Here is an 85,672-nt window from a genome sequence, read left to right as displayed (position 1 = left end):
GGATAATCTTTTTCAGATTCAATCAATAATTGAACCGCTCTTTCTCTGATTTCAGGGGTATATTTTAATTTTGTCATCGGGATAGTCTCTCAGAATATTGACTCTCCGACAAACCCGGTACGGTTCACATTCACCTGAAAAAGAAAAAAGTGTAGCAATAATCAGATGAGGAAGGTAGCCAAGCATTCTTTAAATACGAGTCAAACTAAAGATTTATATCTTAAGAAATCCACCAAATCACTAATGGCAAAGTCACGGCGGCGCATAAAGTTTGAAAGCTAATCACCGCTGCCATAAGTTGACTATCGCCCCCCAAAACCTTAGTTAAAATGTAGGAAGCTGAAGCAGTCGGTAGCGCAAAGAAAATGACTAAAATTTGAGTTTGCAAGCTTGGTAAACCAAACCACGTACAGACCGCGTAAGCCAAAGCAGGTACTGCTAAAAGTCGTGCAAATGTGTCTGCCGCCAATACCACAATGTCTTTTTTAATTTGCATAAACTGTAAAGCTGCGCCAACACATAACAAACCTAACGGCAAACTCGACACTGAAAAAAGCTTAATAAACTGAGTAAAGCCTTCCCAAATAGGAATATGAAGCGCATTGACTGCGGCTCCGACCACACATGATGCAATCAACGGGTTTTTAATGAGTGCAATCAAAACAGGTTTAATTGCCATGTGTTCTTTAGAGGTTAGAGCAAGCACCGAAATAACATTCACAAGCGGAATGCAAAGCGCCAATAAAATTGCCAGAATTGCCATTCCTTCACTTTTAAAAAGCGAAGTGACTAAAGCCAAACCAATATAGGTATTAAAGCGAACCATACTTTGTACATGCACACCAAAACGTGCGGGTGGTATGTGCCAAAACATTCGGAGGATGTATAAAAAGGCGGTGACTGCCAAAACCACAATCAACATCACAATAATGGCTGCACTCAAGCTTTGTAAGTCAATTTTCGCAGTCGAGAGCGTACTGAAAAGCAAAGCAGGAAATAGAATATAGTAATTCAACTTCTCTGCCCCAGCCCAAAACTCATCGCTAAAAAAATGATATTTTTTAAATAAGTATCCCGATGCAATTAGTGCAACTAAAGGAAAAAGAGATAAAACAATGCTATTCATTTCTTTACTCGAGTGTTGTTGAGGCTTGCTAGTTTGGGAACTACCTTGGCTTACTCATATATTAAAGATAATGAAAACTCATGATAAAATGAGTTTTTACTCATAATAAGTACAACATGACATTTACCCAGCTTGAAATTTTTGCACTCATTGCTGAACTAAAAAGCTTCACTGCTACGGCAGAAAAGCTGGGAATTTCACAGTCAGCAGTTTCTCATGCGCTTAAATCATTAGAACAACAATGGGGTATTAACCTGATTTCAAGAACTCAAAGTGATATTGAACTCACCACGACAGGTCAACAGCTTCTTACTCATGTAAAAGAGCTATTGAGTATTTCCGATACCTTAGAAAAAGAAGTGGCTGCAATCCACGGTTTAAATGAGGGCACATTACGTATTGGATCTTTTGGGGCTTCATCCTCTATTTATCTATTGCCTGAAATTTTAGAAACCTTTCGGCAACGCTACCCAAAAATCGAAATTTATATCGATGAAGGTGAAGATAAAGAAGTTGCTCAGTGGTTATTAGAGCGACGCATCGAAGTTGGTTTTTTGATTATGCCAGATGAGCGTTTTGATACATTCCCCTTAATTGAAGATCGTTTTGTGGCCCTAATTCCGAGTTGTTACCCGCTCGCCCAACAACTCTATATTGATCCAGCACAGTTAGAAAATTGTCCTTTCATTATGACAATGGCGGGTAGTCGACATCAGGTCGAATTAATTTTAAAAAATTTTAATGTCAAACCAGATATCAAATTTTATGTTTCACAAATTCTAAGTATCGTGAGTATGGTTCACAACCAGTTGGGGGTGTCCATTGTGTCTGATATGGTCATTACTAAAGAGCTACTCTCACTTTATCCAAATGTAGTTAAACGACCATTTAAACCAAACCTTAAACGTTCTATTGGACTGGCAGTGAAAAATAAAAAACATATGAGTCCTGCTGTGAAAGCATTTATAGAAGTTGCTCAAGAGGTTTGGTCCGATCATTAATTGAATATAGATAATTTTTAAAAATTTAATAACGATCTCTTTCAGGTCGATTTATCAACATATTAGATGACTTTTAACATAAAAAGCGCCCTTATTGCCCTATCTTGAATAAAACAACGCACCATTTATCGCCAAAACCCTCCATTTCAATCCAAATTGGTGCGCTTATTGCATATTCACTTTTATGCAATTGAGTTTGTTTCGACAAACTTAGGTTTTTAGATTTCTTAAATCTATTTTGGTGCAATTTACAGACCCAGATTTGTTCCAAAATGGAATTTAGCACTTTTTTCGAGCATGCTATGCAAAATGTAGATCTGTTTTTCTTATTACTTGGTGCAGTTTTGGTTCTTGCCATGCACGCAGGTTTTGCATTCTTGGAACTTGGTACAGTTCGCCACAAAAATCAGGTGAACGCGCTTAGTAAAATTCTGACTGACTTTGCCCTCTCCGCAATCGCATATTTCTTTGTTGGTTACTACATCTCTTATGGTCAGCACTTCTTCCATGATGGTACGGTTTTATCCAATGATCATGGCTATAACCTTATGCGTTGCTTCTTTTTACTCACTTTTGCTGCGGCCATTCCTGCCATCATTTCTGGCGGTATTGCAGAACGCGCAAAAATGCGTTCACAAGCGATTGCCACACTCGCATTGGTTGCGCTGGTTTATCCGTTCTTCGAGGGAATGGTCTGGAATGGCAACTACGGTCTGCAAAAGTGGTTAGAAACAACTTTTGGCGCAGCTTTTCATGATTTTGCCGGTTCAGTCGTAGTACATGCTATGGGCGGTTGGATTGCACTTGCTGCCGTCATTTTGTTGGGCGCACGTTCTGGCCGTTATAAGAAAGATGGTCGTGTAAGTGCTCACCCACCTTCTTCTATTCCATTTTTGGCGCTTGGTTCATGGATTTTGATTGTAGGCTGGTTTGGCTTTAACGTGATGAGTGCTCAGCGTGTTGATGCAATCTCTGGTCTCGTTGCGATTAACTCACTTATGGCAATGGTTGGCGGTACAATTACAGCAAATGCGATTGGGAAAAATGACCCTGGTTTCTTACACAACGGTCCACTTGCGGGTTTAGTCGCTATTTGCGCAGGTTCTGACATTGTTCATCCAGTCAGTGCACTTGTGATTGGTGGTGCAGCGGGTGCCATGTTCGTGTATCTATTCACCTATACACAAAACAAACTCAAAGTTGATGACGTTCTTGGTGTCTGGCCGCTACATGGTGTATGCGGTGCATTTGGTGGTATTGCCGTAGGTATTTTTGGTCAAAAATGGCTAGGTGGTTTAGGCGGCGTATCATTCCTCTCTCAGCTCATCGGTACAGCACTCGCAATTGCCATTGCACTGGCTGGCGGTTTCATTGTTTATGGCATCCTTAAAGCGACCATTGGCATTCGCCTATCTCAAGAAGATGAATTCCGTGGTGCAGACTTATCTATTCATAAGATCTCAGCAAACTCTGAAGAAGGTATGTTTTAATACTTTCTAAAGTGCTTAAGGCGACGATACTACTCGTCGCTTTTTTATTTTTTATGGAAAATTGAACTTCTTTCACCAGTATAGTTTAAGAGCAATTTAAGGTTAATTTTATGTAATTAGTCACACCTATTGTCGATTGATATTGCATCAGAATGACTAATCAAAAACTTTTTTTTCAAATTAATATTCTCTTTCTTTTTTTCAGTTTTTTTATTCTTCTATTTGTATTTCCAGTCGGTGGGAAAATTGATATGTACCTCATCCAACCTTGGATTGATTCAACAGGCCATTTTTTCAATCGGGACAATTGGTATCTTGAAAGGCTTAATCATGAAATTGTAAAACAAATCATCACCGCCGTTTATGTTATCTTTTTTGGTTTATGGCTTGCGTCATTTAAATTAAAAAAATTAAAACCTTATCGCTGGCAATATGGCTATATGTTTTTTGTCAGTATGCTCGGTAGCAGTATAGTTGGCCTAATAAAGTCACAATCTGCTCACGCCTGCCCTTGGAATATGGTTCACCCTAATACTTTAGGAAGCTATATTTGGGACTTTAGCGCTAAACATGGCCATTGTTTTCCAGGCGGTCATGCAAGTGCAGGTTTTATTTTAATGACAGGTTATTTTGTTTATCGTCTTGAACAACCTAAACGTGCTTACTTTTATTTATTCTCCGGTATTTTATTAGGTTTCATGATGGGTTGGGCGCAAATGATGCGAGGAGCACATTTCCTAAGCCATAACTTATGGACAGGCTGGGTCGTTTGGGCAATAAATATTTTATTTTATGCGATTTGTATTCATCGTTTTGAGTTCGAAAAACAAGTGAAACAAGAGCTTACGTAATCACGCTCTTGTTTCATGTAAATGTAAGACTTTAGGTAATTTCACTAATACAGAAAGACCGCCAAGCTCTAAGCTCTTATCGAGAGTTAAAGTCCCACCAAGCCTTTGAGTTGCACGATCTACAATAGATAAACCTAGACCACTTCCCACCTCAAGATGGTGATGCACGCGATAAAAACGCTTAAGGACTTTATCGTAATTTTCAGGGTCTATTCCTGCACCGCTATCTTCAATTTGAATACATGCGTAGTGATCTGGATCGGTATAAACTGAAATATTAATAACACCCTGATGCGGGGTGTACTTAATTGCATTATCAATTAAATTAAAAATAATCGAATGTACAGTAGGTTCAATACTATGCATTTCGATGGGTTCATTTCTAACAAAACCTAAATCGATTTCTTTTTGCATAGCCAAGTTAACCAACTGCTCCACACAATTTAATGCCACATCATTGAGTTGAAAATATCCAGTAGGCTCGACCATACTTAAAGTTACATCTTGCTTTGCCAATGCTAAAAGCTGAGTCACCAAATGCTGAATACGTGCCAAACCTTTGCTTAAGTTTTGCAATGATTCATGCTCAGGGAACTGGCTTAGCAAAATCTTGGTTTGTAAGTTCAATGCAGTCACAGGTGTTCGTAATTCATGAGCAGCATCGGCAATAAATTGCTTCTGTTCATTTTGCGCTTTAGAAATGCGCTCAAAAAGACGGTTCATTTCGTCAATAGTAGGTAAAAGCTCTTGAGGATAATCATGTACTTCAATTGGGGTGAGTTCTTCGGAATCGCGTTCTTTTAACTCATTTTTAAAATCATCTATTGGTTTTAAACCACGACGAATAATGGCTGCTAAGGCAAATATTGCAAAAGGTAAAATAATTAAATACGGAATAAACATACTGCCCGCAAGCTCCCAAGCGAAAGCTTCACGAACCCTCTCTTGCTGACTGACCTGAATCTGGTAATCCTTCAAAGGTAAAACATAAGTTCTGACTATACCTTGAGCGGTTTTATGAGAATAAAATCCCGCTTGCTCAACAGGTGGAACCAGCAAATGTAAATGATGAGACAAATGGGCCTGATCCTTATAAGCCCAGATATCGATAAACAGATCTTCTTCGTGGTAAGTTTTATGAAAATCAAACTTACTGCTTACAGTTTTTAAAGGGTGCTCAGCTGTTCTTTCCGCTAAATACTTCATTTGAGTATCTAGAATTTCATCGACTTCTTGAAGTGCAACCTTATAAGCACTAAAAATTAAAATACAACCTAAGATGACACTGAAAATTGAGGTGCCCCAAATCAGTCGTTTTTTTAATGAATAATGCACTTTTATGAAGTCCCGAAATTTTAAATTATGATTGCCCCAAACGGTAGCCCAGTCCTCGGATGGTTCGAATAAAATCTTTACCCAGCTTCGCTCTTAAATGGTGAACATATACTTCAATAGTATTACTGGTCACATCACTATCAAAATCATATAACTTATCTTCTAAGTTGGCTTTAGAAAAGATTTTATTTGGGTGAGTCATAAGTGGAATTAAGATTGCCCATTCACGATTTGATAAATCAATGCGTTGGCCTTTAAACGTCGCAATATGCTGTTCAACATTTAAAACCAGATCACCACTTTCTAATAGTTGATCTTGACTCGCAAGTTGAGCTTCTACTCCACTACGGCGTAGTAAGGCATGAATACGGGCAAGCAACTCATCAAACTCATAAGGTTTAATTAAATAATCATCTGCACCCAAATTTAAACCATCGACACGGTTTTGTAATTGATCTCGAGCAGAAATAATTAATACTGGTGTTGCTGCTCTTTGACGGATCTGCTTCAAAACTTGCATACCATCCATCATAGGCAATCCTAAATCTAAAAGAATAAGATCAAATTTAGTCTTCGCCAATTGAGCCAAACCATCTAAACCGTTATTGACCCATTCCACCTCAAATTGATGATATTGCAACAACGTGATCGTTGATTCTGCAATCATAAAATCATCTTCAATCATCAAGATTTTTGTCATGTTCTAGGCTCGCTTTAGTTTACATGGGCACAAGAGTGCAACATGTCCAGTTGAGGGTTGATGACCTGAGTTTTTACATCCAGCAAACTTAACAAACTTGGGAATAAATTATCCTGACTTAACTTTTGTTTAGTTTGTTGGCTTAAACAATTCACTTGAGCAAGATTATGTTGTTTCCAACTTTCAGAGAACCACATAATCATTGGTACATGTGTTTGTTGGCTCGGTGCGATTGCATAAGGTGAACCATGTAAATATAAACCATGTTCTCCGGTTGATTCGCCATGATCAGATAAATACCATAAACCTGTCTGATATTTTGATATTTCTTTTAGAGTATTAATCATTTGGCTTAATACATGGTCTGTATATACGATTGTATTATCATAACTATTTAGCAATTCGGTTTGCGAACAGCCCTGTATCGCATTCGTATCACAAGTCGGTTTAAAGGGTTGATATGCCTCAGGTGCACGCTTGTAATATGCAGGCCCGTGACTACCCACCTGATGCAAAACAATCAAACGTGGGCGATCATCATCTTTGGCAATAGTAGCCAAATACTGCTTTAAGCTGTCAATGAGAATGTCATCATAACATTCGCCATCTTTACACCATTTTTTCTTTAAGTTTTCTGGAATCTGGTATTGTTCAACGCGATCACATGCACCTTTACAACCCGAGTTATTATCAATCCAAGTCACTTGGTAACCCGCACGTTTTGCAATATCTAGTAAACCTTCGCGATGACTAGCTAATTGCTCATCATAATCTACACGTGGCATACCCGAGAACATACATGGTACAGAAACCGCTGTTGCCGTACCGCATGAGCTCACTTGCGAAAAGTTGAAAATATCTTGTTTAGAAAGCTCCGGATTCGTATTTTTTGCATACCCATTTAGAGAGAAACTTTCGGCACGTGCCGTTTCACCTACAACAAGTATCATTAACTTAGGGAGGTTCTTTTGTACGCGCTGAACTTGATGAGCATCTTGTCCATATATCACAAGAGGCAGATTTTTCTTCGGAGCCTTCTTATGATAGTAAGACATAAGCGATGAAATACTATTTTGCGGTGAAATCATCCCTTTTAAATCACGATGCTCACGAAATATTGCAGCAAAATCGACATAGTAGGTAAAAAGTAAAACACCGACCACGGCCAATGAAGCTACCAGTGAAAATACCTTCTTCAATAACAACCGTGATACTTTTTCTTGTTTAAATTTAACTTGAGAAATTAAAAAAATGGGCAAAATAACAAAAAAAATTGTCCATAAAACAAAGCGTAAAGAGATTAGGTCGGTAACTTCTGACACATCGGTCTGCACCATATTTTGAATTTGGTCGGGTGAAATAATGACACCCAATGTGTTTACAAAATAAGAGCTAAAGCCACCAATAAATATCAATAAAATTGCAAAGATTTTAGCAGTCCATTTCCAATTTAAGATTTGTAAAACCGCATAATAGGTAGCAACAAGAATTATGAGAGTAGCAGCTAAAAACAAAATAGCCTTTACTCCAAAATATGGAGTTAAAGTATGAACTTGATGATAAAAACCAATATTTAAAATTGCACCTAGCCAAATGGCTATAATGAGATTAAACATAAACAGGGAAATCTGTTTATTTCTTAATGTTGAAAAAAAATTCAGCATCGTGAGTGACTACAATCTTTTTATGATGCTTTAATGTAGAAATTGAAACTTAAAAATGACTTAAATAAAAAATGATCTAATTCAGGGGCCTTATTTCATTATTATTTTTTAAATTTAACAAATAAAAAAAGACGAGGTTAAGTTTAACCTCGCCTTTTCTATTTTTAGCTAAAAATCGTTATTAGAAACTATATTTAGCCATTAAACCAACACGGTTATCTTTGTAAGACTTACCATCAAAGGTATCACGCTTACCGTTTACATACTCAACGCCTAAATCAATTGGTTTAACTGGCGTATAGATAAAGTTGATCCATGCTTGTTGAACTTTTTCATTTGCAGAGGCATTTAATCTCGCATAATCAGTGCCATCATCAGAGAACTGAGCACCATACGCTAAAGTAGAACGTAAGTTAGGTAAAATCTTATAAGTTCCACCCACTTGTACTGCTACAAATTCATTTTGCTCAATAGAATTCCCATCTACTGCGTATGGAGAGTTACTACCATACAAGTAACTATTATCACCCACAACATATGATGCGTCAGCAAAGAGTTTTAAAGGATCAGACACTTTAAAGTCAGTACCAACTGCAACGCCCCAACCAGTTTTATCATCATCAGCAAGTTGTGATTTATAATTTTCTACAAGAACACGAGCTGAAGCAGAACCTCTGCCTTCTGCATAGCCTTGAGTGATTTTAGCAGTTAATGCTGGTAGGCTATACTTAATACTATCACCTGTTACCGAAGTAGTACTATCACCTTTTTCAGCAGAAACAAATAATTGTGTAGTTGGGCCTAGTTTGTAGTTATAGCGTACTTGAGGTACACGTTTAGTACCACCACCAATGTTTGTCGAGAAGTCGATCATTTCTGGTGCATGGTTAGATAAGAAGTTTGAAGTCGTTTGACCAAACAACCAGTTGTTATAGGTTAAGTAAGCATGGCGAATACGCAATGAGCCATTTGAATCTGTGGTTGAACCAGCAAAATCGACTTCGATTTTACCACCAACTTTGTCGTCTCCAACAGGTGTATTAAAATCTAAACCGAGGCGTGTTGTTTTAGCAGTCGCGCGTAATTTATCATGTGTTTTCCCGTCTGACTTACTTACATCACCAAAGTCGTTATCTGCACCTTCAATAATATAGTTAGCATCGCCACGAACAAAACCATAAAGGTTCACATCAGCGCCAGCTTTAGACTTAAATCCTGCTAATGGAGAAGCAGGTGCTGCCACAGGTTGAGGTTGCGCTTTTACTTCAGCTAACTGTACTTGCTGTTGCTGCTGTACTTGTTGCTGTTGTTGCTGTACTTGACGTTGTTCTTGAACTAATGCTTTTAATGCTTCAACTTCTTGACGAAGCTTTCGAATTTCCTCTTTATCAGAAGTTGCCGCATTTGCCCCACTCATCATTAAAGCTGTTACTGTAATAGCTAAACTTTTAACAACAAACGATTTACGATTAAGGAATAGATCCATCAAAGACTCCTAAAAATATATTTTATGCTGCCTGTCCATGCCAAGTTGACTCGTGTGACCATTAAGCACTAAAGAATCAACCATCCTCCAAATTTGATTGCATTAATTTTATTACCGCAATCAAAACCAATTTTAACGCTGGGTAAGATTAAAAATTCCGGTCCAAAAGAATCAGCATTTACTTTTTGGTTTACAGAACCTTTACCTTAACTTCATGTTGTAACGAATCCTACACAACTCTCTTATCTTATAGAATGATTAAATCATTATTTCATTATTCTTTTTTAGACTTTAGGCTAATATCCAATCTAAATGAATATTTTTTTGCCAGTCTTATTTGATTCACATGATTTTTCTTGTTATTTGCATCCACTTCTCTCCTTGCAGCTTCCTTTTGCTTTCCAAACAAGATGGCACAATTAATAAGCCATTTAAATAGCCAAAAATATACATTTTTAAAAGATTGGCTAAAAATATAAGTATGATTTTTTAGTGCAGCTTAGTTATATTTAAATCTCTTTATTTCATCTACTTAAAGTTATTTTTTATACAGTTTTGGCAACTTTCCATAAGTAAATAGGAATTAAAAAGAGTACCGCAATACTGACAATAGCTATCAAATAATGGAAATAACCAAGCGCATCTGCAATGACTCCACTAAAGCTATAAAGACCACCACTGACTGTCGCCATGACTGAAACCTGAAAAGTAAAATCGGTACCCGCATAGTTTTTTCGACTGTAATGCATAACCAAAGTTAACATCACAACTAGTAGCATGGCAGCAAAGGCATCTTCCAAGGCATTTACAGCATAGATAAGCCATACATTTATCTTTACCTTTTGTTCATAAGCATAAGCTAAATACGCATAGCCCCCTAAACTCATAATTTTTAATATCGAAAAAGTCATTAATGCTGTGGACCTAGAAATATGTTTTAACATCCACCCAGCAATAAGTGCCCCCAATAAAGCAGCAACAGCCCCAAGCATGGTGATGTAAATACCAATCTGAGTAAAACTTAAGCCCATATCCACCATTAAAGGTTTAAGTAATGGCCCAGCTAAACCATCTGCAACCTTAAAAGTTATAAGGACGATTAACCAAGAACGAAGTTCCTTATTTTGAGAGAAGTACCCCAAGTAAGCTTTAATCTTTGTAACTAGACTTGGTTGGCTATATTGATGAGGTGAATGAGAAGTATGAGATGGCTCTTTAAATAGTAAAATAGGTAAGGTATTAATAAAGACTAAAGCGGCTAATAATAGAAAAGTCGGCTGCCATGATAACCAGTCTAGGCACCATAACACGGCTCCCCCGCCTACAATAAAACCAAGTCGTGAACCTACAACTTGAAAAGTATTTCCCCAATGTTGCTGATCGTGTTGCAATAAATTGACCGCTAAAGCATCGGTCGCGATATCTTGAGTTGCGCCTGTTAAGTTCATAAATAACAGCGTAATAAAAAAAATAAAGAGATAAAGAGGCTGATCTAAAACTTGTATAGGGAAAAAAGATAAAATACAAAGTACACCCACCGTCAAAAACTGAGCAGGTAAAATCCAGCTACGATAGTGACCTAAATGCGAGATGGCATGTCGATCTACCCACAGCGCCCAAAATATTTTGATTGACCAAGGCAACATGAGCAGCCCAAAACCACCAATATGGGCAAGAGACACACCTTGAGCTCTTAATATGACAGGTAATGCATGCGTCATAAAACCTACAGGTAAACCTTGTGCCCAATATAGGGAAAAGAGCAAAAGATAAAGATTTTGCGGTCGGAACATATATACCTACTTTTATTTATTTGTGCGGTAATAACATGAAATACCATGCGTGGTCTTACATTTTGCCAATGAAGCGCAGATTTCAAAAGATTAAGATAAAACAAAGGATGATTTAAAACTTAAAAATATGGAACAACATTTCCCTAATCTACCGTCTCAGGTTCCCCAACGTGGTAATGCTTTAAGTCGAGCATTATTTAAAAAACTCTTTTTGGCACAAGGCTGGACCATAGAAGGTGAAGTTCCCAACTTTCCTAAAGCTGTAGCCATTATTTCTCCACATACATCCAATATTGATGGTTGGTATGGTTTTCTTGCCATTTTTGGACTCGGTATCCAAATTACGGTGCTAGGTAAAGACAGTTTATTTAAGCCACCTTTTAAACGGATTTTAGATTGGGCGGGCGTTATTCCTGTAAAACGTGACTCGGCCAATGGTCTGACTGAACAAGTCGTTGCGACTATTCAACAGTATGACAAGATCTGGATTGGAATGGCGCCAGAAGGCACACGTAAGAAAGCAAAAAAAATGAAGAGTGGTTTTTACCATATTGCTGCAAAAGCCAATATTCCTATTGTGATATTTTCTTTTGATTATGACCGTAAGACTATTCACTGCTTAGGCTATTTAGCTCCAAGCGGAAATTATGATGAAGATCTCGCCAAGATTTTTGAACGTTATGAAGGAAAAATATCACCGAAAAATCGTAATTGGCTTGCAGAGCCTTTACAAAATCTTGTGAAAAAAACCTAGCAAAAATTGAACGAATCTGGTCTGATGGGCCATCTTAATTTATCTTGCCATAGATTGTTTTTCAAAGATGAAAATTGCTCAATTTGCCAGTATCGGATTTATCTCTTTAGCCCTATTCGGCTGTGATAAATTCAGCAAAACACCAACACCGACCACTTCAGTTAAAGCACGCGAACCAGTGATTGCACTTGCATTGGGTGGCGGTGGAGCAAAAGGATTTTCACATATTGGTGTTATCAAGGTTTTAGAATCACATGGTATTAAACCGAAAATTGTTACGGGTACAAGTGCCGGTAGCTTCGTAGGCAGTATCTATGCCAGTGGACAAACGCCTTATCAACTCCAAAATCTTGCGCTCAAATTGCAAGAGTCTGATATTCGCGATTTAACACTGAATCGCCAAGGTATTATTCTTGGGCAAAAGCTACAGGACTATGTTAACCGTAACGTAGGCAATAAACCGATTGAGAAATTCCCAATCCGTTTTGCAGCGGTAGCAACTCGTCTTGATAATGGCCAAAAAGCAGACTTTATTAAAGGTAATGCAGGACAAGCTGTTCGTGCATCATGCAGTATTCCAAATGTGTTTGTACCAGCAACCATTGGTAAGCAGAAATATGTAGATGGCGGACTGGTTAGCCCAATTCCGGTCAAAACAGCACGTGATATGGGTGCTGATATTGTGATTGCCGTTGATATTTCTGCACGTCCGGCAGGAAACCGACCTGCGAATATGTGGGGATTGCTTGATCAAACCATTAATATTATGGGTCAACAAAGTATTAATGAAGAGTTAAAGCAAGCTAACGTGGTGATTCAGCCTAAAGTTGGGCACTTAGGTACACTCGATTTAAAATCAAGTAATGAAGCTATTTTAGAAGGCGAAAAAGCTGCTCAAGGTCAAATTCGCCAAATTGAAACTGCAATTGCAAACTTCAAAAAATCTCCAGCTGCATTTAAGCCTGCGCCACGTCCTAAATTTTAATTGAGGTGGTTTTTTTCTATCCACACTCTCCATCATCTGCTACAGTGGTAAAAGTGATATGAAATCACTTTTACCCATCATAAAGACATATAAAAGAGCAGATCTATGGAGTTTGTTGTAGAACCTTGGCACTGGTTTGTATTGGGTATCTTACTTATTCTTTCTGAGCTGATTCTCCCTGCCTTTGCCGCTCTCTGGTTTGGTATTGCAGCCATAATGGTTTGCTTTCTCTATTGGTTATTTCCAGATATCAGCCTTACTACTCAAATAGTGCTGTGGATTGTGTTATCGGTGCTATGTACCCTTCTCTGGTTCAAATTTATTAAGCCCTTATCTATTGATAAAACTAAAGCAGGTTTACCGCGAGAAGCGACTATTGGGCAAATTGGTATGGTGATTCAGACCGAACTTGCTCATGACCAAATTATTGTTCGTTTCCCTATGCCTATTTTAGGGGCCGATGAATGGAACTGCCGAAGCACCACCCCTGTTAAGGTCGGTGATCGGGTTCGAGTCATTGATATTTCGGGTAATGACTTAATTGTTCAGCCCCACAGCACTTCATAAACATTAAAGATAAAGAGAGGTTATTTTCATGCCAGTTGGTACTATTATTGTTTTAGCCTTTTTGGCTTTTGTTGCTGTTACCATTTTTAAAGGGGTACGTATTGTTCCTCAAGGTTATAAATGGATTGTTCAACGTTTAGGAAAATATCATTCTACGCTTAATCCGGGGCTTAACTTCGTTATTCCTTATATTGATGACGTGGCCTATAAAGTCACCACTAAAGATATTGTGCTTGATATTCCATCACAAGAAGTCATTACCCGTGACAATGCTGTATTACTCATGAATGCCGTGGCGTATATCAATCTGACTACACCTGAAAAAGCGGTGTACGGTATTGAAAACTATACATGGGCCATTCAAAATCTTGTACAGACTTCACTACGTTCAATTGTTGGTGAAATGGATCTAGATGATGCCCTATCTTCACGAGATCACATTAAAGCTAAACTAAAAGCTGCGATTTCTGATGATATTTCAGATTGGGGTATCACTTTAAAAACAGTAGAAATTCAAGATATTCAGCCATCTTCAACCATGCAAGCTGCCATGGAAGCTCAAGCCGCTGCTGAACGTCAACGTCGTGCTACAGTTACCAAAGCTGATGGTGAGAAACAAGCTGCAATTTTAGAAGCTGATGGTCGTTTAGAAGCATCTCGCCGTGATGCCGAAGCGCAGGTTGTTTTAGCAGAAGCTTCTCAAAAAGCGATTGAAATGGTAACAAGTGCCGTAGGTGATAAAGAAATTCCTGTTGCTTACCTGTTAGGTGAACAGTACGTCAAAGCAATGCAAGAGATGGCGAAATCAAGCAATGCTAAAACTGTTGTGTTACCTGCAGATGTTTTAAATACAATTCGTGGCATTATGGGAAAGCATAATTAATTTAATTGCTTCAAATAAGCCATTGAAATCAAAACGGCGACAATCATGTCGCCGTTTTTATATTAAGTATTATTGGTTATTTAATCTTTGCTGATCTTTCAAAGGAAGCTTTTTTACGACCAAGTCATAAGAGTCGCGAATCAAATCCCGGAGAAAATCGCTTGTTAAATTTTTATGCGGTTTAATCGAAATCCAGTGTTTTTTATTCATGTGATAGCCGGGAATAATAAATGAATAAAGCTCCTGATATTCCTGACTTTTGTAAGGGTCACATTTGACATTAATCATTTTTACGCCAGACACTTCCACTGTCAGCATAAACATTTTTTCTAAAATTTTAAAAACTTCATACTCTGGACCAAATGGATGAGTTTGCTCACTAAAAGGGAGATTACGCGCCGCCTCTATTGCAAGTTGATGAAGCTGTTCACCATTCATTCTTTTCTCCTGTATTCATTAAGTCTGAATAGAAGTAGGAAGATTGATTTATGTTTTTATTAATTAGTACGAGCTAACAGGAATTGTGAAATCTCAACTAATTCTTTTGCGTTTTCACCGAAATGCGCTAAAGCTTCGAAAGCTTGATCATGCAATTCTTTGGCATATACTTGTGCTTGCTCTAGTCCCATTAGAGCAGGATAAGTCGATTTTTGTACTTGTTCATCTTTACCAGCGGTTTTGCCCAAAGTTTCAGTGCTCGACGTAATATCCAAAATATCATCTTGGACCTGAAAAGCCAGTCCAATTGCTTGACCATATTGACGTAGTTTTGGAATTGCCTGATCTGTACCCGAGAAAATTGTCACTGCCCCCATCATAATGGCAGCCTGAATAAGCGCACCCGTTTTATTACGGTGAATATTCTCTAGTTCGTCTTGAGAAATTTGCTTAGCTTCGGCTTGTAAGTCTAAAACCTGTCCACAAACCATTTTAGAACTAGCGGTAGCTAAAATTTGAATTTGCTTTAAGACAATTGCAGCATCCGTTCCCTGCCCTTGCTCATCAAACAAACGGCTCCCTAAAACTTCAAAAGCCATTGATTGTAAAATGTCACCCGCAAGTAACGCGGTATCTTCACCAAATGCAACATGACACGTTGGCTGACCACGGCGAAGCAAATCATTGTCCATACAAGGCAGGTCATCATGTGCTAAGGAATAACAATGGATGAGTTCAACAGCAACCGCAGCACGGCGAGCAGCCGCAAAATTTGGATTATCTTGTAAAGAAGCTGTAGCGTAACACAAAGCCGGACGCACACGTTTTCCACCGAGCATAACTGCATGGTGTACAGCGCTTTTTAAAGGTTCGGGAATTGAGAATGCAGCCAGTGTCGTCAATAAATCTTGTTGAATACGTTGTTGAGCTTGTTTTAAAACATCCGCATTAACTTGAGAGAGTGATGACACAGTCGCCTCGTAAAATCAGTAGAGAAATTTTATTGAATGTGATGAAACATTCATGTGCTACATCATACACGATTCACTGTAAAAAGTGCGTGATGAGTTATGGATGTCAGAAGTAAAAAAGCCTCTCTAGGGTAGAGAGGCTTTTCATTTAAATGACTTTTAGAAACTGTCACCCGGAACGCGTACCCAACCTTCCATTAACACACGCGCACTACGACTCATAATGGCTTTTTTCACCACCCATTGGCCATTTGTAAGTTCAGCTTGGGCACCAACACGTAATGTTCCAGATGGATGTCCAAAACGTACTGCTTCACGTTCTCCACCACCAGCCGCTAAATTTACTAAAGTGCCTGGAATCGCAGCCGCTGTACCAATTGCTACCGCTGCTGTTCCCATCATGGCATGGTGAAGTTTGCCCATCGACAAAGCTCGAACGAGTAAGTCGACATCGTTCTCTGAAACGTTTTTACCGCTTGAAGCTGTGTAATTTTTTGGTTTAGAGACAAAAGCAATTTTTGGTGTGTGCTGACGTGCGGCTGCTTCTGAAATATCTTTAATTAAGCCCATCTGAACTGCACCATAGGCACGAATTTTTTCAAAACGTGCTAATGCTGCTGCATCACCATTAATATGATCTTGTAATTCAGTACCTTCGTAGCCTAAATCTTCTGCATTTAAGAAAATGGTTGGAATACCAGCATTAATAAATGTGGCTTGAAAACTACCAATCTCTGGAACATCTAATTGGTCAACAACATTCCCTGTCGGGAACATATCACCGCCCTCTTCACCATCATCGGCAGGGTCTAAAAACTCAATTTGAACTTCAGCGGCAGGGAAAGTTACCCCATCTAGTTCAAAGTCTCCGGTTTCTTGAACTTGGCCATTGGTGATAGGTACATGCGCAATAATAGTTTTTTGAATATTTTTTTGCCAAATTCGAACAGTACAGAGGCCATTTTCAGGAATACGATCGGCATCAACCAAACCATTTGAAATCGCAAATGAACCAACCGCAGCTGTCAAATTACCGCAGTTACCACTCCAATCTACAAAAGGCTGATCTATTGAAACCTGCCCAAACAAATAGTCGACATCATGATCTGGCTGTGTACTTTTAGCGAGAATAACGGTTTTACTGGTACTCGAAGTCGCTCCACCCATTCCATCAATTTGTTTTCCATAAGGGTCTGGGCTACCAATGACACGTAGCAAGAGTTGATCTCTTGCTTGACCTGCAACTTGAGCTTTTTCCGGCAAATCATCAAGTTTAAAGAATACACCTTTACTGGTTCCACCACGCATGTAAGTTGCTGGAATTTTAATTTGCGGTACGAAGCTCATATCAACTGTTATCCTTACTATTGTGTTTTTATATCTCAAAACAAGCAGACTTGTTTAGTCATTCGCTTCATCTTAAATCGTTTTATGATCAAGAGATAGCACTGTACTTTTATACATCAATCGTATTGACGCAGGTTTATTTTGGAAATTTCAATTCATGCCTGCAATGACCGAATAAAGCAAAATCATAAGAAAAAAAGTCTATCAAAAAATATATTTTTGGAAGATTTTTCAACCAATTTAACACGATTAAAAGCAAGTTTATGATTTTAAATATTTTTTATAGTTACTTTACAGTCATCCCTTGTTCAATTGTAGTCTAGGCTAAAATAAATCCATCTATTAGAATAATTTACTTATTCATTGTGAGTGAAGACCTTTGACCAACGAATCTTCTACACTTCAACGAGGACTAAAAAATCGACATATCCAATTAATTGCTATGGGTGGAGCAATTGGTACCGGATTATTTTTAGGCTCGGCGCAAGTGATTCAATCTGCGGGACCATCCATTATTTTAGGATATGCCATTGGTGGCTTAATTGCTTTTTTAATTATGCGCCACCTGGGAGAAATGATTGTTGAAGAACCTGTTGCAGGATCCTTCAGCCATTTTGCGTATAAATACTGGGGGAAATTTCCCGGATTTTTAGCTGGATGGAATTATTGGATGCTCTATGTTCTGGTTGCGATGAGTGAACTCACCGCGGTAGCCAAATATATTAATTACTGGTGGCCTCATATTCCAGCATGGACTTCTGTCTTATTTTTCTTTGTCGTGATTACGGCAATTAACCTAACAAACGTCAAATTTTATGGTGAGTCCGAATTCTGGCTCGCTATTATTAAAGTTGCTGCGGTTATCTCTATGATTGTTTTTGGCCTTTATTTGCTATTTACAGCAGATGTAGGTTCAAGCATTTCGTTTAGTAACCTTTGGTCTCATGGTGGATTTTTTCCAAATGGCTTTAGTGGCCTCTTCTATATGTTGGCTTTCTTGATGTTCGCCTTTGGTGGTATTGAACTGATTGGTATGGCCGCGGCAGAAGCAAAAGATCCGAAAAAAACCATTCCAAAAGCAATTAACCAAGTTGTTTTCCGTATCTTGATTTTCTATATCGGTTCACTAGCGATCTTACTTTCATTAGTGCCGTGGAACCAATTAGATCTAGGCGGACTCGATAAAAGTCCATTTGTTATGATTTTTAGTCAAATGGGTATTGGTTGGGCTGCACACTTACTGAACTTTATTATTTTAACCGCTGCTCTCTCTGTTTATAACAGTGGGATGTTTGCAAATAGCCGTATGCTTTACGGTTTAGCTCAACAAGGCAATGCACCAAAAATTTTCAAGAAAGTAAATAAACAAGGTGTACCTGTACCAGCAGTTTTGCTATCGGCATTACTCATTTTTGGCTGTGTTCTTTTAAATTACTTTGTACCAGAAGATGCTTTAAGCCACTTAATGTATATTGTTGTTGGAGCACTGGTATTGAACTGGGCGATGATCAGTATGACTCACCTTAAGTTTAAATCAGCAATGAAAAAACTCGGTCAAAAAACTCACTTTCCTGCACTTTGGGCACCGTTTAGTAACTATTTGGTTTTAGGTTTTATTGCTGTAGTACTCTACATTATGTGGAGTCAGGGCTTTAAAGAATCAGTGATGATGATTCCTATTTGGATCGTTCTCATGTTTATTTTGTTTAAAGTACTCAATGCCAAAGAACAGTAATCTAACAGCTTGTACTTAAAACCATAAAAAGTCATTGCCTCGGCAATGGCTTTTTTGTTTATAATCAGAAAATTATGCGCCCTTAGCTTAACTGGATAGAGCAGTTGCCTCCTAAGCGACCGACGTGGGTTCGAGTCCCGCAGGGCGCACACTTTTAGTTAATTAATCCTTCACTTCAGCCAGCAATGTTTCAGCTGCAAGTTTGCCTAAATTATTAGAAGCAAGCGGACTATCGCCCGTTAACAATTTACGGTCTCGATGACATTGACCAGTAATGCCAGTATTCAAAATCTTCACGCCGAGCTTTTCAAGGTTTTCACCCACTAACCACGGTAAAGCTCCAGGCATGTAACCAATATCAATATTCGCTCCCTTATCTAACGAATCAGGGAATACACAAATTTGATAATCTTTAAAAATATAATTCTCAGGCTGTTCATCTACTGCGGCAGCCAGTAACGAAGCTGGACCATGACATAACGTAATAATAAATTTGTCTTGTTCAACTGCCCATTTAAGAACTTTCTTCACTTCAAGGCTATGCGGAATCTTAGCTAACACCCCATGCCCACCCGGAATAAATACAGCCGCATATGGAGAGTTTTCACCGACTACATTTTCTAAAATATCACCAAGTTTTAACGGATTTTTTAATTTATCTGCATATTTCTGGAAAGTATCTAATACCACTTGTTCTTGCTTTGGCATTGCCCACATTTCAAGTTTGGCTGGATTACCTGAAAGTGTCGCAACATCAATTTCAAATCCGGCATTATCTAAATGGAACATTGGCAAAAGCATTTCTACTGGATGGTTTCCGGTAGAAAAGAACTTACCGTTTTGCATCTGGATATAGCGTTCATCAGTTGCAATCATTAAAACCTTTTTATTGCCCGCATACGGCGTTGGATAGGTTGTGCCATCGTAATCTGTTTTAGGAGAAGTATACTGACTCAGTGAATATGGTGATGGGAAGAACGCATTATCTTCTGCCAAATCTGGAGTTGGATTTTTATCATTTGATGCTGGGGTATTCATGGTTACCATCCTTTAGAATTGAAGAGCGAAATAACAGCTTTAAGACAGTTATTATTTCTTAGTAAATGTATATTCAGATCAAGAAACAGGTGCAATCTGCCAATAGAATTTGGCAATTTTTATATAGAAATAGGCACAATTAATAATTATAAAATTTCAGTTTAGGCAAACATGTCATTCACCTAAACTGTCACAGATAAGATTAAGCATTCATCTCTAAAACGATCTTTCCAATATGGTCGCCCTGCTCCATACATGCATGAGCACTTTGTACATCTGAAAAAGCATAGGTTTTATAGATTTGTGGTAAACACTTGCCTTGCTCCAATAATGGCCATACATGTTCATGTAAAGATTGAGCAATCTGTGCTTTTTCTTGGCTATTACGCGCTCGCATCGTTGAGCCTGTAATCGTCGCGCGTTTTAAGATCAGTTTCTGCAAGTCAAATTCTTTTGCAATTCGACCTCCCATAAAGCCAATAATGACAAGTCGGCCATCACGTTTTAATAGATTTAAGTTTTTCTGAAAATAAGAGCCACCCACAATATCCAAAATAACATCAACACCTTGTTCTTGAGTATGGTTCAAAATTTCCTGCTCAAAATCTTGGGTTTTATAATTAATTGCTGTGGTTAAGTCAGAGAGTGCTTCAACTTTATCTTCACTACCAACAGTAGCAAAAGTTTTAATACCTAAAGCATGGCAAATCGCTAAAGCTGTGGTTCCGATCCCACTTGCACCGCCATGAATCAGTGCAGTTTCATCTTTCTTTAAACGGCCAATATCAAAAAGATTTGCCCAAACCGTAAAGAATGTTTCTGGAATCGCAGCAGCTTGAGTAAATGATAAATTCTCAGGTATTGGCAATACTTGAGTTGCAGTTACCGCACAGTATTCTGCATACCCGCCACCATTGGTTAAAGCACAAACCTTGTCCCCGACTTTAAACTGTTGCACTTGCTCACCCACAGCAACCACTACTCCAGCGACTTCAAGTCCAGGGATTTGAGTAACCCCTTTAGGCATTGGATATAACCCCATACGCTGTAAGACGTCAGGGCGGTTAATTCCAGCGGCTTTAACCTCAATTAAAACTTCATCAGCTTGAGGTACCGGAACATTTGAATCTTGAAGTTTTAAAACCTCAGGTCCGCCAGGAACCGTAATTTCAACAATTTTCATGGTTGTCGGAAGATTCATTGATATGCTCCATGTTTGGTTTATATTTAAGACGTGTTGATTTACTTTAGTTTGTTGATAATTTAGGTGGAACTCCAAACAGCCGCTTAAACTCTCGACTAAACTGTGAGGCACTCACATATCCTACTTCATAGGCAGCTTCTGCAACGCCCATTTGGTTATTTAGGATTAGATCACGGGCCTTATGTAACCGAGTAATTTTGATGTACTGTAATGGAGAATAGTTGGTAACTTTCTTAAAAGCTTGATGAAAAAGCGAAACGCTCATTCCTGCTTGTTTAGCCAACTCCTGAACCGTTAAGTTACGATAATAATCTCTTTGAATAATTTCACAAATCGTATAAATCACTCCACTTCGGCTCATAATAGCCGAAAGGTTCTGGATAAAATCACCACCGCCAGCTTGTAAAACCCGATAAATAAGTTCGCGTTTCACCTGCTCTCCTAAGATTGCAGTATCTTGCTTGGAACGAAGTAAGTTCAACAAGCGTAAAGCAACATCAGATATAACCGAGTTCATTTCAATAATATTTAAACCACAGCTCAGTTTTATCTCTTTGTTATCAAAATCTTCTATAAGTGGTCGCTGCTCTTTATCCATTTTAGTCGCCAGCTCAGCCATCATTTGAGGTTCAAATTTAATCGCAATTGCAAGCATTGGTTCACGCTCAACCAACGTATCGCAATCAAAAGGAATAGCAATTGAGATAAATAAACACTGGCCTTGTTGAAACTTAAAAATATCTTTTCCGATATAAGCTCGTTTTACACCCTGAATGACTAAAACAATGGAAGGCTCTTGCAATACAGCAACCGGCTGTGTGGAATGATCTACCCTCATCAGGGTGATATTTGAAATATGAGTGGGATATAACCCCTCTTGAGGAGCCAAATACAAAAAAGCCTCTACCAAACTTTTCGTCAAGTCATTCTGTTGCATTGCTTTATTTTTTACGGGCTATTTAAGATTTACTATATCAATCAAACTAAAAGGAAAAAGTATTTCTTGGTAGTACTTTGTATAAATAAGCAAGTTAAAGCTATTTTTAGGCATAAAAAAACCTAGATTTCTCTAGGTTTTTTTCCTTAATCTGACTATTAAGCAGATAAGTTAAAGAACATAGCAGCAATTAGGATAATTACACCTAATACAATTCGATACCACGCAAATACACGTAATGTATGACGCTCAACGAAGAGTACGAGTGCTTTTACAACCAATAAAGCAGCAATAAATGCCGCAACAAAACCCACTCCAATATTAACCATATTGTCTGAAGTCAACACATCAGCATTTTTAATTAGGTCAAATGTCGCTGCACCTAGCATGGTCGGCATTGCAAGGAAAAAAGAAAACTCTGTTGCAGCTTTACGAGACAAGCCTGCAAACATCCCGCCTACAATTGTCGCACCTGAACGAGAGGTTCCAGGAATCATCGCAACACATTGAGCCAGACCTACTAAAAGCGCCTGTTTAAACGTGATCTTGGTCGCATCATCTGTTTTATGTTCAAATTGTTTAGATTCAACCCAGAAAATAATAAGCGCGCCGACAATCAGAGCAATCGCAACTACAATTGGGCTAAATAAAACACTTTTAATAAAATCTACAGCTAAAACGCCAATAATCACTGCCGGGAAAAAAGCAATTAAGACACTAATGGCAAAATGGCGTGACTCGACATCACCACTAAAAAAACCTTTGATTAAGTTAATGATTTTCTGACGATATAACCAACACACTGCCAGAATAGCACCTAACTGGATCACTACTTCAAAGACACGACCACCATCTGAATGGAAATCGATAATATGACCAAATAAAATTAAATGACCAGTACTCGAAATAGGTAAAAATTCAGTTAAGCCTTCAACAAAGCCTAGAAACAGTGCTTTTATAACTTCAAAATTTTCCATAACTTGCTCAAAGAAAGTTAGTTAATCACTAGAACGACCTAAAATTTATTTTATTGCCACAGTTAGCCTTTTATTTAGCTCAACATGTGTTCAATATCAGATCATTTCTAGCATTTGTGGTTATTGCCTCTAGTGAAAGGCAGTTTATTTAAAGTGCGATAATGTATCACATCATAATGACAAACTTAGGTTAACTATCGTAAAAAGATAAAACTTGGTTAAAAATGGCCAAATTTTCTTTTGTTATAGATGAGTCTTTTACAATAGATGAGTTTAGAAAATCATCTTAAAAAGTCCTTAAAAAAACATGTTATTATTCCAATTAAATACAACTCATATCAAAAATTCAGACTGAATGAAAAATACCAAAATTAACGCACGTCATCTTATTATCGACCTCTTTCTTTCTTCCGCTTATCCTCAGCTCAGTATCAAACAAATTTTGGTTGCAGCTAAACTTTTTAACTTAAGTGAAAATGGTATTCGAGTTGCGACAACACGCTTGTTAAATGAAGGTATGATCCAGAGCGTAGAACGCGGAATCTATCAACTTTCTCCATCTGCAAAAGATTGGGCGAAAGTTATTCTCAATCGTAAAAATGGAATTAAACAAACTAAAGAATGGCAGCAGCATTATCTTGCCGTGTTTACAGGAACTTTAGGCCGCATAGATCGAACAGCACTAAAAAAACGGGAACGTGCACTTCGTCAATTTGGTTTTAAAGAGTTGGAAACTGGTATTTACATCCGCCCAGACAATTTAGCTTATAGCTTTGAAAAAACCTGTGATGAGCTTGTTTTAGCAGGGCTAGAGAAAGAAGCAAAAATTTGTATTATTCAGCATGTCGACTCAACAACACTTAAGCAAATTTTTTCTTTATGGGATACCAAACAACTCGAAAAAAATTATGAAATGTATAGCCGAGATATTACACACTGGCTTGAAAATTATGCTCATTCCCCTTTAAACGATGCAGCAGTCAAGGCACTTCTTTTAGGAAGGGAAACAATTGCCTTACTCATGAATGACCCATTATTACCCGCGCCATTTGTAAATGAATCTGCTCGTAATCAATTTGCTCAAGATGTACAGCAACTAGATGCAATTGGCCAAAAACTTTGGAAAAAAATATATGAACAGGAATTAAATTTATAGCCATCTGATTTATTTTTTTACAAACAAATATTTCACTTTTTAAATTTTTATGACTATATTTGTAATATAAAATATGGATACCAAACTCTAATTTGGGAGAATAAAAATGAATGCACAGGTGAGTGTTACCGATCTATTTAGCAGAGAAGAAATACAAGAGCTTACAGAACCTTCAGATGCATATGGCGCTTGGGCCGTTGTTAGCACATGGGCTGTTATTGGAGGAACATTTGCCAGCTTAATTATGATGTGGGATTACTTACCGAGTTGGGGGAAATTATTAGCATGTATGCTTGCTCTAGCTGTTTTAGCTGGCCGTCAGTTATGCCTCGCAATTTTAATGCACGATGCATCCCATAAAAGTTTATTCAAAAATAAGAAAATAAATGATTTCGTTGGAGAGTGGCTATGTGCCCGCCCAATCTGGAACGACCTACAAAAATATCGTGTACACCATGTTCGTCATCACGCAAAAACATCTACACCAGATGACCCAGATCTTTCTTTAGTTGCAGGCTTTCCTGTCAGTAAACAATCTCTTACTCGTAAATTCTTACGCGACTTAACTGGTATAACAGGATTAAAGTTTAGCTTAGGCCGTGTGTTGATGGACCTTGATGTCATGAAATGGACTGTAGCCAATGATCAAATCTGGTTAGACCGCAGTGATAAAAATTTCGTTGAATATGCAAAGAGTATTGCAAAAAACAGTACAGGCGCTATTGCAACCAACCTAGTACTTTATGGTGTTTTAAAAGCTTGTGGTCAACAACGTTTTTATTGGTTATGGCCTTTGGCTTATTTGACACCATTTCCATTATTTTTAAGAATTCGTTCAATGGCAGAACATGCAGGTATGCAAACCAGCAATACTGCTTTAACTAACACTCGTACCACACGTGCAGGTTGGATTGCGAGAAGCTTTGTGGCCCCTATTCATGTCAATTACCATATGGAACATCATTTAATGGCGTCTGTTCCATATTTTAAATTACCGCGTATGCACAAAATATTAAGAGAACGTGGGCATGTGCCCACTCCACCGAGCTATTTTGAAGTAATTCATACACTTTCATCAAAACAAGAGTTAACAAATTAAAATAGGGTTAGAAGACCACTTTCAAATTTGTGGTCTTCTTGATTATTCACTTATATCTAAATTTTTTAGTTTTAACTGAGTTTGATAATACTTCGGTGTTACACCCATCCAGCGCTTAAATGCACGAGTGAAATGGGGTGTATCGGCATAGCCTAAACTTAATGCCACAGCTTCAATTGACATTGAACTATTTTGCAAAAGATCTTGTGCATATTGCTTTCGAGTTAAATCAACTAATGCTGAGAAACTTGTATTCTCTATTGCCAAATACCGCTGTAGGCTACGTTCTGACATATTCATCATTTGGGCAACTTGCTTAACTTTTAATATTTCCCCCTGACTATTGATCAATAATTTTTTTATTACTTGGCTAATTTCTGCTTTCCATCCACTTCGTAACTTCAATTTATCAATATCTTTTTTACACTGTGCTTTCAGTAAAGGTGCCAGCATAGGATCAGCCGTGAGTACAGGCTGCATTAAATATTCTTTTGGAAAAATCCAAATATTATATTTTTGATCAAATAAACAACTTACGCCTAATTTATCTTTTATTTTTGAAAAACCTAGTGGTTCGGGCATATTCAATTGCACTGTACCTAAAGAAGATAACCCTGTTAGATGTTTTGCGATGTAAACAAAACCTAACAACAAAAAAATAGTCGCATCTGAACTTAATTGAAAACTTTTTAAAGGTTGATGAATAGACCAGTAAACATCGTCTTGCTCTTGCTTTAACTCAGGTTTAAAGGCATCACAACGCGAACCAATAAATTGTTCAAGTATTTTTAAAGCCTCTCCAAGATTTGCAGACACCATGGCCGCCATACCGACAGAACCATAACAAGAAGCTTTCATTTCCAATGCCAAATAACCTGCTAATGCTGGCTCATGAGTGAGTTGAATCGCATGCTCAAGTAAGTTATTTAAGATATTAAACTCAACATACCAATACGGTTTTTTTAATTGTTCCGGTGTTACTCCACTACCCTCTAAAAACTGCTCACAAGAGATACCTCTGCGCTTAACGATCTCAGCTAATAAATTAATATAAGTTCCGGGTAATTCTGGAGTCATGAGCGGCCCATTAGAAAGCGTAATTGTGGCGTTAAATGGTAAAAACTGTCAGTTCATGAACTATGCCATGCTTTTAAATTCAGGCATAGTCACTTAAGACAAACTGACTTAACTCTCCGACATTCCACTAAAAACTAATCTTATCTTTAAGAGTAAAGACACTATGAATATCCTGATTGTTCATGCTCATCCAGAACCTCTGTCTTTTACAACTTCCCTAAAAACGACAGCACAGCAAACCTTTAAAAAATTGGGCCATCAAGTAGAAATTTCCGATTTATATGCAATGCAGTTTAATCCTGTGGCCTCTAAGGAAGATTTTTTAGAACTCAATCAACCTGATTATTTTAACTATGCATTAGAACAGCGAAATGCCACAAAACAACAACTTTTGGCTACTGATATTCAAGCAGAAATTGACAAAGTAAAACGCGCAGATCTAATTATCTTGAACTTTCCACTTTATTGGACTTCTGTTCCAGCAATTTTAAAAGGCTGGATTGATCGTGTATTTGTCTCTGGACTTTTTTATGGGGGTAAGCGGTTTTACAACCATGGTGGCATGGCAGGTAAAAAAGCAATGCTCTGTTTAACACTCGGTGGTAGAACACATATGTTTGGGGAAAATTCTATTCACGGACCAATTGAACATTATCTATCACCGATTCAACGTGGTACTTTGGCTTATACTGGCTTTGAAGTTCTTCCTCCATTCATTGCCTACCATGTACCTTACATTAGCCAAGAAGCGCGTGAAACTATTCTTGAGGACTATGTCACGTATCTCACTCACCTTGACCAACTTGAACCTTTAAAATTTCCTAAACTTGAAGAATTTGATGAAAAGTTATATCCCCTCTAATGCTATGTTTTAAATCTAAAAGGCGCGATAACCGAATTCTTTTCTATTTCGGTTATCCCTTAAATAAAGCAAGCTTAAATCCAGCAATTAATTCCTCAAAAAATTTGACCAAATAGTAAAGAAAATACTCTCAATTTTTATTCAGCAAATAACAATATAAAACTGAATCAATAATATACATGTGTAGAGAAACTAGACTTATCCATTAAAAATGATGACCAATACTCATTTCATAATCAATCAATTCATATTTTTACAAAAAAATCTTTGACCATTTTTCTTGGATTTATGACAAAAATGTCATAAAAACAAGCAACTTTAATAATAGACAAAAAATATAAATATCAATTATTTAAATTAATTAAACAACAAAAATATTCCTTCATATTTCATTCATTATTGCCATTTTTTGTATAAAAAGTGAGTACTCTGCAGTTCATAGAACAGATTTACTCTTAGTGTAATTATGCTATTTTTGTTACATGGAGTTATCAATGCTTTGAAACTTGTAATTCAAAGCACTGAAGGCAACACAGTTTAAACGGTTTAACTCTGTTACTTTTAAAAAAATGTCTTGAAGTTCAAGGAAAGATTAAAAATGAAATTAAAACATCTGAGCACTGCAATGATTTTAGCAACGCTGCCTGCAACTGGGGTTTTTGCAGCAGCTTTAGATCGCTCTGGACAGTCAATGTCTGCGTTCTTCCAACCTGGTAATTACTTTGAAGCAGGTATTTCTGTTCTAGATCCTGATGTAGCTGGTAAAGAAGCTGGATCTAGTGCCACACGTCGTGATATTGGCGATATGGCGAATGACTACTACTTCCCAAGTGCTGCATTAAAATTACAAATTAATGACCAATTTTCTTTCGGTCTACTCTACGATCAACCATTTGGAGCAGATGCAGAATATTCAGGTAATAACGTATTCGTTTCGAATCCAGGCAGTGATACTATTTTAAGTCAAAAGGCATTAGGTGACTTAGCAACCAGTTCAATTCAGAAGTTAGTTCAAGCATCTGGATCAGCATTTACACCAGCTCTTATAGAGGTGACGAAGGTTACTGGCGGTGACCCTACAAAACCAACTCAAACAGAGATTTTAGGTGCATTACAACAAGTTGCTGCCGGAGGAAATACAACTGTAGGTGCAGGACTGACAGCACTACAAAAAACCCAAGCTGCTATTAACGCAGCAAATAATTATTTAGGTACTGGTGGAACTAAAGTTAAAGTTGATACACAAAACTTATCTTTTGTATTTGGTTATCAACCAACTAAAAACTTCAATTTCTACGCAGGTCCTGTATTACAAACAGTTAAAGGTAATGTAAGTTTACGAGGTCAAGCTTATAGTCTTTATAATGGTTATGATGCAAATATTAAAGAAACTACAGGTGCTGGTTGGTTAGCAGGTGCTGCTTATCAGATTCCTGAAATCGCACTTAGAGCCTCTGTAACTTATCGTTCTGAAATTGATCACAAAGTAAATATTGATGAAAATTTATCTATATTAAATTTCCCTGGTCTTACTTCAGTATTGGCTGGTTTAGACGTTCCAGCATCTAAACTTCAAGCAATTAATTCATCTGGTAAAACTACAATCACAACACCACAGTCTGTTAACCTTGATTTTCAGACAGGTATCATGGCGGATACAGTTGCGTTTGCCAATGTACGCTGGGTGAATTGGAAAGATTTCTCAATTCAACCATATAAATTTGGCAAAGTCTCAGAAGCTGTAGGTGGTCTTGTTGGGCGTCCAAATGGCTTCAACCTAGTTGAATATTCTGATGACCAATGGTCTGTGAACGCTGGTGTAGGCCGTAAACTTAATGATAAATGGGCTGGTAATGTTTCTGTAGGTTGGGACTCTGGTGCAGGTAATCCTGTAACAACATTAGGACCAACAGAAGGTTACTGGAACGTAGGTTTAGGTGTTCAATATAGCCCTACTCCACAAACTTTCATCGCTGGTGGCGTAAAATACTTCTGGTTGGGTGATGCCAAAGCTCAAACAGGCGCGCAAGCAGGTAGCGATGAATATGTTGCAGATTTCTCTGATAACAACGCTATCGCTTACGGTTTAAAACTTGGTTATAAATTCTAAGTTTCAAAAACTAATCTAAATAAAAAAGGCGCTTATAGCGCCTTTTTTATTGTGTATTTGTCCTTGCTTAAGCAGGAATATTGCGCTGTGAAACTGAACGGATTGCTTCTTTTAATGCATCATAACCATTGATTGCAGGAAACTGCGGAAACTCCGCAATAACATTTGCAGGCGCATCAAACAAGAAACCATGGTCGGCTTCACCAAGCATCGTTGTATCATTATATGAATCACCTGCTGCAATCACACGGAAATTCAAACCATGTAGTGCTTTAACCGACTCACGTTTTTGGTCAGGTTGGCGAAGTTTATAAGCGGTAATCATACCATTTTCATCTGTCTCTAATTTATGACAGAAAATTGTTGGCCAGCCTAATTGCTTCATTAAAGGATGAGCAAACTCATAGAAAGTATCCGACAAAATGACCAGTTGAAAATGATTGCTCACCCATTCAACAAACTCTTTTGCACCTGGTAGTGGCCCCATCTCGGCAATAACTTCTTGGATGTCTTTTAAGCCTAAACCGTGTTGTTTTAGAATATTCAGACGCTGAGTCATTAAAACATCATAATCCGGAATATCACGAGTTGTTGCTTCTAGTTCTTTAATCCCTGTTTTTTTTGCGAAATTGATCCAAATTTCAGGAACTAAAACTCCCTCAAGATCTAGGCATACGATTTCCATGAATGCTTCCAACGTTGGTTAAAAATTGCTGTATCATACCATTAAGATTTTCAGTTTTGCGTTGTTATTGATCAAATCAATTTTATTCATAAGGATCGAAATTAAAGTGCTAAGCAATTTATTCACTATCCTTTAGAATATTTTTCATAACTCAATGCGCCCAAGCCTTTTGCCAGGAACACCCATGACCGTTATTCCGACTATTGATATCGTTGATGCTCTCGCGGCTGAATATGCAGCTAAAAGTCCGCGCGAGATTCTAGAACTTGCATTAAGCCAACAAGGTGAGATCGCAATTTCGTTCTCTGGAGCAGAAGATGTAGTCTTAATTGATATGGCTTCACGTTTAGGTAAACCTTTCCGTGTTTTTAGTCTTGATACAGGCCGTCTACACCCTGAAACTTATCAATTTATTGAAACTGTTCGTAAGCACTACAATATTAATATCGAGATTTGTTTCCCTGATGCGGAAGCTGTGCAAAGCATGGTGAATGAAAAAGGCTTATTTAGTTTCTTTAAAGATGGACATCAAGAATGCTGTGGCATTCGAAAAGTTCAACCTTTACGTAAGAAACTAGCGACCTTAGATGGCTGGATTACAGGTCAGCGTAAAGATCAGAGCCCTGGTACACGTACTGAAATTCCAGTGGTACAAGCTGATGCAGGCTTCTCTGGTCCGGGTAAGCAACTTATTAAGTATAATCCGCTTGCGAACTGGTCTAGCGCCGATGTGTGGAGTTATATCCGCATGATGGAAATTCCATATAACCCTCTACACGAGCGTGGTTTTGTTTCGATTGGTTGTGAGCCATGTACACGTCCAGTACTTCCAAATCAACATGAACGTGAAGGCCGTTGGTGGTGGGAAGAAGCAACACAAAAAGAATGTGGCTTACATGCAGGTAACTTGAAAAAATAGTTCGGTATAAAAAAACCACTGATGAATCAGTGGTTTTTTTTACAGTTACATCTCGTACACAAAGTCATATTTAATCTGTAATAAACGCTATATACTAAATTTACGGTTCTATAATTCTAATAAGAGCTCAGTTAAGGGCTTCTTAGAAAAAAGCATGAGGCACAACGAGTTATGCGTCCATTACACCCTATTGATTTTATTTTTCTATCACTAGAAAAAAGACAACAACCGATGCATGTTGGCGGATTGTTTTTATTTGAAATACCTGAAAATGCCCCTGAAACTTTCGTTCATGATTTAGTAGAAGAAATTCGCCAATCTAAAAGTATTCCTGTTCCACCCTTCAATAACCGTTTAAATGGTCTATTTTGGGATGAAGATGAAGAGTTCGATATCGACCACCATTTTCGCCATATTGCCTTGCCTCATCCTGGCCGGATTCGTGAATTACTGGTTTATATTTCCCAGCAGCACAGCTCTTTAATTGATCGTGCAAAACCACTTTGGACGTGTGACATTATTGAAGGGATTGAAGGCAATCGTTTCGCGATGTACTTTAAGATTCATCATGCCATGGTTGATGGTGTTGCAGGCATGCGCTTAATTGAGAAGTCGCTGTCAAAAACACCACAAGAAAAACATGTGGTTCCACTTTGGTGTGTAGAAAGTAAAAGAACAAAACGCTTAAAAGTACCAAAACCAAGTACAAGTAAGATCAAAAGTATTTTAGGTGGTATCAAATCACAACTTGAGGTGACCCCTAAAGTCATGCAGGAATTATCGCAAACCATTTTTAAAGAAATGGGTAAAAATCCTGATTACGTCTCTACCTTTCAGGCTCCTGTTTCGATTTTAAATCAACGTGTAAGTGCTTCACGTCGCTTTGCAGCCCAATCTTTTGAATTAAGCCGTCTTAGAAAAATTTCTAAAGCGCTTGGTGTAACGATCAATGACGTCGTACTTGCTGTGTGTTCTGGGGCATTACGTGAATATCTGATTAGCCACAACAGCCTGCCTAAAAAGCCTCTTATTGCCATGGTTCCTGCTTCCCTACGCACAGATGACTCTGACGTGAGTAATCGTATTACCATGATTTTGGCAAATTTAGGAACCCATAAAGACCAGCCTCTAGAGCGGCTCGAGATCATTCGTCGTAGTATGCAAAATTCAAAGCAACGCTTTAGCCGCATGACCGCGAATGAGATTTTAAACTATAGCGCTGTTGTTTATGGTCCAGCTGGACTTAACATTATGTCTGGGATGCTTCCTAAGCGTCAGGCATTCAATTTAGTGATTTCCAATGTACCTGGCCCACGTGAACCACTTTATTGGAATGGTGCAAAATTAGATGCACTCTACCCTGCTTCTATTGTCATGGACGGGCAAGCGCTCAATATTACAATGACAAGCTATCTGGATAAGCTTGAAGTAGGTTTAACAGCATGTCGAAATGCTTTACCTAAAATGCAAAACCTTTTAACGCATCTTGAAGATGAGATTCAACGGTTCGAAGAAATTATTGAAGAGAAACAGCTGAAACATCATTCAGCGAGTTAGGAAAAATTAAGGGGCTTTAAAATGGCCCCTTATTTTTTAATTGCGCGGCACTGGTTAAGCAACTGATGACATACTGAACGAATCATTGCAGTTGTGATTGGTACTTCTTTACCTTGGTCATTCAACATATAGCAGCTATTGACTGGCGTGCTTTCTAAAACATGTTTAAGACCGTTGCTAATTAAGTTTTCACTTACATTCATGGGTTATACCTCTTATTGTTTGCTAAGACGTTTAATAGGGAGAACGTCTAGGGCTACTGTATGTAAGTAGTATTTAAAATTCATGAATGAAAGTAAAATTTCAGTTGTAACAAGGATTAAGCGATATCTTGTTACAACTTTAACTTAAAATGATATCGTATTGCTCTTGCGTATATAAATTTTCGACCTGAAATTTAATAACTCTGTTGATAAAATGCTCTAAATCCGCCACTGCAGGTGCTTCTGCTGTTAATAATCGGTCAATCACAGATGGATGAGCAACGACAGTAAAGCCACTCGTAGACTCAAATGCACGGGTGTAGCGTAATATCTCTCGAAATATTTCGTAACACACTGTCTCTGCAGTTTTGACAAAACCACGTCCCTGACACGTTGGACACGATTCACATAACAAGTGTTCTAATGATTCACGTGTACGTTTACGTGTCATTTCTACCAGACCAAGTTCAGAAACCTGTGTGATTTTGGTCTTGGCATGATCACGTTCAAGCATTTTTTCAAATTGACGCATCACTTCTTCACGATGAATCGCTTCTTGCATGTCAATAAAATCAATAATGATAATGCCGCCTAGATTTCGTAGTCTAAGCTGACGCGCAATCACCTGAGTCGCTTCCATGTTGGTCTTAAAGACAGTGTCTTCAAGGCTACGGCCACCGACATAAGAGCCTGTATTGACATCTATTGTGGTCATCGCCTCAGTCTGGTCAATCATTAAATAACCGCCAGACTTTAAAGCAACGCGTGTTTGCAGCGCTTTTTGGATATCTTCTTCAACGTTGTAAAGATCAAATAATGGACGCTCACCCGGGTAATGAATCAGGCGACTTTGCATATTCGGAACAAACTCATCTACAAACTCACGCAGTTTTCCATGAATCTCTCTCGAATCGACATAAATCTTTGCGGTTTCTTCACTTGCCAGATCACGGATAATTCGTTGCGGTAGCGGTAGTTCCTCAAAAATTAAGGAAGGTACTGCCACATCAACTTGCTTACGCTGAATATATTCCCATAACTTACTGAGGTAGCACATATCTTGTGCAATTTCGGCTTCATCTACCCCTTCAGCAGCAGTACGAACAATTACGCTACCGGGTAAATTATGCTCCGCCTGAATGCTCTCAATAATATTACGTAGCCGATCACGCTCTTCTTCAGACTCAATGCGCTGAGAAACACCAATATGGTTACCATATGGCATAAGAACTAAATAGCGAGAAGGAATTGAAAGATCTGTGCTCAGGCGAGCGCCTTTAGTACCGAGCATATCTTTCATCACCTGAACGGTAAGAATCTGCCCTGGATGAAGTAGTTCAAACACATTTGGAGTTGGCTGTGAACGTGGCCAAACCATATCATTAATATGCAAAAAGGCCGTTCTGGATAAACCGATATCAACAAAGGCTGCTTGCATACCCGGAAGCACACGTACAACTTTACCTTTGTAGATATTGCCGACAAGTCCACGTTTAACTGTACGTTCAACATACAGCTCATTAACAGTTCCATTTTCGATTAATGCCACCCGACACTCCATAGGTGTGACATTAATAAGTAGTTCTTCTGACATACATAAACTCAAAGCATTATAAAATTTTTATTAAAGAGTCAGAGGGACTGTTAATGCAGCTTTGTCCATTGTTCATCGACAATGCAATTCAATCAAGAATTATCAACAACCCCTTATGTCTTCACTCTTTTGAATAACTGTGAAAATTCGTACAAAGGAAGCCCTACCACATTACTATAACTTCCTTGAATTTTGGGAATATATTGTGAAGCAATTCCTTGAATTGCATATGCACCAGCCTTCCCTACAGGTTCTCCTGTGGCCCAGTAATATTCCATATCTTGCGTAGTTAGAGATGCAAACTCAACTTGGGTCTGCACCACCTGACTTAAGATTTGTTGCTGTGTTGCAATACAAATTCCGGAAAATACATCATGCCAACGACCAGATAATTGTTTCCAGATGTCAAAGGCATGCTGCTTTGAGTCAGGTTTACCAATAATCTGACCATCCAGCCCAAGGCTCGTATCTGCTGCAATAATCACTGAATCTGGAAAAATGTTTAATACAGCTTGGGCTTTTTCTCTCGCTAACCGCTCTACATATTGGTGAACCAGCTCACCTTCATGAACAGATTCATCAATATCAGGGCTATAGATTTCAAAATTTAAGCCCAGTTGTTGCAACAACTCTCTCCGACGCGGAGAACTAGAAGCTAAAACTAAATGCGCCATTTTGCTAAACAATAATAGACAACAGGCCAGGTTAAGATACTTGTCATTAATGGTTGCCAATGTCGAGCAATCGAAAAATGAATGCCCCCCATCGTTTGAGTCACCCACATAAACGCTAAGTGAGCAATAATCACCAATGTAGCAATTGTCCATAAATTACCAAAAGTCAAAATACGGCGTTCGCGTATTAAAAATCGGGTAATAAACGTGACAATAACAAAACTCAGTGCATTTAATCCTAAAGGTGCATCAAGCAATAGATCTGTAAAAATCCCCATACCAAATGCGAACCACACCCCACACCATGTTGGCTGGCAAACAACCCAAAACAACATGATCATAAGCATGAACAATGGTCGCCAGCCCGAGATGTCGTAAGATAGTGGATAGATCATGAGGACAGATCCCACGATTATAGAGAGAATAATTCCCCATAATGGATCTTTACGCTTCTCACGTTTCAACTTAGCGATCGGCATATGGTTGCTCCTTCGCTAATGAGTCAGAGAAAAGTACAACAACATGATGACCAGTTGCTAATTGTGCTGCTGGTGTAACATCAATTTCAGCAAACTCACCTGAATTATGGCGACGGATTTTAGCCACCGTACCCACGGCATAACCTGCTGGAAAATGCTCACCTAAGCCTGAACTTAATACTTTATCGCCGACCTGAATATTTGCACTCGTTGGCACATATTCCATTTTCAAACGACCTAAATCACCAGTACCCGAGACAATTGCACGCATACCTGTACGCTCTAAACGAACAGATAGAGAATGCTCTTTGTCAGAAAGCAGCATCACACGTGAACTATGAGGATATACATTGATAATTTGCCCCATAATCCCTTTATCATCCAGAACCGTTTGACCAACTTTAAGATGATCCATTGCACCACGGTTGATAATGATAATGTGACGAAGCGGATCGGCATCTGTCCCAATCACTTCCGCAATTTCCATACGACCATCAATAATTAATGGTGTATCGAGTAAACCACGTAAGCGGGTATTTTCAGCAGATAATTCAGACAGCTTCTGCAAGCGGACCTGAGCCTGTAATAGCTCAGCCTGCATTGCAGTGTTTTCACGGCGCAGTTGTGTTTCAGATTTAGTTTGTTGATTCAGCCATTCTCTCGACAGTACCGGATAACTCGCAAGTGCATAAATTGGATTATATGCAGCGTACAAGACATCCCTTGCTGGCTGAATTACATAAGGCATGCGCCAATCAAAGAACAGCACCACCAAGCATGTAATGACCGCAATAATGAACGAGCGGAAAGATGGCGGCTGTCTTGAAAAAATATTCGGTTGCACCGCCTAATCCTTAAACTTAACCGACGAAAAGCATGTCATGGTTCGGGTTGTCGAAGAATTCCAATACTTTACCACCACCACGGGTTACACAAGTAAGAGGGTCTTCAGCAACAACAACTGGTAAACCGGTTTCTTGAGCTAATAATTTATCAAGGTTACGAAGTAACGCTCCACCACCTGTCAACACAATACCGCGCTCAGCAATATCAGAAGAAAGTTCAGGAGGAGTTTGTTCAAGTGCAGATTTCACCGCGCTTACAATACTTTGTAACGGGTCAGAAATTGCTTGAGTAATTTCGTCAGAAGTTACGGTAATTGCACGAGGTACACCTTCTGCGAGGTTACGGCCACGTACTTCAATTTCTAATGTCGTACCATCAGAAACAGCCATACCAACTTCTTTTTTAATAATTTCAGCTGTGGTTTCACCAATTACGCAACCGTGAGCTTTACGAACATAATTGATAATTTGCTCATCAAATACATCGCCACCAATACGTAAAGAATCAGCATAGACACAACCTTGCAATGAAATAATTGCAATTTCAGTTGTACCACCACCAACATCCACAACCATAGAACCACATGCTTGCTCAACTGGCATGCCAGCACCAATTGCAGCAGCCATTGGCTCTTCAATTAAGCGTACATCACGAGCACCCGCATTAAATACGGCTTCGCGAATTGCACGGCGCTCGACCAAAGTTGATTTACATGGTACACATACAACTACACGAGGTGCAGGTGGGAACAAACGTTTTTCGTGAACTTTACCAATAAACTGATTCAACATGGTTTCAGTCACTTCAAAATCTGCAATTACACCGTCTTTCATTGGACGAATTGCAGAAATATTCGCAGGTGTACGGCCTAGCATTTGCTTAGCATCTAGACCTACAGCAGCAACAATTTTTTGTGAACCACTGTGACGAATTGCCACAACTGTTGGTTCATTTAATATAATGCCGCGGCCTGGTGCATAAATAAGTGTATTTGCTGTACCTAAATCAATGGCTAGATCCGGCGAAAACAAGCCAATTAGTCGTTTTAGAATCACGGTTCGTTCTCAGTTAAACTTTCATGTGGATGCAAGGTGGCAACTTTAAACTAAATGTGATGATTTGAACAAGTCAATCGCTTATTATAACGCACGATATTTTGAAAATTTTTAATACTGATTAGGTGATGTTATGTCTACATCGGATGCACAGCATTCAGCAGATTTAAATGCACAAACAGTTTCAGCAATCGCCAATCTTGCTCGATTGTCGCTCAATGATACGCAATCTGCTGAATATGCTCAAAGTCTAAATAAAATTTTAGGCATGATGGAAACCTTAAAAGGCATTGATACGGAAGGCGTAGAACCTTTAAAGAGTCCTTTTGACAATCCTCAACCTTTACGTGCTGATGTGGTAACTGAAAGCAATCATCGGGACGAATACCAAGCAGTTGCACCTGCAACTCAAGATGGTTTGTATCTTGTTCCTCGCGTGATTGAATAACTTTTAATCAATTAACCCATCTTCCCTATTTTGAATGTAAAGAAATTTTACTCATGACTGATTTACATCGCTTATCAATTCGCGAACTTGCTGAAGGCTTAAGCCAAGCGAAGTTTTCATCTCGCGAATTGACTGAACATTATTTAAAACGTATTGCTAAAATCGATCCGCAAGTTAAGAGCTATGTGACGGTTACTCCAGAACAGGCACTTCGCGAAGCCGATGCTGCCGATGCCGCATTAAAAGCTGGCAATGCAACTGCTTTAACGGGTATTCCTCTTGCCCACAAAGACATCTTTTGTACCAAAGGTATTAAAACCACTGCTGGTTCAAAAATGCTCGATAACTTCATTTCACCTTACGATGCAACCGTTGTTGAAAAAACTAAAGCAGCTGGTCTAGTTACTTTAGGTAAAGTGAACATGGATGAGTTTGCGATGGGCTCAACTTCTGAGAGTTCATATGTCGGTGCAACGAGCAACCCTTGGGCACTTGACCATGTTCCTGGCGGTTCATCTGGTGGTTCTGCTGCGGCTGTAGCGGCTGATTTAGCACCATTTGCTACAGGTACCGATACAGGTGGCTCAATTCGCCAACCTGCTTCTTTCTGTGGTTTAACAGGCTTAAAACCAACTTATGGTCGTGTATCTCGTTTCGGGATCATTGCTTATGCATCATCATTAGACCAAGCAGGCCCAATGGCACACTCTGCTGAAGACTGTGCTTACCTAATGAATGTAATTGCAGGTCACGATGCTAAAGACTCAACTTCGGTTAAAAAAGAAGTCGATGATTACGTTGCAAACCTGAATAACACATCTGTAAAAGGCTTACGCATTGGTATTCCTAAACAATACTTTAACGTTGCAGGTTTAGATGCTGACGTAAAAGCACGTGTTGAAGAGTCTTTGAAAAAGCTTGAAGAAATGGGCGCAGCGCTTGTTGAGATCGACCTCAACATGACTGAAGCGTATGTACCAACGTATTATCTCATCGCGCCAGCGGAAGCATCTTCTAACTTGTCACGTTATGACGGTGTTCGCTACGGTTACCGCTGTGAAAACCCAGCTGACTTGATGGATCTTTACAAACGTTCACGTTCAGAAGGTTTCGGTCCAGAAGTTCAACGCCGTATTTTAATTGGTACATACGCGCTTTCTGCGGGTTATTACGATGCTTACTATGTAAAAGCACAAAAAGTTCGTCGTTTAATTCAACAAGACTTCTTAAAAGCTTTTGAAAATGTAGATGTAATTGCAGCACCTGCTGCACCAACAACTGCCTACAAAATCGGTGCATCTTTAGACCCTGTTGAAATGTACTTAGGCGATATCTATACCATCGCAGTGAACTTAGCGGGCTTGCCAGCGATTAATGCTCCTGTTGGTTTTGATAAAGATAACTTACCAGTAGGTTTACAGTTAATCGGTAATTACTGGTCAGAATCACAATTGTTGTCGATTGTTCACCAATACCAACAAAACACTGACTGGCACACCAAACGTGCGGCAATTGCTGAGGAGAATGCATAATGGCTGAAGCTCAAAAGTTGAAATTGATTGACGGTTGGGAAGTCGTTATTGGTATTGAGATTCATACTCAGCTTGCAACCAATTCTAAAATTTTCTCAGGTTCATCAACTGAATTTGGTCAAGATCCAAATACACAAGCGAGCCTTGTAGACTTGGCGATGCCGGGTGTATTGCCGGTTTTAAATGAAAAAGTGGTTGAACTCGCAATTCGTTTTGGTTTAGGGATTGATGCTTACATCGACCAAGCTTCAGTATTTGCACGTAAAAACTACTTCTATCCTGACTCTCCAAAAGGCTACCAAATTAGCCAAATGGACAATCCGATTGTGGGCTTGGGCCATATCGACATTCAACTTGAAGATGGTACGACTAAACGCATTGGCGTAACTCGTGCTCACCTTGAAGAAGATGCGGGTAAGTCTGTACACGACCAATTTGAAGGTATGTCTGGTATTGACTTAAACCGTGCTGGTACACCTTTGCTTGAAATCGTTTCTGAACCAGATATGCGTTCGGTTGAAGAAGCAGTTGCCTACATCAAAGCAATTCATACACTAGTACGTTGGTTAGGTATTTCTGACGGTAACATGGCTGAAGGTTCATTCCGTGCGGACTGTAACGTATCTTTACGTCGTCCGGGACAGCCGTTTGGTACACGCTGTGAGCTCAAAAACCTCAACTCATTCCGTTTCATTGAGCAAGCGATCAATGTAGAAATTGAACGCCAAATGGAAATTTTGGAATGGGGCGGCGAAATTGATCAAGAAACTCGTTTGTTCGATCCAAATAAAATGGAAACGCGTTCTATGCGTTCTAAAGAAGAAGCGAATGACTACCGCTACTTCCCTGATCCAGACTTGTTACCAGTAATTATTCCAGATGAGCAAATTGAGGCCATCAAAGCAACTATGCCTGAGTTGCCAGCAGCACGCCGTGCACGCTTTATTGCAGTCTTTGGTGTAACTGAATACGACGCACACGTACTTACGCTCTCACGCGAAATGGCGGACTTCTATGAAGCTGTTGTCGCTGCGGCTGGTGGTGCGAAGCAAGGTAAAATTGCTGCAAACTGGGTAATGGGTGAATTCTCTGGTGCTTTAAACAAAGCGGGCCTAGAGTTAACAGATTCACCTGTTTCTGCTGAACAGCTTGGCGGCATGATTGCGCGTATTGTTGACAACACCATTAGCGGTAAAATTGCTAAACAAGTCTTTGGCTTTATGTGGGAATCGGAAGGTAAATCTGCCGATGACATTATTGCGGAAAAAGGCTTAAAGCAAGAAACTGACACGGGTGCAATTGAAGCAATCATTAAAGAAGTACTTGCAGCCAATGAAAAAATGGTTGAAGAATACAAATCTGGTAAAGAAAAAGCCTTTAACGGTCTTGTTGGTCAAGTCATGAAAGCCTCTAAGGGTAAAGCTAACCCTGCACAAGTAAATGAATTAATGAAAAAATTGATTGGTTAAGCCAATCTAGCCTTTAGAAAAACCCGCTTTAGAGCGGGTTTTTATCTATTTTAAAATGCAATGAATCCACAATAGTTTTAAGCTAAAAATATGTTGATAGGTTATCTATGACAAATAAACTAATCCTTATTAATTATTAATATTATTTCTAAGATTTCAAGAATTAAAAAATATAACTAGAAAAAACTTACAATATAACTAAAATAAAATATCATTATTTTAAAATTCCCATACTTAACCCAAGAGAATTAATTATGCAAAAAAAGACATACAAAAAAATAAAGGATATTCTTTTATCTATGCAGGCTACTATTAAAGATGAAACGCACAACACAAGCATATTTTTGGAAGAATTTTACTTTAAAACAAAAATATTTAATACTGACGATGTAATTTCTAGCATAAAAAAAATGGGGTTTCTAAGACCTTCAACTTATGATTATGAAACCAAAAATTTAAGAAAAATAATTAAAACCCTTTTAGATGATGAGAAATTTACAACACATAATTCATATCTTTCCAGTATGCTGCACTTATGTGAAATCTCAAAAGATATTAAATATATAAATAAATTAGTAAACCACTATATTTATTTACAACCTAGTTTAGTAAAAACACTAACTGCTTATGCAGACAATTTTTTCTATGAGTACAAATTTAATTCAGCATACGAGATAAAATTAGAAGCTTTCTCCCACCTCATTATTTTATGTAGAAATATAAAAAGTACTAGTGAAAAAGATATTATTAAAATACATGAATTACCACCAAATGAGTTAGAATCAATTATAGATTTAGCATCTAAAATAGTTTATTTTAAGAAAATGGAAATAAAAGTTGACTTTTTTCATTACAAAATCAATAAAGAAAATAAAAAAACCTACTCCATAGATAATATTGATTTTGAAAAATCTATAACATTTTCCTATCTAAAATATGATTTAAAAAGAACGACAGTATTTAATGATTTTTTAAATATCAAAAATAATCGTCCCACTTTAAATGAAGTTTTAGATCAAGTATGTGATACATTAATTAATCTAAAATCTTATGAAATCAGAAATGAACCTTTCATACGATTATGTCCCAAATTTTCGCTTAACCCTATTTTTTTAGATTTATTAAACACAGATTCAATTTTCCTAGAAGAAATCTCTCAACTTTATCTTATTTTTAATGAAAATTTCCTTAATCAAAATGACCTAGAACAAAAAATAGTAGATGATTTTACTGTTTTAGATTTCTTAAAGTTACAAAGATTCTTTTTGCTTCTAAGTAAGTTCTATAGAGAAATAATAAAAAATGAAAAAATAAAAAATAAAGATTTTATATTAAGATCTTCTTCAATTCCTCTATTTCATGAAAAAGACTTTGAAAGATTAATTAATCAAATTTTTTTAAAAAGTAATAAAAATTTCTATAATTTATTTATCAATCATATCAGCGAAGACTTTTATAAAATTAAAGATTTCTATGATCTACAATATTCACCAGCATTAAAGTTTGGAAAAAGTATTATTGTATCACCTACAATTTTAAGTAGATCAAATATTATTAGAAACGTATTATGGAGAAACAACATAAACTTATCAATACAAAATAAAAATGACAAAATGATTGAAACTATTGAAAACGAATTAAAATCCGTAGGTTTCACAGTATTTACTGAGGTAAAATTTGGAAAATATGATATTGATATTCTGGCAAAATTAGATAATGAAGTATTTATTTTTGAGTGTAAAAACTCGTACCACCCTGCAAATGAATATGAGTTAAGAAACTCATTTGAACATTTGGTTAAAGCAGAAAAACAGTTAGAAAATTTAGAAAAAATGCTTAAAGACCCTACGACAAGAAAAAATTTAGCTAAAAAATTACAAATCTCTCTTTACAAATGTAATTTTAATTTTTCAATAGTATCATCAAACAGACTATTTAATGGCCTGAAAGTAAAAAGCTACACTTGTTTAAACGCCCAAGAACTAATAAATTGCATTTCTGGCGGCTCTTTAAGGATAGATAAAAATGTATATAGGTTCTGGGAAACTGACAACTTCTCTGTTCAAGAATTAAAAAAGTATACTAGCGGAAAACTAATAATTGATTATTTTTCCCTTGCACATGAAGTAGTAATAAAAGTTGACTTAAAAAATCTTTTAATTTTAGAGAAATCTTTTGGATATTCTCTAGAAGAAATTAAATCTTTTATTGAAGATAGATATCCTCTAATTGAAGAGTCACTATCCTCTTAACATACCCAATTTATTCAAAACTTCTGGTATTAAAAACGTTGTCATCAATTTATTTAAGTGGATAGAGAGCGATGTACTTTGCAAATGTTATTTAAGTGCTAGCGCACTTTGACCTAACTATTAATTCGTACCTTGATCTATCTACTGAAATTCTCTTAAGTACCATAAATACTTCAGCCTAAATCACAATTAATTGATTAATTTCATCAGCTAACTCAACAAAAAGCCTCGATTTATCGGGGCTTTTTTATACCACTTATGAAATTTCTTCGACTAAAGAATGCGCTTTTTTCTGAAAAATGACATACCGACTATGCTAATTTAAATTAAGAATTTAGATAAATTACATTTTAAAAAGAGGGATAAATCATGTCTAAAAAGATTCTAATGTTGGTCGGTGACTATGCTGAAGACTATGAAACTATGGTTCCTTTCCAGTTCTTAACTGGTTTAGGTTATACCGTGCATGCTGTTTGCCCAAATAAAAAAAACGGCGACCATATTGCGACTGCTATTCATGATTTTGAAGGTGAGCAAACTTATAGCGAAAAACGTGGCCACAACTTCGCGATTAACTATGATTTTGATGCCGTTAATACCGAAGACTATGTAGGTCTAGTCATTCCGGGTGGTCGTGCACCAGAGTATTTACGCATGAATGAACGTGTTGTCGAAATTGTACGTGAGTTTGATAGAGTGAAAAAACCAATTGCAGCCGTATGCCACGGTGCTCAGTTACTCGCTGCAGCAGACATTTTAAAAGACCGCCTCTGCTCGGCTTATCCAGCATGTGCAGCCGAAGTAAAATTAGCAGGTGGGCAATATGCAGACATTGCTGTAACTGATGCCGTTACCGATGGACATTTGGTGACTGCTCCAGCTTGGCCTGCACATCCAGTTTGGTTAGCTCAATTTGTGAAAGTTTTAGGCGCTAAGATTAGTATCTAATAAGATTCTTCACCCCAAATACAATAAAGCCTGCATTTAGATAACAGGCTTTATTACTAAAATAGGAAACTAGATTTTTATCTTGTAATTCCTAATTTATTCCAAATTTCTGGTGTTAAAAACGTTGTCACCAATTTATTTAAATCGATATAGCGTAATGTGCCCTGCAACTGCTGTTTAACGGCTGGGTCCTTAACAATATCTTCACCCGCACTTTGGCCTAACTGCTGGAAAGCCTCCCCAACTGCCTTCACACCTTCAGCCTGAATTACAGCTTTGGTCTGAGCAGAACATTGCTCTACAATTATCCGCTGTAAAACCTGTGCCAGTTTTTGATCTAACTGATCCTTTTGCTCAGGCGTTACATTACTAAATGCTTTTAAATCAGGATGAGCTGCTAAAGCTGTAAATGTCCATTGGAGCACTGTGGTTTTATCCGAAGCTGTCGTTGCTTTAACTAAACAATCACTGAGCTGATCAACTGTTGGACCAGCCATCGCAATTTGTGTTGCACCCAGTACAGTCACAGCCACACATATTGAACGGCTCAGATGTGAAAACTTACGGCGAGCAATAGCATAAAGATGACGTGACATAGGTCTAGCTCCAATAAACAATCTGTTCTTTTTATCACAGAGTCACTAAAGTTACCTGTTATGACTCTGTAACCGCAAAATACTTACTTTACGACTGATTCAATGCGATCAAGCTCCCACACTCCACCTGCTGCCAAGCCTTTACACATACCCGTCCACATATCCTTAGTATGCACAAAACTCTTGCCGTCCCATACCCATTCTTCACTTGCCCAGCAATCTCCAATGCCTCGTCCCTTTTGAGCACTGCTAATAATACCGCTATCAAAATCTGAGGCGGACTCAGTCACAAACATTGCCTTACCGTTTAAAGACTCATCGAGTACCCATGCCCCATACCCTTCGTTATAAGCCCCTCTCCAGCACAATGTAGTCGCCAGAACTTTCTTATTGGTTAATTTATATAGCTCAATTTTCTGTGGTTCGGCTCCATCACTGTTACCACCATAAATACCTTCACAAAAGCCGTCTTCTTTCGGATTCGGTTTAGCAGCCATCAAACTACGGTGTATTGCTTGGTACTGTTTATTTTTAGGCTGTAAAGTTAAATAAGGTTTGGTTGAAGTCTTAATACGCTTCACAACTAGTTTTGGTTCAGGCATAAGCACTTGATTTTCATTGGCACTGCCCTTTTTAACCAAAGCACCAATAGTCCCTATACGCTTCTGAAAATCATCCATCTTTAATAATACGGCAGTCATCCCAGCATCGGAAACTTTCCATTTATGCTGCGCATTTTTAAATACAATTTCAGTCTTCTGTTTGGACTGCTGTAGTAGAGCATTGACTTGCGAGCTGTTTAGCTTACCCATAATTGGCAGCTCAGTACCATCTACACCCACCATACCTAAATCTTTGCCATTTATATAAAAATGGATATTTTTAAGCTGGTTTGCAGGTATGCTTTGTTCATAGTCGGACAAAGCAAACTCAATCTGCACAGGTTGTTTTGGGCCTGCTTTACGTGTTAATAAAATTGAAGCGGGATTATCACCATTTTCTTCGTTTTGATACCCTGCAGCTTTACAGGTACCCGTATTACTGCAAGAGATTTCCCACTCTTGGTGAGAAAATGAAATACCTTTTATATCTTGAGCAAAACTATAAGAACTTATTACTGCCAAACAACAAATTGAAAGTATATTTTTCATTTTTTCATGTCTCTACACGTCTGTTTTATTATGAAGTTAACAACAGTGTTAAATTTTGAGTTACCGCCTAGTTTAAAAGAATATGTTAGATTTATATAAAATTTAAATTGATTACTTTCTAAAAATGAAAAAACTAAATTTTTTATTATGGGCAACATTAGTCAGCCTAAATTCAACTGCTTATGCAGAAGTAAAAAGCTTTACTCCTCATTTCCCCAAATTTTATAGCTCTGCTGCAACCCGCAAAGCAGACAATCAATTCTATGCTCTTGGAGAGGCAAAATTTTTAAACGGCGTTACAGTTCCGTTTTATGGTATTACAGCACAAAACCCTATAGAAGATGGTTTGCTTAAAAGTTTTGAAAAATGCACGCCTAAAAGCTGTAGTTTTAATTTTAAACTTGATGCTCAACATGCCAAGCAATTAAAGCTTCTTGCATTACCTGAAGTAGGTTTAGTACTTGTTCCACGTAACTGGCAAGATGTTCAAGCAAATGCAGGCGCAAATGGAACTGGTTTTGCTCTAATCATGAGTCCAGATCAAAAGCAAGCAATTAAGCTTTATGACTCTTCATTTTGCGTTGGATGTGGATTACCCAATGCAACGCTTTACTTTCCCCAACTATTAAAAGAAAGTCTTGAAAATGAATATGGTGGTTTTAAAGACCCTAAAAACCTTATCAATGTTGTTCACCCCTCTAAAAAAGTTGCTTTTTTAGCTACCAAATTCCTCAAGTAAACAATAAAACCCATGGTATTGCCAAATATGATGATGAAGACACTTTTAACTATAAAGAGATTCAAGTCACCTTAGATCAGTCGCAGCAGTTTCTAGTTGGCCCTATCCTTAATTTTTATAACGCAACCCATTAAATCAATAACCATAAAAAACCCGCTTTCGCGGGCTCTTTTTACTTATGTAATATCGATTCGAAAGCTTTTAAACGCTTATAAATTGAAAGTAGTTCAATAATCGTCTTCCAAGAAGTAATTAAATATTGAAATGATTCACGTACGCGTCCAAATACATTCGCAATTTGTTGAATTAAACCTAATGTGAGTTTACCAGCAGCAATCGATGGGAAAAGAACAACCAAATTATAGAGAATATCAAGCTGACCATACCAAATCGCTGTCATATTAAAATAGGCATAGTGGAAGTAAAGTCTGAAATAGTTCTTACGTACATTACTAAATAACTCACGTAAAGTAGCAGGTTTTGCACGATCTGCATGATCCTCACCATAAACCAATTCTTTACGGTAAGCTGCTTCTACTTTTTGGTTATTAAATTGTAGACCGGGTAATTTAATACCAACCACCATGAGTAGGACAGTACCAAAAATTGACCATACAATTGCGGCCCATACCAAGGAGTGTTCTAGCTCGCCGACAATTGGTAAAACTGGAACATGTTTAGAAAGCTGAAATAAAATTGGTAAGAAAGCAATTAATGTAATAACTGCTTTGACCAGCTCAACCCCTAAGTCTTCCAAAATTGTTGCAAAGCGCATGGTATCTTCTTGTACACGCTGTGAAGCACCCTCAATATGGCGAAGCTTTTCCCAATGCTCCGTGTAATATTCATTCATTGCCGTACGCCAACGAAATACATAGTGACTTGTAAAAAAAGCATTAATCACAGCTAAAGTCACAGCAACCATTGCAATGTAAAGAAAGACTAGAGTTTCACTATAAAGTGCAGAGAGATCTCCCCCTCCACTTGAAAGCATTTGTTGGATTAAATCCCAAAATGGTACATACCATGCATTAATGGCAACACTGACCTGAACACTAAACCAGATATTAAATAAAATAAAAGCCGAGCCCCAGATAGACCAACGCTGCCATGGGTTATTCGATATAATTTTCCAAAAGCTAGCAAACAGTGCTGTGGAGACTAAAAACCAGAGGTAAAACCATAAAAAAGCAGGCGACCAGAAGCGACTTACCCCAATAGGCAACTCAGCATCTGCATACCCCTGAGGAAAGCCAAGATACTGTCCCCAGTGATCTCCCCCTGTATACCAGAGCACCATATTTAGCGCGAGCCAAATAACCGCAGATATAAAGAAATATCGTGGTGATGGAAAAAATGATTTGAACATTGAGTGTTGATATCCCTATATTTCTTCAAATTTACAATGAAAGGAATACTAAAACCTAAACCTTAAAATTGTGAAGGCTAAAGTTTAGAGAATTGTCAATTTTTCCCATTTCATTGAAGGATTTGATCGTTTTTTTGTAAATTCATCCCTTTATGCAATTTAATCCGTTTAAATTGCTTTGTATATGGCTCCCCTAAGAGCCATATACAGTTTTTATATCACAGCCATATGTACGTTTAAATCTCTTCTTTACGAACAATATAGCCTTCAAGTTGCATAGCCTGAATTAATGGTTCCAGATCTGGAGCGCTTTTTAGTTCAATATCGACACTCACCGCACTTTCTTTAGCACGGCTTGTTGCTGCAAAGCGTTCATGTCGAAGTTCGTAAATATTACCCCCCTGCTCCGCAATAATTGCTGTTAGACGCGCTAAGGCACCCGGATTATCTGGTAATTCAACGCGAATACGAACCATACGGCCAGTACGCGTTAAGTGACGCTGTAATACTGAAACCATTACGCGTGTATCAATATTGCCACCAGATAACACCACACCAACTTTATGACCTAAAAATAGATCGGGACGAGACATAATTGCAGCAATTCCAGTTGCGCCAGCCCCTTCACACACTGTTTTTTCAATGTTGAGTAATAGCGCAATCGCTTCCTCAATCATATCTTCAGTGACTACCACAATATCATCTACAAAATGCTTAGCAATTTGTGTGGTCAGCTCGCCCGGAGTTTTAACCGCAATACCTTCAGCCACCGTTGAACCCATTGAAACCGCGAGTTGATAGTTACAAAGCAGTTTCGCCATACTTGGATAAACAACCGACTGAACTCCGATAATCTTGATTTTAGGATTTATTGATTTTGCAGCAATCGCAATACCAGAAATGAGACCACCACCTCCAATAGGTACGACCAATATATCTAAATCAGGAACAGCTTCCAGCATTTCAAGCGCAATGGTTCCTTGACCCGCAATAATTTCAGCATCATCAAATGGATGAATCATGGTTAAAGATTCTTCTTGTGCCACACGGTGCATTTCAGCAGCAGCTTCCGAAAAGTCTTGTCCATGCAAAATAACACGCGCACCGTATTCACGTACTCGTTGCACCTTCACATTGGGCGTCGATTTTGGCATAACAATAGTTGCCGTGACTCCTGTGCGCTGTGCATGATAAGCGACCCCTTGCGCATGGTTACCAGCTGAAGCTGCAATTACACCATGTTGTTTTTCTTGTTCAGATAAGCTCAAAAGTTTATTTAGTGCGCCCCTTTCTTTAAACGAAGCCGTAAACTGTAGATTCTCAAATTTCAGCCACATTTCAGCCCCTAAGGTTTTAGAAATGGTTTCTGAAAAAACAAAAGGTGTTTTAACAACTAAACCATCTAAACGCTCTGCAGCGGCATGTATATCTTCTAATGTTGGAAACTCATTTTTTACCTGTTGCTGAATCATCTAAGTAGCTGGCCTCAATATGTTACAAATCAATTATTTTTTTGAAAAATAGCATGAATATCTCATATGTGTCATGAGTAGTTTTCAGCATAGCTCCACTATACAAAAATTTTTGTCAGCACATACAAATCTTTTATTTTTCAACAAAAAAGCCCTTAGCGGGCTTTTACTTAATTTTTCATATACTTGCTTTCAATTTATTGCGTTTGCGCACTTAAACCGTCAGTAGATAGATTCTGTTCAGCTATTTTTTCATCAATCGCAAACTGAATATCAGACAGTTTTGCATTTGCTGCATCTATGCCTGCCTTCATGGTTGCTTCACGGCCTTTTACATCAAAAATATGTGCTTTTTCTCTTAAATCCGGTTGAATTACTACATCTGCATATTGAAGTTCTTCGGCAGCCAAACGTCCTTGCATAATATTAATATTCTGGTTAAAAAGTCCCCATACATTTGAGGTTTCCGTATAAATGGGTTGAGCCAGAATATCGACAGCAATAATGACATCGGCTCCTAAATCACGGGCTACTTCAACAGGTACCGGACTGACTAAACCGCCATCTACATATTCAGATTTACCAATTTTAGTCGGTACAAACATGCTTGGTATTGAGGCTGATGCTCTCACGGCCTGTCCCGTATTGCCATAATTAAATACGGTTTTGGTGCCATGCTTTAGCTCTGTTGCCACTACATACATCGGAATTTTCATTTTTTCGAGCGGCAAGTTATTTACTTGCTGATTTACGTAGTCTTCAACTTTTTTGCCATCAAAAAAACCTTTTAAACCAATACTGATGTCACGAACATCTGCAGCTTTCATTTTCAATGCAGTATCGCGAAGTTCATCAGGCGTTTTTCCACTCGCATAAATTGCCCCAACAATACTTCCTGCACTGGTTCCAACAATGAAATCAGGACGAATACCATGCTGTTCTAAAACTTCAATAACACCAATATGTGCATATCCTCGTGCACCACCACTACCTAGTACTAATGCGACTACTGGTTTCTTATGCTGCTTCTTAAGCTGTGCAAAAGGCTGATCGACGAAACGTGAGTATGCCTCTGCCGTTTGCGGTTTTAAGGCAGATAAGTGTGAGGTGGTTTGGCACCCGGCCAACACCATAGAAAGTCCGAGAACCCACAATTTAAGCTGTTTCATGGCCCATCTTTGCACTATGACGTTAATTTTCGAATTGCAATTTTAGTTGCTCGTTTTGTGAAATGCTGTAGTGAATTTATTTAATTTGTCATGTTTAATTTTTATACTCAAGCATTTTTATTATGCCGAAAAAAAGCCCCTTATTTCTAAGAGGCTTTTCTTACAAAATTACCAAATATCTGAATCGACTTTTTTCTTCAACTCTGGATATTTATTAATTTTAAATACAGGTTCTTTAATACCTTGCTTCAATTGCGCTCGGTAATCTTTCAACAAAGTACGAGCCATTGGGGTTAAGAGTAAAATTGCGACCAAGTTAATGGTAGCCATAATACCCATAAACAAGTCTGCCATTGACCATACTAATGGCACACTACCAATTGCACCGAAATACACCATCACCAATACAAAAATACGGAAGATGAACATGACTTTCGGGTTGTTATTAATGAACTGTACGTTACTTTCTGCATAAGCATAGTTACCTAATACAGCTGAGTAACAGAACAAGAATAATAGAACAGCTAAGAAGTCAGCTCCCCAGTGCCCCACTTGAGTCTCTAGTGCACGTTGGGTTAATTCAACACCGACGAAGCCAGCGTCTTGGTAAACGCCAGAAACTAAAATGATGATTGCTGTACTTGTACATACAATGAATGTATCTACGAATACGCCAAGCATTTGTACCAAACCTTGGTTTACAGGATGTTTTACATCTGACGCAGCCGCCGCATTTGGTGCAGAACCCATACCTGCTTCGTTTGAGAACAAACCGCGCTTAATCCCTTGCATCATTGCCATTGACACGGCAGCACCGAAGAAACCACCTGCCGCAGCATTAAAGTGGAAAGCTTCAGTCACAATCAGTTTTAAAACATCAGGCAAAATCGCATAGTTGCTTAATGCAATATATAACGCTACAGAGAGATAAAGACCTGCTTTTAAAGGAACAAACATCTCTGCGAATTTAGCGATACGTTTAATACCACCAAAGATTGCTAATGCAACCATCACAACAAGAGCAAGACCAACCCATGAAATTTCTAAATCAACACCACCTAAATGCGCAATAAGATTAGCTTTATCCCAACCCCAAGCATGTGAAGATGCATTAGCAATTGCATTGATTTGAACTGAGTTAAATACAAAACCATAAGTAAAGATCAATGCTAACGCGAAGATCACACCAAAAGTTTTACTACGTAAACCTTGAGTAATATAGTAGGCTGGACCACCGCGGAATTGCTTGCTATTACTGTCTCTCACCTTAAAAAGTTGAGCAAGAGTAGATTCAATAAAAGCAGAGCTCATACCAAGTACAGCGGTTACCCACATCCAGAACACGGCGCCTGGGCCACCAATTGCGATCGCAATTGCCACACCAGCAATGTTACCTACCCCAACACGGCTCGCAAGACCTGTTACAAATGCTTGGAAAGGTGTAAGGCCATGCTCATCTTCGCCTTCTGTACGGCTGCTTTTCATAACACGAATACTTTGCAAGAACATGCGAATTTGCACTGCTCCTGTTAAGACCGTATAAAAAATACCGACGGCCAGCAAGAAAATAACCAGAAAATCCCATAAAGGTTCATTAAAAAATTGTACCCACGACATCAGTGTGGCATTGAGTTGTTCATTCATACTCGGTCCGCTTACGTTCTTGCTAATGTGCTATTAGCACAAGCCAAAATACTGCAATAAACAAAAAAGCCCCTAAAAATAGGGACTTCTTCAGTACATTTAAGGAAAAACTTTTAATGTCACTTGAATAGCAATTACCGTCACAAGTTTAAGCAACATCATGCCCAGCACTAAGCCTTTGAAGGTTACATGAGAGAAAGCACCCTTCAGATAAAATAAATTCATCGCACCACTGTACATATTCCCATTTGGGTGAACAGAATGCATCGACTCGGCTACAAACTTGGAAACTAACAAATGACCACCGCTAAATCAGCTCGTTTAATGATTCCCATCAATTAATCGAGTTATAAAAACTGGATTTAAGCCAATAAGCATATTTACATATACTTTTGGGCGAATGTCTAAACTGGATTTAAATTTCAAAGACTGTAACAAGCCATCGTCATAACACGACTATCTGTGCCCTTTTCTTTTTCATTAAAGAAGAGTGCATTGAGATCTGTACCAAGCTGTTGTATTTCTTGTGGCTCAGTAGTTGCGTGAGTTACGTTCATTTTCATGGTTGCAATGGTAATCGCCAATCCTTGTTTCATGAACTGCTTGTTGATGAGCGGTAAACTCATGTAAAGCTCCTTATACCTCGTGTATTTCTCCATTTCTGCACAAAATCCTTTCTGTAAAAGTATTTTATTTGCAGCCACTACTTTTTTCCTAACGTGAGTATGGAGAAATCATACCTGCGTAAAAAAGTCGGTATTATGCAGAAATTTAAAATTTTGTGTATGTTTTTCATTAAAAGTTTATGCAAATTAAGATTATTTTTTATACAAAAACATCTGTTTTGTACTGTTTTTAAACATATTATACCTTTTTTCTAATTGAGCGATTTTTACTCAACCCTTATTTTGGCTTTAATTGAATGACTATCAAAGTCACACCACTTTACCATTTTAAGCCTAAAGTGGCATATTCGAATTATCATTGAGCAGACATCATGTCTTACCCAAGTCATTAATCATATATATAAGGATATCTGTTTTCTAATATTTTTTGCTTATAAATACAGCAATTTCAGCAGATGAAATGGCATCTCAAAAAGTATTAAATATTGAGGGAAAAGATCAGGAGTACTCATGAATTTGGAACAAGTCCGCCTTGTTGACGAAGCAATTACCTCTCGACATTCTGTCCGTGCTTTTTTAAGCACTCCCATTGAGCCAGAAGTCATTAAAGATATATTAAGAGTCGCAAGTCGAGCACCTTCCGGTACCAACACTCAACCATGGAAAGTTTATGTAGTCACAGGTCATAAACGTGATGAAATGGTAGAGCGTGTTTGTGCAGCACAGATTGAGGTTTCCAAAAATCCCGAACTTGCAGAGCAATATAAAGAAACTTTTGCATATTACCCTGAAAAATGGGTCTCTCCTTTTATTGACCGCCGCCGTGAAAATGGTTGGGGACTCTACGGTTTGTTAGATATCAAAAAAGGTGAAAAAGAAAAAATGGCTGCTCAACAGTTACGTAACTTCAAACTGTTTGATGCTCCAGTCGGAATTTTCTTTACAGTCAATAAAGCAATGGGAATTGGTTCCAAAATGGATATCGCTATGATGATTCAAAATGTCATGGTCGCTGCCAAGGCTCGGGGATTAGACACCTGCCCTCAAGCAGCTTGGAACCATTTTCATCCGCTAGTGTTAGATATTTTAGGCGCAGCAGATGACGAAGAGTTGGTATGTGCAATTGCACTAGGTCATGCCGACCCTGAACATATTGTGAATACCTTTATTACGCCTAGAGAGCCTGTTGAGAATTTTGCAGTTTTTCTTGATTAAAGATGCAAGACAATCACTCTCTTAAAATCAAGAGAGTGATTGGCTTTTTGCTTGACGAATCGCTTTTAAAACAACAATAAAACCACTTAATGTAAATAACACCATCATCACTCCCATATTGAGTGATGCAGACCAAATAAGGAAGTTAAGCAATACTCCACCCAATAAACCGCAAGCAAATTGCATACTGCCCATAATTGCACTGGCTGTTCCTGCACGAGCACCTTGCTTTGACATGGCTAGAGCCATAGCATTTGGTCCAGTTAAACCAATTCCTGAAATTGCTAAGAACAGTCCTAACATTACTAGCCATAAAGGTGCTGCAGAAATTAAACCAGCAATCAACACAATGCTTGCACCTGTCACTTGTACCATTGAACCTGCTTTTAAGCGCTTAGTGATTTCAACACGTGTGGTTAGGTGCTTATTTAAAGATGACATTAACATAATGCCAAAAGCATTTAGCCCGAATACATACGCAAACTCTTGCTGATTTAAGCCATATTGATCCATAAAAACGGCTGGAGCTGAGCTGATATAACAGAATAACGCTGCACCTGTTAAACATCCTGCAAACATAGGTAAACGGAAGCTTGCATCTTTGAAAATAGCACCATATAAGGTAGCCACTTGATATAGAGATAACTTGAGCCTCTTATCCATTGCCAAAGTTTCTTTAAAAAAGAAATGTACACATAGCCAACAGATTGCCCCTACAATTGAAAGCGCAATAAAAATCGCTTGCCACGGAAACCAGATTAATATCCAGGCCCCAATCATCGGGGCCAAAATAGGTGCTAAGCCCATTACGATCATCATGCTTGAAAAAGCTTGTGCCGAGCCTTGGACATCTAATCTATCTCGTATAGCAGCACGAGCCATAACCACCCCCACACAACCACCTAAGGCTTGTAAAATACGGGCAGCAATTAGACTCCATTCATTTGTAGCGAGCACACAGAACAAGCTTGCAACTGCATAAAGCGCAAGCCCAAAATAAAGAGGCTTTTTTCGACCAATACGGTCGCTTAAAGGTCCATACACCAGTTGTCCAATGGCTAAACCAAAAAAATAAGCTGGCAATGTGTTTGCTACCATTTGCGTACTCACCCCAAAATCATGGGCCATTTGAGGCAACGCAGGTAAGTACATATCAATGGATAATGGCCCTAAAGCCGTGAGTAAAGCGAGCAACATAATCCAGCCAATAGAATATTGACGCTGGGCTGTTTGTTCAGACATAACGATATTTCATTTTTCAATCATTTGCATACAGACAAGCTTACACTGTCTATCGTATGATTTGTGCAACATTGGTGTAGAAATACGCAAATCCTTTATCACTCAGGTTGATCAGCAAGGACTTCATTTGAAATCTTGGTTTAAACGCCTAAAAAGAGCGACTTATAACACATCATTTATGTATAACGTGCGGATGCTGATTGCCTTTTCAGGAACTGCGTTCGTGCCTTATTTTCTAGGACATCAATTAGCAACAATTCCCCTCACTTTAGGTGTGGTCGCAGCTGGTTTAAGTGATATTGATGATCGCTTTTCAGTGCGAATCATGAATTTGATTTACACCTATATTGGTTTCTTCATTACCGCAGCTTCCGTGCAATTACTTTTCCCTTATCCAATGCTTTTTGCGCTAGGGCTGATTGCCTCTTGTATTGGCTGGATTTTACTCGGGTCATTAGGTCGCCGTTACGCAACAATTTCTTATGGATGTCTGGTTGTTTCAGTTTATACCATGTTGGGAGTTCATTTATTTGACCAGTGGTATATTCAGCCAGCGCTTTTGGTTGCAGGAGCAGCATGGTACGGACTTATTGCAACCATTAGCTTTTTATTATTTCCGGTTCGCCAACTTCAAGATAAACTTGCGGCCTCTTATGCTTCATTAGGCGACTTTTTATTTGCCAAATCCAATTTGTTTGATGTCGATATGACTCCTGCGAGTTATCAGCAAAGCATGATTGATCTTTCATTAGAAAATGGCAAATTAATAACGATTTTTAATGATCTTAAAACCGCCCTTTTAACCCGTTTAAAGGGTGACCGTGGACAAAAAGGTACTCGCCGTAGCCTACATTATTATTTTGTCGCACAAGATATCCATGAACGTGCAGATTCTGCCCATATCGACTATCAAAAATTAGCTAAAATTTTCCAGCACAGTGATATTTTATTTAGGTTTCAGCGCATTTTGGCAATTCAGGGTAAAGCTTGCCAAGAGCTAAATCAATGTATTTTACAGCGTAAACCCTATATCCATAACAAACGCTTTAAGCAGAGTTTCGAGAATTTACGCTTATCTTTAGTAAAGTTAAGAGATGATCAGCAGTATGACTTATTGTGGGTAAATGCTCTTTTTGCCTTATACCGAAACTTAAAGTCTATTGACTCACAATTACTCAACTTAGAAACGGAACAGCATATTCAGTCTGACAAAGTAAAGCAGGCTGAAAACCAACTTAAAGATGATGATCTAAAAGGTTGGAATGATATTGTTGTCCGAATAAAACAAAATCTAACACCTGAATCTGTACTATTCCGTCATGCCATACGAGTTTCGATTGTTCTTTTTATTGGATATGTATTTATTCAAATGACCCATATCGAATATGGCTACTGGATTATGTTGACTGCTTTATTTGTTAGCCAACCTAACTTTAACGCAACAAAACGTCGCTTACGTTTACGTATTGTAGGTACATTAGTCGGGATTATTGTCGGCCTTAGCATAGTATTTTTAGTACCTTCTGTGGAAGGACAATTAGTCATGCTAATTTTGAGTGGCGTACTGTTTTTCGAGTTACGTAGTAAGCAATATGCTCAAGCAACCGCTTTTATTACTATTTTGGCATTAATTAACTTTAATCTGGACGGTTCAGCAGTCGCTGCAGCTATTCCTAGGTTTGTTGATACCCTAATTGGTTGTGCTTTAGCATGGTTTGGCGTGACCTTTATTTGGCCTGACTGGAAATTCCGTCGCCTACCACGCAGTATTCGACGCTCCTTACAAGCACAATGTAATTATTTAGCTGAAGTGGTAAAACAATATCATGAAGGACATAATCATGCCCTCAATTACCGTATTGTCCGCCGAGCAGCACATAATACCGATGCAGAAGTCGCTTCGCTTATTTCTACTTTAGCAACAGAGCCAGACTTCGACCCTACTCGTAAATCCGATATATTTGAATTTTTATGCCTCAATCATACATTTTTAAGTTATATCGCAGCACTTGGAGCACATCGAGAAAAGATTCAGGATCAAGCGGTTCTTAACGTATTAGATCAAGCTTTAGATGATATACAAGGTGCTTTGTTAAGAGATGAAATGCCTGATCTTACGGCACAAAATATGCTACAGACGATACGTCAGCGCTTAAGCCAAAATGATGAAGATGACCAAAAATCGCTCATTATTTTACAGCAATTATCGCTGATGCTCAGTGTATTAAATCGATTTAGTATGTTAAAACAACGGCTAAGTCATGATCTGGATAATGATGCTAGCGAACTTGCATCATTATAAATTTGAGTCAGAATTTAGTATGAAATTGGCATAATATCCTTTCCTGACTTATGCCAATTAATGCTAAACTTAAAACAGTTTACAATTTGTTATTTGCACTATGACCGCGAAAACTTTATATGCTTATACGCTTCAGCCTGTTCCTTACGAGGTATCAGAAGCTGAGCAACGTAATGCACAACTTCTTATCTGGCGCAGCACCAATAAAATCAGCACAAAAATCTGGGCGATTATGGGCGTAATTTTAGCCCTTGCGATTTTAGGTCTTATCTTTATCAAGAACTACTCTACAGTGATTTGCTGGGTTGCTATTGTCTGTGTAGTACTTTATTACCTAGGCCGCAAATATGGTTTGGAATGGTACGTTAAGCGTAAGATGAATGAGTTTCCTGTGCAGGAAATCAAAGGTATTCGCTTAGGTGTACAACCTCACGGTATCGTAATGCGCCAGCAAATGGGCTTACAAGAAGGCGTTGGAACTATCGGATGGAAAAATATCTATGAATGGTACAACACCCCTGACTTTATTTTAGTTAACTTTAAAGTAAAAGATCCTAAAGGTCAGGAACAACAAGGTGCATATATATTGCCTAAACGTATGGACTCTAAAAACTTTTCTTTCAATACAATTCGTAAGCATTTGAAAGAAAGTGTAGGTGAACCGAAAACTTTATAATTTCACCTCTTTAAAAAGCCTCCTTTACAGGAGGTTTTTTATTATGCTAAAAATAAATGATAATGAAAATTAATATTATCTCCAAAATCCATATTATCTACTCAATCTTCGGCTATACTTCGTTACAAGATCTCCATCATATTTACATTATTCGACCATGTTTAAAAAGTTTTTATTTCAAATTCATTGGTTTCTGGGTATTAGTGCTGGCCTCATCTTATCCATTATGGGTGTTACAGGCGCAATTTATTCTTATGATCAGCAAATTTTAAAATGGGTAAATACAGATAGTTATGTTGTGCAAGTACAAAGCTCGCCTAAGCTTACCCCTGCTCAGCTTTACCAGCATTTCACAACAATCCAGCCTGAAATTAAAATTAATAGCATTACAATTGCCAAAGATCCTACCGCCTCATCCGTAGTAAACATTGAAAAAGAAGGCGAACGACGCGGCTACAATATGATGGTTAACCCTTATACAGCTCAGGTATTACCAGAGGTACAAGGTCGTAAGCTACTTTTATTAATACAACAAATTCACCGAAACTTAACTGCTGGTGAGTTCGGTAAACAAATTACCGGTGCTTGTGCCCTAATGCTCATATATTTTGTTTTGAGCGGATTATATTTACGCTGGCCGAAAAAGCACTCTGCACGTCAATGGCTTGCTGTCAAACCCAAACTTAAAGGTCGAAATTTTATTTGGGATTTACACGCTGTTGTAGGTACATGGGTTATTGTTTTTTATCTTCTTTTTGCATGTACAGGTCTATATTGGTCATATGACTGGTGGCGTAGTGGTATGTTCAAAGTATTAGGTGTAGAACAACCTAAAATGCAAGGCCATGGTGGATCTGGGCGAAATAAAGATCAATTGCCTAAAATTCAACTAGATAATGCTCAACTGATTACGGCACTCAACCAAACTTGGAGTGGTTTTAATAATCAGATTGGACGTGATTATTCGACTTTAACAGTTAACTTACCTAAAAAAGATGATGGAAAAATTGAATTAAGTTTTGTAGATGCAACGCCACAACACGAACGTGCACGTAACCAAGCTGTCTATAACTATAAAACTGCCAATATTGAAAAAATGGAGCTTTATGAAGATAAAAAGCTTAATCAAAAAATTATGAGCAGTATGTTACCTGTGCACCGAGGTAGTTTCTTCGGACCAGTTTATCAATTTGTGGCGATGCTTGCTTCTTTAGCCATGCCATTATTCTTTGTTACCGGATGGATGCTTTACCTTAAACGCCGTAAGCAGAAAAAACTTACTCAAGCGGCTCGCCAGTCTTTAGCAGGCCATTATATCGACCAAAATGCTAAGCCTTGGTTAATCACTTATGCCACCCAAACTGGAGTTGCGGAACAACTCGCGTGGCGTACTGCAACGAGCTTACAAGAGGCGCATCAACCAGTTCAGGTTAAATCTGTACAACAACTAACCGAAGCTGATTTACAGCAACATGAACAAATATTATTTGTGATTAGTACCTATGGTACTGGAGAAGCACCTGACTTAGCTTCTAATTTTGCTAAAAAGTTATTAAAAACTAATTTAAGACTTCAACATGTCAAATATGCAGTATTAGCTTTAGGTTCTAAGGAATATCCGGATACTTATTGTAGTTTTGGCCACACAGTAGATGATTGGCTTAAAAACAATGGTGCCAAAGCCCTCTTCGATATTATAGAAGTAGATAATGCAAATCCGGCAGATATTCAAAACTGGAATCAGGCGCTTGTAAAAGCAACCAAACTAGATTTGCATACTGTTAATATCGAAAAAGTGTTTGATAATTGGACATTACAACAACGTGATTTACTCAATCCAAATAGTCTAGGCCAGCCTGCCTACAATATTGAACTTACTGCCAATCATGAAGCTATATGGCAAGCTGGAGACATTGCTGAAATACAACCAGGTAACAGTCCTGAGCGTATTAATAAGTTTTTACAGCATCATCACATTCTTAAAAATGCAGTGGTAGACTCGCTACAGGTTTCTATTGAAAAGGCACTTTGGAATAAAGATTTAACTGGTGAAATTGAACCGTTTGCCAATCTGGACCATTTACTAGAACAACTTCCTACCCTACCAACGCGAGAATATTCCATTGCTAGCATCCCTTCTCAGCAAGTATTACGTCTAGTTGTTCGTCAACAATATGATGAGTCTGGTAATTTAGGTTTAGGATCAGGTTGGCTGACTCAACATACAGAAATTAATCAAAATGTTGCACTGCGTATCCGTACCAATGAGTCTTTTCATTTGATTGATGATAATCGTCCAATTATTTGTATTGGTAATGGAACGGGAATCGCTGGTTTAATGAGCTTACTTCATACACGAACTCGCCATAACTATACTGAAAACTGGCTAATTTTCGGTGAACGCCAACGCACTCATGATTTCTTCTATGCATCAACTATTGAAGCTTGGCAAACGATGGGAATGTTAAAACGACTTGATCTTGCATTCTCACGCGATCAAGAACAACGTGTTTATGTTCAAGATATCATCCGACAAAATGCAGCGGAGTTAATCAACTGGATTGAACGCGGTGCAGTACTCTATGTATGCGGCAGTATTGATGGAATGGCAAGTGGAGTCGATCAAGCACTTATTCATATTTTAGGCGAAGAACAAGTCGATGAGTTAAGACAACAAGGCCGTTATCGCCGTGATGTTTATTAAATATCAATAAATAACAAAGCCGAGTAATAGCCAAAATGCTTTACTCGGCTTTTTATTACAATCAGCATTGAATTTGGAATGATTTTGCATACACTGTCTGCAATTTAAATTGCAGCTTTAAACACAATGCAAGTCAGTAAGTGGATTCGGATTTTCTTAGCAGTCATTGGTTCAATTTTATTTTTGGACGGCTTATTTCTAGCTTTTCTAAATAAAATTCATGTAGGCACACTTGTTCCTTTAGTTTTAGGAGCATTCTTCTGTCTTTATGCATTATTTTATTATCATTTAGAACGGTTTTTCTTCTATCACTATCGGCTTCATACTCTTTGGCGTTTTGGGTGGTTGTGTTTCTGGATTTGGTTAATTGGCTTAGGCTATTTTTTTAATTTTATTAAAGAAAATAAAGACGCAAGTCAAAATCTCCCCGCAGTTAAAGCAATTATTGTTTTAGGAAGTGGTGTCGAAAATGGACAGCCTTCAGCTATTCTTGCAAAGCGTCTTGACACAGCAGCACCAGTTGCCCTTTCACAACCGCAAGCAAAGGTTATTTTAACAGGCGGTTTAGACTTTTCCGAAAAAGAACCTGAAGCATTAGTCATGTCACGCTACTTGGAACAACATTTTCATATAGCAAAAGATCGAATGATCCTTGAAGACAAAAGCACAAGTACAGAACTTAATCTTAAAAATAGTAAACCTTTACTTGAACAAGCTCATATTAATGTTAATCAACCCATTGCAATTGTTACAAGTGACTTCCATACACCACGAGCTGCAGCTATTGCAAAGAAACAAGGCTATACACAGGTTTATATGGTCGCTGCAGAAACACCTTTAATTACTCGCTACAACGCTTGGCTACGTGAATATTTTGCATACGCTAGTGGCTGGCTTCTAAATGAGTATTAATCTTAGTTTACAAAGCTGCTATTGCGTTACAGCATGGCAGCTTTAGTTAAACTCGATAGTAATAATAATTCGAACTCAAAAATTAAGTATGGAAAAGAGAGAGTTAACCAAAAAAGATAAAATAGATAGATAAAAAATAGGAAGAGCAGAAACGCAAAAAACACTAAATAAATTAGCGTGTTTAATTTTTTAAATTTGAAAAAATTATGGTGGGCGCTGACGGGATCGAACCGCCGACATTCTGCTTGTAAGGCAGACGCTCTACCAACTGAGCTAAGCGCCCTGATTGAAAAAGACAACAATCACAGTCTTTATACATTACATCCTCTAGATCAGGGAATCAAGAGAATGGCGCAGCGGACGGGGCTCGAACCCGCGACCCCCGGCGTGACAGGCCGGTATTCTAACCAACTGAACTACCGCTGCACTTGCAATACTTTAAAAATAAAGTATGGTCACAAATTATGGTGGGCGCTGACGGGATCGAACCGCCGACATTCTGCTTGTAAGGCAGACGCTCTACCAACTGAGCTAAGCGCCCTGCAAAAGCGTTTTATAAAAGTGGCGCAGCGGACGGGGCTCGAACCCGCGACCCCCGGCGTGACAGGCCGGTATTCTAACCAACTGAACTACCGCTGCACTTTCACAATATCGCAATTGTGGGGTAAACGATGTTAAGTCTTAAGTGGCGCAGCGGACGGGGCTCGAACCCGCGACCCCCGGCGTGACAGGCCGGTATTCTAACCAACTGAACTACCGCTGCACTTGAGATCTTAACGTAAAGGCTTGGTGGGCGCTGACGGGATCGAACCGCCGACATTCTGCTTGTAAGGCAGACGCTCTACCAACTGAGCTAAGCGCCCTTAACGTCTTCATCGTTTGTGAGGTGCATTATAGAGAATCTTTAACAGGTGTCAAACGCTTTTCGACAACTTTTCAAAAAAATACGAATGAATGATTAAAAATAAGTCATTATTAAGTAAAAAACAATTTTTTGTATTTTATTTAAGCACTTATTTTAATATTTTGATCATTCGGCTAATTAAACAATAATCTTTAAAATCCTATTTTAGGTTAAAGATTGTTCAGACAAATAAACTAATGCGTCTTCAGAGACTAAATCAAACAATTCAATGATTTCTTCATTACGCATTCGAATACACCCATGTGACATTGGAACCCCCATCGGTTCTTTATCAGGTGTACCATGAATATAGATATAACGTTGCATCGTGTCGTGGCCTTCGCCTTTGTTAAAGCCCTCTTCTAAACCATCTAACCAAAGAATGCGTGACAATATCCAATCTCGCTCAGGAAATTGTGCGGCTAATTCACTGCTATAAACTTCACCTGTGGGCTGCCGTGCAATAAAAACTGCATTTTTGGGAGATTGCATACCAAATTTCTTAGCAACCCGATGCCATCCACGTGGGGTTTTACCCGTATTTTCTTGTTCCCCAATTCCATTTTTGCCAGTAGAGACCACGTAAAACTTATTATGTTTAGGTAAGCTTAAAGTTTGATTTGCTAAATCGATAAGAATATCTGCATCTTCAAGTTTAAATTGGGACATCGAATTTCTTCTCTTATATCAACTCAACTATTTTGAGCTTTAATGAAAAATTATGGGAAAGCTTGTCTTGCACCGAAATTAAAAGATTATCAATCTTCTTTACTCTACGCGCAGTTTCACTGCTTGTCCTGAGCCAAAATTAAAAGATTATCAATCTTTTAACTTTGGCTCAGGACGTAGCCATAACCAAATTGCAACAACAAGCATGGTAGTATCGGTAAAGACCTTGACCCAAAACGGCGCCGAAGTAAACAGCATCAGAATACCACTTGCGGTCATCATAATGGTTGCAATCCACTTTGCCTTACGCGGTACTGTCCCATTTGCTCGCCAGTCCCGCAGGGTTGGTCCATACTTGGGGTGGTTTAACAACCACGCATCCATCTGAGGCCATCCCTTTGAGGCCGCCCAAGCAGCCAGAATAAGAAACACTGTTGTCGGCATGCCTGGTAAAATTGCTCCAATAATACCAAGCGTGATAAAAATCACGACCAGAGTTCGCCAAAACAATGTTCGCATATATAAACCTTAAGCTATTGTTACTCGTAGTATAAAGTGTTTTTCTGGTATTGTTTTGTTGATTGACCATGAAATTTGGATGAATTATTTCGAGTACTCAACGTATGAATATTGCCTCAATTAAAACATCCTATTTTGAGCCATGGTTACAGTTCAGTCACCCAATGGTAAGACAATTGGCCTTTACAATTGCTAGCCCGAACCTACTTAGCCAACTTCCCTGCCGCCTTACTATTCGACATAATTTTCAATTACATACGGATCAAAATTGGGAACAACATTTTCAAAATTACTTACCCCGCCTAAAGCAGCTTGATGCAGCACCAGAACCCTTACTTCAATTTATGTCTCGGCTTAAGAGTACACGCTTAGGTTTACGTTTTGAAAATTTACTTTGGTTTTGGCTACAAGAAGATCAATATCATCCTTATCAGTTATTAGGCCATAGCATTCAAAAAATTGATGGAGCAAAAACTTTAGGTGAACTCGATTTTTTAGTTTTAAATCAAAATACTCAAGAAATTGAACATTGGGAAGTTGCTCTAAAATATTACCTAGGTGAAGGTCAATTAAATTTAGAACAATGGATTGGTTTAAATAGACAAGATACTTTAAGTAAAAAGCTTTACCACTTTACTGACAAACAATTTCAATTTTCAGAAGCTTTGGGTTTTAAAGTTCAACAACGTTTCGCTGTCTTAAAAGGGCAACTTTATCTTCCTCTAAATTTACCTCAAGAACAGCCTATTCCTGAATGGGTAAATTTAAAACGTCGCTTAGGTACTTGGGGTACAGAAATCCCTAAATCTGACTTTTACCGCTTAGAAAGACATGAATGGCTTTGTCCTCATCAAAAAGCGAGTTCAAACACTGCTTATTGGTGGACTGATGGCCTATATTGTCAAAATATTAATGAAACCCGATTTTATATGTTCAGGCACCCTGCTTTACTAAGCTTAAAACCTTCTCTCATCAAAAATAACGGTGTTTTACAAGAGACCACGTCCTTATAGAAACAATTTATAACGTTTTTACTATTAAACAATCATGTTTCTTTTTCCGTTTGTTTTTTAATCTAAATTTACTTCATTATTAAATTTATACGGAGAAAATGATGAAAAAAGTTTTAGTCGCATCTGTAATGGTGGCATTTGTTTTAACAGGTTGTAATACGTTCAAGGGTTTTGGTCAAGATGTCTCTAAAGCTGGTGATGCTGTAACTAACACCGCACAAAAAACTGAAAATAAAATGTAAGTTATGCTTAACATTTAAAAACCTTATCGTTTCGATAAGGTTTTTTTATTTTTAAATACCCATCCCTTAGAGATTCGCCTATTATATCGGACTATATTTCACCTCATCAGTACGCAATTTCCGGTATGAACCACTCAGACACTCTCTCGCTTAGCTTAGAACTTTTACAACAGCCTTCTGTTACTCCTATTGATCATACTTGCCAAACTATTATGGCTGACCGCTTAGCTAAAGTTGGCTTCCATATTGAACCTATGCGCTTTGGAGATGTCGATAATTTATGGGCTCGACGTGGAACCGAAGGCCCTGTATTTTGTTTTGCTGGTCATACCGACGTAGTACCAACAGGACGTTTAGACGCTTGGAATTCAGACCCATTTGCACCAGAAATTCGTGACGGCAAATTATATGGTCGTGGTTCAGCAGATATGAAAACTGCATTAGCTGCAATGGTAGTTGCATCTGAACGTTTTGTAGCGAAACACCCAAACCATAAAGGTTCAATTGCTTTTTTAATTACTTCAGATGAAGAAGGTCCTGCTGTTAACGGTACAGTTAAAGTCATCGAAACACTGGAAAAGCGTAATGAAAAAATTACTTGGTGTTTGGTTGGTGAACCATCAAGTACTCATAAATTAGGTGATATTGTTAAGAATGGCCGTCGTGGCTCTCTTAATGCTGTATTGAAGGTTCAAGGCAAACAAGGTCATGTAGCTTACCCACACTTGGCACGGAATCCAATTCATGAAGCATCTCCAGCGTTAGCTGAGTTGTGCCAAACAGTTTGGGACAATGGCAATGAGTATTTCCCTGCAACTTCATTCCAGATTTCAAATATCCATGCAGGTACTGGCGCAACCAATGTGATCCCTGGTGCTTTAGAAGTTACTTTTAATTTCCGTTATTCAACCGAGGTTACAGCAGAACAGCTTAAACAACGTGTTCATGAAATTTTAGACAAGCATGGCTTGCAGTATGAAATTGTCTGGAATTTGTCTGGCTTACCATTCTTAACTCCAGTAGGTGAATTAGTTAACGCAGCTCAAACTGCTATTTTAAATGTGACTGGTACTGAGACTGAGCTTTCAACAAGTGGTGGTACATCTGATGGGCGGTTCATTGCTCCAACAGGTGCACAAGTTTTAGAACTCGGTGTTCTAAACGCAACTATCCATCAAATTAATGAACATGTTGATGTACATGATCTTGATCCATTAACTGATATTTATGAGCAAATTTTAGAAAATTTATTAGCTCAATAAAATAAAAAAGGAACTCAAATGAGTTCCTTTTTCCTTTATAAGCCAAGTGATTTTTCAATATATTCTAAGTTAGGTATATAGTAGCGTTGATCTTGCATACGCACATATTTAAATACTGCTGGGTGTTGTTCAGCCTCATACTCATCCATTTCATCGACAATTTCAGAAATACGCAGACGAGTAGAAACTGGCATAGTTTTACAGATTAATGCAAAACGTTGGCTAATATCTTCCCCTTCAATCACTAATGCTACTGCATGTTGATCAATCGCGCTATGTACTGAGTAGACCGGTAGCTTCACATCATGCCATTCAATATGTTTTACGCCATTTTTTACATCCATGGCAGACAACACAATGTTTTGTGGCAATAGCATAGGTACCTGATCGTTACATTCAATGATATAAGCGTCAATAAAACCAGTTGAAACCGTAATAAGATGCTGTAGCTCTTGTTGGTCCATATTAGCGATCAATGATGTATTTACACTACCTTTCATGATTTGACCTCACTGTCAGACGCTACAAGTAAAGCATCGATATTCTCTAGTAACTCTTCTTCCTGGAAAGGTTTACCCATATATTGACTTACACCTAACGAGAATGCTCGTTCACGATGTTTTTCGCCTGTTCTGGATGTAATCATAATAATTGGCATGTATTGATGCATATCATGATGTCGTACAAGATTGAGAACCTCAAAACCATCCATACGTGGCATTTCAATATCAAGTAGCATCAAATCTGGCTTAATATTTTCTAACTGCTCTATGGCATCGACACCATCTTTAGCCGTAACCACATCATAGCCTTGACGTTCAAGCAATCGGGACGTGACCTTACGTACAGTTACTGAGTCATCTACAATCATGATGAGGCGGCGTTCATCAGACTCTCGTTGTCTATACACTGCTTCACTAAGTTGTTTATGACGCTGAGTTGACTGAATTTGTCGCGCAATATTTTGTCCATCTAAAATTAAGCAGACCTGTCCATCACCTAAAATTGTGGCACCTGCAATTGCTCCAATGCTAGAGAACTGTTGACCAATTGGTTTCACTACAATTTGTGCTCGAGAGCCAATTAACTGGTCAACAAGTAATGCCACAGTTTGGCCATTATTGGCTTTAATCATTAACACAGGTAATGAATACATCACACCATTTAAACGTGGTATGGGTTGGTTACCAACAAATTCAGAAAGATAACGTAATGGATAACGTTTATTTTCATACTCAAATAGTTCTTGAGGACTTTCAAAATACTGCTCTAAAGAGGCTGGTGACACTCGAATAATTCGATCGATTTGAGCGAGTGGAATCGCAAATTGTTGATCTGCCACTTTAACCATTAAGGCATCACTTACCGCTACTGTAGTCGGTACGCGAATCGTAAATGTTGTTCCCTGCCCATAGACGGATTCAACGCTGACATGTCCACCCAAAGACTTAATATCACTCTGCACGACATCAAGACCTACACCACGTCCGGAAATCTGAGTGACTTGCTCTGCTGTACTTAAACCCGGATGGAAAATGAGTTGCAGTATGTCTTGCTGTTCTAAGTCTTGTTCTGGCTTGATCAATCCGGCAAGGAGTGCTTTCTGACGTACTTTTTCAACATCAATACCTTGACCATCATCACTAAAGACAACCACAACATCCGTACCTTGACGCTGAATATTAAGTTCAATACGCCCTGTTTCCGGTTTATTTGCTTGTTGCCGCTGCGCTCGGTCCTCTAAACCATGGTCAATTGCGTTTCTGAGCATATGCTCAAGCGGAGTCACTAACCGTTCTAAAATGTTGCGGTCCAACTCACCTTCCGTATTATTTACGAAAAGCTCAGCAGGTCTATTCAATGCTGTAGACGTCTGACGAACAATTCGTTGTAAACGCGGCAATAAACGCGAAAATGGGACCAAACGTGTCCGCATTAAACCTTCTTGAATTTCCGCTTGAATTCGTGATTGTTGTAAAAGCAAACTTTCGGTATCTCTGATTTTGTCAGATAACGTATTTTTAAAGTCGACCAAGTCCGATGCAGATTCAGCAAGCGATTTCGACAATTGATTTAAAGATGAATATTGGTCCATCTCTAATGGGTCAAAGTCAGTATAACGAGAATGTTCAATTCCATGTTTAGCAATAATCTGTGTTTCTAACTCACCTTCCATTCGTCGCAACTGATCGGCAAGTCGTTGAATCGCCAACTCCATTTCAACCAGTGTATGGCTAAATTGGCTTAAGTCCATTTCAATTCGTGAACGGTTAATGGAATTTTCACCAGATAAATCAATCATTTTCTCGATTAAGTCGGCTGAAACACGGATCATTTCATTATTCTGATCCAGACGCTCTGTTTGCTCCCACGCTCCCATCATTGGTGGAGGCTCTGTACCATCACCTTGTATAAAGGTCATCACTGGTTCTGAGCTAAACAAGTCCGCTCTAGTTAACTTAGTCGGAATCTGGATTGTAGTTTCAAAGAATTGAATATTTTCTAAACTTTGCTGTAATCCATCGAAATGCTGATAGTTGTGGTTGAAAATTGCATCTTTTAACCATGCAATCGCACTTTCTAATAAATGATCATAAATATTCGAATTGAAGTGATGTAGCGCAAATTGTTCAAAAGCATTTTCTAGTTGGTAGGCAATTGCTTGTACGGCTTCTAAACCCACCATCCGTGCACCACCTTTTAAACTGTGCACGGCTCTTTGAAGCTGAAGCAAAATACTACGGTTTGTACGCTGTTCAAACCATTGTTTTAATAGCGACTCAGCCATTTCTAACAATTCAGTAGCTTCTTCTAGGAACGTCTGTTCAACAACAGCCTCAATGTCCTGTTCATCAGCTGCAATTTCACTCTCTTGCGATGTAACCGTGGTAATCATCTCAACTGGAGTAGCTAACTCGGTAACCGCTGTATCGAATACCTGATCGTGATGAGTTTCTAGCTCTGCAAGAGCAGGTTCAAGTTCTACTAGTATCTCATCTATTATTACTTCAGATATCACCTCTTGCTCAGAGAATATCTCACTTTCAGTATCAAATGCCTCAACCACTGGTAAAGGTTGGAAGTTAGAGTTTTGACCTGCTCGTTTTAATGCGTTAATTGTGTAAGGGGCTGCATAATCTAGTTGTTGTTCACGCATGATTTGTAAACGGTCAGCCAAGTCATCTTGAACCAAACGAATAAAATCAATTAAATCTGAAGTTGCCACTAATTGCTTTTGAATTAAACGCTCATAGATGCTTTCTAATTCATGGGCAATCAAACCAAGATACGTTGCCTGAACCATATTTGCTCCCCCTTTCAAGGTATGCAAATAACGCATTAGATTGTTCAGAGCTGCAAAGTTTTCTTGCTCACCTACCCAAATATTAAGATCGGTATCAATTCCCTCAAGTAATTCTTCAGCTTCCTCAAGAAAAATATCTAAAAGATCAGCATCAAAATTTCGATTCACTTGTGTAGATGAAATATATTGTCGATCTTGCTGCACACTTTGACCTAATACCGCCCAGTCTGCAGAATCTGAGAAATTCTCTACAGTAGCTACTACTTCTGGCTCTGGTTCAATATTGGATATTGGTTCAAAAGATGTCGAATCCTGCTGAGGCAGGTCATTTGATATGTCTGGAATGTACTGCGTATAAAGTTTTAATTCTTCTAAAATACTTTGATGTTGCTTAACAACACCGACTCGCTGACCAGCAGCTAAAGCATCAAATAATTGAATGAGCTGTTGATGTGCTTTTTGATAAATTTCAAATATATAGTCTGATTGTAATAACGCAGGTTTATCAAGCAGTACTTCATAACTTTCTTTAAGTTGGCTGGTATATTCATGTAAACCCAGCATTGCTTGAGAATGTGTATGTTGCAGTAATAAATCAGCCTGTTCACTTAGGCGTTCAAGATAATCAGGAAACTCATTACGAATTCCCTTCTCAAAATCTAATTCTGCATCCAATAATTCAGAAACATCTAATTGTAATAATTGCGATACCAAGCCATGAGAAGGCATTAACGGATCTGTTCGGTCACCATGTTGCTCAACATATGCATCCCAAAATTGATTAAATTGCTGCAATCTCGCTTCGAGCTGTTCACTTGAACTATATCTAGATAGTAGTTCCAAGCTATCTCGAACAAACTCACGATATTCTTGTAATAATAAAATTTCTTCAGAGTGAGAAGATAACTCTTCTTGTAGCAGTATTTTAAATAAATGCTCAACTTTAGTACTGGCCTCGAAAATTGTTTCGACCTGTGCCATTGCAGAGCTACCACGCAAAGTATGTAAAGCACGTATTAAAGCATTGTAACTGTCGTACTGATGTAACTCTTGATCTAAGAATTGATGAATCGTGGCTAAATGTTCTTCCGCTTCTTCCATAAATAAGGTCAAGGTTTCATCTAGATTTATTTCAATTTCAGTATGTGTATCTTGAATGATTGGCTCGGCTAACGAATCTTGTTCAATATAATCTAGCTCAAGACCAGTCACTGTTTCGGCCGTAAGCGTATTTGAAAGTTGTAAAAGCTCTTCTAAAGCTGGTTCTAAACTTTGCTGTTGTTGTAGTTGTTGGCCTAATAAAATAAGAGGTCTGAAATCTAAGGTATGTGCTCGTTTTTGCTTAAAATTATCTACTAATTTAAGGAAATAGAACTTAAATACTAACTGCACATAGCTCTGAATAGTTGGCGTTAATTGTAAGCTTTGGTTGATTACCCGGTTGAGTGTATCTTCGACTGTCCACGCAAGCTCAGCTGAAGATTTAGCGCCAATCATTCTTCCGGAACCTTTTAAGGTATGGAAATGACGACGAATTTCAGTGAGCGTAGCAATATTCTCAGACTGCATCCATTTATTTATCAAAGGTTGCAAATCAACAAAAATCTCTTCAATTTCTTCAATGAAGATCTCAAGAAACTCAGCATCTTGTTCAGAATAGCTATCTTCAGGTAGCGTCATTGCTTCAGTTAAAGTTTTTAATATTTCTTTCATAGCAAAGGCTTCTTTTGCTTACCCCCTGAGTGGGGAAAACTACAGAGTCAACACCAGAAAAATAACTATCTCCCCAATATTTGTCTGGCGCTGCTCATACTTTTAAAAGAATAGCGATATGAGAATAGCTATTCTTATCCCCCAATTTAGTCTGGTAATTTAAAGTCGGTTACTGACTCACGTAATGACTCTGCCATATTCGCCAACTCTGATACGGAGCGAGCAGTGTCAAACGTTGCCGTTGTTGTTTGCGAAGTAATTTCTTGTACAACCGTCATGGTGGTTGCAATGTGACTCGCAGATGCTGACTGAAGTTTTGCTGCGTCGGAAATGCTCGCAATCAATTTTGCCAAGTCACCCGATACTTTTTGGATTTCATCCAGTGCAATACCCGCATCTTTTGCCAAATTCGCACCACGTACAACTTCTGTTGTTGTTTGTTCCATTGAAATAACAGCTTCGTTGGTATCGGTCTGAATTGTTTTAACCAGTGTTTCGATCTGTTTGGTTGCAGATGCTGAGCGCTCAGCAAGACGTTGTACTTCATCGGCAACCACGGCGAAACCACGACCAGCCTCACCTGCCATAGATGCTTGAATTGCTGCATTTAATGCAAGGATGTTCGTTTGGTCTGCAATATCGTTAATGAGCGATACGATGTTACCAATTTCTTGAGAAGACTCACCTAAGCGCTTAATACGTTTAGAAGTTTCCTGAATCTGCTCACGAATAGTATCCATACCTTCAATTGAACGATTTACCACTTGTGCACCATTTGATGCAATTTGTACTGAACGCTGTGCTACTTCCGCAGATTCAGAAGCGTTGGCAGATACTTGGTCAATTGACTGTGCCATTTCATTCATGGCAGTAGAAGCACCTGCAATTTCTTGCGCCTGATGTTCTGATGCCTCTGCTAACTGGTTAGTAATACTTTGCGTATCTTGTGTGTAGCGTGCAACTTCCTGAGAGGTTTCATGAATTCGTGAAACCAAATCTCGCAGTTGGTCAATTGCGAAGTTAATCGAGTCGGCAATAGCACCCGTAAAGTCTTCAGATACAGTTGCATATGAACGTAAGTCACCATCCGCCAAGTCGGCAATTTCATCAAGTAAACGTAAAATCGCATTCTGGTTACGGTCATATTCTTCCTGTAATCGAGCAACACGTTGCTTATCCATTACACTACGTAGTGTAATTAACTTGAATACAGAGAAAATTAGTCCGCCTAATGAAAGAATAAGAACAGCACCTAAAAATAAGGTGAGCCAGTTCTTTCTTGCAACATCAGATAAATGTCCTAGACTTTCCAACATTACATCCGATTTAGAGAAAATCTGAGAAGAAGCCTGACGAACATTGACAATCTGGCTACCATTTTTTAATACCGTTGCAGCAGCAGATTTTAAGACTTTGTCATATTCAGACTTAATACTTTCTAAAGATTCACGTAAAGCCGGATCAGCAATACGATCAACACCTAACTCGGCATTACCATTCAGTTCAGCATTTAAATAGGTACCAAAAGTCTCAATATCGACACTAAAGTCACTAGTTGATACATTTCCGTCCGTACCACTTAACACCGAGTTAATCGAACGTAAAATACGCTCTGCAATAAATACCTGGTTTTTAGCAATAATTACCTGACTACTTGGCAAACCTTGGCGAGCCATTTGGTCGACCATCAAGTTATATTCTGCCTGAATCTCTGGAACCGTTTCACTAATCGAGATGTTGGTATCATATAACTGGTTAAGTACTCGTTGATGTGATGAAATCAAATCAATATTTTTTGAAACCTCACCCCATATTTTCTCAACTTTTTGATATTCATCGGTCGACTTACCGTGAATATTTTCAATTTCAAGTAAGTTCTCATCAAAGTCTTTTTTAGATTGCTGTAGCTTTGTGATCGCCTCTTGAGAACCCGACTCTGTTGCTTCAGTTGCTTGCTTAGAAATGGTTTGAGATAACAGACGTAACTCACCAAGACTTCGAATTAACTGGTTATGACGAGGTACATTATAAAATAGATAAGCTAATGAAATTAACGCACATACTAAACATAACAGCGCTGCATAAAGGATAGGCTTGGACTTTTCACTTTCCCCAAATAAACTGGCAAACTGCTCAATTTTTGACTGGATTTTTGCAATAAAATTGACACTCGATTTTCCGGTAGCACCGCGATTGCCACTTTTCTTTTTAAGTTTAAAGCCCATACAGCTTCTCCCCAGAAAAATACGCTGTTCATTCACAGCATAAAAATTAGTTTATAAATTTTGTCGATGCGTTCATGTAGTGTGGGTTTTGCAATAACCGACTAAATAAAAAGACATGCCAATGTTGATTGTGTTGGTGAAAATACCCTTGGCAATATTCTTTTAGGTTTTCCTCTAAGTCTAAACTCTGAGAAAAAAAACTTTTTTTATTAAAGTGCTGAATCCCCAAAACCTGATCCACAACCAACCCCACATACTGGTCATGATGGCTAATACACAGCACTTTTTGGGTAGACGAAAATGAACTCCGCTGCCCTGAAATAAAATGAGCCAAATCAGATACCGAAAGTAATCTTCCACGAATGTTTGCCAATCCCTTGACCCAACTTTGAGTATTTGGAACTGGTGTATATTTCGGTGGATAGATAACTTCTGACACTTCCCCAAGTGGTGCGACGAAGTATTGCCCTCTCATTTCAAAAGCAATTCCTGACCATCGCTGTGCTTCATTTTGAACTGAAGCGTAATTCTTATTACCCCGTTTAGACAAACGAAGTAACTCGATAAATCCATTCGCTGCCATACTCGATCCTATAAAACGGGCGTATTTATCCCGTTATTTATGTTTTTATGGATGGATGAGTTAATTTAGAAATTGTTTAATTACATCAATTAATTGCTTTTCTTCGATTGGCTTGATTAAGTAATCGATTGCGCCTTGACGTTTACCCCATACTCGGTCAGTTGCCTGATCTTTAGTACTCACAATCACCACTGGAATATGCTTCGTGTCTTCATCACGGGTAATCTGGCGCGTTGCCTGAAAACCATTTACACCTGGCATGACCACATCCATTAATACCAAGTCAGGCTGCTCAGCTTTTGCCAAAGTCACACCATCTGCACCGTTAGATGCTTCAAGTACGTCATAGCCATGCTTAGTTAGGATTTCTTTAAAACGAAAAGTTTCTGTTGGTGAGTCATCAACAATGAGAATACGTGCCATTTCTTTTGCCCTCAAATTACTTATTATGAACTTACATGATTACGAATCGCATTTAGCAATTCATCTTTGCTAAAAGGTTTCGTCAAGTATTCATCTGAACCTACCACACGCCCTTTTGCCTGATCAAATAAACCATCTTTACTAGAGAGCATGATAACGGGAATGTTCTGATAATTTTGAGAGTTCTTAATCAAAGCACAAGTTTGATAACCGTCTAAACGAGGCATCATGATATCTACAAAAACAATATCCGGATTCGCTTCAGCAATTTTAGATAAAGCTTCAAATCCATCGACAGCAGTAATCACTTCGCAACCTTCGCGTTGCAATAGAGTTTCTGCGGTACGGCGAATAGTTTTTGAGTCATCAATAACCATTACTTTCAGATTTTGGAATGCATCTTCCATTTAATCTTCCATCCCCATAACATAAAATATAAATGCAATTTAACTTAAATTTGTTTTTACAGATTTATACGCATTTTTAACATATCTATACTTCTATTTTCAATGAAAGCTTTTTGTCTACTTTCTCATTTATAAACAATAACTTTTAACCTCATCACACTTTCAAAAAAATTATCATTTTTTTTATAATGTCGATATTTTTATTCAGTTAAATAATAACTAATATATTTAAGATTAATTATTTAAAAATAAGTGACTTACCTTTCTTTTTTGGGGAATTTTATGAATAAGCGGATGAAATATGCCTTTTATAGGAACTGCTTGTCTGTATCTATAGGCATTGCCTCTTGCGGAGCACTGTTTTTCTCTTCCCCAACGTTGGCTGCCAATGCAGCTCCTAAAGCTGTCTGGTATCGTTATTATGATCAGCATGGTATTGCGAATATTAGTACATCCGTAACGCCGGCTCATATTCGCTATGGATATGAAGCACTCGACCAGAATATGCAAGTCATTAAAAGAAATCATCCTTATAATTCTGAAGCTGATTTAAATCAGTCCTCACAGCGTGCATTATCAGCTCGATACAGAGAAGAAGATAACAAATTAAAAAGAGCATATAGCAATAGTAAAACTGCGACGATTAAAAGAGACCAAGCATTATTGGCAATTAAAAAACAAATAAATTATCAGCAGGACCAACTGAGCCAATTACAACAAGACAAAATTTTATTTAAACGGCAAGAAATGGAATATTTTCGTAAGGGTGAACAAGTTCCCGAAAGACATAAAACCTTGATTGAAAACAATCTTATGAATATTAATAAGGTTAAACAAACACTTGAAATACTTTCGAAAACCTATAATCGCACCAATAAAGATTATGAAAATATTATCGAACGTTTAAAAAAGCTTGAATAAGGTTACAGCTTTATCAAGAATAGGGGCAAAATAAAATTTTGAATTACAGGATGATGCTGTATGCGCACAACGCATCTTACCCCTTCTACTTTTTTTAAATTAAGCTTGATCAGTCTGAGTTTAATCTTAGCTGCATGTAACCAGCAAGAAGTACCAAAAACAACAGCATCTGAACCTAAAAAAATTGAACTCATTCCTCAAGATTTAATTCCTGTAAAAGAAGGCTCACTCGCCGCTCAAACCGCTTTTACAGGAACTATTCGTGCAGTACAACAAAGTTCTATTCAAGCCCAGGTTAGTGCAACAGCGACTGCCGTTACAGCCAATGTAGGTCAAAAGGTACAAAAAGGCCAAGTTTTAGTTAGATTAAATAATCAAGACAACGCTGCACGCTTAGCTCAGGCACAGGCTAATCTTGCTTCTGCTCAGGCACAAGCAGAACTTGCACGTAATTTGATGAATCGAAAACAAAGATTGCTCAATCAAGGCTTTATTGCCCGTGTAGAGTTTGAGCAAAGTCAGGTGGATTATAAAGGTCAACTTGAAAGTGTTAGAGCTCAACAAGCCAATGTGGATATTGCTAAAAAAGCTGATCGAGACGGTATTATTACTAGCCCCATTTCAGGTGCGATTACGAAACGACAAGTTGAACCGGGACAAACCGTTTCGGTTGGACAAACATTATTTGAAATCGTTAATCCGGATCAATTAGAAATACAAGCGAAACTACCTATTGAGCAACAATCTGCCTTAAAAGTAGGTAGCTCTATCCAGTATCAGATTCAGGGTAACTCGAAACAATTACATGCCATACTGACCCGTATTTCACCTGTAGCAGATCAAGATAGCCGACAAATTGAATTCTTTGCGAGCCCTAAAGAAGCGATTGATTCATTAAGTATTGGTGCGTTCATTAACGGTATTATTTTGCATAATGATAGCAATCAGGGACAAACCATTCCTTTAGATAGTATTCAAAATCTGCAACATGATCCTTTTGTATGGGTGATACGCAATCAAACGATTCAGAAAGTCAAAATTCGAGTGGTTGAGCAACGATACAACGAAAATATTGCTTTAGTTCAGGGTTTACAAAGTACAGATCAGGTAAGTCGTATCCAGTTTGAAGATTCTGATATCAATAAAAAAGTGACGCTTACAACCGAAAAAAATAAATAAGGTAGCAAATAGCTTATGTGGTTTACCCGAATTAGTGTGAAGTACCCCGTTTTTACCATCATGATGATGCTCAGTCTAATGGTACTCGGGTTAGCATCTTGGAAACGTATGACCGTTGAAGAGTTTCCAAATATTGATTTCCCATTCGTAGTTGTCACTACGCAATATGCGGGTGCTTCACCTGAAGCAGTTGAATCGGACATTACCAAAAAACTCGAAGATCAAATCAATACCATTTCGGGTATTAAACAAATTACTTCACGCTCAAGTGAAGGGCTTTCGATGGTGATTGCAGAGTTTAATCTTGATACGTCTTCGGCTATTGCAGCACAGGATGTTCGCGACAAAATTGCTCCAGTTATTGCCCAATTCCGCGATGAAATTGATACACCGATTGTACAACGCTACGATCCATCATCTAGCCCAATTATGTCAGTCGTGTTTGAATCGAACAGCATGAGCTTGGCTCAATTAAGCTCCTATGTAGACAAAAAAATTGTACCTCAGCTTAAAACTGTTTCTGGTGTGGGTAATGTCAATTTACTAGGTGATGCTAAACGTCAAATTCGGATTAAGGTTCATCCTGAACAATTACAAAGCTATGGTATTGGTATTGATCAGGTCATTAACACCCTAAAAAATGAAAATATAGAAGTACCTGCAGGAACCTTACAACAAAAGAATTCTGAACTGGTTGTTCAGATTCAATCAAAAGTCATCCATCCTCTTGGATTTGGTGATTTAGTTATTGCTAATAAAAATGGTTCCCCTATTTTTCTAAAACAAGTAGCAACCGTTGAAGATACTCAAGCAGAACTGCAATCAAGTGCTTTTTATAATGGAAGAACAGCGGTTTCTGTCGATATTTTAAAAAGTTCCGATGCCAATGTAATTCAGGTTGTTGACAAGACTTATCAAACCTTAGAGAAGCTAAAAGCTCAAATGCCTGCGGGTTTGAATTATAAAGTCGTCGCTGACAGCTCTAAAGGTATTCGTGCTTCAATTAAAGACGTTGTTCGTACCATTATTGAAGGAGCGGTCTTAGCGGTTTTAATTGTTTTACTCTTTTTGGGTTCCTTCCGATCTACTGTTATTACAGGTTTAACCTTACCGATTACCCTACTTGGCACATTAACATTCATCTGGGCATTTGGGTTTAGCATTAACATGATGACACTGTTGGCCCTGTCACTGAGTATTGGTCTATTAATTGATGATGCGATTGTGGTTCGGGAAAACATTGTCAGACATACAGAGCTCGGCAAAGACCATGTCACTGCGGCTTTAGATGGTACTAAAGAAATTGGGTTAGCAGTACTTGCAACCACACTCACCATTGTGGCGGTATTTTTACCAGTTGCCTTTATGGGAGGCTTAATTGGGCGTTTCTTCTATCAATTCGGGGTAACTGTAAGTACGGCTGTTCTTATTTCCATGTTCATCAGCTTTACACTCGACCCAATGCTTTCCGCACACTGGAAAGATCCTATAAAGAAAAAAGAAAGTCGACTGCAACGTTTCTTTAACTATATTTCTAATTTATTAGATGGTCTAACGCACATCTATGAAAAGCTTTTAAAGCTTGCCTTACGCTTTCGTTTCATCACGGTCATTATTGCAATTGTTTCATTGGTTGTGGCATTAGGCTTATCAAAAATGATCGGAACCGAATTTGTACCTACACCAGATAAAGGTGAAATTCGTATTCAGTTCGAAACCCCTGTTGATTCTTCTTTAGAATATACCCAAGCAAAATTACATCAAGTTGATCAGATTATTAGGCAATTCCCTGATGTCGTTTCTACTTATGGAGTGGTTAACAGTGAAGTCGACTCCGGTAAAAACCATGCAGGTTTAGGAGTCACCCTAAAACCAAAACAAGAACGTAGCGCAGACCTGACAACACTCAACAATGAGTTCCGTGATCGTTTACAAAGTGTAGCTGGCATCCGAGTGACTTCAGTCGCTGCTGCTCAAGACTCAGTGTCTGGTGGTCAAAAGCCAATCATGATTTCTATTAAAGGATCTGATCTAAATGAACTACAAAAAATCTCGGATCGTTTCATGGCTGAAATGGAAAAAATTGATGGTGTGGTCGATTTAGAAAGCTCTTTAAAAGAACCTAAACCGACTTTAGGTGTACATATTAACCGTGTACTAGCCAGTGATTTAGGTTTATCTGTTTCTCAAATTGCGAATGCGATTCGACCACTCATTGCAGGTGACAATGTCACAACATGGGAAGATCGTGACGGCGAAACTTATGATGTGAATATCCGTTTAAATGAAAATAAACGTGTGCTTCCCCAAGATGTACAGAACCTATATCTCAACTCGAATAAAACCAATGCAAATGGGCAAAATATTTTAGTTCCATTAAGCGCCGTAGCCACAACCCAAGAAAAACTTGGAGCTTCGCAAATTAACCGACGTGACCTTGAACGTGAAGTTTTAATTGAAGCAAACACTTCAGGACGTCCAAGTGGGGATATCGGTCAAGATATCGATAAAATGCAAAAAGCATTCAAATTGCCAGCTGGTTATACCTTTGATACTCAAGGGGCAAATGCCGATATGGCTGAATCTGCGGGTTATGCATTAACGGCAATTACCCTTTCGATTGTATTTATTTATATTGTGTTGGGTTCTCAGTTTAATAGTTTTATTCACCCTGCTGCGATTATGGCATCTTTACCATTGTCCCTGATTGGTGTCTTTCTGGCCTTATTCTTATTTAGGAGTACCCTAAATCTATTTTCAATTATTGGCATTATTATGCTGATGGGGCTGGTAACCAAAAACGCGATTTTGCTTATCGACTTTATTAAAAAAGCGATGGAAGATGGGATAAGCCGTTATGATGCTATTTTACAAGCAGGCAAAACCCGTTTACGCCCAATCTTGATGACAACAAGTGCGATGGTGATGGGTATGGTTCCATTAGCTCTAGGTTTAGGTGAAGGGGGTGAACAAAGTGCACCAATGGCTCATGCTGTAATTGGGGGTGTCATTACCTCTACCTTATTGACTCTTGTGGTTGTCCCCGTCATTTTCACTTATCTGGATGACTTGAAAAACTTTATGCTGCGTCAAACCCGACGATTCATGTCATAATGCAGCGACTATCGTATAATCCGCGTTTTTATAACGCTTAACTTTTAGGACTTTTTCCATGCGCGCAAGCCGCTTTTTATTTGCAACGTTGAGAGAAACCCCAAACGATGCTGAAGTGATTTCACATCAGCTCATGTTACGTGCGGGGATGATTCGTAAATTGGCATCTGGTTTATATACATGGCTGCCGATGGGAACACGTGTGCTTAAAAAAGTTGATGCCATTGTTCGTGAAGAAATGAACCGTTCAGGTGCTATGGAAGTGTTCATGCCCGTAACTCAACCCGCAAGCTTGTGGGAAGAATCGGGTCGTTATGAACAATATGGTCCTGAATTATTACGTTTCAAAGATCGTCACGATAACCCGTTTGTGCTTGGTCCTACACATGAAGAAGTGATTACCGATTTAGCACGTAACGAGCTAAAAAGTTATAAACAGCTTCCTGTAAATTTCTATCAAATTCAAACCAAATTCCGTGATGAGATCCGCCCACGTTTTGGTGTAATGCGTTCACGCGAGTTCATCATGAAAGATGCTTATTCTTTCCATGCAACTCAAGAATCATTACAAGAAACTTATGATGTGATGTATGACACCTATAGCCGTATTTTCACTCGTTTAGGTTTAGATTTCCGCCCAGTACAAGCAGATACAGGTTCAATTGGTGGTTCAGCTTCACATGAATTCCACGTATTAGCTGCAAGCGGTGAAGATGACATTGCATTTTCAACTGAGTCTGATTATGCAGCAAACGTTGAAATGGCTGAAGCTGTTTTAGTGGGTGAGCGTGCAGCGCCTACACAAGAATTTAAATTGGTTGACACACCAAATCAAAAAACAATTGCTGATGTTTGCCAGTTCTTAAATGCTGACCCTAAACAATCTGTAAAAGCCTTATTGGTTCAAGGCGTTGCTGATGAGAAAGGCAATGTACCTGTCGTTGCCCTATTCTTACGTGGTGACCACGAACTTAATGAAATTAAAGCCGAGAAGCATCCTTTAGTGGCCGCTCCTCTCGCGTTTGCCACAGAAGAACAACTTCAAGCATTTGGCTTAACTGCTGGCTTCACTGGTCCACAAGGTTTAGTTGAAAAAGGCATCACTGTAATTGTTGACCGTGCTGCATCTGTTCTTTCTGACTTCGTTGCTGGTGCAAATGAGGCAGACAAACATGCTGTAGGCGTAAACTGGGAACGTGATGCACAGATTACTGAAATTTTCGATTTACGTAATGTGGTTGAAGGTGACCCATCTCCAGATGGTAAAGGTACACTACAAATTAAACGCGGTATTGAAGTGGGCCATATTTTCCAACTTGGTACTAAATACTCTGAAGCTTTAGGATGTAAAGTTCTCGGTGAAGATGGCAAACCATTTACAGTAACAATGGGCTGTTATGGTATTGGTGTGACACGCGTAGTTGCAGCTGCAATTGAACAAAACTACGATGACAAAGGGATTATTTGGCCACAAGCGATTGCTCCTTTTGAAATCGCAATTGTTCCAATGAATGCACACAAATCACCACGTACTCTTGAAGCAGCAGAAGCGCTTTATGCAGAACTTCAAGCCCAAGGCTTTGACGTATTACTTGATGACCGTAACGAACGTCCGGGCGTTAAATTCTCTGACCTTGAATTAATGGGTATTCCACACCGTATTGTGATTGGTGAAAAAGGTCTTGATGCGGGTACTTTTGAATATAAAGGTCGCCGTGATGCTGAAGCGAGCAATTTAACTAAAGAAGAACTTTTAGCTAAATTAGCGCGTTAATAAATACATAAATAAAAAAAGCAGCTTTTAGAAGCTGCTTTTTTTAATTTAATTTTATGCCTGAACTGTTAAGTCTTTAATCGTTGTGGAAGATCCATTGTTTTTAACCGATTCAATGCCTTTATCTCGTGAAGCTTCACTGGCATAAAACTGGCTTGAACCAATAATTTGATGATTTGCAGCTTTTAAATTGAAGTAAGGTTTCCCATTTTTTGCAGTTAAACGATCATATCGCGCATCGTCACTACTATTTTTTTGAACTGACTCAATACCATTGACTGCTGATGCTTTCGCTTTATATAGCTCACTATTTAAAATAATTTCGCCATTACCAGCCTTAAGTACAAAGCGATATTGTCCATCATTCGCTTGTGTAATTTCGTACCATCCTGCCATATGAACCTCGTTTTTTTGTTGGTGTGGGTATGACTTTCGTTATTATTCTGGACGAAAGTTAATTCTTCTTAATGACAATATAAATGAGCTATTAAGCTTTGGATAGTCTACTTTTTATACATTATCGTAATAAAATTATAAGGATGTTGAAATGTAAAAAGGTAGAGATCACGCCTGCAATCTCTACCAAAATGTAATTAAAATTAACAAATTAAGCTTTTTTTACAAATTCAGATTTTAACTTCATCTGACCAATACCATCAATTTTACAGTCAATATTGTGACCATCACTTGAGTCTGGAACTAAACGAATACTTTTTACTTTTGTTCCGACTTTAACAACTGAAGAAGAACCTTTAATTTTTAAATCTTTAATTACAGTAACGCTATCGCCATCCGCCAAAACGTTTCCATTAGCGTCTTTAATAACTTCTTGCTCTTCAGTTACTAAAGCTTCCCCTTCTTTCCACTCGTGTGAGCATTCTGGACAAATTAATAAATCGCCGTCTTGATATGTATATTCTGATTGGCATTTTGGACAGTTTGGCAAAGACATAAAAAAAATCTCAAAAAGTATATTATGCGAGATATGACTCATTTTTTAAAGTTTTAAATAAAAGACTTTTACCAAAAAAAAATTTATATATTTAACTTTTGCTCTTTTCTAATAAGTATTCTTTTAAAATAATCGCATGGTTATGTTCCACATCTTTAGCCGAATATAAAAGTGTAACTTTATGATGTGAAACGATTTCTAATAACTCTTTAACTGCGGGGTTTGTTTCTAGTTCTTTTAAATAACGTTGTTTGAACTCATCCCAGTGTTCTGCGGACTCTGCATGAAACCACTTACGAAGTTCGGTTGAAGGAGCTATTTCTTTTAACCATAAATCTAAATGAGCATTTTCTTTGCTAATCCCTCGACTCCATAGTCGATCAACTAAAATTCGCTTTCCATCATCACCGTTTACATCGTCATAAATTCTTTTAATTTGTATATCCATATCTTCATCTCACAAGAAGGCTTAACTCATTGAGCTTCATATGATCATTTAATATTTTGTTCATTTTTGATAGTATTTAAAAATAAAAAAAATGAGTAGTTCTTCTACTCACTTTTTACTTAAGTCTCAATTAAAAAGACAATTATTGATCTGGAATGTCGGCTTCTACTAACAACTTCAATAAAGATAAAGACTCTTGCCAGCCTAAATAGCATGCTTCCACAGGAATAACTTCAGGTATTCCTTCTTGGGTAATGTGTATTTCTGTGCCTACCAATACCTTTTTTAATGTAATGGTGACCTGCATCGTGCCTGGTAAATTTGCGTCGTCAAATTGGTCGTTATAACGAATTAATTCATTGGGAACGAGCTCAACATAAATACCTCCAAATGAATGCGTTGACCCGGTTGAGAAATTGGTAAAGCTCATTTTGTATGAGCCCCCTACTTTTGCATCAAAACTATGAACCTTCGCGGTAAAACCGTGAGGTGCCATCCATTTAACTAAAGCATCTGGGTCAAGAAAAGCACGATAAACTCGTTCAGCTGGTGCCTTAAACACTCGATGTAATTTTACTGTACCTGTTGCCATTGTCTTCTCCTTATTTTAAGTCCATTTAAGTTATAAAAATTATGTTGAATAGCTTAAACCGTAGAATTTCTTTTAACGTATATTTTTGGTGTTTTTTTGACCTAAACCTATTGTTTTATACAAAAGTAAATTACGAAAACTATGGCTGATTTTTTAGTAAAAATGGAGCAAAATAGTCAGCAATCATAAAGAAACATATTGAATTTGAGATTAATCATGAGTCTGCTCGCTTTCTCCTCATATGCATTAAACGGTGTAGATGCACAAAAGTTTTTACAAGGCCAAGTGACTGTAGATACTGAACGTTTAGCTGAAAATGAAACACGCTATACAGCCATTTGTGATCTTAAAGGCCGCATCCATTTTGGCTTGTGGCTAAAAAAGAATAATGCAGAAAGTTTTGACATTATTGTCACTCAAGATCAAGCTGAAGAATTTGCGAAGCACATTAAAAAATATGGTGCTTTTTCAAAAATGACTTTAAGTGAACAAGGTACTGTGTTCCCAAAAGTTGTGAATGGCCATACTGAGTTCAGCTCTACAGAAACTGATATTTCCGAATGGCAAAAACAAGCCATCATGACAGGTCAAGCATGGATTGCTCAAGCGACTGAACATGAGTTTCAGCCACAAGAATTACGTTTACATCAACGCGAAGGCATCAATTACGATAAAGGCTGTTACTTAGGTCAAGAAATTGTGGCGCGCCTTTGGTTTAAAGCAAAACCAAAACACTGGTTGCATTTAGTTGAAGGTACAGGTGATGCACCTGCTCCAGCAACTCAACTGCACAATGACGTAGAAGTGGTTAATAGTACCCAAACTACTGAGGGTTATATTGCCTTAGTTGTTGCGAAACCTGTCGCCCTTCAAGAGTTAGGGCTTCAAGTTTTAGATTTACCAGAAGCTTTAAGTGGTGATGTTGCTAGACCACAATAATTATATTTAATAAATTAAAAGCCCGTGGATAAATCTACGGGCTTTTCTATAGATACAAAATTCTAATGAATTCATTAAATTAGGGCATCAATTTTTTAAGTTTTCTATGCCATCATAATCCATGTTGTAATCTAAGAGAAAAAATATGAAAACTAAACTTGCTACACTCATGTTGAGTTTGGCTTTTTTCGGTTCTGCTCATGCTGATGTTAAAACACTTGAACAAAATCTGAAGACAAATTATCCAGACCTCCCTGTAAAAGGTGTCTATCAGTCACCTGTCGCTGGAATTTATGAAGTCTATACAAGTGGCCGTATTGTTTATACCAATCAAGATGCAAAATACTTTTTTGTAGGCAATTTAGTTGATATCAAACAACAAAAAAATATGACAGAAGAGCGAATTGCCGAATTGGGTAAAATTG

At 38.2% G+C, this 85,672-nt stretch carries 75 protein-coding genes, 7 tRNA genes and 1 pseudogene (1 of these 83 only partly in view); 35 read left to right on the top strand and 48 right to left on the bottom strand.

Features of this window, described 5'->3' with window-relative positions:
• Positions 1-220: 220 nt before the first annotated feature.
• On the bottom strand, positions 221-1,126 hold the full coding sequence (locus NQ782_RS14455; RefSeq protein ID WP_057092943.1) for an AEC family transporter: 906 nt from the start codon (positions 1,124-1,126) through the stop codon (positions 221-223).
• Between the two features lie 116 nt (positions 1,127-1,242).
• Here NQ782_RS14455 and NQ782_RS14450 point away from each other — a divergent pair, with 116 nt between their 5' ends.
• From NQ782_RS14450 to NQ782_RS14440, 3 genes are all read left to right on the top strand, one after another.
• Positions 1,243-2,127, top strand: a complete 885-nt coding sequence (locus tag NQ782_RS14450) for a LysR family transcriptional regulator (RefSeq protein ID WP_057092945.1) — start codon at positions 1,243-1,245, stop codon at positions 2,125-2,127.
• A 302-nt stretch (positions 2,128-2,429) separates the two neighbouring features.
• Entirely contained in the window at positions 2,430-3,617 is a 1,188-nt protein-coding gene (locus tag NQ782_RS14445; protein ID WP_002010839.1) for an ammonium transporter, read from the top strand.
• Positions 3,618-3,769: 152 nt separating this feature from the next.
• Positions 3,770-4,468 carry a phosphatase PAP2 family protein gene (locus NQ782_RS14440; RefSeq protein WP_000184466.1) on the top strand — a complete coding sequence of 233 codons (699 nt, stop codon included), beginning with the start codon at positions 3,770-3,772 and terminating at the stop codon, positions 4,466-4,468.
• Here the strand turns inward: NQ782_RS14440 and NQ782_RS14435 are convergent, their stop codons facing one another.
• The 5 genes from NQ782_RS14435 to NQ782_RS14415 form a co-directional block, all read right to left on the bottom strand.
• On the bottom strand, positions 4,469-5,803 hold the full coding sequence (locus tag NQ782_RS14435; protein ID WP_000559381.1) for a two-component system sensor histidine kinase PmrB: 1,335 nt from the start codon (positions 5,801-5,803) through the stop codon (positions 4,469-4,471).
• 25 nt (positions 5,804-5,828) lie between these two features.
• Positions 5,829-6,503, bottom strand: a complete 675-nt coding sequence (locus tag NQ782_RS14430) for a response regulator transcription factor (protein ID WP_000161505.1) — start codon at positions 6,501-6,503, stop codon at positions 5,829-5,831.
• Between the two features lie 14 nt (positions 6,504-6,517).
• Positions 6,518-8,167, bottom strand: a complete 1,650-nt coding sequence (locus NQ782_RS14425) for a phosphoethanolamine transferase (RefSeq protein WP_108593843.1) — start codon at positions 8,165-8,167, stop codon at positions 6,518-6,520.
• Positions 8,168-8,348: 181 nt separating this feature from the next.
• On the bottom strand, positions 8,349-9,653 hold the full coding sequence (locus NQ782_RS14420) for a DcaP family trimeric outer membrane transporter (protein ID WP_000362909.1): 1,305 nt from the start codon (positions 9,651-9,653) through the stop codon (positions 8,349-8,351).
• 545 nt (positions 9,654-10,198) lie between these two features.
• Positions 10,199-11,446: an MFS transporter gene (locus tag NQ782_RS14415; protein WP_057093553.1), complete on the bottom strand. Its 1,248-nt coding sequence runs from the start codon at positions 11,444-11,446 to the stop codon at positions 10,199-10,201.
• Between the two features lie 127 nt (positions 11,447-11,573).
• Here NQ782_RS14415 and NQ782_RS14410 point away from each other — a divergent pair, with 127 nt between their 5' ends.
• From NQ782_RS14410 to NQ782_RS14395, 4 genes are all read left to right on the top strand, one after another.
• On the top strand, positions 11,574-12,200 hold the full coding sequence (locus tag NQ782_RS14410; RefSeq protein ID WP_057093554.1) for a lysophospholipid acyltransferase family protein: 627 nt from the start codon (positions 11,574-11,576) through the stop codon (positions 12,198-12,200).
• Positions 12,201-12,267: 67 nt separating this feature from the next.
• Positions 12,268-13,185 carry a patatin-like phospholipase family protein gene (locus NQ782_RS14405; RefSeq protein ID WP_000684973.1) on the top strand — a complete coding sequence of 306 codons (918 nt, stop codon included), beginning with the start codon at positions 12,268-12,270 and terminating at the stop codon, positions 13,183-13,185.
• Positions 13,186-13,290: 105 nt separating this feature from the next.
• Entirely contained in the window at positions 13,291-13,752 is a 462-nt protein-coding gene (locus NQ782_RS14400; protein ID WP_000397559.1) for an NfeD family protein, read from the top strand.
• Between the two features lie 28 nt (positions 13,753-13,780).
• Entirely contained in the window at positions 13,781-14,635 is an 855-nt protein-coding gene (locus NQ782_RS14395; protein ID WP_001143942.1) for an SPFH domain-containing protein, read from the top strand.
• Positions 14,636-14,704: 69 nt separating this feature from the next.
• On the opposite strand, the gene NQ782_RS14390 is transcribed toward NQ782_RS14395, so the two are convergent.
• The 3 genes from NQ782_RS14390 to prpF form a co-directional block, all read right to left on the bottom strand.
• On the bottom strand, positions 14,705-15,073 hold the full coding sequence (locus NQ782_RS14390; protein WP_005122808.1) for an MmcQ/YjbR family DNA-binding protein: 369 nt from the start codon (positions 15,071-15,073) through the stop codon (positions 14,705-14,707).
• 59 nt (positions 15,074-15,132) lie between these two features.
• Entirely contained in the window at positions 15,133-16,044 is a 912-nt protein-coding gene (locus NQ782_RS14385; protein ID WP_000097114.1) for a polyprenyl synthetase family protein, read from the bottom strand.
• A 159-nt stretch (positions 16,045-16,203) separates the two neighbouring features.
• Positions 16,204-17,391 carry a 2-methylaconitate cis-trans isomerase PrpF gene (gene prpF, locus NQ782_RS14380; RefSeq protein WP_000011482.1) on the bottom strand — a complete coding sequence of 396 codons (1,188 nt, stop codon included), beginning with the start codon at positions 17,389-17,391 and terminating at the stop codon, positions 16,204-16,206.
• 379 nt (positions 17,392-17,770) lie between these two features.
• Between prpF and NQ782_RS14375 the strand changes: the two genes are divergently transcribed.
• A complete protein-coding gene (locus tag NQ782_RS14375) occupies positions 17,771-19,126 on the top strand; it encodes an amino acid permease (RefSeq protein ID WP_002016863.1) in 1,356 nt (451 codons plus the stop codon).
• 76 nt (positions 19,127-19,202) lie between these two features.
• A tRNA-Arg gene (locus NQ782_RS14370) sits at positions 19,203-19,275 on the top strand.
• 13 nt (positions 19,276-19,288) lie between these two features.
• On the opposite strand, the gene hchA is transcribed toward NQ782_RS14370, so the two are convergent.
• The 4 genes from hchA to NQ782_RS14350 form a co-directional block, all read right to left on the bottom strand.
• Positions 19,289-20,164: a glyoxalase III HchA gene (gene hchA / locus NQ782_RS14365; protein ID WP_024432716.1), complete on the bottom strand. Its 876-nt coding sequence runs from the start codon at positions 20,162-20,164 to the stop codon at positions 19,289-19,291.
• A 202-nt stretch (positions 20,165-20,366) separates the two neighbouring features.
• On the bottom strand, positions 20,367-21,365 hold the full coding sequence (locus NQ782_RS14360) for an NAD(P)H-quinone oxidoreductase (RefSeq protein ID WP_001053074.1): 999 nt from the start codon (positions 21,363-21,365) through the stop codon (positions 20,367-20,369).
• Between the two features lie 46 nt (positions 21,366-21,411).
• A complete protein-coding gene (locus tag NQ782_RS14355) occupies positions 21,412-22,305 on the bottom strand; it encodes an AraC family transcriptional regulator (protein WP_001186876.1) in 894 nt (297 codons plus the stop codon).
• Between the two features lie 158 nt (positions 22,306-22,463).
• Positions 22,464-23,282: an undecaprenyl-diphosphate phosphatase gene (locus tag NQ782_RS14350; RefSeq protein WP_000426931.1), complete on the bottom strand. Its 819-nt coding sequence runs from the start codon at positions 23,280-23,282 to the stop codon at positions 22,464-22,466.
• Positions 23,283-23,637: 355 nt separating this feature from the next.
• On the opposite strand from NQ782_RS14350, the gene NQ782_RS14345 reads away from it, so the two are divergent.
• Positions 23,638-24,438, top strand: coding sequence for a PaaX family transcriptional regulator C-terminal domain-containing protein (locus NQ782_RS14345; protein ID WP_000799166.1), 801 nt, complete (start codon positions 23,638-23,640; stop codon positions 24,436-24,438).
• 106 nt (positions 24,439-24,544) lie between these two features.
• Positions 24,545-25,537, top strand: coding sequence for a fatty acid desaturase family protein (locus NQ782_RS14340; RefSeq protein WP_000993894.1), 993 nt, complete (start codon positions 24,545-24,547; stop codon positions 25,535-25,537).
• Between the two features lie 42 nt (positions 25,538-25,579).
• Here NQ782_RS14340 and NQ782_RS14335 read toward each other — a convergent pair whose 3' ends face one another.
• On the bottom strand, positions 25,580-26,614 hold the full coding sequence (locus tag NQ782_RS14335; RefSeq protein ID WP_039209114.1) for an AraC family transcriptional regulator: 1,035 nt from the start codon (positions 26,612-26,614) through the stop codon (positions 25,580-25,582).
• Positions 26,615-26,777: 163 nt separating this feature from the next.
• Between NQ782_RS14335 and NQ782_RS14330 the strand changes: the two genes are divergently transcribed.
• Complete coding sequence (locus NQ782_RS14330; protein ID WP_001023281.1) at positions 26,778-27,476, top strand: NAD(P)H-dependent oxidoreductase; 699 nt, start codon at positions 26,778-26,780, stop codon at positions 27,474-27,476.
• A 598-nt stretch (positions 27,477-28,074) separates the two neighbouring features.
• Positions 28,075-29,586, top strand: coding sequence for an OmpP1/FadL family transporter (locus NQ782_RS14325; protein WP_000768259.1), 1,512 nt, complete (start codon positions 28,075-28,077; stop codon positions 29,584-29,586).
• A gap of 67 nt (positions 29,587-29,653) precedes the next feature.
• On the opposite strand, the gene thrH is transcribed toward NQ782_RS14325, so the two are convergent.
• A complete protein-coding gene (gene thrH, locus NQ782_RS14320; protein ID WP_000406996.1) occupies positions 29,654-30,271 on the bottom strand; it encodes a bifunctional phosphoserine phosphatase/homoserine phosphotransferase ThrH in 618 nt (205 codons plus the stop codon).
• A 184-nt stretch (positions 30,272-30,455) separates the two neighbouring features.
• Between thrH and NQ782_RS14315 the strand changes: the two genes are divergently transcribed.
• Both NQ782_RS14315 and NQ782_RS14310 read left to right on the top strand, forming a co-directional pair.
• Entirely contained in the window at positions 30,456-31,190 is a 735-nt protein-coding gene (locus tag NQ782_RS14315) for a phosphoadenylyl-sulfate reductase (RefSeq protein ID WP_000216076.1), read from the top strand.
• Positions 31,191-31,361: 171 nt separating this feature from the next.
• Positions 31,362-32,747: a wax ester/triacylglycerol synthase family O-acyltransferase gene (locus NQ782_RS14310; RefSeq protein WP_001247585.1), complete on the top strand. Its 1,386-nt coding sequence runs from the start codon at positions 31,362-31,364 to the stop codon at positions 32,745-32,747.
• Positions 32,748-32,776: 29 nt separating this feature from the next.
• Here the strand turns inward: NQ782_RS14310 and NQ782_RS14305 are convergent, their stop codons facing one another.
• From NQ782_RS14305 to NQ782_RS14280, 6 genes are all read right to left on the bottom strand, one after another.
• On the bottom strand, positions 32,777-32,950 hold the full coding sequence (locus NQ782_RS14305) for a PA1571 family protein (RefSeq protein ID WP_001103036.1): 174 nt from the start codon (positions 32,948-32,950) through the stop codon (positions 32,777-32,779).
• A gap of 139 nt (positions 32,951-33,089) precedes the next feature.
• The gene (gene rng, locus NQ782_RS14300) at positions 33,090-34,544 is read right to left on the bottom strand and encodes a ribonuclease G (RefSeq protein ID WP_001288187.1); all 1,455 of its coding nucleotides are present in this window, start codon (positions 34,542-34,544) and stop codon (positions 33,090-33,092) included.
• A 113-nt stretch (positions 34,545-34,657) separates the two neighbouring features.
• Positions 34,658-35,218, bottom strand: a complete 561-nt coding sequence (locus NQ782_RS14295) for a Maf-like protein (RefSeq protein ID WP_024432720.1) — start codon at positions 35,216-35,218, stop codon at positions 34,658-34,660.
• Positions 35,206-35,697, bottom strand: coding sequence for a rod shape-determining protein MreD (gene mreD, locus NQ782_RS14290; RefSeq protein ID WP_001121008.1), 492 nt, complete (start codon positions 35,695-35,697; stop codon positions 35,206-35,208). Before mreD ends, NQ782_RS14295 begins: the two co-directional genes overlap by 13 nt.
• Positions 35,684-36,541: a rod shape-determining protein MreC gene (gene mreC, locus NQ782_RS14285; protein WP_001182997.1), complete on the bottom strand. Its 858-nt coding sequence runs from the start codon at positions 36,539-36,541 to the stop codon at positions 35,684-35,686. The genes mreD and mreC overlap by 14 nt, the downstream gene beginning before the upstream one ends.
• A gap of 16 nt (positions 36,542-36,557) precedes the next feature.
• Positions 36,558-37,598 carry a rod shape-determining protein gene (locus tag NQ782_RS14280; RefSeq protein WP_000601379.1) on the bottom strand — a complete coding sequence of 347 codons (1,041 nt, stop codon included), beginning with the start codon at positions 37,596-37,598 and terminating at the stop codon, positions 36,558-36,560.
• Between the two features lie 133 nt (positions 37,599-37,731).
• On the opposite strand from NQ782_RS14280, the gene gatC reads away from it, so the two are divergent.
• The 5 genes from gatC to NQ782_RS14255 all read left to right on the top strand — a co-directional run bounded on the left by gatC (position 37,732) and on the right by NQ782_RS14255 (position 44,247).
• Positions 37,732-38,046, top strand: a complete 315-nt coding sequence (gene gatC / locus NQ782_RS14275) for an Asp-tRNA(Asn)/Glu-tRNA(Gln) amidotransferase subunit GatC (RefSeq protein WP_000107699.1) — start codon at positions 37,732-37,734, stop codon at positions 38,044-38,046.
• Between the two features lie 53 nt (positions 38,047-38,099).
• Positions 38,100-39,578 (top strand): Asp-tRNA(Asn)/Glu-tRNA(Gln) amidotransferase subunit GatA, encoded by a 1,479-nt coding sequence (gatA, locus tag NQ782_RS14270; RefSeq protein WP_057093903.1) that lies wholly within the window; start codon positions 38,100-38,102, stop codon positions 39,576-39,578.
• Complete coding sequence (gene gatB / locus NQ782_RS14265) at positions 39,578-41,047, top strand: Asp-tRNA(Asn)/Glu-tRNA(Gln) amidotransferase subunit GatB (RefSeq protein ID WP_039209126.1); 1,470 nt, start codon at positions 39,578-39,580, stop codon at positions 41,045-41,047. Before gatA ends, gatB begins: the two co-directional genes overlap by 1 nt.
• A 254-nt stretch (positions 41,048-41,301) precedes the next feature.
• Positions 41,302-43,299, top strand: a complete 1,998-nt coding sequence (locus NQ782_RS14260; protein WP_086231161.1) for a hypothetical protein — start codon at positions 41,302-41,304, stop codon at positions 43,297-43,299.
• Positions 43,300-43,668: 369 nt separating this feature from the next.
• Entirely contained in the window at positions 43,669-44,247 is a 579-nt protein-coding gene (locus NQ782_RS14255; RefSeq protein WP_057093263.1) for a DJ-1/PfpI family protein, read from the top strand.
• 77 nt (positions 44,248-44,324) lie between these two features.
• Here the strand turns inward: NQ782_RS14255 and NQ782_RS14250 are convergent, their stop codons facing one another.
• Both NQ782_RS14250 and NQ782_RS14245 read right to left on the bottom strand, forming a co-directional pair.
• The gene (locus NQ782_RS14250) at positions 44,325-44,843 is read right to left on the bottom strand and encodes a hypothetical protein (protein ID WP_057093266.1); all 519 of its coding nucleotides are present in this window, start codon (positions 44,841-44,843) and stop codon (positions 44,325-44,327) included.
• Positions 44,844-44,926: 83 nt separating this feature from the next.
• Positions 44,927-45,994, bottom strand: a complete 1,068-nt coding sequence (locus tag NQ782_RS14245; protein ID WP_057093268.1) for a DUF1176 domain-containing protein — start codon at positions 45,992-45,994, stop codon at positions 44,927-44,929.
• A 346-nt stretch (positions 45,995-46,340) separates the two neighbouring features.
• Between NQ782_RS14245 and NQ782_RS14240 the strand changes: the two are divergent.
• Positions 46,341-46,867: pseudogene (locus NQ782_RS14240) on the top strand (DUF4850 domain-containing protein).
• Between the two features lie 38 nt (positions 46,868-46,905).
• On the opposite strand, the gene sbmA reads toward NQ782_RS14240, so the two are convergent.
• From sbmA to NQ782_RS14210, 6 genes are all read right to left on the bottom strand, one after another.
• Positions 46,906-48,102, bottom strand: a complete 1,197-nt coding sequence (gene sbmA, locus NQ782_RS14235; protein ID WP_001984834.1) for a peptide antibiotic transporter SbmA — start codon at positions 48,100-48,102, stop codon at positions 46,906-46,908.
• A 236-nt stretch (positions 48,103-48,338) separates the two neighbouring features.
• Positions 48,339-49,574 carry a threonine ammonia-lyase gene (locus tag NQ782_RS14230; protein ID WP_057093270.1) on the bottom strand — a complete coding sequence of 412 codons (1,236 nt, stop codon included), beginning with the start codon at positions 49,572-49,574 and terminating at the stop codon, positions 48,339-48,341.
• 197 nt (positions 49,575-49,771) lie between these two features.
• Entirely contained in the window at positions 49,772-50,743 is a 972-nt protein-coding gene (locus tag NQ782_RS14225; protein WP_000811534.1) for a patatin-like phospholipase family protein, read from the bottom strand.
• A 168-nt stretch (positions 50,744-50,911) separates the two neighbouring features.
• A complete protein-coding gene (locus tag NQ782_RS14220) occupies positions 50,912-52,387 on the bottom strand; it encodes a sodium:alanine symporter family protein (RefSeq protein ID WP_001005337.1) in 1,476 nt (491 codons plus the stop codon).
• A 99-nt stretch (positions 52,388-52,486) separates the two neighbouring features.
• Positions 52,487-52,627 (bottom strand): hypothetical protein, encoded by a 141-nt coding sequence (locus NQ782_RS14215; RefSeq protein ID WP_000286815.1) that lies wholly within the window; start codon positions 52,625-52,627, stop codon positions 52,487-52,489.
• A 182-nt stretch (positions 52,628-52,809) separates the two neighbouring features.
• Positions 52,810-53,013, bottom strand: a complete 204-nt coding sequence (locus NQ782_RS14210) for a hypothetical protein (RefSeq protein ID WP_002010643.1) — start codon at positions 53,011-53,013, stop codon at positions 52,810-52,812.
• Positions 53,014-53,523: 510 nt separating this feature from the next.
• On the opposite strand from NQ782_RS14210, the gene NQ782_RS14205 reads away from it, so the two are divergent.
• A complete protein-coding gene (locus NQ782_RS14205) occupies positions 53,524-54,228 on the top strand; it encodes a nitroreductase (RefSeq protein ID WP_001047593.1) in 705 nt (234 codons plus the stop codon).
• 27 nt (positions 54,229-54,255) lie between these two features.
• Here NQ782_RS14205 and NQ782_RS14200 read toward each other — a convergent pair whose 3' ends face one another.
• Positions 54,256-55,470 (bottom strand): multidrug effflux MFS transporter, encoded by a 1,215-nt coding sequence (locus NQ782_RS14200; protein ID WP_000003698.1) that lies wholly within the window; start codon positions 55,468-55,470, stop codon positions 54,256-54,258.
• A gap of 127 nt (positions 55,471-55,597) precedes the next feature.
• Between NQ782_RS14200 and yccS the strand changes: the two genes are divergently transcribed.
• The 4 genes from yccS (at position 55,598) to NQ782_RS14180 (ending at position 62,064) form a co-directional block, all read left to right on the top strand.
• Positions 55,598-57,772, top strand: coding sequence for a YccS family putative transporter (gene yccS, locus NQ782_RS14195; RefSeq protein ID WP_079745741.1), 2,175 nt, complete (start codon positions 55,598-55,600; stop codon positions 57,770-57,772).
• Between the two features lie 100 nt (positions 57,773-57,872).
• Complete coding sequence (locus NQ782_RS14190) at positions 57,873-58,448, top strand: SdpI family protein (protein ID WP_000125649.1); 576 nt, start codon at positions 57,873-57,875, stop codon at positions 58,446-58,448.
• A 157-nt stretch (positions 58,449-58,605) separates the two neighbouring features.
• Positions 58,606-61,152, top strand: coding sequence for a PepSY domain-containing protein (locus NQ782_RS14185; protein WP_086231159.1), 2,547 nt, complete (start codon positions 58,606-58,608; stop codon positions 61,150-61,152).
• A 126-nt stretch (positions 61,153-61,278) separates the two neighbouring features.
• On the top strand, positions 61,279-62,064 hold the full coding sequence (locus NQ782_RS14180) for a YdcF family protein (protein ID WP_001198163.1): 786 nt from the start codon (positions 61,279-61,281) through the stop codon (positions 62,062-62,064).
• Between the two features lie 207 nt (positions 62,065-62,271).
• On the opposite strand, the gene NQ782_RS14175 is transcribed toward NQ782_RS14180, so the two are convergent.
• From NQ782_RS14175 to NQ782_RS14140, 8 genes are all read right to left on the bottom strand, one after another.
• Positions 62,272-62,347: transfer RNA gene (locus tag NQ782_RS14175), tRNA-Val, on the bottom strand.
• A 66-nt stretch (positions 62,348-62,413) separates the two neighbouring features.
• Positions 62,414-62,490, bottom strand: a tRNA-Asp gene (locus NQ782_RS14170).
• Between the two features lie 39 nt (positions 62,491-62,529).
• A tRNA-Val gene (locus NQ782_RS14165) sits at positions 62,530-62,605 on the bottom strand.
• A 21-nt stretch (positions 62,606-62,626) separates the two neighbouring features.
• Positions 62,627-62,703 (bottom strand) — tRNA-Asp (locus tag NQ782_RS14160).
• A 47-nt stretch (positions 62,704-62,750) separates the two neighbouring features.
• Positions 62,751-62,827: transfer RNA gene (locus NQ782_RS14155), tRNA-Asp, on the bottom strand.
• Between the two features lie 24 nt (positions 62,828-62,851).
• Positions 62,852-62,927: transfer RNA gene (locus NQ782_RS14150), tRNA-Val, on the bottom strand.
• A gap of 206 nt (positions 62,928-63,133) precedes the next feature.
• Positions 63,134-63,637, bottom strand: a complete 504-nt coding sequence (gene elsL, locus NQ782_RS14145; RefSeq protein WP_000077301.1) for a cell wall-recycling L,D-carboxypeptidase ElsL — start codon at positions 63,635-63,637, stop codon at positions 63,134-63,136.
• A 150-nt stretch (positions 63,638-63,787) separates the two neighbouring features.
• Positions 63,788-64,156: a YbaN family protein gene (locus NQ782_RS14140; protein WP_001259501.1), complete on the bottom strand. Its 369-nt coding sequence runs from the start codon at positions 64,154-64,156 to the stop codon at positions 63,788-63,790.
• A 104-nt stretch (positions 64,157-64,260) separates the two neighbouring features.
• Here NQ782_RS14140 and NQ782_RS14135 point away from each other — a divergent pair, with 104 nt between their 5' ends.
• From NQ782_RS14135 to dapE, 3 genes are all read left to right on the top strand, one after another.
• The gene (locus tag NQ782_RS14135) at positions 64,261-65,169 is read left to right on the top strand and encodes a DUF1853 family protein (protein WP_001017518.1); all 909 of its coding nucleotides are present in this window, start codon (positions 64,261-64,263) and stop codon (positions 65,167-65,169) included.
• A 98-nt stretch (positions 65,170-65,267) separates the two neighbouring features.
• On the top strand, positions 65,268-65,411 hold the full coding sequence (locus tag NQ782_RS14130; RefSeq protein ID WP_001984826.1) for an entericidin A/B family lipoprotein: 144 nt from the start codon (positions 65,268-65,270) through the stop codon (positions 65,409-65,411).
• Between the two features lie 125 nt (positions 65,412-65,536).
• Positions 65,537-66,673 (top strand): succinyl-diaminopimelate desuccinylase, encoded by a 1,137-nt coding sequence (dapE, locus tag NQ782_RS14125; RefSeq protein ID WP_001016573.1) that lies wholly within the window; start codon positions 65,537-65,539, stop codon positions 66,671-66,673.
• 35 nt (positions 66,674-66,708) lie between these two features.
• Here dapE and NQ782_RS14120 read toward each other — a convergent pair whose 3' ends face one another.
• The 6 genes from NQ782_RS14120 to pilG form a co-directional block, all read right to left on the bottom strand.
• Entirely contained in the window at positions 66,709-67,173 is a 465-nt protein-coding gene (locus NQ782_RS14120) for a hypothetical protein (RefSeq protein ID WP_000678930.1), read from the bottom strand.
• Entirely contained in the window at positions 67,170-71,690 is a 4,521-nt protein-coding gene (locus NQ782_RS14115; RefSeq protein ID WP_057094352.1) for an Hpt domain-containing protein, read from the bottom strand. The genes NQ782_RS14120 and NQ782_RS14115 overlap by 4 nt, the downstream gene beginning before the upstream one ends.
• Positions 71,691-71,836: 146 nt before the next feature.
• Positions 71,837-73,915, bottom strand: a complete 2,079-nt coding sequence (locus NQ782_RS14110; protein WP_000505931.1) for a methyl-accepting chemotaxis protein — start codon at positions 73,913-73,915, stop codon at positions 71,837-71,839.
• A gap of 46 nt (positions 73,916-73,961) precedes the next feature.
• Positions 73,962-74,498 (bottom strand): chemotaxis protein CheW, encoded by a 537-nt coding sequence (locus tag NQ782_RS14105; protein WP_000729761.1) that lies wholly within the window; start codon positions 74,496-74,498, stop codon positions 73,962-73,964.
• Between the two features lie 60 nt (positions 74,499-74,558).
• Positions 74,559-74,921 carry a PleD family two-component system response regulator gene (locus tag NQ782_RS14100; protein WP_000101096.1) on the bottom strand — a complete coding sequence of 121 codons (363 nt, stop codon included), beginning with the start codon at positions 74,919-74,921 and terminating at the stop codon, positions 74,559-74,561.
• 23 nt (positions 74,922-74,944) lie between these two features.
• Positions 74,945-75,328 (bottom strand): twitching motility response regulator PilG, encoded by a 384-nt coding sequence (gene pilG, locus NQ782_RS14095; RefSeq protein WP_000389061.1) that lies wholly within the window; start codon positions 75,326-75,328, stop codon positions 74,945-74,947.
• A 282-nt stretch (positions 75,329-75,610) separates the two neighbouring features.
• Here pilG and NQ782_RS14090 point away from each other — a divergent pair, with 282 nt between their 5' ends.
• The 4 genes from NQ782_RS14090 to NQ782_RS14075 are packed head-to-tail and all read left to right on the top strand — an operon-like array spanning position 75,611 to position 82,316.
• A complete protein-coding gene (locus tag NQ782_RS14090; protein ID WP_002027721.1) occupies positions 75,611-76,249 on the top strand; it encodes a hypothetical protein in 639 nt (212 codons plus the stop codon).
• 60 nt (positions 76,250-76,309) lie between these two features.
• Complete coding sequence (locus tag NQ782_RS14085; RefSeq protein WP_057093819.1) at positions 76,310-77,428, top strand: efflux RND transporter periplasmic adaptor subunit; 1,119 nt, start codon at positions 76,310-76,312, stop codon at positions 77,426-77,428.
• Between the two features lie 15 nt (positions 77,429-77,443).
• Positions 77,444-80,542, top strand: a complete 3,099-nt coding sequence (locus NQ782_RS14080; RefSeq protein ID WP_025465888.1) for an efflux RND transporter permease subunit — start codon at positions 77,444-77,446, stop codon at positions 80,540-80,542.
• A gap of 58 nt (positions 80,543-80,600) precedes the next feature.
• Positions 80,601-82,316 (top strand): proline--tRNA ligase, encoded by a 1,716-nt coding sequence (locus NQ782_RS14075; protein ID WP_057093820.1) that lies wholly within the window; start codon positions 80,601-80,603, stop codon positions 82,314-82,316.
• A 54-nt stretch (positions 82,317-82,370) separates the two neighbouring features.
• Here the strand turns inward: NQ782_RS14075 and NQ782_RS14070 are convergent, their stop codons facing one another.
• The 4 genes from NQ782_RS14070 to NQ782_RS14055 form a co-directional block, all read right to left on the bottom strand.
• On the bottom strand, positions 82,371-82,712 hold the full coding sequence (locus NQ782_RS14070) for a YegP family protein (protein ID WP_000929502.1): 342 nt from the start codon (positions 82,710-82,712) through the stop codon (positions 82,371-82,373).
• Positions 82,713-82,923: 211 nt separating this feature from the next.
• Entirely contained in the window at positions 82,924-83,268 is a 345-nt protein-coding gene (locus NQ782_RS14065) for a zinc ribbon domain-containing protein YjdM (protein WP_032027835.1), read from the bottom strand.
• Positions 83,269-83,359: 91 nt separating this feature from the next.
• A complete protein-coding gene (locus tag NQ782_RS14060; protein WP_000354380.1) occupies positions 83,360-83,716 on the bottom strand; it encodes a DUF488 domain-containing protein in 357 nt (118 codons plus the stop codon).
• A gap of 142 nt (positions 83,717-83,858) precedes the next feature.
• Positions 83,859-84,308, bottom strand: a complete 450-nt coding sequence (locus NQ782_RS14055; protein WP_057094498.1) for an SRPBCC family protein — start codon at positions 84,306-84,308, stop codon at positions 83,859-83,861.
• A gap of 216 nt (positions 84,309-84,524) precedes the next feature.
• Between NQ782_RS14055 and NQ782_RS14050 the strand changes: the two genes are divergently transcribed.
• Together NQ782_RS14050 and NQ782_RS14045 are read left to right on the top strand one after the other, a co-directional pair.
• Positions 84,525-85,247 (top strand): folate-binding protein YgfZ, encoded by a 723-nt coding sequence (locus NQ782_RS14050; RefSeq protein ID WP_057094500.1) that lies wholly within the window; start codon positions 84,525-84,527, stop codon positions 85,245-85,247.
• Between the two features lie 145 nt (positions 85,248-85,392).
• Positions 85,393-85,672, top strand: the 5' portion of a protein-coding gene (locus tag NQ782_RS14045) for a DsbC family protein (protein ID WP_000850476.1). The gene runs 431 nt beyond the window's last position; 280 of the gene's 711 nt are visible here — the first part of the coding sequence; its start codon is at positions 85,393-85,395; its stop codon lies off the right edge, out of view.

The organism is Acinetobacter sp. BD54 (assembly GCF_044778325.1).
GTDB classification, from domain to species: domain Bacteria; phylum Pseudomonadota; class Gammaproteobacteria; order Pseudomonadales; family Moraxellaceae; genus Acinetobacter; species Acinetobacter baumannii.
The sequence above is the reverse complement of the archived record's forward strand: the minus strand, read 5'-3'. Positions and strand labels throughout refer to the sequence as shown.

What these genes read in the sequence shown, in the direction of transcription:
- NQ782_RS14455 (WP_057092943.1), bottom strand. Translation starts at nt 1,126, where the DNA reads ATGAATAGCATTGTTTTATCTCTTTTTCCTTTAGTTGCACTAATTGCA.
- NQ782_RS14450 (WP_057092945.1), top strand. Translation starts at nt 1,243, where the DNA reads ATGACATTTACCCAGCTTGAAATTTTTGCACTCATTGCTGAACTAAAA.
- NQ782_RS14445 (WP_002010839.1), top strand. Translation starts at nt 2,430, where the DNA reads ATGCAAAATGTAGATCTGTTTTTCTTATTACTTGGTGCAGTTTTGGTT.
- NQ782_RS14440 (WP_000184466.1), top strand. Translation starts at nt 3,770, where the DNA reads ATGACTAATCAAAAACTTTTTTTTCAAATTAATATTCTCTTTCTTTTT.
- NQ782_RS14430 (WP_000161505.1), bottom strand. Translation starts at nt 6,503, where the DNA reads ATGACAAAAATCTTGATGATTGAAGATGATTTTATGATTGCAGAATCA.
- NQ782_RS14425 (WP_108593843.1), bottom strand. Translation starts at nt 8,167, where the DNA reads ATGCTGAATTTTTTTTCAACATTAAGAAATAAACAGATTTCCCTGTTT.
- NQ782_RS14420 (WP_000362909.1), bottom strand. Translation starts at nt 9,653, where the DNA reads ATGGATCTATTCCTTAATCGTAAATCGTTTGTTGTTAAAAGTTTAGCT.
- NQ782_RS14415 (WP_057093553.1), bottom strand. Translation starts at nt 11,446, where the DNA reads ATGTTCCGACCGCAAAATCTTTATCTTTTGCTCTTTTCCCTATATTGG.
- NQ782_RS14410 (WP_057093554.1), top strand. Translation starts at nt 11,574, where the DNA reads ATGGAACAACATTTCCCTAATCTACCGTCTCAGGTTCCCCAACGTGGT.
- NQ782_RS14405 (WP_000684973.1), top strand. Translation starts at nt 12,268, where the DNA reads ATGAAAATTGCTCAATTTGCCAGTATCGGATTTATCTCTTTAGCCCTA.
- NQ782_RS14400 (WP_000397559.1), top strand. Translation starts at nt 13,291, where the DNA reads ATGGAGTTTGTTGTAGAACCTTGGCACTGGTTTGTATTGGGTATCTTA.
- NQ782_RS14395 (WP_001143942.1), top strand. Translation starts at nt 13,781, where the DNA reads ATGCCAGTTGGTACTATTATTGTTTTAGCCTTTTTGGCTTTTGTTGCT.
- NQ782_RS14390 (WP_005122808.1), bottom strand. Translation starts at nt 15,073, where the DNA reads ATGAATGGTGAACAGCTTCATCAACTTGCAATAGAGGCGGCGCGTAAT.
- prpF (WP_000011482.1), bottom strand. Translation starts at nt 17,391, where the DNA reads ATGAGCTTCGTACCGCAAATTAAAATTCCAGCAACTTACATGCGTGGT.
- hchA (WP_024432716.1), bottom strand. Translation starts at nt 20,164, where the DNA reads ATGAATACCCCAGCATCAAATGATAAAAATCCAACTCCAGATTTGGCA.
- NQ782_RS14360 (WP_001053074.1), bottom strand. Translation starts at nt 21,365, where the DNA reads ATGAATCTTCCGACAACCATGAAAATTGTTGAAATTACGGTTCCTGGC.
- NQ782_RS14355 (WP_001186876.1), bottom strand. Translation starts at nt 22,305, where the DNA reads ATGCAACAGAATGACTTGACGAAAAGTTTGGTAGAGGCTTTTTTGTAT.
- NQ782_RS14350 (WP_000426931.1), bottom strand. Translation starts at nt 23,282, where the DNA reads ATGGAAAATTTTGAAGTTATAAAAGCACTGTTTCTAGGCTTTGTTGAA.
- NQ782_RS14345 (WP_000799166.1), top strand. Translation starts at nt 23,638, where the DNA reads ATGAAAAATACCAAAATTAACGCACGTCATCTTATTATCGACCTCTTT.
- NQ782_RS14340 (WP_000993894.1), top strand. Translation starts at nt 24,545, where the DNA reads ATGAATGCACAGGTGAGTGTTACCGATCTATTTAGCAGAGAAGAAATA.
- NQ782_RS14335 (WP_039209114.1), bottom strand. Translation starts at nt 26,614, where the DNA reads ATGACTCCAGAATTACCCGGAACTTATATTAATTTATTAGCTGAGATC.
- NQ782_RS14330 (WP_001023281.1), top strand. Translation starts at nt 26,778, where the DNA reads ATGAATATCCTGATTGTTCATGCTCATCCAGAACCTCTGTCTTTTACA.
- NQ782_RS14325 (WP_000768259.1), top strand. Translation starts at nt 28,075, where the DNA reads ATGAAATTAAAACATCTGAGCACTGCAATGATTTTAGCAACGCTGCCT.
- thrH (WP_000406996.1), bottom strand. Translation starts at nt 30,271, where the DNA reads ATGGAAATCGTATGCCTAGATCTTGAGGGAGTTTTAGTTCCTGAAATT.
- NQ782_RS14315 (WP_000216076.1), top strand. Translation starts at nt 30,456, where the DNA reads ATGACCGTTATTCCGACTATTGATATCGTTGATGCTCTCGCGGCTGAA.
- NQ782_RS14310 (WP_001247585.1), top strand. Translation starts at nt 31,362, where the DNA reads ATGCGTCCATTACACCCTATTGATTTTATTTTTCTATCACTAGAAAAA.
- NQ782_RS14305 (WP_001103036.1), bottom strand. Translation starts at nt 32,950, where the DNA reads ATGAATGTAAGTGAAAACTTAATTAGCAACGGTCTTAAACATGTTTTA.
- rng (WP_001288187.1), bottom strand. Translation starts at nt 34,544, where the DNA reads ATGTCAGAAGAACTACTTATTAATGTCACACCTATGGAGTGTCGGGTG.
- NQ782_RS14295 (WP_024432720.1), bottom strand. Translation starts at nt 35,218, where the DNA reads ATGGCGCATTTAGTTTTAGCTTCTAGTTCTCCGCGTCGGAGAGAGTTG.
- mreD (WP_001121008.1), bottom strand. Translation starts at nt 35,697, where the DNA reads ATGCCGATCGCTAAGTTGAAACGTGAGAAGCGTAAAGATCCATTATGG.
- gatC (WP_000107699.1), top strand. Translation starts at nt 37,732, where the DNA reads ATGTCTACATCGGATGCACAGCATTCAGCAGATTTAAATGCACAAACA.
- gatA (WP_057093903.1), top strand. Translation starts at nt 38,100, where the DNA reads ATGACTGATTTACATCGCTTATCAATTCGCGAACTTGCTGAAGGCTTA.
- gatB (WP_039209126.1), top strand. Translation starts at nt 39,578, where the DNA reads ATGGCTGAAGCTCAAAAGTTGAAATTGATTGACGGTTGGGAAGTCGTT.
- NQ782_RS14260 (WP_086231161.1), top strand. Translation starts at nt 41,302, where the DNA reads ATGCAAAAAAAGACATACAAAAAAATAAAGGATATTCTTTTATCTATG.
- NQ782_RS14255 (WP_057093263.1), top strand. Translation starts at nt 43,669, where the DNA reads ATGTCTAAAAAGATTCTAATGTTGGTCGGTGACTATGCTGAAGACTAT.
- NQ782_RS14250 (WP_057093266.1), bottom strand. Translation starts at nt 44,843, where the DNA reads ATGTCACGTCATCTTTATGCTATTGCTCGCCGTAAGTTTTCACATCTG.
- NQ782_RS14245 (WP_057093268.1), bottom strand. Translation starts at nt 45,994, where the DNA reads ATGAAAAATATACTTTCAATTTGTTGTTTGGCAGTAATAAGTTCTTAT.
- sbmA (WP_001984834.1), bottom strand. Translation starts at nt 48,102, where the DNA reads ATGTTCAAATCATTTTTTCCATCACCACGATATTTCTTTATATCTGCG.
- NQ782_RS14230 (WP_057093270.1), bottom strand. Translation starts at nt 49,574, where the DNA reads ATGATTCAGCAACAGGTAAAAAATGAGTTTCCAACATTAGAAGATATA.
- NQ782_RS14225 (WP_000811534.1), bottom strand. Translation starts at nt 50,743, where the DNA reads ATGAAACAGCTTAAATTGTGGGTTCTCGGACTTTCTATGGTGTTGGCC.
- NQ782_RS14220 (WP_001005337.1), bottom strand. Translation starts at nt 52,387, where the DNA reads ATGAATGAACAACTCAATGCCACACTGATGTCGTGGGTACAATTTTTT.
- NQ782_RS14215 (WP_000286815.1), bottom strand. Translation starts at nt 52,627, where the DNA reads ATGTACAGTGGTGCGATGAATTTATTTTATCTGAAGGGTGCTTTCTCT.
- NQ782_RS14210 (WP_002010643.1), bottom strand. Translation starts at nt 53,013, where the DNA reads ATGAGTTTACCGCTCATCAACAAGCAGTTCATGAAACAAGGATTGGCG.
- NQ782_RS14205 (WP_001047593.1), top strand. Translation starts at nt 53,524, where the DNA reads ATGAATTTGGAACAAGTCCGCCTTGTTGACGAAGCAATTACCTCTCGA.
- NQ782_RS14200 (WP_000003698.1), bottom strand. Translation starts at nt 55,470, where the DNA reads ATGTCTGAACAAACAGCCCAGCGTCAATATTCTATTGGCTGGATTATG.
- NQ782_RS14190 (WP_000125649.1), top strand. Translation starts at nt 57,873, where the DNA reads ATGACCGCGAAAACTTTATATGCTTATACGCTTCAGCCTGTTCCTTAC.
- NQ782_RS14185 (WP_086231159.1), top strand. Translation starts at nt 58,606, where the DNA reads ATGTTTAAAAAGTTTTTATTTCAAATTCATTGGTTTCTGGGTATTAGT.
- NQ782_RS14180 (WP_001198163.1), top strand. Translation starts at nt 61,279, where the DNA reads ATGCAAGTCAGTAAGTGGATTCGGATTTTCTTAGCAGTCATTGGTTCA.
- elsL (WP_000077301.1), bottom strand. Translation starts at nt 63,637, where the DNA reads ATGTCCCAATTTAAACTTGAAGATGCAGATATTCTTATCGATTTAGCA.
- NQ782_RS14140 (WP_001259501.1), bottom strand. Translation starts at nt 64,156, where the DNA reads ATGCGAACATTGTTTTGGCGAACTCTGGTCGTGATTTTTATCACGCTT.
- NQ782_RS14135 (WP_001017518.1), top strand. Translation starts at nt 64,261, where the DNA reads ATGAATATTGCCTCAATTAAAACATCCTATTTTGAGCCATGGTTACAG.
- NQ782_RS14130 (WP_001984826.1), top strand. Translation starts at nt 65,268, where the DNA reads ATGATGAAAAAAGTTTTAGTCGCATCTGTAATGGTGGCATTTGTTTTA.
- dapE (WP_001016573.1), top strand. Translation starts at nt 65,537, where the DNA reads ATGAACCACTCAGACACTCTCTCGCTTAGCTTAGAACTTTTACAACAG.
- NQ782_RS14120 (WP_000678930.1), bottom strand. Translation starts at nt 67,173, where the DNA reads ATGAAAGGTAGTGTAAATACATCATTGATCGCTAATATGGACCAACAA.
- NQ782_RS14115 (WP_057094352.1), bottom strand. Translation starts at nt 71,690, where the DNA reads ATGAAAGAAATATTAAAAACTTTAACTGAAGCAATGACGCTACCTGAA.
- NQ782_RS14110 (WP_000505931.1), bottom strand. Translation starts at nt 73,915, where the DNA reads ATGGGCTTTAAACTTAAAAAGAAAAGTGGCAATCGCGGTGCTACCGGA.
- NQ782_RS14105 (WP_000729761.1), bottom strand. Translation starts at nt 74,498, where the DNA reads ATGGCAGCGAATGGATTTATCGAGTTACTTCGTTTGTCTAAACGGGGT.
- NQ782_RS14100 (WP_000101096.1), bottom strand. Translation starts at nt 74,921, where the DNA reads ATGGCACGTATTCTCATTGTTGATGACTCACCAACAGAAACTTTTCGT.
- pilG (WP_000389061.1), bottom strand. Translation starts at nt 75,328, where the DNA reads ATGGAAGATGCATTCCAAAATCTGAAAGTAATGGTTATTGATGACTCA.
- NQ782_RS14090 (WP_002027721.1), top strand. Translation starts at nt 75,611, where the DNA reads ATGAATAAGCGGATGAAATATGCCTTTTATAGGAACTGCTTGTCTGTA.
- NQ782_RS14085 (WP_057093819.1), top strand. Translation starts at nt 76,310, where the DNA reads ATGCGCACAACGCATCTTACCCCTTCTACTTTTTTTAAATTAAGCTTG.
- NQ782_RS14080 (WP_025465888.1), top strand. Translation starts at nt 77,444, where the DNA reads ATGTGGTTTACCCGAATTAGTGTGAAGTACCCCGTTTTTACCATCATG.
- NQ782_RS14075 (WP_057093820.1), top strand. Translation starts at nt 80,601, where the DNA reads ATGCGCGCAAGCCGCTTTTTATTTGCAACGTTGAGAGAAACCCCAAAC.
- NQ782_RS14070 (WP_000929502.1), bottom strand. Translation starts at nt 82,712, where the DNA reads ATGGCAGGATGGTACGAAATTACACAAGCGAATGATGGACAATATCGC.
- NQ782_RS14065 (WP_032027835.1), bottom strand. Translation starts at nt 83,268, where the DNA reads ATGTCTTTGCCAAACTGTCCAAAATGCCAATCAGAATATACATATCAA.
- NQ782_RS14060 (WP_000354380.1), bottom strand. Translation starts at nt 83,716, where the DNA reads ATGGATATACAAATTAAAAGAATTTATGACGATGTAAACGGTGATGAT.
- NQ782_RS14055 (WP_057094498.1), bottom strand. Translation starts at nt 84,308, where the DNA reads ATGGCAACAGGTACAGTAAAATTACATCGAGTGTTTAAGGCACCAGCT.
- NQ782_RS14050 (WP_057094500.1), top strand. Translation starts at nt 84,525, where the DNA reads ATGAGTCTGCTCGCTTTCTCCTCATATGCATTAAACGGTGTAGATGCA.